Consider the following 88,298-nt stretch of genomic DNA (forward strand, 5'->3'; position numbering starts at 1 on the left):
TCATCGTGGTCACTCACCGTAAGGGAACCATGTCAGCTGCAGACTCTATTTACGGAGTTACTATGCAGGAGTCTGGTGTTTCCAAGATTGTCTCAGTCAAGTTAAAAGATTTAGAAAGTATGTAACATGAGTATAAAATTAGTAGCAACGGATATGGACGGCACCTTTTTAGACAGTAAAGGTCAGTTTGATATGGACCGTCTCAAGCAAGTTTTGACTCGCTTCAAAGAAAAAGATATGTACTTTGCCGTAGCCAGCGGACGCGGTTTCTTGTCGCTGGAAAAGCTGTTTGAGGAAGTGCGCAATGAGATTATTTTTATTGCTGAAAACGGCAGTTTAGTGGAATTTCATGGCGAGGACCTCTATGAAGCAACTATGCCTCGGGACTTTTACCTCAAGGTTTTTGACAAGCTGCAGGAATCACCCTATGTCAATGTCAATGAGCTGCTTTTGACGGGCAAACGTGCCTGCTATGTCTTGGAGACTGTGGATCCGACCTATCTTTCCTTCAGTGCTCATTATAATGAAAACATTCAAAAAGTGGCTAGCCTGGCTGATATCGACGATGAAATTTTCAAGTTTACGACCAATTTTGCTGAGGACCAAGTCGCAGCTGGTGAAGCTTGGGTCAATGAGAATATCGATGGAGTTAAGGCCATGACGACTGGCTATAAGTCCATTGACATCGTTCTGGATTATGTGGATAAGGGGGTTGCCATTGTCGAGCTGGCCAAGAAGCTTGACATAGATCTTTCTCAGGTTATGGTTTTTGGTGATAATCTCAATGATTTGCACATGATGCAGGTGGCTGGCTATCCGATTGCGACTGAAAATGCTCGCCCTGAGATTTTAGAAGTCGCCAAGGAAGTCATCGGTCACCATGATGCTCAGTCAGTTATCACTTACATGGAGGGGTTATAATGGCAGATATAAAACTGATTGCTCTGGACTTGGATGGAACTCTCCTGACTTCAGACAAGAAGATTTCTGACCGCAATTTAGCGGCTTTAAAAGCAGCTCAGGCCAAGGGACTTAAGGTAGTTCTGACTACTGGTCGTCCCCTCAAGGCCATGGACTTTTTCCTGCATGAGCTGGGAACAGACGGTCAAGAGGATGAGTACACCATTACTTTTAATGGTGGTCTTGTTCAGCGCAACACTGGAGAAATCCTTGATAAAACAGTCTTTTCTTATGATGATGTAGCTCGGATTTACGAGGAGACGGATAAGCTCCACATACCGCTTGATGCTATCTGCGAAGGACTTGTCTATCAGATTCAATCCGATCAAGACTCGCTTTATGCTCAGTTCAATCCTGCTCTGACCTTTGAGTCTATTGATTTTAGTGATTTGTCCAGCCAGCAGACTTATAATAAATGTGTGACTGCTTATGCTCAAGAACCACTGGATGCGGCCATTGAGCAAATCTCACCAGAATTATTTGAGCGCTATGAGATTTTCAAATCTAGAGAAATGTTGCTGGAGTGGTCCCCTAAAAATGTCTATAAGGCCAACGGTCTGGAGAAACTGATTGCCCATTTAGGCATTGAGAGAAGTCAGGTCATGGCCTGTGGTGATGAAGCCAACGATCTGTCTATGATTGAGTGGGCTGGTTTGGGAGTGGCTATGCAGAATGCAGTAGCCAGCGTCAAAGAAGCAGCCAATGTTGTGACACCTATGACCAATGATGAGGATGCAGTGGCTTGGGCTATTGAAGAATATGTACTAAAGGAGGATTAGTCGATGGGATTATTTGACCGCCTTTTCGGCCGAAAAAAACAAGAACCACCGATTGAAGAAGTTGTCAAGGAAGCATTGGAAAAAATTGACGAGCTTGAAAAAGAAACAGCGTCTGTTCCAGAAGCAGGAGAGAATCTTGAAGCGGAAGCTGTTCAGTCCTATCAGGGCGAGCAGCAACTTGATGACCAAATTTCGGATACAAAAGATAGTTTGGCTGATGTTGAAGAGTCAGCATCTCAAGCTATCCAAGAAGAAAGCAAGGAGCCAGAGCATGAAAGAGACATTATTGCAGAAAATCAAGAAGTGGCTCAAGGAGCAACTCAGACTGAAGAAACTCTAGAAGAGCATCATGCTGATAGCAATGACGAAACGGTAGAAGAACTTGTTGAACAAGCGGATTTTTCGGATGAAGCTTTATCTCATACTGAGCATGAAGCAGCTTCTTATGACGAGGTGATAACTGATTCAATTAATGAGTTCGAACCAGAAACAGAAGATGTTCCACTAACAGAATCTGAACATGTCAAGCAAGCAGCTGATTTTGCTGAAGAATCAGAAGCAGCAGCTACAGAAGAGCCTGCTGAACTTCCTCGAGAGGAATCCACTCAGGAAAAATATGACCGCAGCCTAAAGAAGACTCGGACAGGATTTGGAGCACGGCTCAATGCCTTCTTTGCTAATTTCCGCTCAGTAGATGAAGAGTTCTTCGAAGACTTGGAAGAGCTGCTCATCACTAGTGATGTAGGAGTTCAAGTGGCTTCCAGTCTGACTGAGGAACTACGCTATGAAGCCCGTCTGGAAAATTCTAAAAAACCAGCTGCTCTGCGCCAGCTGATTATTGAAAAATTAGTGGACATTTATGAGAAAGATGGCCGCTTTAATGAAAAAATCAATTTCCAAAATGGACTAACTGTCATGCTCTTTGTTGGGGTCAACGGAGTCGGTAAGACGACTTCTATCGGTAAACTAGCCTATAAGTACAAACAACAAGGCAAGAAAGTCATGTTGGTAGCTGCAGATACATTCCGTGCTGGAGCAGTAGCTCAGCTAGCTGAATGGGGTCGGCGCGTAGATGTTCCAGTCGTGACAGGGCCTGAGAAGAGCGACCCTGCCAGTGTGGTATATGACGGTATGGAGCGTGCTCAGGCAGAGCAGGTTGATGTTCTTATGATTGACACTGCTGGTCGCTTGCAAAATAAGGACAATCTCATGGCGGAGCTGGAGAAAATTGGCCGCATTATTAAGCGAGTGGATCCAGAAGCACCACATGAAACTTTCCTAGCCCTCGATGCTTCAACTGGTCAGAATGCTCTAGTTCAGGCTAAAGAATTTTCTAAAATCACTCCAGTCACAGGAATTGTACTGACAAAGATTGATGGAACAGCTCGAGGCGGGGTTGTGTTAGCTATTCGTCAGGAATTGGATATCCCAGTGAAGCTGATTGGCTTTGGAGAAAAGATTGATGATATCGGTGAGTTCAACTCAGAGAACTTTATGAAAGGCCTGCTTGAAGGCTTGGTATAAAGCAAAAAAGCCAGTATACGTACTGGCTTTTTATGAACAATTTTTAAATTTTATTTGTTTGGAGTCCACTGCCAGTCAGCTCCAAGTTCTCTAAGGAGTTCAAAGGATGCGTCTGGTCCCATAGATCCGACAGGATATTCATAGAGAGGCACTTCATTGCTATGCCAGAGTTCTTCAATCTGATCGATCAGCTCCCAGCTGGAGCGGACTTCATCCCAGTGGCTGAAGTTGGTTGAGTCATTGTTGAGGACGTCAAAGATTAATTTTTCGTAAGGATCAGGGGATGCGCCACTAGCTGTTGCGTCTGTTCGATAGTCCAGAGAGAGAGGAGCTAAGCTGAAGCGCTCGCCGACCTCTTTGCCATTCATGCTAAGTGAGAAGCCCTCAGTTGGCTGGATATGAATGGTCAGAACATTTGGTGCTAATTCCTCACCAAAGATAGACTCCATCTGCTTGAAAACAATATTGACAAGAGTGCCTTTTTCAGTGAGACGTTTACCAGTTCGGAAGAAAAATGGAACATCACGGAAACGCTCGCTATTGACGAAGAAAGCTCCTGAAGCAAAAGTCTCGGTCATGGAGTCAGGATTGACATTAGGCTCACTCCGGTAGGAGATGTATTTCTTGCCTTTGACCGTGCCAGACTTATACTGACCGCGGATAAAGAAGCGTTTTAAGTCTTCTTTATTCGGCTTTACCAAGCGCTCAAAAACTTTGACTTTCTCTGCCCGAATATCCTCTTTGCTGAAGCTTTTCGGCTTGTCCATAGCTAAGAGTGACAGGAGCTGTAAGGTATGATTCTGCACCATATCGCGCAGAGCACCGGACTGGTCATAGTAACCGCCACGTTCTTCGACACCTAATTTTTCTGCAAAGGTAATCTGGACATTGTCAATGTAGTCACGATTCCAGATGTTTTCAAAGATAAGATTGGCAAAGCGGATAGCGAAGATGCTCTGAATCATTTCCTTGCCTAGATAATGGTCAATACGGAAAATCTGCTCTTCATCAAAGGCAGCCAAGAGTTCTTCATTAAGTTGGCTGGCAGTTGCCAAATCTGTTCCGAAAGGTTTTTCGACAATCAGACGTTCAAATCCTTTGCCATCTACAATGTTTTCAGACTTGAGGTGTTTGGCAATGGTACCAAAAAATTGCGGAGCCATGGACAGGAAGAAGAGTTTATTGTGCTCGGCTTGGTACTGCTCATTGAGTCGGTTTTGAAGCTTGCGCAGCTCAATGTAGTGCTCGGTATCTTGCACATCATGGCTTTGATAGTAGAAGTGACTGGCAAACTCTTGGGCTTGCTCGGGGCTGTCGGCTAAATCAGCGATTGCTTCGACAACGACAGACTCAAAATACTCCTTGCTCCAAGGCCGGCGGGCTGTTCCAATGACTGCAAAATGCTTGGAAAGATTGCCAGACTTATAGAGCCTGAAGAGGGATGGATAGAGTTTTCTTTTGGCCAAGTCACCGCTGGCTCCGAAAATTGTTACAATAACTTTTGAAGACATCCTGATACCTATTTTCTAAATGATGTCTCTATTTTATCACAATTTTTCTAAAGATTGTATTCAGAAATTCGGTTTCTGAAAAGGAAGATAAACAGAAAGAAATCAACCGCTGCTTGAAACATATTCAAATCCAAAAAATGAGGCTAAGACACAATTGTGCCAGCCTCGTTTTCTTTATTCAAATACCCGATAAACGTAAGGATTGTCCGGTTTTTCTACCTTATCAAAGCTTTCAACTTCTAGAGTTGGCAGGCTTTGCCCCAGACTTTTATGGTAGTGCATGGTAATTTTTCCCTTGGCATGAATCCAGGTATTATTCTCGAAATGCTGGGTATTTCCAGTCGTCAAGAGGCCATAGACACCTGAGTCGGCGATACAATGGATAATACCGAAGCGAAAGAGAAATTGGCTCTTCTGATCGCTGGGGTCATTGTAGACAAACCCGGTGAACTCCAGCGTCTTGCCTACAAACTCGTCGGGATAATCATAGATGACTTCCATGATTTCCATGTAGTTCTCAGTTGTGACCTGAATGGTATCTTGCTTGACATATTTCTTAGCGGCTGCCCGCATTTCTTTTTCGTAAGCCCCCTTGGTAAAGTAGGTGCTGGTGTCCGGCTTCAGGTATTGGCTGGTTGTGCCTTCGTCCTGCTGAATAGCGGTTGAAGTTCCCTCAGCCAGCGGGAAATGAAATCCTTTAGCCGAAACTGTTGTCGAATCCAAGGTTACAGTTGGAAAGAAAATTCCTACAAAAAGCGGAATGACGAGGAGCAGTCCGCTGCCTAACTTGGCCCAGCGAGTGCTTAAATGACTATGAACCTCCATCTTCTTCATCCAGATGATAAGCTGCACGACTGCCAAGACAAAGGACAGAATCATAGACAAGTATGCCAGATAGGAATAGTGGAGATTGATATATTGATTAAGCTTGCCCGTCAGCTGCAGATACATGGTAATCTCAAAGTAGCCGACTAAGATTAAAAATCGAATCATAGCACTACCCCCACAAGCCAAGAGTAAAGAAAGACGACGACGGTAACCAGGCTGATAAATTGCCAGATAAAGCGTGTCTTAAAGTAGTTTTTCATCATCAGCAGATTCTTGACATCTAGCATAGGCCCAATGACCAAGAAAGCTAAGACTGGCGATAGGCCGAAGCTAGCAATCAAGGAGCTCCCGATGAAAGCATCAGCTTCGCTGCAAAGTGAGAGCAGGAAGGACAGCAGCATGAGCAGGAGAATAGCAACAGCTGGTGTCGAGCTGATGGAGGTCAGGATTCTGGTTGGCACATAGACTTGGACCAGGCTGGCAAAGAGACAGCCAAAGACAAGATAGCGGCCTGTATCGAAAAATTCGTCAATGGCCTGCACAAAGACCTGAAAAAGCTTTTGTCCCTTGCTGAGATGTGAAAAGTCATGCTCATGAACCGCTTTGCGATTTTCTTTTTGGATATTGCTATCTGCAAAGAAGCCCAGAAAAATCCCTAAAAGAACAGCCACGACCATAGAACCTAAAGCACGAAGCAGAGCCATTCGGAAGGAATTTCCAAAGGCTGAGTAGGTCGCAAAGAGTACGATGGGGTTGATGACTGGAGCCGTTACCAGAAAAGGCACAGCCGTGTAGCTGGGAACTTTCTTTTCCAGAAACCGGTTTATAATGGGAACGATTCCGCACTCGCAAGAGGGGAAGACAAAACCAATCAAGCTCCCAAAGAAAATCCGAGCCCATTTGTTCTTGGGCAGGAAACGATAAACCTTGTCCGGCGTGACATACACCTCGATAAAGCCAGAAATGATACTTCCAATCAAGACAAAAGGCAGGGCCTCAATGATAATGGAGAGAAAGATGGCGCCGGCTTGCAGGACACTGGCCGGCAGCTGAGAGAAGAAGCTCATTCTTTCTTATCCTTCTCGTTTTTAGATTTTTTCTTGTCTTCCTCAGGGAACTCTACCTTTTCCATCTTGGGAAGGGTCGCAAACTCCTCAAACATTTTGTCCAAATCATCTGATCTAGTAAATTTAACAGCCATAAAGGCACCTCATTTCTAAAATAATAATTCTATTATACTACCAATTATCAAAAAATGAAATTTTGAAACATAGGAGACTCTTTGTCGCTGATTTACCCTAAATTTTTTTGTACAAATAGTACTAAATAGTTCTAAAACTGCCTATCTTTCAAAGCACTTGTGATATAATAGGATTGTTATGGAAAATATAAATATTGAAAAAATTGCCCAGAAATTGGACCTTAAAGAAAGCCAAGTATCACAGGTCCTAGATCTGACCGCTGAAGGAAATACAATTCCTTTTATTGCTCGTTACCGTAAGGAAATGACAGGAAATTTAGATGAGGTCGAGATTAAGGCAATCATTGACCTAGATAAGAGCATGACTGCCTTGGCAGAGCGTAAAGCGACGGTCTTAGCTAAGATTGAGGAGCAGGGCAAACTAACGGATGCTCTGCGCTCTGAGATTGAGGCTGCTGAAAAGCTGGCTGATGTGGAAGAACTTTATCTGCCTTATAAGGAGAAGCGTCGTACCAAGGCTACGATTGCGCGTGAAGCAGGTCTCTTTCCTTTGGCCCGCTTCATCCTACAAGATTCGTCTAATCTGAAGGAAGAGGCTGAGAAACTGACTAGTGAAGCCTTTCCAACATCAGAAGCTGCTCTAGCTGGAGCAGTGGATATTCTGACTGAAGCAATTTCTGAAGATACCAAGCTGCGGGCTTGGACCTACCACGAGATGCAGAACAATTCTTCTATCGTATCCAGTCTCAAAGACGGTGATCTAGATGAAAAGCAGGTCTTCCAGATTTATTATGATTTTTCCGAAAAAGTAGCGACTATGCAAGGCTACCGGACACTGGCCCTTAACCGTGGTGAGAAGCTAGGTATTCTCAAGATTGGTTTTGAGCACAATCTTGAGAAGATCTTACGCTTCTTTGAAGTACGTTTCAAGGTGAAAAATGCCTATATTATTGAAGCTGTCCAGCAAGCGGTCAAAAAGAAAATCATTCCAGCTATGGAGCGACGTATTCGGACCGAGCTGACTGAGGCTGCTGAGGATGGTGCGATTCAGCTCTTCTCAGATAACCTTCGCCATCTCCTCCTGATTGCTCCTCTCAAAGGTCGTGTAGTACTGGGCTTTGACCCAGCCTTTCGGACAGGAGCCAAGCTAGCTGTTGTTGATGCGACAGGTAAGATGCTGACGACTCATGTTATCTATCCAGTAGCGCCAGCAAAGCCATCTCAGATTGAAGCTTCTAAGAAGGAACTGTCAGAGCTGATTGAGCAGTTTGGCGTGGAAATCATTGCCATCGGAAACGGAACTGCCAGCCGAGAAAGCGAAGCTTTTGTAGCAGAAGTTTTGAAATCCCATCCGAATGTCAGCTATGTCATCGTCAATGAGAGCGGAGCATCTGTCTACTCTGCTAGTGAACTGGCTCGTCATGAGTTTCCAGATTTGACTGTTGAAAAGCGCTCAGCTATTTCCATTGCCCGCCGCCTGCAAGATCCTTTAGCAGAGTTGGTTAAGATTGATCCTAAGTCTATCGGGGTTGGTCAGTACCAACATGATGTCAGCCAGAAAAAACTGTCTGAAAGTCTGGACTTTGTCGTTGATACAGTGGTCAACCAAGTCGGAGTTAATATCAACACAGCCAGTCCTGCCCTGCTGGCCCATGTAGCTGGTCTTAATAAAACTATCTCAGAAAATATTGTCAAGTACCGGGAAACGGAAGGCTTGATTCGGTCTCGCGAGGCCATCAAGAAAGTGCCGCGTCTAGGCGCAAAGGCTTTTGAACAGGCAGCCGGCTTCCTGCGTATTCCAGAAAGTGATAACTTGCTAGACAATACAGGCGTTCACCCAGAGTCTTATAAGGCGGTGGAGGAGCTCTTTAAGCGTCTTGAAATTAGCAGTTTGGATGAAGCAGCTCAGGCCAAATTAAAGGCTGTGCAGATTTCTAGTTTGGCTGCCGAGTTGGGATTGGGGGAAGAAACACTTAAAGATATTATTGCTGATTTGCTCAAGCCTGGCAGAGATTTGCGAGATTCCTTTGTCGTACCAGTTCTGAGGCAGGATGTCTTGGATATCAAGGACCTGCGCATCGGTCAAAAGCTGGAAGGAGTCGTCCGCAATGTCGTCGATTTCGGAGCCTTTGTGGATATTGGTATCCACGAAGATGGTCTTATCCATATCTCCAAGCTGAGCACAGACTATATCAAGCATCCTAGTCAAGTCCTATCTGTTGGTGACTTGGTCACTGTCTGGGTGAATAAATTGGATGTGGAACGGGAGAAGGTTAACCTCTCTCTGATAGCACCAAATGAATCTAACTAACTATGTCAAGCGAGTTTCGCTTGAGGATTTTGGCTGGGAATTCCGCCACCAAGCTTATTGGAATAAGCGTCTCCGTACTACAGGGGGACGCTTCTTTCCTAAAGACGGACATCTGGATTTCAACCCAAAAATCTATGAAACTTTTGGGCTGGAGATCTTTCGAAAAATTGTCCGCCATGAGTTGGCTCATTATCACCTCTATTATCAGGGTAAAGGTTACCGCCATGGGGATAGAGATTTTAAAGACCTGCTCAAGCGAGTTGATGGTCTGCGCTACGCCCCCTCATTGTCAGATTCGCAATCCTTTCTCATCTATGAATGCCTGCGCTGCGGAGCACTTATCCGTCGCAGACGCAGAGTCAATCTTCAAAAATACTGTTGCGGACGCTGTATGGGCAAGCTTCGTTTGTCAGAGAAAGCTTGATAGATCAGCAAGAGAGTTCCTTGAAGAACTCTCTTTTTTAAAAGAATGAATATTCTAATCCATAATCAGCCTTTGGCCCGATTGTTTTCTCATGAAATATGGTAGAATAAAGTAAATATGATCATTGAGGTCTCTATCATGAACGTGAAATTCTATAAGTTGAAAAAGAATCGACTGATTTCCGGTGTCTTGTCCGGTCTGTCTGATAAATTTGATTTTGATCTGAGCCTAGTGCGCTTCCTCTTTATTATCTTTACTGTGGTCAATTTCGGCTTGGGAATTCTCATCTATATCCTGCTGGCCATGGTTATGCCTTATAAAGAAGACTTAGAAGAAGAAATGTACGGAACTGGCCCACGCAAACGAAAAGAAGCGGAAGCTATCAAAGACGATAAAGACGGTTGGTTTTGGTAATTCTTAATAAAATAGAAAATTTCGGGATGCACTCCCGATTTTTTGCTTGAAGTAGGGAATGTTTTAGTAAGACATTTCTATGCCGTGATTTATTTTCTGCTTGCTTCTTTTAGAAAAAATCTAAAAGAAGCAGTCTAGAAAACCAGGTAAGTCGACACTTAAAAACTTCACCAAAATATTAACAATTTATCCAAGGAGGAAATATGACAGAAGTTTGGAATGCTTATGACTTAAATCGAAACCAACTCCCTCATCTCCTGGTTCGAGGAGAAAAAATTCCTGAAGGACAGTTTCATCTCTGTGTCAATGTCTTGGTTCGCCATCAGGATGGTGATATTCTATTTATGCGACGGTCAGCAAATAAAAGTCTCTATCCTGGCTACTATGAGTTCGGAGCGGGAGGCAGTGTGCTGGCAGGAGAGGATAGTCAGACAGCCGCCCTGCGTGAGTTAAAAGAGGAAACAGGCCTGGTTCCTGACAGTATCAGGCTTTTGGAGCAGGTGTGCTCTGTCAAAGACCAGTGCCATTTCGACTATTATGAAGTGGTTGTGTCTGGGGATAAGAGTCTAGTCCGCTATCAAACGGGTGAAACAGATGCTCATGTCTGGTTGCCTCTGGAAGAGATCCCAGATTTTGTAGAATACCATCCTTGTTTTAAGAACCAAAAGAAAATTCTCAGTAGCCTGATCGATTGATGTTGCAGCTTTTTTCTATTTTCACTAAAAAATTATTTAAATCAAAATATTTTTTCGACCTAAAATCAATCTTAAGGATTCTTTTGAGGTAAAAATTTGCTATAATAGAGGAAGATGAATTTGAAAGGAGAAGACAATGTCGGTAAAGGTCAAAGACCTCTTAAAAATATCCCGTCTGTCTCAGGAGTACGGAGATAAAGTTTTACTTGAGAAAGAAATTAAAACTTCAGATATTTCTCGACCAGGACTTGAAATGACAGGATATTTCGATTTTTATACACCTGAGCGGATACAGCTGATTGGGATGAAAGAGTGGTCTTATTTGATGAAGATGAGCTCTCATAACCGTCATCAGGTGCTGCTGAAAATGTTCCAGCCTGAGACGCCGGTGATTATCATTGCTCGAAATTTAGAGATTCCTGAAGAAATGATTAGAGCTGCTGATGAGAAGCAGCTTGCTATCCTTAGAAGCAAAACCTCTACCAGCCGCTTGTCTGGAGAAATTTCTAGCTATCTTGATTCCCGGCTGGCTGAGAGAACCAGTGTTCATGGTGTTCTTATGGATATCTATGGCATGGGGGTTCTCATCCAAGGGGACAGCGGAATTGGTAAAAGTGAAACAGGGCTTGAGTTGGTTAAGCGTGGACATCGGCTGGTTGCGGATGACAGAGTGGATATCTATGCCAAGGATGAAATGACCCTTTGGGGAGAGCCGGCTGAAATCCTGCGCCACCTCTTGGAAATTCGAGGTGTTGGTATCATTGATGTCATGAGCCTTTATGGAGCCAGCGCTGTCAAGGATTCTTCTCAGGTCCAGATAGCTGTCTATCTGGAAAACTTTGATGTCCATAAGACCTTTGACCGTCTGGGTAATGATGCAGAGGAGCTGGAGGTTGCCGGCGTCAGAATTCCCCGTATTCGGATTCCTGTAAAGACTGGTCGCAATATCTCTGTCGTGATTGAGGCTGCGGCGATGAACTATCGAGCTAAGCAAATGGGCTATGATGCTACTAAGATCTTTGAAGAGCGCCTCACCGATTTAATTAGCCGGAATGAGGTGAAACATGATTGATCCAGTAGCTATCCAACTAGGGCCTATCAGTATTCGCTGGTATGCTATCTGTATTGTCACAGGCTTAGTTTTAGCCGTTTATCTAGCCATGAAAGAGGCTCCGCGTCGGAAGATTATCCCTGATGATATTTTGGATTTTATCCTAGTAGCTTTTCCCGTAGCCATCGTGGGGGCTCGACTTTATTACGTGGCCTTCGAATGGGATTATTACGGTAAGAATCTGATAAAAATCATTGATTTTTGGAATGGGGGAATAGCCGGGATTGCCATTTACGGTGGGCTGATAGCTGGTGCTATCGTTCTCTACTTTTTCTGTCGGAGAAGGTTGATTCACCCAGTCGATTTTCTGGATATCGCAGCACCAAGCGTGATGATTGCCCAGAGTATTGGTCGCTGGGGAAATTTTGCCAACCATGAAGCCTATGGTGCGGCAGTTAAGAGTTTGAACTACCTGCCTAGCTTTATTCGTGAGAATATGTATATCGAAGGCAGTTACAGACAGCCAACTTTCCTCTATGAATCTGTATGGAACCTAATTGGCTTTATCTTGATTATTGTTCTCCGCCGTCGGCCTAAGTTGCTGAGGCAGGGAGAAATCGCCGCCTTCTATCTAATCTGGTATGGCTTTGGTCGGATGATCATTGAGGGTATGCGGACGGACAGTCTTATGTTTGCTGGTCTGCGCGTTTCCCAATGGCTGTCACTGATTCTTATTTTTGTCGGAATCGGCATCATCATTTACCAAAGAAAAAAGAAAGCCCCTTATTATCAAGAATAAGAAATGCTTATTGACGCTGACTCTTGTAAAAGATGTCTGCAATGAAAGGAGAGAAATATGATAATTGAAATTGCTTATACTTTACTGGCGGTAGCCCTCATTATCTTCGTGATTTACTTGACGATTACTGTCAAAAATCTGGGTGAGAAAGCTGGTAAGATGCTAGATGAAACAGAAAATACCATCAAGGTCTTAACTTCTGATGTCAACGTGACCCTTCACCAAGCCAATGGTTTACTGGCCAAGGTCAATGTCTTAACTGACGACATCAATCAAAAAGTCGCAACCATTGACCCTTTGTTTACAGCTGTTGCAGACCTATCTGAGTCTGTTTCAGATTTAAATGTTCAGGCGCGTACGATGAGTAAAAAAGCAGTATCTGCTCGTAACAAAACCATCAAAACTACAGTTGGTTTATCTGCTTTGCGCTTTGCTTCAAAATTGTTTAAAAAATAAGAAAGAAGGTCCACTATGGGAAAATTTTCATCATTGTTATTGGGTACCATTACGGGTGCAGCTGCTGCCTATTTCCTGACCAGTAAGAAAGGAAAGGAAACGACAGACAAGGTTCGGGAGTTTGTTAAGGATTACCAAGAAAATCCTGACGATATTCATGAAGCTGTTGTTCAGTCTGCTAAAGACTTTTCAAATCAAGCTGTTAGCGCAATTCAACAAACCAAAGAAAAGGTTGAGAAGGGCGAGATTACAACTGAAACAGTCATCGAATCAGTCAAAGAAACGACCAAGTCAGTCGTGGACTACTCACAAGATAAGTTTAACGAAATCAAAGAAAAATTTGATAAAGAAGAAAGTAGCTTAGCTGAGGAAGAACCTGTGATCTTCGAAGAGGAAGAAGAACCTTCAGAAGAAATCATCATTGACTTCGGAGCAGAAGCGACAGAAGGACAAGAAGAAAAGGCTGTTGAAACAGACAGTCAAGAAGAAAAATAAAACAAAGAAGACTAGCAATTTTGCTAGTCTTCTTTGTTTACAAGAACGAAAAAAAGAACCGAGGACTTAAAGCGTCGTCGGTTTTTCTTATATTTTAAAATCGTAGAATCACAAGGTTGGTTTATTTGCTAGTTTGGCGTTTCTTTGCGAACAGGCGATAAGATTGAATGCTAATCAGGCTGGAAGCAATGGCCAAAGTAAAGGAAATAAATGTATTCATTTTTAAACTCAAAAATACAAAGCTAAACAAAACTGTCAAGACACAGAAAACAGCAATATTTAAGAAGAAAAAGAGTTCGCTTAATCTTGGTGATGTTTCTGCTTCAGGTAAGTACTCTTGATAAAGTGGTGTTTGTTCAGATTCAATTTCTTGATAGTAGTAGTCAGTTGGGTCATCATATTGTTGGTATTTTCTTACGTGCATAATTCTCTCTCCTTACAGTACCCTCTAATTCTACCATTTTTTTGCAGTTTTAAATATTACAAAAGAGTTACAAAACGGATAAATTCGAATGAAAAACCACTCCTTTATATTTTTTTGCTATAATGGTTTTATGAAAAAGATAATTATTACAGCAACAGCTGAAAGTATAGAACAAGTTGAGGAACTTTTGGAGGCAAATGTCGATCGAATTTATGTCGGTGAGAAAAATTACGGCCTTCGTTTGCCTCATAATTTTAGTTTAGACGAATTAAATCGAATTTCTGATTTGGTTCACCAAGCAGGAAAAGAGTTGACCGTTGCGGTGAACGCTCTCATGCATCAGGAAATGATGGATAAGATTAAGCCCTATCTTGATTTTCTGCAGGAGATTGGGGCAGATTATATTACCGTTGGGGACGCTGGTGTTTTCTACGTGCTGCAGCGCGATGGTTATAAATTAAAGACCATTTACGATGCCTCGACCATGGTTACCAGCAGTCGTCAGATTAACTTTTGGGCTAAGAACGCAGGAGTTTCAGAAGCTGTCCTAGCACGTGAGATTCCTTCTGCTGAGCTTTTTAAGATGCCAGAGATTCTGGAAATTCCTGCTGAAGTCTTGGTTTACGGAGCTAGTGTCATCCATCACTCCAAGCGTCCTCTTTTGCAGAATTACTATAATTTTACTCATATCGATGATGAAAAGACGAGAGAACGGGATCTATTTCTGGCAGAACCAAGCGATCCGCAGAGCCATTACTCGATTTTTGAGGACAATCATGGTACTCATATTTTTGCCAATAATGACTTGGATTTGATGACCAAGTTGATAGAATTGGTTGACCATGGATTTTGCCACTGGAAGCTAGAAGGTCTCTACACACCTGGTCACAACTTTGTTGAGATTGCTAGGATTTTTGTAGAGGCAAGGGATTTGATTGAAGCAGGCAAGTTTAGCTCAGATCAAGCCTTTGTGCTGGATGAGGCGATTCATAAACTGCATCCGAAAAATCGTTTTCTCGATACCGGATTTTATGACTATGATCCCGATATGGTAAAATAAATATCGAAACTAGGACTCCTTTTAGGAGTTCTTTTTTGAGAACAAAAATAATATTTATAAAGCAGGAGTAAAAAATAGATGTTTCAAACTTTTTTTGAATTAATTCGAAAAAAACTGAAAATTAGAATTGTGAAAATAATTCAAAGAACCTTGCTTTTAGGGGTAAATTACTATAAAATAATAAGGATTAGACATCAACACTTTTATATTGCAAATAGGAGAAAATGATGGCAAGAAAGTTGAAACGACCGGAGGTGTTATCACCTGCTGGTACTTTGGAAAAGCTAAAAGTAGCTGTTCGATATGGAGCAGATGCTGTTTTTATTGGCGGACAGGCCTATGGTTTGCGCAGTCGGGCTGGGAACTTTACCTTTGAACAGATGGAAGAAGGGGTTCAGTTTGCGGCTCGTTATGGTGCTAAGGTCTATGTCGCGGCCAATATGGTCATGCACGAGGGTAACGAAGAGGGAGCTGGTGAGTGGTTTCGCCGTTTGCGGGATATCGGGATTGCGGCTGTCATTGTTTCAGATCCGGCTTTGATTGCTATCGCAGCATCAGAGGCTCCTGGTCTGGAAATCCACCTATCGACTCAGGCCAGTGCGACCAACTATGAAACGCTGGAGTTCTGGAAAAATCTGGGACTGACTCGCGTTGTCCTAGCTCGCGAAGTGTCAATGGCTGAGCTAGCTGAAATTCGCAGACGGACTGATGTTGAAATAGAAGCCTTTGTTCATGGGGCGATGTGTATTTCCTACTCTGGACGCTGTACATTATCCAACCACATGAGTATGCGTGATGCCAATCGTGGAGGCTGCTCGCAATCCTGCCGTTGGAAATACGACCTCTATGATATGCCTTTTGGACAAGAACGTAAGAGCTTGAAAGGTGAAGTTCCAGAAGAATTTTCCATGTCCGCGGTTGATATGTCCATGATTGACCGCATACCAGACATGATTGAAAACGGAGTGGATAGCTTGAAGATTGAGGGACGGATGAAGTCTATTCATTATGTTTCCACTGTGACTAACTGCTATAAAGCAGCAGTGAATGCTTATCTAGAAAGTCCTGAAAAGTTCGAAGCTATCAAGCAGGATTTGGTCGATGAGATGTGGAAGGTTGCTCAACGAGAATTGGCCACAGGATTCTACTATCATACTCCAACTGAAAATGAGCAGCTTTTCGGAGCGCGACGCAAGATTCCAGAATACAAATTTGTAGCAGAAGTAGTAGCCTATGACGCAGACAGTCAGACAGCGACTATTCGTCAGCGTAATGTTATTCATGAAGGCGATCAGGTTGAGTTTTACGGACCGGGCTTCCGTCATTTTGAAACCTTTATCACAGACCTTCGAGATGCTGAAGGTAACAAAATTGACCGCGCCCCCAATCCTATGGAGCTTCTGACCATTCACTTGGAGCAGCCCGTAGAGGCTGGCGATATGGTGCGGGCTCGCAAGGAAGGCTTGATTAATCTATACAAGGAAGATGGCACTAGCGTGACCGTCCGAGCTTAATCTTATATTCATAGGTGGCTTTTTAATCTAAAAGTCATCTTTATGAATACAGGTTTTCAGAGAGGAAGTAGCATGATCCAGGTTTACGGAGATATTCTTGACGAGGAGACTCGTTGCCAGCATTATCATAGTGAGAGAGATGTCATAGCTCTTAAGTGCTTTGCTTGTCAGAAATACTATCCTTGCTTTCTCTGTCATGACCGCTACGAAGATCATGCTTTTCTGGCCTATCCTGTGAGTCGGTCAGAAGATCGAGTAGTTCTTTGTGGTCATTGCAGGACGGAGCTGACTATTTCTCAGTATCTTGGCTGTGAGGATGCTTGTCCTATCTGTACTCATACTTTTAATCCAGGATGCAAGAAGCATCGATCGATTTATTTTCAGACAAACAAATAACTCTTCCATCCAGCTGGATGGAAGAGTTATCTTTTGAAACGATGGCTGGTGATGCGAATGTCCTTCTTTTGGGCTTCACGGATATTATTTGGTACAAGACTGATTCGCTTGATGTCCTGCACGCGGATAATAGTGGTCATACTTTTCTTGAAATTCTTGATAATCAGCTGCAGGCGCTCGCGATCGTATTTTACAATATCTCCGGTGAAGCTTTTATCCAGAAAGATAACGTGGACACCAGATTGTTTACGCAGAGCTAACTCGATGGTACGCAGGATGCGGCCGCTGTCCTCTAGTCCTTGTTCATTCTTTTTGCCACTGATAAATTCGTTGGCTCTTTGTAAAATCATTTCGAGATATTTTTTCATAGCTAAAATCTCCATAACTTGTTACAATATATTATATAACAAAATTCCCTAAATTGTAAATTCTTTTACGAATTATTAGTTGGAAAATAAAACAAGAGGTGAAATATGGCTGAATTTACATTCGAAATCGAAGAAAAACTTCTGGTCCTGTCTGAAAATGATAAGGGCTGGACCAAGGAACTCAACCGCGTTAGCTTTAACGGAGCACCAGCTAAGTACGATATTCGGACTTGGAGCCCAGACCACAGCAAGATGGGCAAGGGAATTACACTTTCTAACGAAGAATTCCAAGTTCTCGTGGATGCATTTAAAAACTGATAGAGAAAGCTCTATCAGTTTTTCTATTTCTCTGAAAAGTAGGAATGGAATTTCAGACTCTTAAAAATAGGGATGCTAATAATGGTGATAGCAATCATTTTTAGCAAGTCAGGCAAGATAAAAGGAGTCAGGCCAACCGCGACTGACTTAGAGAAATCAAGCCCCCCCAAGAAATGTAGTCCTAGGATACCACCGACAAAGACGAGAGCGTCACCCAATACATTGGCTATAAAAATCATATAGAAAGGACTGTCCTTATGGGTCAGACTGGATGTCACAAGGGCAAAGAGTAAGTAGAACCAGAGATATCCGGCGCTTGGGCCAAAGAGAGCCTGAAAACCACCACTTCCTCCAGCAAAGACCGGCAGGCCAATGGCTCCCAAGAGCAGATAAATGAAAACAGACAAAACCGCTTCGCGAGGTTTGAAAATCGTCGCAATCAAACCGACAGCAAAAGTCTGCAGCGTGATGGGAACGGGGCCAATGGAAATAGTAAATTGGGATAGGACAGCTAGGAAAGCAGCTCCTATAGCTGGGAGGGCAAGAAGAAATGCTTTGTTTTTGTTCATAAATAGTAAACCTCTTTTTTATTTTATGGTAACTATTTTAAAAGCTAAATAAAAAAAAGTCAAGTCCTTCTTAATCGGACGAGACAAATATACAGACAGATTCTTATTTTCGTTTCTTGCTTCTGATGAGCAAGACAAAGAAGGCGATAAGGCCAAAAATATTAAAGAAAAGGATGCCCAAGGCTGCAATAATTTTTTTCGTTTTACTCATCAGTTTCCTCGTTTCTGGATTGCTTTGTACTATCATATCAAAATTTTCAATGTTTGAATAGGCTTGATTAGAAAAATTAGCTATAGCTTCAAACTATATTATAATCAATAAAAAAGGATTATCTAAAAGAGCTGTAAAGAATTGCAGCAGCTCACTTTGATTGATATAATAATGCAAAAGTAAATAAGAGTTTTTGCTAGAGGTGTGGTTGCGTAATTAACATCTTTCCAAAGCAAGACAGACTAGATTGGAGAAGCATATGACAGATTTATTAAAAATTTATCAGGAACTACAGGAGAAAAAATGGGTCAACTTGTCCCATCAGATCAAGGAAGACAGTCCGCATTTTCCAGCTCTGCCTGCCTTGGAGAAAAAGGATATTTTCACTTTGAAAGACGGTTTTCATGTTCAGCAGTTTTCTGTAGTTGGCCAGTACGGAACTCATATTGATGCTCCGATTCATTTTGTGGAGGGTGGTCGCTGGTTGGAAGAGATTGAGCTAAAAGATCTTTTCCTGCCTTTGGTGGTTATTGATAAGTCTAAGGAAGTAGCAGAGAATCCAGACTTTATTCTGGGCAAGCAGGATATTTTGGATTTTGAAGCGGAGCACGGGCAGATTGAGTCAGGAACGTTTGTTGCATTTCGCTCAGACTGGTCCAAGCGTTGGCCGAGTCAATCAGCTATGCGCAATCTGGATAATCAGGAGATTCAGCATACTCCTGGGTGGGGTCGGGATGCTCTAGAGTTTCTTATCCATGAGCGTGGTGTCAAGGCAATAGGTCACGAAACTTTTGATACAGATGCGGGTATTCCTACAGCGGAGCATGGATTGCTTAATGAATACTATCTTTTGGAGCAGGACATTTATCAGTTAGAAGTTATGACCAATCTGGATCAATTGCCTGCTAAAGGTACTCTCATTTCGATTAGCTTTCCCAACTGGCATCAAGCCAGCGGTTCACCAGTCCGGGCTGTAGCTATTTTACCATAAAGAAAAAGGAGTCTGAGATTTCATTTCAGGCTCCTTGTATCATATAATAACTAATAAATAGATCGCTTTTTATAATCTTTGGAATTTCTTGATGGATATTTGACAATTTAACCTTTAAAATAGTGATGTAGAAATCTATGGTCTGAAAAAATTCTCAATTTCTTTCATTAAACTGATATTTGAAAGGAATGTCAAATGAAACTGAAACAGCTAAAATTTACAATCTTACAAAAATGTAAGATTCGTCTGTAAAATGAAAGATTAGGTTATGGAACGTTCAAAATCTTTATTATAAAATGGTAGCAGAAGTCAAAAAGAGGCTGGAATACCAAACCTCTTCTGATTTTGAATTTTTTATCGCATGGTCACGAACTCTTCGGAGCCAGTCGGGTGAATAGCAACTGTAGCATCAAAGTCAGCCTTGGTAGCGCCCATTTTGATAGCAACTGTGAAACCTTGAATCATCTCGTCTACTCCGTAGCCAATACCGTGAAGGCCGACGACCTTTTCGTCCTCACCAGCTGTGATGAGCTTGAACTTAGCCTGTTGGCGGTGCTGGGTGACAGCTGAATACATGGATGTGAAACTAGATGTGTAAACGTGGATATTTTCAGCTCCGTAAGTCTTGATAGCCTCTACCTCAGTTAAGCCAACTGTCCCAATAGCGGGATGGGAGAAGACGACAGTTGGAATAGTTGAGTAGTCCATTTTAGCATTTGTTTTACCATTGAAAAGACGCTCAGACAGGGTTCGTCCAGCCTTGATAGCAACAGGAGTTAATTCTTTTTCACCTGTTACATCGCCGAGAGCATAGATACCTGGAACCACAGTGTTTTGGTACTCATCTACAGCAATGAAGCCACGTTCATTGAGAGTGACGCCAGCTGCTTCCAGATTGAGGTCTTGGACGTTTGGCTTACGACCAATTGCCCAGATAACATGCTGGGCTGTGTGACTGCTGCCATCTTCAAAGTAGAGCTTGAGCTGACCATCAGAAAGTTTTTCCAGCTTTTGCGGAATCTTATGGGTATGAAGCTGAAGTCTAGAGTTTTCCATTTCTTGGAGCAGACCGTCAATCAGATAACTGTCAAAGTTGCGCAGTGGTCGATCTTTACGGATAAAAAGGTCAGTTTTGACTCCTAGAGCATGGAGCACGCCAGCTAGCTCAACTGCTATATAGCCTGCTCCGACAATGGCTACAGTTTCAGGTAACTCTTCCCAAGCAAAGACATCGTCGGAATTCTCGCCGTAGCCTGCGCCAGGAATATTTGGGATAGCAGCATGAGCACCTGTTGCGATGACAATGTGCTTGGCGCGTATGAGCTCGCCGTTGACTTGGACAGTGTTTGCGTCAACAAAGCGGGCACGGCCTTCGATCAGCTCGACACCATTCCGCTTGAAGCTGCCATCGTAAGATGAACGTGCTCGGTCAATGTATGCTTCGCGGTTTTTCCGAAGGGTAGCAAAATCAAAAGCTTGATTATCAGAGGTAAAGCCGTAGTCTGGTCCATAATGCTGGATAGCTTCAGCTATTTGAGCTCCGTACCACATAATCTTCTTTGGGACACAGCCAACATTGACACAGGTGCCACCCAGTTTCTTTTCTTCAATAACGGCAACCTTGGCACCGTATTCGCCAGCCCGATTCATGGTAGCAATCCCCCCGCTGCCACCGCCAATAGCAATTATATCAAATTCTTTCATTTTGTTAGAATCTCCTTCTATTATATGAGGTAATTGTACCTTTTTTATCATGTGAATGCAAAAATCTGCTACGGATTTAAGTGGAGTGACAATCTGAGATGAAATAGCAACCATTTGAGAAAAACTGTAAATTTTTTTAGAAGAATTATGATAGCCTTGTGATATAATATAACAAAAGAAAATCGTTTTCATCAAGAGGAGGAAAAAAGATGAAAAAGTTAAAGAAATGGCAATTATTTAGCATTATTGGAGCTACGATTGCAGTTGTTGCAGGAGCAATTCTCTTCATGTTTTTAAACGGAGGGAACCCTTCTGAGATGCCTGTTGATACGACTCCGCTGGTTCAAAAGGCCAAGGAAGGGTCAGTGGCTTCTTCAGTCTTGCTGACAGGAAATGTCACAGCCAGCAATGAGCAGTATATCTACTATGACAGCACCAAGGGTGACTTGGAAAATGTACTGGTCAATGTAGGCGATCAGGTGACTGCCGGTCAAGCATTGGTTACTTATAAAAGTGCAGAGGCTCAGGCAGCTTACGATGCAGCTGCTCGGGCGGTTAGCAAAGCCGATCGTCAATTGCATGACTTGCAAACCAATGGTGTGACTGTAAATACGACTGGCGACGAAGAAGCAGATGGTGCGTCTGAAGCTCAGGCTCAGCGTTCTGTAGAGTCTCAAGCAGCTGACCTGCGCGATGCTCGAGCTGATGCAGTGGATAATATGAACAAAGCGCAAGCTACTCTCAATGCCTTAACAGTGGCCAGCACAGCAGATGGTACGGTCGTAGAAGTCAACCGCGATGTTTCAAAATCAACAACAGGTGCCACTCAAACCTTGGTTCATATCGTCAGCAATGGTAATCTGCAGATTAAGGGTGAATTATCCGAATACAACCTGGCTAATTTGTCTGTCGGTCAAGAAGTGACCATTACATCAAAGGTTTACCCAGATAAGAAATGGACTGGTAAAATCAGCTACATTTCTAACTATCCAAAAGACGGCCAGCAGGCAGCAGCTCAACCATCTGGAACTGGTGGCAGCGGAACAGCTTCAGGTTCTAAATATCCATTTACAATTGACATTACCAGCGAGATTGGTGAGCTCAAGCAAGGCTTCTCTGTCAACATTGAAGTTAAAAACAATACTCAGGGACTCATTGTGCCAGTCAGCAGTGTGGTAATGGACGGAGACAAGAACTATGTTTGGGTCCTGGAAAAAGGAGTTGCTAAGAAGACAGAAGTAACGCTCGGAAATTCTGATGCTGAAAATCAAGAAATCTCATCTGGTTTGACAAAGGATAGTAAAGTTATCATCAATCCGACAGATAGCTTGAAAGACGGTCAAGAGGTGAAATCTTATGAAGAAGCTAATTGAGTTAAAAAATATTAATAAGAGCTATCGCAATGGAGACCAGGAATTGCAGGTATTAAAAGACATCAGTCTGGAGGTTGAAGAGGGCGAGTTTGTTGCCATCATGGGACCGTCTGGATCTGGTAAGTCTACTCTGATGAATATCATTGGGATGCTGGATCGTCCGACCACTGGTGAATATCATCTGGGAAGCGAAGAAGTCGCTAAGCTAGGAGATAAGAAGCTGGCCAAGGTTCGGAATAAACAAATCGGCTTTGTCTTTCAGCAGTTCTTTCTCTTGTCTAAGCTTAATGCCTTGCAAAATGTGGAACTGCCCTTGATCTATGCAGGTGTTGGTCAATCTAAACGTAAGTCCTTGGCCGAGCAGTTTCTGACCAAGGTGGAGCTGGACACGCGGATGCACCATCTGCCTTCAGAGCTTTCCGGAGGACAGAAGCAGCGGGTAGCCATTGCGCGTGCTTTGGTCAATAATCCTTCTCTGATTCTGGCTGATGAACCGACGGGAGCCCTGGATACCAAGACTGGTGAGCAGATTATGGATCTCTTAACTGAGCTCAATCGAGAGGGGAAAACCATTATCATGGTAACCCACGAGCCTGAGATTGCTGCCTATGCCAAACGGCAGATTGTCATTCGTGACGGTGTCATCTCATCTGATAGCGCTAAGGAAGGAGGACTAGTCTAATGCAAAACTGGAAATTTGCCATTAGCTCCATTCTTGGACACAAGATGCGGTCTTTCCTGACCATGATTGGGATTATTATCGGAGTGGCTTCGGTTGTGGTTATCATGGCCTTAGGAGATTCCATTACCCGACGGGTCAATGAGAGTTTTACCAAAAGTCAGAAAAACATGCGTCTTGTTTTTTCTCCTAAAAAGAGCAAGGACGGCTCCTACACACAGACGGCTGATCTCTATTCTGTAAATGTGGAAGATGAAAGCGAAGAAGTGGTGGAACCACCCAAGGCCCAGGAAGCCTGGGTTAAGGAATTGACCCATATCAAGGGAGTGGACGGCTACTATGTGACCAACTCAGCTATGGAAACCTTTAGCTACGAAAATAAGCAGGCTGAGCGTGTCAACTTTGTCGGAGCAAACATGACCTATATTCAGGTAAAAAAATACAAAATCATTGCTGGTCGCGCTCTGAGGCAGCAAGACTATCAAGGCTTTGCCAGTGTTGTGCTGCTGGATGAAGATCTGGCTGCAAACCTCTTTTCTTCCGCTGAAGAGGCAATCAATAAAATTGTGACAGTAGGTGCCAGTAACTATCGGGTGATTGGGGTTTATAGAGATCCTGAAACTGCTGCTGCATCTGGCTCCATGCAGGTCTATGGCGGTAATGCCATTACAACTAATACTCTCATAGCTGCTAACTTTGGAGTCGATGAAATTTCAGAGATTGTTCTTCGAGTGAATGATACTAGCTTGGTTCCAGAACTTGGTCCTAAGGTTGCCAAGAAATTAACGGAAATAGCTGGACTCCAACAGGGCGAATATCAAGTGACAGATGATAGTGCCCTCTATCAGGAAGTGCAAAATATTTATGGTGCCATGACAGGAGTTATCGGTGCCATCGCCGGAATCTCTCTCTTTGTTGGAGGTATCGGCGTTATGAATATTATGCTGGTATCTGTTACTGAGCGGACCCGGGAAATCGGACTTCGGAAAGCTCTGGGAGCAACGCGTGGCAATATTTTGATGCAATTTTTGATTGAGTCTATGATTTTGACACTGATTGGTGGTTTGATTGGCCTGCTTCTAGCTGCAGGACTTGCGTCTGTATTAGGCTCAGCCATGAGTCAAATGCTGGAAGGAACACCAGTGACGGTATCTCTATCAGTCAGCATCGTCAGCCTTCTCTTCTCAGCAACTATCGGTGTTCTCTTCGGAATCTTGCCGGCCAACAAGGCCTCCAAACTGGATCCAATTGAAGCACTAAGATATGAATAATATAATCAAAAGTCTGGGGAACCAGACTTTTTTTGATGTAAAAATCCTGCTGGAATTCCAGCAGGATTTGTTTTCTTAATATCGTATAAAATACAGATTATTTCATCGTTGGAAAGAGCAGGACATCGCGAATGGTAGTTACGTCTGTTAGTAACATAACCAGACGGTCGATACCGATTCCCAGACCTCCAGTTGGTGGCATGCCGTATTCCAGAGCTTCGACAAAGTCATAGTCGATGCCAGTTGCTTCGTCATCACCCAGATCTTTGGCTTTGGCCTGTGCTTCAAAACGAGATAACTGGTCGATTGGATCGTTCAACTCGGTGAAGGCATTGGCATATTCTTTGGTCATGATGAAGAGCTCGAAACGGTCCGTGAAGCGTGGATCTTCTGGATTTTTCTTAGCCAGAGGTGACACTGCAACGGGATGACCGTAGACAAAGGTTGGCTGAATCAAGGTTTCTTCCACAAATTCTTCAAAGAAAGCATTGATAACATGGCCAACTTTGGTGAAGTGCTTTTCAAGCGGAACTTTCTTTTCCTTGGCCAAGGCAGCAGCTTCTTCAAAACTCATATCTTGCCAGAAATCAACACCAGTAATTTCCTTGATGGCATCTACCATGTGAACGCGTTTAAATGGTTCATTGATCTTGATTTCAGTTCCTTGGTAGTTGACTGGTCCATCTCCATTAACAGAGACGGCTGCATGTTGGATAATGCCTTCAGTCAAGTCCATGATATCTTGGAAGTCCGCATAGGCTTGGTAAACCTCGATGGAAGTGAACTCTGGATTGTGAGTAGCATCCATTCCTTCGTTACGGAAGATACGGCCAATCTCATAAACTCGCTCCATACCACCGACGATGAGACGTTTAAGATGAAGCTCGGTTGCAATCCGCAGTACCATGTCAATGTTTTGGGCATTGTGGTGGGTGATAAATGGACGGGCAGCAGCACCGCCTGCCTCATTATGGAGAACAGGAGTTTCAACTTCAAGGAAGCCTTGTCCATCCAAGTAACGGCGAATTTCTGAGATGATTTTTGAGCGAGTGACAAAGCGTTCAAAGCTTTCGCGGTTGGAAATCAAGTCCAAATAACGCTTGCGGTAGATGGTTTCGACATCTGTCAGGCCGTGGAATTTTTCAGGCAGGGGACGCAGAGCCTTGGACAGATGAGTAAGGTGGGTCGCCTTGATAGAAAGCTCCCCCATATCCGTCCGCATAATCTCACCTTCGATACCGAGGAAATCTCCTAAGTCAGCCTTTTTAAAGATTTCATAATTTTCTTCACCAACCGCATCTTTACGCACATAAATCTGGATTTGGCCTTCACGGTCTTGGATGTGGGCAAAGCCAACCTTTCCTTTGCCACGCTTGGTCATGAGACGGCCAGCGATAATAGCTGTTTCGTTGAGTTCGTTTAATTCTTCTTTATCTTTATCGTTGTATTTTTCTTTCAGTTGAGCAGAGTTAGCAGTTCGCTCAAAGCGTTTGCCAAAAGGGTCAATTCCCTGCTCAGCCAGCGCAGCCATTTTTTCACGGCGGATAATCTGCTGGTCGTTTAATTCCTCGATATGTTCAGTAGTCATGTTTTTCCTCCAAAAGTTTTCCTACCTATTTTATCACAAAAGATAGGGAAATTCATCTATATTTGGCTATAAAGTAAGAAAAAAAGCTAGAAATCCAGCCTTAATTTTCTGCCTTTTCAAGTAAGTAATCCGTATTATTCCAAGTGATCAGCTCAAAATTCTCAAAGTCTTCTGTTTCAAGGATGGTGATACTAGCATTGGTCAGACCGCCATTCTTGCGCAAAAGAGGTGTGTCATAGCCCAGCATAGTCCGAATGCTGGCGGTTAAGTTAGCACCGTGCCCGACAATGAGGACCTGTTCATAGTCCTTGTCCTTTAAGGTCTTGATAAAGGAAATGGTTCGGTGGGTTGTATGGTAGACTGACTCAGCATCAAAAAACGTATGATTGAATTGCGAAAGGTTGTGGCGGAAGGCAGTCATCTGGTGCGGATAGATGGCTTCTATGGTAGAGATTTTTGCGCCTTCTAGTTTTCCCAACTGCCATTCTCGCAGTTCAGGCACTGATAAGATTTCAGTCTGGAACTGGCTTTCTTCTTGGATAATCTCAGCAGAGCGAACGGCACGAGGGAGGTCGCTGCTGTAAATCTTGCCAAATTGTGTCTGAGCCAGATGTTTTCCTAGGGTATGCAGTTCTTCAACGGCGGCTGGCAGTAGTGGTGAATCACCGCTGGCTCCCTGAAATCGGCCTTCCTGATTCCATTCCGTTCTTCCGTGTCGGACAAAGTATAATTTCATAGTGGTCGATTGTTTCTTTCTTATTAGAGTTAATTGAGAATATTAGGTGCAGTATTGAAAAATTATGAGCTAGAATCTTCCTTTAGGTCTGCAAAGTCAGCTTGAACAAAATCCGCCAAATCTTGAGCCTTGATTTCGATACTGCGGCCGACTTCGCCAGCTGACACGATGATGCTATCTCGCTCTAGAGCTGACTGGTCAATATAGATTGGAAAGTTGTGCTTTTGCCGGATACCGACAGGATTATTGGCTCCGTGAATATAGCCCGTTGTCTTTTCCAAGTCTTTCTGGGGAATCATGCTGACTTTTTTATTGCCAGAAATCTTGGCCATTTTCTTTTCGGACAGATGCTCTGTGATAGGTAAGATACCGATTAGTGTGCCGATTTTGTCTCCTGTCAAGGCCAAGGTTTTATAAATCTGCGAACGGTCCAAGCCTTCGGCTGGCTGTTCTGCTAAGGCATTTAGCTGCAGGCCTCTATGTTCAATCTTAGCCTTGCTTAAAATTTGCTCGACCAGTGTTTTTTTGATTTTTGTTTTTTTAGCCATTAGTATATCTCTCTTCTAATTGTGACATCCAGAGTCCCAACCAGGTTCCCAGACCGAAGAAAAAGGCTGCAAGGACAAGTGTCAATACAGAAACTCCATGATAGCTGATGCTTTCACTGTTTCCTGCTTGTGGCAATACAATGAGAAGTGTACTGGATAGGACGATGCCAATGATAAAGTGATAGACACGAGAGTAGTAATTTTTCAAAATATGATCCATGAGCTTAGAGAAGAGAATCAGAGCCAGGGCTCCTCCGATTCCGATAGGAAGAAAGGTGCCCAAGAGATCCAGTTTGCGGAAGCCATTCAGCATAGGGACATAGAGTCCTAAAATTAAGAGAAGATTGGACGGACTAAGTCCGGGAATTAAAATGCCCAGTGCAATCAAGGCTCCTGCCAAGATAAAAGAGAGGAAGTTGGCTGGTAAGGTGCCGACCATACCATTTAAGGAATAAAGAAAGATTCCTGAAAGGATGAGGCTGACCCAGAAAACGAGAATATCAATCCAATCACGCTCACTTTTAGCGACAGACTCTTTAATGAGGCTGGGAACAGTCCCGATGATAGCTCCGGCAAATCCCCAAAGGACAATCACTTTGTAGTTGTCCAGCAGCAGATTGACAGGATAGGAGAAGGCGGCAATTCCTAAAATCATTCCGATTCCAACTGGTATGAAATAGAGAACATTTTCGACGAAGTTTTCTTTTAAATGTGCTAAAAAATGAATCAGGCGCTCGTAAATACCTAAGATAGCTGCTAAAACACCGCCTGAAACTCCAGGTAAAATAAAGCCAAGTGCAATGACCATTCCTTTGAAAATTCTATTCAACCAAGAAATCATTGTATTTTCCTTTTCTAATTTCATTTATCAAATCATTATATCATAAAATATAGGCTTTATTAAGAGGAAACGGTTGAGAATTTCCTATTTTGTGACAATAAAAAACGACAGCAGTCTTTGAGACTTGTTCTGTCGCTCTGAGCTATTGGCTTTCTTTAGGAACTGTAAATAGCTTTTGGTAAGTAGCTGTCTGGTCTTTCAAGGTTGACAGCTGGTTCAAATCAAGATAATGTGAGAAACCAGTCAGCTGACCTTGTGATGTGTACTGATGCAAGTCGTAATCTTGCTCAGTATTTGGTGCGGCATTGTAGTAGCCGTCGTCATTTCCATAAGTCGGAATCCAAATTGCTGTGAACTTATCGGTAGAGATGCTATGCTCCTCCATAAAATAAGTTCCAATATAGATACCAATATTTTTAACACCAAGTGACTCTAGCTTGGCTCGGAAAGCTTCAACTCCCGCATTCATGTCAGACATGGTCTTTTCTTCGACGTCTAGCCAATAATAGGTTGGATGGTACTTGGCAGAAGCCTTGTAGAAACTTTCAGCTTCTTTTTCCATTTCCTTTTTGCTATTGGCGGCCACATAGGCATAGACAGCGACAGGGATGTTACGCTTTTGAAATTCTTTGATGTGTCTTTCATAAGACTTGTCCAGACCATTCAGATGGGTTGCTGCGTTTTCTTTCTTTGCCTGCGCTCCACTATGAACACGGACAATCACTCCCGAAACATTCTGCGCGAGTAAGTCGTAATTAATCTCACTTGGCAGCTGCCAGCCAGAAATGTCAATGATTGGTCTGGAAATAAACTCTTCATCCAAGGACGAATCGTCAGATGTTTCCTCTTTTTTTGAGGAACTTGGAGTTTGTTTAGTTTGTGAAATTTTTGCCTGTGCTTGCTTTTCCTGAGAGTCAGTAATTTGCTTGCTTATCAAAATAAAAGCGATAAAAGAAGCAAAGAAAATTAGGATTGCAAGCGGTTTAATCCTCTTCCTCATACTGGTTTATTTTAACTTAAAACAAATAAAAAAGCAAAAAATATCCCCAGAATTGCTGGAAAATGAATGAAATGTAATATAATTGAAATATTATAAAGCAAAAACAAGACGTTTTGAAAGCCAAAATGTCTTGTTTTTAAAGACCTTAGCCAAGCTGTGGAAGATGAGTTACCATTGGCTAAATCGTTTTGCTTTTTCTTACCTTTTATAATAGCTTTTGAATGAGCTCTTCTATCTTTTGGGGAGAGGTTTGTGGAGAGAAGCGTTTGATGACTGTTCCGTCTTGGCTGACCAGAAACTTTGTGAAATTCCACTTTATGTTTTCGCCCAGAAGACCGCTTTTTTCTTTTTTGAGCCAGTCAAAGAGTGGAGCAGTATGAGGACCATTGACATCGATCTTAGCAAATCGAGGAAAGGTCGTTCCGTAGTTGAGGCTGCAAAAGCTGTTGATTTCTGCAGCGTCTCCAGGAGCCTGCTGGCCAAACTGATTGCAGGGGAAATCCAGGATTTCAAATCCGTCTTTCTGATAGCGCTCATAGAGTTCCTGCAGTTCTTGATACTGAGGAGTGAAGCCGCAGCCGGTCGCTGTATTGACAATCAGCAGAATCTTTCCTTTATAATCACTCATTTTTTGCGGGCTTCCGTCTTGTTTTTGGATTTCGATATCATAAATGTCTGTCATGTTCTCCTCCTTTGTTTGATTCCTATCTTATCACAATTTTATGTAAAAGAGAGAAGGCAAGGTCATATTATTCCAGTCTCTGCACTAATGCTTTTTTTTCAATCCAAAAGGTGGTATAATGAGAATTGAATTTTTAGAAGTTTAATGGTGAAATATGAAAATTGACAAGAAGCACTTGTTGAATTATTCCATTTTGATTCCCTATTTGATTTTATCTGTTTTGGGATTGATTGTGGTCTATTCAACGACGAGTCCTACCTCGATTCAGGCCGGAGGAAATGGTTTTGGAATGGTCTTGAATCAGGGGATTTTTTGGATAATAAGTCTCTTTATAATTGCGCTCTTATACAGAATACGCTTGGGATTCTTAAAAAAAGGAAGTATCCTGACTATAGTTATCTTTGCTGAGATTATCCTCTTGCTTTTATCTCGTTTTATAACAGGGACTATCAACGGCGCCCATGGTTGGCTGAAGCTTGGAGCTTTCAGTATTCAGCCTGCGGAGTATTTGAAGATTATTCTGGTCTGGTATCTAGCTTTTCGCTTCACAAAGAGACAGGAGGAGATAAAGGTCTATGACTATCAAGCCCTGACTCACAACCATTGGTTTCCTAAAGCCTTTAACGACTGGCGGACGATGGTGGCTATTCTGATTGGGATTGTAGCGATTATGCCAGACCTTGGAAATGCGACTATTCTATTTTTGACTGTCGTGATAATGATAGCTGTCAGCGGGATTGGCTATCGATGGTTTTCTACGATGCTGGGAACCATTGTTAGTGTTTCCGGTTTGGTTCTGGCTAGCATATGGTTGATTGGGGTTGAGCGCGTGGCCAAGATTCCAGTCTTTGGATATGTGGCCAAGCGTTTCAGCGCTTTCTTCAATCCCTTCAAGGATCTGTCTGGCTCAGGCCACCAATTGGCGAATTCCTATTATGCTATGAGTAATGGCGGCTGGTTTGGTCTAGGCTTGGGTAACTCTATTGAGAAGCGCGGATATTTGCCGGAAGCTCATACAGACTTTGTATTTTCTATCGTGATAGAAGAGTTTGGTTTCTTTGGTGCCAGTCTGATTCTGGCCTTACTCTTTTTCTTGATTCTGAGAATTATCTTGGTAGGGATTCGTGCCAAGAATCCATTTAACTCCATGATGGCTTTGGGAATTGGCGGTATGATACTCATGCAGACCTTCATCAATATCGGTGGTATCTCAGGTCTCATTCCTTCTACAGGAGTAACCTTCCCCTTCCTATCGCAAGGAGGGAACAGTCTTCTGGTCTTGTCAGTAGCCATCGCATTGGTACTTAATATTGATGCCAACGAGCGCCGTGATGCCCTGTATGAGCAGATGGAAGCAGAGGCGCAGGACCGGTCTGAGGAAGCTTAATCGCTGTTCGTGTGAACAGTTGTTGCAAAAATGAAAGGTGCAGATTATGTCATTTAACAAATTAGAAAGCTACAGCAATAAAGAAGTGATTCGAGAAGAAGTCGCCATTTTGACAGACTTGCTTGCTGATATTACTCGGAATCTTCTCGGCCCTGAGACCTTTGAAAAAATCTCCCTTATGGAGGAGCTGGCTGTTAACTCCAAATATCATGAGTTAAAAGCAATTGTAGAAGAACTGACGACAGATGAAATGGTCTATATCTCCCGTTATTTCTCTATTTTGCCGCTCTTGATTAATATCTCAGAAGATGTTGACCTAGCTTATGAAATCAACCATCAAAACAATATAAATCAGGATTATCTTGGCAAGCTATCAACAACCATTGATCTGATTTCAACGCGGGAAAATGCTCAGGAGATTCTGGAAAATCTGAATGTTGTGCCAGTCCTGACAGCTCACCCGACTCAGGTTCAGCGTAAGACCGTTCTGGACTTAACCAATCATATCCATAGTCTACTGCGCCAGCATCGTGATGTTAAGGCTGGCCTGGTCAATGAGAAGAAGTGGCTAGGAAATCTCCGCCGCTATATTGAGCTTATGATGCAGACAGATATGATCCGTGAGAAGAAGCTGAAAGTGACCAATGAGATTACCAACGTCATGGAGTACTATAACAGCTCGTTCCTGCAAGCAATCACCAACTTTATGGTTGAATACAGACGCTTGGCAGAAGAGCGGGGCATCAAGCTGGATAATCCTAAGCCAATTACCATGGGAATGTGGATTGGCGGCGACCGGGATGGCAATCCTTTTGTAACAGCAGAAACCCTCAAACTATCAGCTACCCTCCAGAGTGAAGTCATCCTCAACTATTATATTGACAAGGTTTATACACTCTATCGCACCTTCTCACTATCGACCAATCTCTCAGAAACCAGTCAGGCAGTAGCAGAAATGGCAGCTCTGTCTACTGATAAATCTGTTTATCGAGAAAATGAGCCTTACCGCCGTGCTTTCCACTATATCCAGTCTAAACTGATTCAAACCTTGCTTTACCTAAAAGAAGGCAACTTTTCAACTGACGGTCAGCGATTGACTAATCGAACTGAGGAAAAATTGTCTGCGAAGGCCAACCTTTCTGTCAGCAATAAAGGAAGAGAAATCATCCCTAATTATATCCAGTCTCGTATCAGCGAGACTCTGACTGAGCTGAAGAAAGAAGAAACACATTCTTACAAAACAGCTCAGGAATTTAAAGAAGACTTGCAGGTCATTTATGATTCTCTTATCGAACACCATGGCGAAGCCTTGGTAAGTGGCGACTTGACTGAACTTCTCCAAGCAGTTGATGTTTTTGGCTTCTACTTGGCCAGCATTGATATGCGGCAGGATTCCAGTGTTCATGAAGCCTGTGTGGCTGAGCTCTTGGCTTCAGCTAATATTGTCCAGGATTATAGTAGTCTGTCGGAAGAAGAAAAATGTCAGGTCCTCCTCAAACAGCTGCTTGAAGATCCTCGTATTCTGTCTGCTACTCATGAATCTAAATCCGAACTCCTGCAAAAAGAACTGGAAATTTTCAAAACGGCCCGTCAGCTAAAAGATGCCATTGGTGAGGAAGTGATTAAGAAGAATATTATTTCTCACTCGACCAGTGTATCAGATCTATTTGAGTTGGCTATTATGCTTAAGGAAGTGGGGCTGATTGATGAAAATGGAGCTCGTGTCCAGATTGTTCCGCTCTTTGAAACCATTGAGGACTTGGACAATTCCTGCGATACCATGGAGAAATATCTGTCTCTACCGATTGCACAGAAGTGGATTGCCTCTAAAGACAATTATCAAGAAATCATGTTGGGCTATTCAGACAGTAATAAGGACGGAGGCTACCTGTCTTCTTGCTGGACCCTCTACAAGGCTCAGCAGCAGTTGACAGCTATCGGTGACAAATTTGGTGTGAAAATTACCTTCTTCCATGGCCGGGGAGGTACAGTAGGGCGTGGTGGTGGTCCAACTTATGAAGCCATCACTTCTCAGCCACTCCGCAGTATCAATGACCGGATCCGTCTGACTGAGCAAGGGGAAGTCATTGGTAATAAATATGGTAACAAGGATGCAGCCTACTATAACTTGGAAATGCTGGTGTCTGCTGCCATTAACCGCATGGTAACTCATAAGAAGAGTGATAGCCATACTTCTGATAAATATGAGCGAATCATGGACCAAGTAGTCAATCGCAGTTATCAGATTTACCGTGATTTAGTCTTTGGGGATGAGCGTTTTTACGATTACTTCTTTGAATCTAGCCCCATCAAGGCTATCTCTAGCTTTAATATCGGTTCTCGTCCAGCTGCTCGTAAAACCATCACTGAAATCGGCGGCCTCAGGGCCATTCCATGGGTCTTCTCATGGTCTCAAAGTCGGGTTATGTTTCCGGGCTGGTATGGTGTCGGGTCAAGTTTCAAGGAATTTATTGATGAAGATCCGGAAAATAATTTAGCCTTTCTGCAATTTATGTATAAGAGATGGCCTTTCTTCAAGTCGCTCTTATCAAATGTAGACATGGTTCTGTCTAAGTCAAATATGAATATCGCTTTTGAGTATGCACAGCTTTGTGAAGATCAGAATGTGCGAGATATTTTCAATATTATTTTGGATGAGTGGCAGCTGACCAAGGATGTCATTTTGGAGATTGAAGGTCATGATGAGCTCTTGGCAGAAAACACTTATCTAAGAGACAGCTTGGACTACCGCATGCCTTACTTCAATGTTTTGAACTATATCCAGCTAGAACTAATCAAGCGTCAGCGCAACGGTCTGCTTACACCGGATCAAGAAAAGCTGATTCACATCACCATCAATGGTATTGCGACTGGTCTACGAAACTCTGGTTAATACAAAGAGAAAATCGGAATTGTTCCGGTTTTTTCTATTTTTGTAACCAAAGGGCTACTTAATTCGTTATACTAGTGAAGGAGGGGGTGAGCTTATTAGACTGGATGAATATGAAATAATCTTGATAGGTTTTGCTCGTGAGATTGTCTCCTATCTGCAGAAGTCAGGGGCTTCTAAAGTGGAAGCAGAAGATGTGGTTCAAGATGTTTTTGTTAAAATGTTGGAAACAGAAATTATTATTCCGGCAGAGAAGATGCGAGCTTGGATGTATCGGGTCTCTATCCGGCGCTACATCGACAGATATAGAAGAGATAAGCGATATTTAGAAATTTTAAAAAAGGAATTTTTTACAAATCACTCAGTTATTCCTTTTGAAAATGAAGATTATGAGCTGCTAAGAAGTGCAATAGAGGAACTGCCGTCTAAGGAAGCTGCGCTTTTAGAACTCTATTATTTTCAAGATTTCACGGTCAAGGAGATTGCCCAAATCATGTCTTACTCAGTGAGCAAGGTCAAGATTCAGCTGATGCGCAGTCGTGCTAAACTCCGAAAGGAGCTGGAAAAGAAAGGTTATCGAAATGGAAACATTTAAAATTATTGCAAAGAAAAGTAGGAGAAAGAGACTCTGGAAGACAGTCGTCATTAGTTCCTTTGTATCTTTAGTTCTCTTAGGTCTTCTAGGAAAGGGGCTGGCAGAATTAGCCTCTGGTAACGGACGAGACTTGCAGAAACAGTACGAAATTATGTCCGAAATCGCCTACCCTAATGTTGACTATGACAGTCTTTATTACACACAAACTTCTTATTTCTCAGGAACCTTACGTTCCGATCGTTTTAAAGACTTGAATGGAGTGAGAGTGGCTTATCCAGCTTATGAGGGGAACTATTCACTAACAGGCTCTTATAAAAATCCGACTTCGGAGGGAACTTATTCCGCTAAATCAGGGACCTATACGCGAGAACTTCGGCAGAAATATCCGGTCTTCTATAATATCAATGCCAAAGGAACAAAGGATAGTAATTCCATACCTAAGGAGTTGGCTTCTGTCAAAGAAATGCCGAATCAATTGGTAGAAATAGCTCTGACTTTTGATAAACCTTACACTTATAAGAAAATCCAGCAGATGATACCGAGCAACCTCAAGATTAACTGGTACTGGATTGGCAGTCAGTCAGAAGATGGTGAAAATGGTATGGCATTGCGCACCGATCCTCAGACGACTTACGGAGCTAATAGTACGCTGCTTAATCCCTATCCGTCGGACGGCAAAAAAGAGAGCGAAGAGGCTAAGCAAGAGCAACAGACTTTCTTAGACTATTTAAAAGAAACTGATAAAACCTTTTTCCCAACTGTTAACAACTACAGTATGTACAATGACATTGAAGCCTATCTTAAGAAATTCGGCCAGTTAGATATTCGCGAGGAAAAGAATCGAGATCAATTGACTTTTTCAGGTGTCATTCTTACCGGAAAATCCGAAAATTTTGCTCAACTAGAAGGGAAGGAATGGAACTATGCTTCCAGTATTGGAGCCTCAATTCAAAATCAACCTTACTACAAATTAGACAAGGAATAATTCACAAAAAAATACTAAAAGACTTGCATTTTCATTTAAATTTGATAAAATAGTAAGGAAAGTTAGACTGTATTGCCTACTGTCTATCTATAAAATATATTTTATTGGAGGCTTTTACTCAAATGGCAAAAGAAAAATACGATCGTAGTAAACCACACGTTAACATTGGTACCATTGGACACGTTGACCACGGTAAAACTACTTTGACTGCAGCTATCACAACTGTATTGGCACGTCGCTTGCCTTCAGCAGTTAACCAACCTAAAGACTATGCGTCTATCGATGCTGCTCCAGAAGAACGCGAACGCGGAATCACCATCAACACTGCGCACGTTGAGTATGAAACTGCTAAGCGTCACTACGCTCACATCGACGCTCCAGGACACGCGGACTACGTTAAAAACATGATCACTGGTGCCGCTCAAATGGACGGAGCTATCCTTGTAGTAGCTTCAACTGACGGACCAATGCCACAAACTCGTGAGCACATCTTGCTTTCACGTCAGGTTGGTGTTAAGCACTTGATCGTCTTCATGAACAAAGTTGACTTGGTTGACGATGAAGAATTGCTTGAATTGGTTGAAATGGAAATCCGTGACCTCTTGTCAGAATACGACTTCCCAGGTGACGATCTTCCAGTTATCCAAGGTTCAGCTCTTAAAGCTCTTGAAGGTGACTCTAAATTTGAAGACATCATCATGGAATTGATGGACACTGTTGATGAGTACATCCCAGAACCAGAACGCGATACTGACAAGCCATTGCTTCTTCCTGTCGAAGACGTATTCTCAATCACTGGTCGTGGTACAGTTGCTTCAGGACGTATCGACCGTGGTATCGTTAAAGTCAACGACGAAATCGAAATCGTTGGTATCAAAGAAGAAATCCAAAAAGCAGTTGTTACTGGTGTTGAAATGTTCCGTAAACAGCTTGACGAAGGTCTTGCAGGGGACAACGTAGGTGTGCTTCTCCGTGGTATCCAACGTGATGAAATCGAACGTGGACAAGTTATTGCTAAACCAGGTTCAATCAACCCACACACTAAATTCAAGGGTGAAGTTTATATCCTTACTAAAGAAGAAGGCGGACGTCACACTCCATTCTTCAACAACTACCGTCCACAGTTCTACTTCCGTACAACTGACGTTACAGGTTCAATCGAACTTCCAGCAGGTACTGAAATGGTAATGCCTGGTGATAACGTAACAATCGACGTTGAGTTGATCCACCCAATCGCCGTTGAACAAGGTACTACTTTCTCTATCCGTGAAGGTGGACGTACCGTTGGTTCAGGTATGGTTACAGAAATCGAAGCTTAATTCGATTCCGTTCCCAGATAACAATTATAGTCAGACACTAAACCCCGTGAAAACGGGGTTTTTTTGTATATTTTCTGTATTTAAGGAGTGATGAGGTTAGAAAGGCTTTAGGGGGATAGTTTTTTAGTCAGAGCAGGATATCTGTAGGTCGTACTGGTGTAAGGAAAGCGAACTAGTATAAGGTATAATAAATGAGTGTATTTGAAAGTAATCTAAAAAAATCTACAATGGATAGGTTAATTTAAAAACAAAGTGACTTTCGTATTTTTCTTGTAAGGGTAATGAAGGATTTTTTGCTTCTGGTTATACAAACAAACTAGAAAGTGGTATAATAGAATGGATTGTAAAATCTTGAATTGAGGGAAATCATGAAACATGTCTTCATCATCGGGAGTCGAGGACTTCCTGCCAAATATGGAGGATTTGAAACCTTTGTTGAGAAATTGGCAGAGCATCAAATCTCTTCTCAAATCCAGTATCATGTGGCCTGCTTATCAGATGATGAAGCTTTTCATCATTTTGACTACAAGGGAGTAGACTGCTTTACAGTCAAGCCACCCAAGCTTGGCCCAGCCCGTGTAATTGCCTATGATATGATGGCCGTTTCCTATGCCCTCAAGTTTGCTAAGAAAGAGCAGATTGAGCAGCCAATTTTTTACATTCTTGGAAATACGATTGGTGCTTTTATCTTTCCCTTTGCTCGTCGTATCCATCAGGCAGGCGGTCAATTTTTTATCAATCCTGACGGGTTGGAGTGGAAGCGGGCCAAGTGGTCTAAGCCAGTCCAAGCTTATCTCAAGTATTCTGAGAAGGTCATGACCAAGCATGCAGACTTGGTTATAGCGGACAACCAAGGCATCGAAAGCTATATTCAAAAAGCTTATCCTTGGGCTAAAACGACCTGTATCGCTTATGGAACCGACCTTTATCTGTCCAATCTGACAGAAAACGAAGGCAAGGTCAGGGTATTCTTTGAAAAGTGGGCCAGTAAGGAAAAAGACTATTACCTCATTGTCGGACGCTTCGTTCCGGAAAACAACTATGAAACAATCATTCAAGAATTTATGAAATCCAAAACCCAACGTGATTTGCTGATTATCTGCAATCATGAGGGCAATCCCTATTTTGAAGAGCTCAAGCAGAAAACAGGCTTTGACCGTGATTCTCGCATTAAATTTGCTGGGACGGTCTATGATCAGAATCTGCTCAAATATATGCGTAATCATGCTTTTGCATACATACATGGACATGAGGTTGGTGGGACCAATCCGGGGCTCTTGGAGGCTCTGGCTCAGACAGATGCTAATTTGGTGCTGGATGTGGACTTCAATCGGAAGGTAGCAAAAGAGACGGCTCTCTACTGGCAAAAAGAACCCGGCCAGTTGGCCCAGCTGATTGACCGAGTAGATACTCAAACAGAGTTTACGGAGCTAGGTCAAGCCGCCAAAGAAAATATGAAAGAAAACTACACCTGGGAAAAAATTGTGGGTGAATACGAGGATTTATTTTTATCATGAAAGTAACCATTCTTCTGTCCACCTATAATGGGGAACAGTTTCTGGCCGAGCAGATTAAGAGTATCCAAGAGCAAACATATAGGGATTGGCAGCTGCTGATTCGTGATGATGGCTCTACAGATGGGACGCGTGCTGTCATCGAAGACTTTTGCCGCAAGGATGACCGCATTTCCTTTATTAATCGGGAAAATCCACAAAATCTGGGTGTCATTCAGAGTTTTCATAGCCTGCTTCAATACCAAGATTCGGACTTCTATCTCTTTAGCGACCAAGATGACGTTTGGCTGCCAGACAAGATTGCCATGCAATTGGCTGAGGCAGACAAATATGATAGCAGTCAGCCCTTGCTGGTTTATACTGACTTGAAAGTCGTGGATCAAGAGCTACAGGTTGTTCACGAAAGTATGATTCGCACTCAGTCAGATCACGCTAATACAGAACTAATCCAAGAGTTGACGGAGAATACGGTGACGGGAGGTGTTTCTATGATAAATCGCGCCTTGGCCCAACTTTGGACTGGTAAAGAAGAGCATGAACTGCTCATGCACGACTGGTATCTGGGCTTGCTGGCTGTAGCTTTTGGCAATCTAGTCTATATTGACAAGCCGGGTGAGCTCTATCGGCAGCATTCGAATAATGTGCTAGGAGCTCGAACGCTCAAAAAACGCCTAAAAAACTGGGTTCGTCCCCATGTCCTTTTTGCCAAATATTGGAAATTGATAAAAGACAGTCAGACCCAGGCTAGAAATTTGCTGGTCTTGCCACTGACTGCTGAAAATAGAGAGTTAATTGAGAACTTTGTGACCATTATGGAGGTGCCTTTTAAGGAGCGCTGGCGCAGGATTCACCAGTACGGCTACCGTAAAAACCGCACTTTTCATACCCTGGTTTTTACCAGCCTCATTCTCACAAAGTTTGCTTATAAGGAGTAATATTCATGGATTTTTTTAATAGAAAAAACAGGATTCTCTTACGAGAGATGATTAAAACTGATTTTAAATTACGTTATCAAGGAAGCTTTATTGGACATCTATGGTCAATTTTAAAACCTTTGTTGCTATTTTCGATTATGTATCTTGTTTTCGTTCGATTTTTGAGATTTGATGATGGAACACCACATTATGCAGTATCTCTCCTTTTAGGAATGGTAACTTGGAATTTCTTTACAGAGGCAACTAATATGGGAATGATGTCAATTGTCTCGCGAGGTGATTTATTACGAAAGCTAAATTTTTCAAAGTCAATTATTATTTTTTCATCTATTGCAGGCGCAGCGATTAACTATGCTATTAATTTATTGGTAGTTGCTGTTTTTGCTTTGATTAATGGTGTTCCTTTGACACTAGGATGGCTAATTATCCTGCCTCTGTTTGTTGAGTTGGTTTTAGTTTCTACAGGATTTGCTTTTATTCTAGCAACTTTTTTTGTAAAATATCGTGACATTGGACCAATTTGGGAAGTAGTATTGCAGGCTGGCTTATATGCAACGCCAATTATTTACTCGCTTACGTTCATTATTCAACGAGGCCAAGTAACTATTGCTAAAATTATGATGCTTAATCCTCTTGCTCAAATTATTCAGGATTTACGTCATTTTGTTGTTTTTTCAGGAAGTATGCGTGGATGGGATTTGATCGGGAATCGTTTTATTTCTATCATTCCCTATATTTTGCCAATTTTCATTTTCTTGATTGGTTACTATATTTTTAATAAAAATGCTAAGAGATTTGCGGAGATTTTATAATGTCAAATAATATTGCAGTAAAAGTCGACCATGTAAGTAAATTCTTTCGATTGCCTACTGAGGCTACTCAGAGTTTGAGAACCAGTTTGGTCAATCGTTTTAAGGGGATTAAAGGCTACAAAGAACAGCATGTTTTGAAAGATATTTCCTTTGAAGTTGAAAAAGGGGACTTCTACGGGATTGTCGGTCGCAATGGCTCTGGTAAGTCCACCCTCTTGAAAATTATCTCTGAGATTTATATCCCGGAGAAGGGCAAGGTAACGATTGATGGTAAGTTGGTTTCCTTTATCGAACTGGGCGTCGGCTTCAATCCAGAACTAACTGGTCGCGAAAATGTCTATATGAATGGTGCCATGCTGGGATTCTCAACAGAAGAAGTAGACGCCATGTACGATGATATCGTGGAGTTTGCTGAGCTGGGTGAGTTTATGAACCAAAAGCTCAAGAACTACTCCAGCGGTATGCAAGTGCGTCTGGCCTTTTCTGTGGCCATCAAGGCTCAGGGGGATATTCTGATTTTGGACGAGGTCTTGGCTGTCGGGGACGAAGCCTTTCAGCGTAAGTGTAATGACTACTTCAAAGATCGTAAGGAGTCGGGCAAGACGACTATTCTGGTGACCCATGACATGGGAGCTGTTAAAAAGTATTGTAATAAGGCTGTCTTAATTGAAAATGGCTTGGTCAAGGCTATCGGTAATCCAGATGATGTGGCTAACCAGTACAGTTTTGATAATGCTGCTATTCAACCAATTAAAGAGTCTCAGGAATCTGAAAAATTAAGGGAACAAAGGCTTTTGGTTGAAGATTTTGAAGTTAAGCTATTATCAAAAGCGCAAGTTACTCCAGAACAAGAACTTGAATTTGAGTTTACATTTAAACAATTAGAAGATATTGAATCTCATATTGCTATGTCTTTTGTAGATATTAATACCAATTATGGCTATTACAATGACAATTCAATGAATCTAAAAACGCAAGGTATTGGAAAGAAAAAAATAATATATAAATGTAAACTTCCCTTTCTTAATCAAGCTCGACTTAGATTAGAAGCAACTATTCGTGATTCAGAGAAACGGGTTCTAGCTTTTGCATCATCAGCAAAAGCACCGATTGTATTTATCGAAAGAAAAGATATTCCTGACAACGATAAATCTGCACTTGATTCTGCGACGGGGCTATTGGTTAGAAATGGCAATTGGCATGAATTAAATGAGTAAAGGTCTTTAAAGGTTGAGATATGGGCAAAAGTATTTTATTTGTTTCACCAACAGGAACTTTGGATAACGGTGCTGAGAAATCTATTACAAATTTGATGGTTTATCTAGCACAGTTAGATTACAATATTTTTAATGTTTATCCTGAAAATGGACATCCTACACATAGAGCGTATCGAGATAAATTACAGGATGCAGGTGTTAAATTATTTCCACTTACGACTGTAAAATGGTGGTGGGAAGAAGCGCCAGGGAATCATCTTTTGTCGAAAGAAGAAAGAGTTCTGTTTTACCAAAAGAATATTCAAGATATAAGGGATATTATTTCAAAAAATAAAATTGAACTGGTTATTTCTAATACTGCGAATGTATTTCAGGGTGCTTTGGCAGCGGCTTGTGAATCAGTTCCACATTTTTGGCTTATTCACGAATTTCCCGAAAGAGAGTTTGCCTATTATGTAGACAAGTTCGATTTTATGCTTGATAATTCAGAAGAGGTTTTTGCTGTCCAAGGCAATTTGAAAAAGTCGCTGGAAAAAATTGGAAATCGAAATCTTAAGTTGCAATCGTTTATTCCTTTTACAGAAATCTCTAATGAATCACTTGGTAAAGGAGAACAAATAAGAATAGTTTCCGTTGGTTTAATTAATGAAAATAAAAATCAGATGGAGCTGTTGCAAGCCTATCTTAAGCTAGGAAGATTTGATATCCCCTTAATTTTTATAGGAGATTGGGAAGAAGAGATTAAGCAGGAATGTGACGAATTTATAGAGAAACATTCATTGACTCAGGTAAGGTTTTTAGGATATCGGAATCTTCCATGGAAAGAAATCACATCTTCGGATATCTGTGTTTTCAATTCTAAATCAGAATCGTTCTCCTTGGTTTTCATTGAGGCAATTCTAAAAGGAGTTCCTACAATTGTTTCTGATAATTTAGGATATTCTACAGTTCGTAATATTTTTAATACAGGATTTGTATATCCTCTAGGCAATATAGAATCTCTTACAGAAACTTTAGAAAATGTGATTGAAAATTTCCAAATTTATAAATGTGCTTCATTGGAGACCAGTCAAGTAGCTAAGCAACTTTACACCATTGAAAATTGTTATAAAGCCCTTTTAAGTAGAATTGAAAAATCTTTGTCTCCTGTAAAGAATAGCTTGCAAGCAATTGAATTGCTACTGGGAAATACTTTGCCAAACCATAGTGTATTTGATATTAAGAAACAATTTGTAACATTCTTTTACTCAAAATTAGGAGAAAATTTTTCAGAAGAAAACAGTTTGAGATTTCCATTGGAATATTCTGATGAAATTTACGTTAAACTTCCTTCTGATGTTATGAGGTTGAGGGTAGATTTATCTGAGATTCCCAGTTATTATAAAAATGTAAAACTGCAGACCTATAAAAAACATGAGGAGATTCCCATTGATTTTACAAATGGAATAGCTTTAGCAGATAGTTTACTTTTCGGTAAAAATGATCCTCAAATTCATTATAATTTAGAGAGTATTTCTGAAACGAAATTTACCTTTTTTTATGAGATGAAAGATATTTTTGAACCAATGAGGGAAGGATCACTTTTAACTGAATTATCAGAACTTCATTTAGACAATTTATCTTTGCAAGAAAGAATAATTCAATTAGAAGAGCAATACCAGGCATTAAACCAGCAATATCATGCTATAATCGGAAGCAGGCGTTGGCAGCTTTCGACTAAAATTATAAACTTCTTTAGGAGAAAGAAATGAAACGATTATTAATTTATGTTCATTTTAATAAATATGATCATATCAGCCGCCATGTTCATTATCAACTTGAGCATATGAGACCTTTATTTGAAAAATTAATATTTATTTCAAATAGTCAACTTAGTGAATCTGAAGTTGATAAACTTCGTGAAAAAGGGTTGATTGATGTCTTCCTTCAACGGGAAAATACTGGTTATGATTTTGGTGCTTGGCATGATGGAATGGAGTTGGTTGGTTTTGAATCACTGAAAGAGTATGATTCGGTGACTGTCATGAATGATACTTGTTTTGGACCACTTTGGGATATGGAGCCAATTTATCAAAAATATGAATCAGATTCTGATATTGATTTTTGGGGAATGACGAATCATCAAGAAGTTAAGCAACGAAATTTGTTTATTAACGAGCATCTTCAATCATATTTTATTTCTTTCAAGAAAAATCTAGTTCAATCAGAAATTTTTCAAATTTTTTGGAAATCTGTTGAAAATTATACAGATGTACAAAATGTTATTGACAATTATGAAACACAATATACGAAAAAATTTACTGATGCAGGATTCCAATATCAAGCTATTTTAAATACTCTTTCACTAAAGGAAGATTTTTTCCATAGTAATTTTACTATTCATTATCCACATATTCTTTTGGAATATAAGGTTCCTTTTATTAAAATTAAAACTTTTGATTTAAGTCAACATTTATCTCCATATTTACTGAAAGAGATTGAAGAGGTGTCTGACTATCCGGTAGAATTTATCTTGTCTCATATGTCAGATGTCAGTCAACCAACACCGCCTTATCTGATTGATAGAAAGGTCCTTCAAAATAAAAATGATGCATATTCAAACAAAAAGAAAGTAGCTGTACATCTCCATACATTTTATGTAGACTTATTAGAAGAATTTTTGGATGGATTCCAATATTTTAATTTTGATTATGACCTATTTTTAACAACTGATTCGGAAAATAAAAAATCAGAAATTGAAATTATTTTAGCAAAACGGCATCAAAAAGCGAATATTTATTTAACAGGAAATCGTGGACGAGACATTATTCCTATGTTGAAGCTAAAGGAAGAGCTATCGTCTTATGATTACATTGGACACTTCCATACCAAAAAGTCTCCAGAATATCCATATTGGGTTGGTGATTCCTGGAGAAATGAACTTTTTGATATGCTGATAAAACCTGCCAATTCGATTCTCGTTAATTTAGAAAATAATGAACGATTGGGACTTGTGATTGCAGATATACCAACCTTTTTCCGCTATACAAAGATTGTGGATCCTTTAAATGAAAATAAATTTGCGGACGATATGAATATCCTTTGGGAAAGAATGAATATCGATCGAGCTATAGATTTTAATAGTTTGAACACTTTTATTATGAGTTATGGTACATTTATATGGTTCAAATATGATGCACTAAAGCCTCTGTTTGACATAGAACTTAAAGATGAGGATATTCCGAAAGAGCCACTTCCACAGCATACAATATTACACTCTATTGAGCGCATTTTAGTTTATCTAGCTTGGTCGCAGCGATTTGATTATGCTATTTCTCGAAATGAAATATATATCACACCTTTTGTTGATAATAATGTTTTAAATATTCGTCCGGACACCTTACCAAATACCTATGTAAACTTTGATAATATAGGAGGTTTAAAAGGTGCGGCTAAATATATTTTCCTTGGTCCAGCAAGTGCAATTAAATATATTGTTAAGAGGATGATTAGAAAGATTAGGAATTAGATTAAAATGTTTGGAAAAAAAAAGCGCAAAATAGATTATAGTTCTTTTTATACTAAATACAAAGATTATCGATTTACAGTACTTAAATATCTATTCTCTATTATTATTAGCTTTTTAACGTTGAAGACAACAGGGAATTTACTATATGTCATTGTTCCTTTGCTAGAGTTGATTATTATTTTTCTTGTTTCAAATTTTTTCATTAAAAAACATCAAATTATTGGGTGCTTTATTAATAATTTGTTTATTCTCTTCTATAACGTCGAGATATTAGTTCTTTTTTTTGGAAATAGCTTTGTAACTCTTATTATGTTAAATAATCTAAGCTCCTGGGAGGCTCTTAAAGGAAGAATTTTTATTTTTGGTTTAGGTATTGTTTTATTATTAATCTTTAGTTTCCTACCGACTAAGTATGTTGAAACACAGAATAAGATTACCTACTACCTTTATAAATATAATGTTGTTTCTCTGTTTCTTTTGAGTGCTGCACTCACTCTAAACTTATCTTTGGGAGGATTCTTTGGTTTTAAGTATTCTCCAGGTAAGTCGGTCTATGATTTAGCAGTTGCTGAGTATGATTATATTCAGCTGATTCAAAAAGCGGAAAGAGAGTCTACAGAGAAGAAAAAACTTTTCTACAAAGAGGAAGTTGGAGACTTTATCAAAAAACCGAAAAATATACCAGAGAAACCTAATGTGATTCTTATTTTTACAGAGGGAATGTCTCAGCATATTATTGATGATGAGAGAAATATCACTCCTAATATTAAAGAATTACAATCAAAATCTTTGAATTTTTCAAATTATTATAATCATACCTTTGCAACTTATAGAGGGATAATTGGTCAACTGTATTCAGGTTATCAGTTAGATAACTCTGATCAGAACCATCTGATTTCTCTGCAGAGTATTTTGAAGAAAGAAGGTTATCATACTTCTTTTATTAATACAGAAGCTCATAATGAAGAATTCACTTCTTATTTAAATCATTTAGGTTTTGATTCTGTTCTAGATGCACAGCCTTCTAAGGGGGAGGAAAGTACATTCGATAAGGATGCCTATAAAGAACTTAATAAATTGATAACTAATCAGCCTGATGGTCAGCCTTTCTTTATCTCAATGTATACTTTTGGTACACATATTGGCATGAATTCATTTGATAGAAAATACTCAGATGGAAATGACCGTTTGTTAAACCGTTTTTATGATTTAGATATACAATTTGGGAAATTCATCGAAAAATTTAACAATAGTAAATATTCGGAAAATACAATTTTAGTCTTCACAACCGACCATGCAACTTATGTTGATGATGAATACAGGAAGTCATTTCCTAATCAGTCTAGAGGAATGGGCAATCTTGACAAAGTACCTTTTTTCATCTATTATAAAGGAGTCGATCCTCAAATACTAGATGCTCAGGGGCAAAATTCTGTTAACCTTACTCCAACTATTTTAGATTATTTAGATATTTCTAGGGAAAATTATTTCTTAGGTAATTCATTATTTGCTAATAAGGAGTACAGGACAGTTTTTAGCAGCTTATTTGTTTCAGAATTAACTTATGCAAATACATCTGATGCTGTAGTTCGATACTTATCTAAACACGAAGAAGAAAAGATGGAGACGTATATTGTGGATTATTATTCCTCAGCAAGATGGTAAGACTGTTGTAACAATAGTGTTTTTTATAAAACAAGGAGATAGAATATAAAATGAAAGAAAAAATTGCGGTATTGCTTCCAGCATATAATGAAGAAATAACTATTCAAAAGGTTATAAGGGATTTTCAGACAGTTCTACCTCAAGCAGACATTTATGTTTATGATAACAATTCAAAGGATAGAACTAATGAACTGGCTAGAGAAGCTGGAGTTTTTGTAAAATTTGAGCCTAGGCAAGGCAAAGGGAATGTAGTCCGTTCTATGTTCAGAGAAATTGATGCTGATTATTATATTATGGCTGATGCAGATGATACCTATCCAGCAGCTGAAGTTGAAAAATTGCTAGCTCCTTTGCGTTCAGGAATGGCTGATATGACCATTGGAGATCGTCTTTCAAACGGAACCTATTCCCAAGAAAATAAACGTGGTTTCCATGATTTTGGTAATAATTTAGTCAAGTACTTGATTAACTCTCTATATAAGGGAAACTACAATGATATTATGACTGGCTACCGTGGCTTTAACCGACTTTTTGTTAAGACATTTCCTGTCTTGTCTCCAGGATTTGAAATTGAAACAGAGCTTTCTATTCATGCTATGGATAAGCGTTTCAAACTAGTAGAAGTACCAATCACTTACAAGGATCGTCCTGAGGGAAGTGAGTCTAAACTCAGCACGTTTTCTGATGGTTTTAAGGTTCTTAAAATGATTTTTAGTCTATTTAAAGACTATAAGCCATTGGTATTCTTTTCTATTTTAGCTTTTTCCTTATTTTGGGTAGGACTTATTATTGGATTACCGGTTATTGCAGAGTTTGCTAATACAGGCCTGATTGACAAATTGCCATCAGCAGTTTTAGCGACAGGATTTATGATTTTAGCAGGTTTGTTTTTTATTGCTGGTATCATTTTAGATACAGTAGTTCGACAAAACCGAATGCAGTATGAACTCGAGGTTTATCAATACTATGATTAATGCTTTTAATAAGGCTATAAAATACAGATATGCTTTAGCTCTGGTAGTCTTTATTCTTGGCTTAGCACTGAATCTTAATGGTAGTTCCATAGCGAGCTGGAATAGAATGGGGGTGACTGAGCTTCAGAATGGAGTTCAGTCAAAATCAAGAATTGAAGGAGATGGTAGCCAATGGTTATCACCTTTTTCAAATACAGATGGTGTTATTTTTGGCATTCCAAGAGGAATTAGATCTGATGAATGGATGGTTCAAACTTCATTTTTTATCTCTCAGGTTAATTCTGACAATCAACTTGTCAATGAGAATTATGGTTTGTCTGGTCAGAATATGATTGTAGCTTATCATTCACCAGTCAATCATATTTCTATTTTGGGTAAACCGTTTAACTGGGGAGCTTTATTCCTCAGTCCTTCTCGTGCTCTATCTTGGTATTGGTGTTTTAAGATTATTACTCTTATTCTTTTGTCTTTTGAGTTTATTATGATTTTGACAAAGGGAAATAAGGTGTTGTCTTTTATAGCGGCTTTCTTTATCACTTATACACCAGTCGTACAGTGGTGGTTCATGCAGCATTTGGGAGATGTAGTCTGGTTTACTTTACTAGCTTTGGTTTCTATTTATTATTATTTTAGTTCTGAAAAATTAATTGCTAAGATCAGTTTTGCAACACTTCTATCCAGTAGTCTGATCGGCTTTGTTTTAGTTATTTATCCCGCATTTCAAGTTGTTTTTGCCTATATTATTTTGATATATTTTCTCGTGAAGTTTTTTACAGCTTTGAGAAAAAAGCAACTGTCCAGAAATGATTGGATTATTATGTTTACAACGCTTTGTGTCACTGCTGTGATTCTGGGAGTTAGTATTTATCAAAGTTTAGATGCTATTATTGCATCATTAGAAACAGTCTATCCAGGCAGTCGAGTTTCTACAGGTGGAGGAATTCCTCTCACATTTCTAGTCACTATATTTTTAAATCTTTTTCTGCCTTATAAGCTTCCTACTATATTAAATCAAGTAGAATTAGCCTCTTCTCTTAATTTTCTTCCTTTTATGCTCTTGGCTTTGCCTTTTATCATATATAAGAAGCAGATTAAGGAAAATCTATTTGGAATTCTATTGTCTTTGTACAGTGTATTTCTCATGCTGTATATATTCGTTGGTGTCCCAGAATGGTTAGCAAAAATTACTTTATTCAGTTATGTGACATCAGGAAGAGCCTGGCAGGCTTTGGCTGTTATAGCAGTATTTATTAGTTTTTGGTTTATTGACTTTGTTTGGAAAATGGAATGCAAGAAGCTTTTTAAAGTTCTTCTGCCTATAAGTATACTTAGTTTTATTCTCTTTGCCTATTTGATATCTTACAATCAAGTTTATAAGGATTATATCTCAAGAAGCTATATATTACTGTCAGCTTTTCTGCTTTTCTTAACATTTTTGCTAGGAATTTTAAAATATAAGAAACTATTTACTCTATCTATGTTAATTTTATCTTTATTAACTGGTTTTACAGTGAATCCAATTGTTAGAGGAACAGCAGTTGTTGAGAATAAAAAGCTAGGAATAGCAATTAAAGACATGGTCAAAAGAAATCCACAATCTATTTGGTTGACAGACAACAACATGCTTTATAATTATCCACAAATGTTTGGAGCAAAAATGATTAATGGTGTCCGATTTTATCCGGATATAGAAGAAATGAAGAAGATAGATATCAATGGTAAATATGTTACTGAGTGGAATCGTTATGCTCATATTAAGCCAATTTTAGTTGATGATAAAGTAAGTATGTCTAACAGTAGTCCAGATGTTTTAGATATGCAAGTCAACACTGCAACTTTAAAAGAATTACATGTTAATTATGTTATTTCAAGTCGAGATTTAGCGATCAAGTTTGGGAAAGAATTCCAACTCCTATATGGTCCTGATAAAGACGGAAATAGAATATATCAAATTAATGTGGAGTATTAATAATAAATATATTAGGAGAGTACATAAATGGAGAGAATTGAAAAATTATTAGGAATAAAAGATAGAACATATGCTCGCCATGTTTTTATAGCACTTTGTATTAGTTTTGTTGTCGCCTTAGGTGCAGTACTATATAGAAATCCCGGTTCTTGGATGGATGAACAGTCTCATTATTATAGAGCGATTCAAATTAGTAATGGTGATGTTTACAAAAATGATAATGGGAATATGGCTTTATTTGGAGGAATGGTATCAGAAACCCAGCAATCTTTTATGGATTATTTTATAAAAAATGGGCCTAACCATACATTTGGTCTATATCCTTTATCAAAGGTTGGTAAATTTCAGTATTCTGAAAAAAACAGATTTCAAGCAGCTACCAATGCCGTTCCTTATCATCCTCTCGTTTACTTTCCCTATGTCTTGATTGTCTTATTGAATAAAATTTTGCATTTAACTCCAGCAACTGAATTTATTTTTATGAGATTATCCGGATTGGCCTTTGCCTTTTTCATTTTAATATTGTCCATTCGAATAATGCCATTTAGTAAGTGGACAATTGCTGCGCTAAGTCTTCATCCTACAATCTTATTAACAAACAGCGCTATTTCAGCTGATGTTTTTACAAATATTTCTATCATTTTTTTTGTAGCTTGTTTAACTAAAGTTACCTATAAAGTAGCAAAGTTAAAAAGTTTTCAAAAGTTAGATGCAATACAATTAGGAATATCGATTATCTTAATTTCTCTGGCTAAAGTACCAGCTTTCTTAATCATAATATCTGTTTTCCCGATGCTCTATTTTGCAAATAAAGAAAAGCTAACTAGTAGATTAATAAATATTTTTCTTTTATTTACTTTATTCTTCTCAATACTTTGTTCATTACTATTGATTGTATTGATAAAGGATGTAAATACAGGTGCTTACTTTGGGAGAAATGTAAATACCTTTAAGCAGTTATCTCATATTTTTTCAAATATTTTTAATTTTATAAGCATGTATCTTCGAGAGATTTTCTCTTATGATTATACAGTGATTCAGCTAGGGTATGCAGAGGAAGTGATTTATCAAAAGCCTCCTATCCTAGTTTCCATACTGTATTATGTTGCCTATGGACTCAGTTGGCTCTATCAAGAAAAAGAATATAGAGTGACTAAAATAGATATTAAAAAATTCAATTTAATTCAAATAGGCAAAATACTCTCTTTCTTCGCGATTATTTTATCCACCTTCCTTATTTTATATCTTCAATTTTCTATCGTTGGATCTGATATAATCGAAGGAGTTCAACAAAGGTATTTTATCGCCTATAGTTTGCTATTACTGACATTTATACCAAATATAGCAAAACTTAAACGACCATTTCTCAATGGTATAGTAGTTGTGACGTACTTTCCTTTGATTACTTATATAATTTACTTCTTTACTCAAATTTTCTAAATAATATTTCTAAACTTAAAAATCATAAATAAAAAAATAGAATAGGCAAGTCTACCTATTCTATTTTTTCTTAATTTATGCTAAACTAGTAGTATGGGGGTGTGAGCATGATAAAGATTTTCGGTAAGGTTCGCTATCACTGGCAGCCAGATGTAGCTATCCTGATAATATATTGGTCTTTATCGGTCATTCCGATTTTTGTTGGCCTGGCTTTGATGTATGAAAGCTCACGAGTGCCGACTCTTGTTCTGTTTTCTTTCTTCTTGTTCATGTTTTTGCTGGGAATGGGAGTTCATCGTTATTTTACCATTTATGACGATGGAACCTTGCGAATTATCACAGCCAATCCCTTTACTCCGATAAAGGTCAAGATTTCAGATATTGAAAAAGTCGAAGTGACTAAGACGTCAATTACCTTATATTTTAAAGGTCAGAGCCGCAGCAGGAGTTTTTGTATGCGCAAGTGGCCTAAGAAATATTTTGTCAATGCCCTAGCCCTTAATGAGCATTTTAAGGGTGAGGTAGAATTAGTAGATAATTTTACCCATATTGATTATTTTGAAGCTTACTATGGCAGTCAGTCCAAAAAATCCTAGTCTTTCAAAAGAGCTCGCGTTGGGCAGTTTTTGATGGCTTCCACGACATCGGGATCCTCAGCGATTTCCTTTTCTAGGAGCTGGTCGTCCTGGTAAAATTTGACGATGCCATTGTCATGATAGTCAAAAAGATCTGAGTAGGTTTGACAAAGCCCACAGGCAATGCACCGTTCGGGAATGAGTGTTACTTTCATACCCATATTGTAATAAGATTTTAAGAAAAACTCAAGGAGGAAGTCATGGAAAAAGAACCATGGGAAGAAGATGTATACGATAACGGAGAAGATAAGTTGAAACGAACTAAGAAGTTTAGCGCTTTGAATGCAGACCGCTTGTTGACCATATTAACCATTATTTTCTGTATTTTAGTGGTTGCGGTGGTGTGCTTTCTGACCTATCTGTCTACTGGTGGAAGTAATAGACAAACCCAAATGGAAGGTTTCTACGGCACTTCAGCAGCAAGCTCCAGCAGTGAAGCGTCTTCTACAGCAGAGCAGCCAGCGGCAAATACCACTGAATCCTCTGAGGGAACTCTGACTGTCCAGCCTGGCGAAGGTGAGGCAGCCATTGCGGCGCGTGCAGGTATTTCTATTGCCAAGCTGGAACAGCTTAACCCTTCTCATATGTCCACTGGTTCTTGGTATGCCAATCCAGGTGACGTTGTGAAGATTGAGTAGGAGCCAGCTATGAAACAGATTCAAATTGCGATTGACGGTCCTGCTTCCAGTGGAAAATCGACCGTTGCTAAGATCGTTGCTAAGGATTTTGGCTATACTTATTTAGATACAGGAGCCATGTACCGGGCTGCAACCTATCTGGCTTTGCGGCATCATCTGACAGAAGCAGATGCCACTGAAATTGTAGACTTGCTCAATAATCATTCGGTCAGTTTTGGTCGGGCGGAAGATGGCGAGCAGCTTGTCTTTGTCGGCGACGTGGATGTAACTCACCCAATTCGAGAAAATGAAGTCACCAATAATGTTTCCTGGGTATCTGCCATTCCTCAAGTCCGTGAGAAACTGGTTGCCTTGCAGCAGCAAATTGCAGCTCAGGGAGGGATTGTCATGGATGGCCGTGATATTGGAACCGTAGTCTTGCCTCAGGCTGAGCTCAAGATTTATCTGGTTGCCTCCGTTGACGAAAGAGCTGAGCGCCGTTACAAAGAAAACTTATCAAAAGGCATTCCAGCTGACTTGGAGAAACTGAAAGAAGAAATTGCAGAGCGGGATTATAAGGACAGTCACCGCGAGGTTTCACCATTGAAACCGGCAGAAGATGCCCTTCATTTTGATACTACGGGTGTTGGTATTTCTGAAGTTGTTGCATTTATCGAAGAAAAAGCGAAAAAAATCATTGACAAATAAAATGAAACTTGGTATGATAGTAGAGTTGAGAAAAGCAGAAGTGAGAGCTTCTCGCCTTGCGACTAACGTTGTCTGGCTCTACAGGATTCAGTTTCAGAAATGAAATACTATCATGTAGTGCGGGTTTGCGTTAGCAGGTCCGCACTTGTTTTTCTCTAAAAATAAAAAAAGAGGTGAAAACCATAGCAAAACAAGACTTATTCATCAATGATGAAATTCGTGTGCGTGAAGTTCGCTTGATCGGTCTTGACGGCGAACAATTAGGTATTAAACCGCTGAACGAAGCGCAGTCTCTTGCGGATGAAGCAAATGTCGATTTGGTCCTGATTCAGCCACAAGCTAAACCACCTGTTGCAAAAATTATGGACTACGGTAAGTTCAAATTTGAGTACCAGAAAAAACAAAAAGAACAACGCAAGAAACAAAGTGTTGTTACTGTGAAGGAAGTCCGTCTCAGTCCAACCATCGACAAGGGAGACTTTGATACTAAGCTTCGCAACGCACGCAAGTTCCTTGAAAAAGGAAATAAAATTAAGGTATCTATCCGCTTCAAAGGCCGGATGATTACCCACAAAGAACTCGGGGCTAAAGTTTTAGCAGATTTTGCTGAAGCGACTCAGGATGTTGCTATCATTGAGCAAAAGCCTAAGATGGATGGACGTCAGATGTTCATGCAGATGGCGCCAATTCCTGACAAAAAATAGATTGTCAGAAAGATAGAAAAAGGAGAAAACATTATGCCAAAACAAAAAACACACCGCGCATCAGCTAAACGTTTCAAACGTACAGGTTCTGGTGGCTTGAAACGTTTCCGTGCTTATACTTCTCACCGTTTCCACGGAAAGACTAAGAAACAACGCCGTCATCTTCGCAAAGCAGGAATGGTGCATGCAGGAGATTTCAAGCGTATCAAAGCAATGCTTACAGGTCTGAAATAAGAGCTACTGTAACGATTATCTAGGAAATATTGGAGGAAATATAAATGGCACGTGTTAAAGGTGGCGTTGTATCACGCAAACGCCGTAAACGTATTTTAAAATTAGCTAAAGGTTACTATGGAGCAAAACATATCTTGTTCCGTACTGCAAAAGAGCAAGTAATGAACTCTTACTACTATGCATACCGTGATCGTCGTCAGAAAAAACGTGACTTCCGCAAACTTTGGATCACTCGTATCAATGCGGCAGCTCGTTTGAACGGACTTTCATACTCACAATTGATGCATGGTTTGAAGTTGGCTGAAATCGAAGTGAACCGTAAAATGTTGGCTGACTTAGCTGTTAACGATGCAGTAGCTTTCACAGCTCTTGCAGACGCAGCTAAAGCTAAGCTTGGTAAATAATTAAAATAAGAACCGAGGATTTCCTTGGTTCTTTTTCGATAACTCTTAATGAAAAGTATAAAGAGAGAAATAGCCTGCAATGCACTTATAGTATAGATAAAGGCTTGTTTCAGATGAAATAGCTCTCATGATAAAGCTAGTTAAAAATAGGAATTTGCGATATAATAGATAAAAACAGACATTTATGTAAATAAAAAATCAGTAGAAATGGAGAAATTATGGTAGAGAATCGTTTGGCTTGGGATCAGTATTTTGCGGCTCAGGCGCTCTTAATCGCTAATCGCTCAACCTGCAGGCGGGCCAAGGTTGGCGCTGTCTTGGTCAAGGACAATAAGGTTATTTCAACTGGTTACAATGGCTCGGTTTCAGGGACTGAGCATTGTATTGACCACGAGTGTCTGGTTATTGACGGTCACTGCGTGCGGACCTTGCACGCTGAGGTCAATGCTATCTTGCAAGGAGCAGAGCGGGGAGTTCCCAAGGGATTTACGGCTTATGTGACCCATTTTCCCTGCCTCAACTGTACCAAGCAATTGCTTCAGGTCGGCTGCAAACGGGTGGTCTATATCAACCAATATCGGATAGATGACTATGCTCAATATCTCTACAAGGAAAAAGAGGTGGAATTGGTTCATTTGCCGCTGGATGATGTCAAGAAGGCCATCGCTCAGACAGATTTGGTTTAGAATGAGGAGTTTAAGCAAAAAGCATATATTTATGTTATGAAGCTTAATGTTCTTTTAATCAAGCTTGTAGTTACAGAGATTTGAACGTAAGCGAAATGGTATTATCTGGAGAACAATAATTGCAGGGATATCTTCTCTCTTCACTCTAAAAAAGAATTAGAAAGGATGAATCGAATGATGAATAATGATATGAATAAAGATAATCATCAATCTATCGAAGAGCACAATAGTACTGACCTTACTATGAAGAATTCAAAAGAAACTAAGTATAGGTCAGGTCTTCTGTCATTTGCTTTTTATTTATCGATAATTTATCTTGTCTTGTTTGTATTACTTTTCGCTCTATCAGGTCCATGGGGGATCGTCTTGTTAATTTTCTTAGCTCCCAGTTTAATTTGTATTTTAATTGCGACCGTTTTAACTAGTATCGGAATAAATAAAGGAAATAAAGGTTTACTATATTCAGGTTCAGGACTTTACCTGATTTCTGCCTTTTTTGCAGGAGACCCAGATTGGTTTCTTTTTCAAATCGCTCCATTTGTTTTAGCAGCTCTTGTTTTGTTCGGAACCCTAATGGTTAAAGAAGTGGAGAAGTAACAGAAGAAGATTTAGTGCTAAACTATATCATCTTCTCTTCATGTTTTTATATTGTTATTTAATCTGGATAGGTTGGTTAACTTTCAAGAATTAATGGAGCTTAACAAGGTATAGTTTTAATCTATATCTTGTTCTTTTTTTAAAAAAAGGGAGTGGTATCGTAAATTATGGTATAATGAGAAAGTTATATAGTCCCGATAAGATGGTAGGAAACTTCTATCAGTACTTTGTAACTCGCAAACAATGTCGGCTCCAAAGTCACTCGTCATTCTACGGTTGCCGCTATGCTGCGGTCACCCTATGCGCCTTACTGGCTCAGAAATAAAAAGGTATCGTTTTTATTTCTTTCGCGTCGTAACTCGTAGCTGATAAGATTTTCATCATTTTGGAGTTTGTTTATTTGTTTAATATTTTTTAAGGGGGGACATTTCTATGTCAGAACGTAAACTTTTCACGTCTGAGTCTGTATCGGAGGGGCATCCTGATAAGATTGCAGACCAAATTTCCGATGCTATTTTGGATGCTGTCTTGAGTCAGGATCCAGATGCCCATGTGGCTGCTGAAACAGCCGTTTATACGGGCTCGGTTCATGTTTTTGGTGAGATTTCGACCACAGCTTATGTAGATATTAACCGTGTGGTTCGTGATACCATTGCAGAGATTGGCTACACCAATACAGAATATGGATTTTCAGCAGAGACGGTCGGTGTGCATCCGTCTTTGGTGGAGCAATCACCAGATATTGCTCAGGGTGTCAATGAAGCTTTGGAGGTTCGTGGGAATACAGACCAAGATCCATTGGACTTGATTGGTGCTGGAGACCAGGGGCTCATGTTTGGCTTTGCGGTGGATGAAACAACAGAACTCATGCCTCTGCCTATCTCACTCAGTCACAAGCTAGTTCGTCGATTGGCGGAATTGCGCAAATCAGGAGAGATTGCCTATCTGCGTCCAGATGCTAAGTCACAGGTGACCGTTGAGTATGATGAAAATGACCAGCCTGTGCGCGTGGATACAGTGGTTATTTCGACCCAGCATGACCCAGAAGTGACCAATGAAGAGATTCATCGTGATGTGACTGAAAAGTTGATTAAAGCAGTTATCCCAGCTCAGTATCTGGATGATAAGACAAAATTCTTCATCAATCCAACCGGCCGTTTTGTAATTGGCGGTCCGCAAGGGGACTCTGGCTTGACTGGCCGCAAGATTATTGTGGATACTTACGGTGGTTATGCTCGTCACGGCGGCGGCGCTTTCTCTGGTAAGGATGCAACCAAGGTTGACCGATCAGCTTCATACGCAGCTCGCTACATCGCTAAAAACATCGTGGCTGCTGGATTGGCTAAGAAAGCAGAAGTGCAGCTAGCCTATGCCATTGGCGTGGCTCAGCCGGTTTCTGTACGCATCGATACTTTTGGCACTGGTACTGTTGCAGAAAGCAAGCTGCAGGAAGCAGTACGTCAGATTTTTGATCTGCGTCCAGCCGGTATCATTCAAATGCTGGATCTGAAACGTCCGATCTATCGTCAGACGGCAGCTTATGGCCACATGGGTAGGACAGACATTGACCTCCCTTGGGAAAAGTTGGATAAGGTAGAGGCTTTGAAAGCAGCAGTGCAGTAAGATGATAGTTCTCAATCGTAATGATTGGGAACTTTTCTATTTTTTTAAAGAAAAAGTCATTTCTATACAGGCAGTTTTAAAAAGGCAAGCAGTCTAGCCTTGCGCTTCTCTCATTCTTGGTAATACTGAATTTTTCTGAAAGAACTGTTAAAAAATCCATTTTCCCTGTTTCATTTTAATTTCAATTGTCTTATTTATCTAAAAGTATAGGAAATTTCCCGAATCTGTGGTATAATAAATGGCAATACCTTGAAAGAGCTTTATTTTAAACATGAAAAAAATTGTAATACATGGTGGTCGCCCCTTAAAAGGAGAGGTGACTATTAATGGTGCTAAAAACAGTGTCGTTGCCTTGATTCCGGCTGTGATTCTGGCGGATGATATTGTAACGTTGGATGGCGTTCCGGATATTTCGGATGTGGATAGTCTGATTGATATTATGATTGCCATGGGAGCTAGTGTTACTCGCTCTGAGGACAGTTTGACGATTGATCCGCGTGGTATCCAAAACGTCCCTATGCCTTATGGGAAGATTAACAGTCTAAGAGCTTCCTATTATTTCTATGGTAGTTTGCTTGGCCGCTATGGTGAAGCGACGGTAGGCCTGCCTGGTGGTTGTGACTTGGGTCCACGTCCTATTGACTTGCACCTCAAGGCTTTTGAAGCCATGGGGGCTAAGATGACCATGGACGGCAACTACATGAACCTATCTACAGGAGGCCAGCCGCTTAAGGGCGCTAGTATTTATATGGATACGGTCAGCGTGGGTGCTACCATCAACACGATGTTGGCTGCTGTCAAGGCCAAAGGTCGGACTATTATTGAAAATGCAGCGCGAGAGCCAGAAATCATCGACGTAGCAACTCTCTTGAACAATATGGGTGCGCATATCCGCGGAGCAGGAACTGATATTATCACGATTGAGGGGGTTCCACACCTTCATGGAACGCGTCATCAAGTGATTCCTGACCGTATCGAGGCAGGAACTTATATCGCCCTTGCTGCAGCTATTGGACAGGGAATTCAGATTAATAATGTCCTTTATGAGCATTTGGAAAGTTTTATTGCCAAGCTTGAGGAAATGGGTGTTCGGATGACGGTTTCTGAAGACAGCATTTTTGTCGAAGAGCAGCAAACTCTGAGAGCTATAAACATTAAGACTTCTCCTTATCCAGGCTTTGCAACTGACCTACAACAGCCGATTACCCCGCTCTTGATGACGGCTAATGGCCATGGTAAGATTACAGACACCATCTATGAGAAGCGGGTTAACCATGTGGCGGAGCTGGCTAAGATGGCAGGTAAGATTTCGACCAGCAGCGACCAGATTGTCTATGAGGGACCAAATCAACTGCAGGGAGCTCAGGTCAAGGCGACCGATTTGCGTGCAGGAGCTGCCTTGGTTATTGCAGGTTTGATGGCTCAAGGAAAGACAGAGATTACTAATATCGAGTTTATCCTACGCGGCTATTCTAATATTATTGAAAAATTAACAAGTCTGGGTGCAGATATCCAGTTGATAGAAGAATAAGCGTTTTTCGCTTATTTTTTGTAGAGGTAGCAGATGAATTTATGGACACATTTGGCAGCCTGCTCATTTATTGAGACAGAGCATGCTTTTTTGCGGCCCGTTATCTTTGAAGATGCAGGGGCTCTATATAATATTGCGTCCAATCCGGAAAATACTCAGTTCATTTTTCCGACAGAAGCAAGCCTAGAGGAAAGTGAATACGTCATTGCCAATTTCTTTATGAAAAATCCTCTGGGGATTTGGGCCATTTGTCACAAGGAAACGCAGGAAATGATTGGTTCTGTCAAGTTTGAAAAGATGGACGAGATTAAGAAAGAAGCTGAGTTAGGCTATTTTCTGCGGCAAGACTACTGGGGACAAGGGATGATGACAGAAGTTGTCCGAGAGATTGTTTTTTTGTCATTTACCCGCTTTGGCTTCAAACGCCTCAGTATTATCACTCATGCAGAGAACCTAGCTAGTCAAAAGGTGGCTCAAAAATCTGGCTTCAGCCTCTACCGGCAGTTTAAAGGGAGCGATCGGTACACGAGGAAGATGAGAGATTATCTGGAGTACCGTTATGAGAGAGGAGATTTTAATGAGTAAGCATCAGGAAATTTTAACCTATCTTGAAAATCTTCCAATTGGCAAGAGGGTCAGTGTCCGCAGTATTTCAAACTATCTGGGAGTTAGTGATGGGACGGCCTATCGAGCTATCAAGGAAGCGGAGAACCGCGGTATTGTTGAGACTAGGCCTCGGAGTGGTACGGTTCGGGTCAAGTCCAAGAAAGTTGTCTTGGAGCATCTGACCTACAAGGAAATCGTTGATATTACAGGCTCAGAAGTATTGGCCGGAGAAGATGGTCTAGAAAAAGAATTTAATAAATTCTCCATCGGAGCCATGACGGAGCAGAATATCCTGCGCTATCTGACAGAGGGTGGTCTTCTGATTGTCGGAGACCGGACGAAAATTCAGCTCTTGGCTCTGGAAAATGAGAATGCGGTGCTGGTAACCGGAGGCTTTGAAGTCAGCTCAGAAGTTCTGAAGATGGCTAATCTGCTTAATATACCAGTGCTCAGGACCAAGCACGATACCTACACAGTCGCAACTATGATTAATCGTGCCCTGTCCAATATGCAGATCAAGACCGATATTTTAACAGTGGAGCAGGTCTATCGCTCCAGCCACGAGTACGGCTTTTTGCATGATACTGATACTGTTCGTGACTATCTGGACTTGGTTCGTCGCAATCGTGTCAGCCGGTTTCCGGTTATCAACCAGCAGCAGATGCTGGTGGGAGTAGTAACCATGCGGGATGCAGGTGATAAGTCCCCTCTGACAACCTTGGACAAGGTCATGACGAAAAATGTCTTTATGACAGGCTTATCTGCCAATATTGCCAATATCAGCCAGCGCATGATTGCAGAAGATTTTGAAATGATACCAGTAGTGCGCAGCAATCAGACCTTGCTAGGTGTGATTACGCGGCGGGACATTATGGAAAAAATGAGCCGTTCTCAAATTTCTAGCCTGCCGACTTTCAGTGAGCAAGTAGGACAGAAGATTAGCCGTCAGGATGATTTGTTTTCATTTACCGTTGAGCCTTTTATGCTGGAGCAAAATGGTGTGCTGGCCAACGGTGTGCTGACAGAAATTTTGACTCGAATTACCCAGCAGCTCATGGTCAACAGCGGCCGCAGCTTGATTATCGACCAGCTGATGCTTTATTTCTTTCAGGCGGTCCAGATTGATGACCTGCTGCATATCCAGCCGCGCATTATCCGTCAGACTAGGCGGACAGCCATTATTGACTTTGAGATGTATCTGGAAGCGATGCTGGTTGCCAAAGCCACGATTACAGTGAAAATTAATTAAGAAGAGGAATTTAGAGAAAGAATGATTACTTTAAAATCACAGCGTGAAATTGACTTGATGGACAAGAGTGGAGATTTTCTGGCTTCGGTCCACATTGGTTTGAGAGATTTGATTAAGCCAGGAATTGACATGTGGGACATTGAAGAGTATGTTCGCAAGCGTTGTAAAGAAGACAATGCGCTGCCTCTGCAAATTGGTGTTGAAGGCTCTGTCATGGACTATCCTTATGCAACTTGCTGCTCTCTTAATGACGAGGTAGCCCATGCCTTTCCCCGTCATCAGAAGCTGGTAGAAGGTGATGTCATCAGCGTTGATATGGTGGTTGGCTTGATCGATAAGGCAGAGCTGGATGTGTCCAAGCTGGATTTTGATAATGTTTCACAGATGAAACAGCACACAGAGAGCTTCCGAGGCGGTGTGGCAGACTCTTGCTGGACTTATGCAGTAGGGAAGATTAGCCCAGAGGCTCAGCAGTTGATGGATGTGACCAAGGAATGTCTCTACCGTGGAATTGCGGCTGCTAAGGTCGGCAATCGTATCGGCGACATTGGCGCAGCTATTCAGGAATATGCTGAAAGTCATGGCTATGGCGTTGTGCGGGATCTGGTCGGTCACGGTGTTGGCCCAACCATGCATGAGGAGCCTATGGTGCCACATTACGGTCGAGCAGGGCGTGGCTTGCGTTTGCGTGAGGGAATGGTTCTGACTATCGAGCCCATGATCAATACAGGTACCTGGGAAATTGATACAGACTTTGAGACCGGCTGGGCACATAAAACGCTGGATGGCGGCCTGTCCTGTCAGTATGAGCATCAGTTTGTCATTACAAAAGATGGTCCTGTCATTTTGACCAGCCAGGGAGAAGAAGGGACTTATTAGTAACCAAAGGCTGGGCAGTTGTCTCAGCTTTTTTGAAGGAGAAGAGAGTGAAGAAATTATTTAGTAAGGTTCGCAACAATCAGTTTTTAAGAGAATTTTTCCGTTTTTATAAAGAGTCAGATAGTGAGCTGAGCAGCGTTGCAGTTGCTTATTATTGGCTGATTTCCGTTTTTCCCTTGCTCTTAATTGTGGTGAATATTTTGCCCTATTTTCACATTCCGGTGGCGGATTTTCTGACAGCCATCAAGGACATGCTGCCAGAGACTTTATATGATGTTGTAGCAAAAGTCATGCGTGAAGTGCTGACCCAGCCTTCGACTGGCCTATTGAGCTTCTCAGTCTTGTCGGCTCTTTGGACTTTTTCCAAATCCATGAATTTCTTACAGATTGCCTTTAATAAAGCCTATGGAGTAGCCAAGAGTCGGGGGCTGATTTCTCATCGTATCATGAGTCTCTTTGTGAGTTTAGGTTTGCAGATTCTCTTTGCCTTGGCCCTCTTTCTGACTATGTTCGGCCATATGTCGCTGGATTTTCTCCGTACCTACTTGAAGCTTGACAGTCAGATCTATCAGCACTTACAGAATTTTACCGAGCCTCTGATTTACGCCTTACTCTTTGCGGTTTTGGTTATGTTCTATTATTTCCTGCCTAATGTGAAAATCAACAAAAAACGCTATGTTCTGCCGGGCAGCGTCTTTGTGCTCTTGACCATTCTAGCTTTGATGAATATCTTTTCAGTTTACATGGATAATTATTTAAATCACCTGGTTGATGTTCGCTTTTTTAGCTCCATCATTATGGTTGTGATGATGTTTTGGTTTATCATGATTGCTAAAATTTTGATTGTTGGCGCAGTGCTCAATGCCAGTATCCAGAGCTATTGTGAGTCAGGGTTTCAAGTTGAAAGCACGGGTAAATTTTCTTTTAAGAATCAGCTGGTTAAAGAAAAACAGTAGGATAGATACATAAAAAAACTCAATTTTCTAGTCACTATGTCTTAAAAAATGAAAGGAGAAGAAAACTATGCCTACTTTAAAAACTGCAAAACAATTAGCAGTATCTTCAAATAAAGAACTTGTTTCTATGCTCCTATCTCAAAAACTACCTCTACTTAAGAGAGCAGCCAAGCAAATGAGACGCCAACGTATAGAAGGCCTGGATCAAGCATTAGCTGAAGCTCTGGACTTTGTTATGACTAAACCAAGGTCTTGAGAAGCTCAGAATGAGTTGATTTTAGCAATTGCAGCTACGGAATGTACTAGCCTACTGCCTTATTTGGAGGAATTAGTTCAAGGAAATTACTCAGCGACTGTTCTCTATCGAAGCTTGGCTTTAGCTATCGTATATTTACAAAATAAAGACAAGAAAGAATTGAGCTATGTATACTCTAGCTTAGATAGTGGCAACCAGAACTTATTTGCTGGTGCTTTGCTAGGCTTGAATCAAAGAGAAGTTGTACTCAGTCATGAGGAAATCCAGGACTTCTATAGAGCGGCTAAACGTGAAGTTTACTTAGAGAACTTCAGGCAGGTCATTTCTCCAATTCAGGTCCTAGTATCAATGGCTTACCTGTTTGAGGACAAGGATCGACAAGAACTGATTAGCTACTGTCAAGAATTGAATTCTGCATTTTTCTCTAGTATCAATACTAATCTTAATAAGAATAAGAAGATTCCTTACTTGTAAGGATTTTGGTATAGATTTCTTAAAGAGGATTTTCCTCTTTTTATTTTTTAGTAATTTTATTGCATTTGCAATAAAATGTGATATAATAGTTTCAAATAAAAGTTTAAAGGAGGGGATATGTCAGTATTGCGGGAAATTGGGATTATCGCCCGAGCTTTGGATTCCATTGCTAATATTGAGTTCCGTGACATAGAGCTAGCAAGAGGTCAATACCTTTATTTGGTGCGAATCGCGGAGAATCCAGGGATTATCCAAGAGGAGCTGTCGGAGCTTCTCAAGGTGGATCGCTCAACGGTTGCCCGCTCTGTTAAGAAGTTAGAGGCCAAGGGCTTGGTTCACCAGAAGGCAGCCAAGGACAACAAGAAGAACAAGGAATGGTTTGTGACGGCAAAAGGGGAAACACTTTATCCTTTTATCCTAGCTGAAAATGACTATTCTGAAGGGATTTCCTTGCGGGGCTTTTCTCAGGAGGAAGTTCAATCCTTGGAGGAAATGCTGGTCCGAGTGCGTGAAAACATCACAAGTGACTGGGAAGCCGTCAAAAAAGGACAAAAAATAAACTATTAAGATTGAAGAGGTAGAACATGAAAGTTACAGTTGAAAATGAATTTTGGCAAGTATTTCCGAAAGGTCAGATTAGTATTTTAGTGGTCAAGGGGCTGGATAATAGTGTGGATGAAAGTAAGGACTCATATTTCAAATCCCTGCTGGATAAGGGAGCGAAACGAGCTGAGGACTTTATCTTAGATGAGAACTTCACTCAAAATGAAGTCATTCAGGAGTGGCGGCAGGCTTTCAGCAAATTCAAGACCAAGAAAGGAGCGCGCTCTTCTATCGAAGCTCTGCTCAAGCGGGTTAGTCAGGGGCGGGAATTTCATCCAATCAATCCTTTGGTCGATATCTACAACAGTGTCTCGCTGTCTTATGCGGTTCCGTGTGGCGGTGAGGATTTGGATAAGATTGTCGGAGGTCTTCATCTAGGAAAAGCCAAGGGTGGCGAAGCCTTTTTCCCGCTGGGAGCTGAGAGTGACGCGCCGGCTCTGCCAGAAGAAATTATCTACTATGATGAAGAGGGGGCTGTCTGCCGTTGTCTTAACTGGCGAGAAGCCCAGCGGACCATGCTGACAGAGGAGACCAAGGACGCCATCTTGGTCATTGAGGCCATTAATGAAGAGCAAGCAGCACGAGCCCAAGCAGCTATGACAGAACTCCAGACTTTGATTGAGGGCTATTTTGGTGTCAAAGGTGAAATCACCCATCTGACGCTTGATAATCAAAGCTTGGAAATTTAAGACTATAAAAATCTGGATCAGAATTATCTGGTCCAGATTTGATATTTTAAGGTTGAAGTATCATAGTCAATTAGTTTTTCTTGTTTTCAAAGATAAAGACTTTACTGAAAACATAGTTGAGGACAATAATAAGCACTTGAGAAAAAAGTGACTCGATAGAGTTGATAAGATTGCGGTTATTGTTGACAAATTGCCCGATAATATTAGGATAAGTATCCACTAATAATTTTGCAAGAACGATGTCTAGCAAAAGAGTGCCAGAACGCGCCAGAGCAAATTTAAAAAGTCGCTTTTGCCAACCTTTGCGTTGCTGCTTAAAGACAATGGTATCATTTGTGATAAAGGCAAAAAGTACTGCTGTGACATTAGCAGTAATGGTCGCAAATAATGTCTGTCCTGTAAGAGCGAAGATAAGGAGACGAGTAGTCATATAAACAAGGGTAGCTGCCACACCAAAGAAAAGATAAGACAGAACCTCATTGTTAAAGAATTTTTTGATTAAAGTTTTCATAAAGATAGTCTATCATATTTCTAGGATTTATGCTATACTAGTTGGGTTGCCAAATCTGTGGGGCAATCAACTAATGATGCTCCTCTCAAGTGATGCAACCCTTGGCGCTTAGCTTCTTTCGCCAAGCATATTACACACGGTAAAGCCGCTAAAGGAGAAAACATGAAACAAGAAAAACTGACAGTTCGTGACTTGGCTCAGATTGCCATTGTTGCTGCTATTTATGTTGCCCTAACCATTACGCCCCCTTTAAATGCTATAAGCTATGGTGCTTACCAGTTCAGAATTTCTGAAATGATGAACTTTATGGCCTTTTATAATCGGAAGTATATCATGGGAGTGACTATTGGTTGTATGATTGCCAATCTCTATAGTTTTGGAATCGTCGATGTCTTTGTCGGCGGAGGATCCACCTTAGTCTTCCTGTCACTGGGTGTCTATCTTTTCAGTCGCTATAAGAATCAATATCTGATTAAAGGCTTGATTCGTTTGGATCATTTCTATTTTGCAGTTTTCTTTTCTATTTCGATGGTGACCATTGCTGCAGAGTTACACTTCTTGCAAGGCCTGCCATTCTTCCTGACTTGGTTTACAACGGCCATTGGAGAATTTGCTTCTTTGATTGCTGGTGCTATCCTTATTAACCAGATTGCGAAAAGGATTGATTTGACAAAATAAGACAGCAGAGAGCGGAATTTCCGCTCTTTTTATATACTTTTCTTTTTTAGGAAGAATTCGGAACAAATAGAGGAAGATTTTATGTATTTGTGATAAAATAGAAGTATGAAAGAAAGAATGTCAGAATTAGTAGAATTGCTCAACCGATATGCCAATGAGTATTATACGGCAGATAGGCCAAGCGTATCGGACAGAGAGTATGACAGACTCTATCGTGAGTTAGCGGAGTTAGAAGAAAAGTACCCAACCGATATCCTGCCTGACAGTCCGACGCATCGGGTGGGAGGGAAGATTTTAGAAGGATTTGAAAAATATCCACACCAGTATCCTCTCTTTAGTTTGCAGGATGCTTTTTCACGTGAAGAATTAATAACCTTTGACCAGCGGATTCGTAAGGAATTTCCACAAGTTTCTTATCTTTGTGAGCTCAAGATTGACGGGCTCTCTATTTCCCTGACCTATGAAAAGGGAATATTGGTAGCAGGGGCGACACGGGGGGATGGCTCTGTTGGAGAAAACATCACTGAAAACCTCAAGCGAGTCAAGGATATTCCCCTGACCTTAAAAGAGCCGCTGGACATTACCGTTCGAGGAGAGTGCTACATGCCTAAGGCTTCCTTTGATGCGGTCAATCAGCTGCGGCAGGAGAACGGTGAGCCTGAGTTTGCCAATCCCCGCAATGCGGCAGCGGGAACTTTGCGCCAGCTGGACACAGCAGTTGTGGCCAAGCGCAATCTAGCAACCTTCCTTTACCAAGAGGCCAGTCCGACTCAGTTTGGCAGCCAAGAAGCCGTCTTAAACAAGCTGGCAGATTTGGGCTTTTCAGTCAATCCTACACATATTCTGGCGGACTCTATCGAAGCAGTTTGGGAGTTTATCGAAAAGATTGCTCAGGAGCGGGACAGTCTGCCTTATGAGATTGACGGTATTGTCATTAAGGTCAATGACTTAAGTGTCCAAGAAGAGCTTGGATTTACTGTCAAGGCACCTAAGTGGGCTATCGCCTATAAGTTTCCAGCTGAGGAAAAGGAAGCCCAGCTTCTGTCTGTGGACTGGACAGTGGGTCGGACGGGAGTTGTGACTCCGACAGCCAATCTGACGCCGGTGCAGCTAGCGGGAACGACTGTCAGCCGAGCGACTTTGCACAATGTGGACTATATTGCGGAGAAGGATATTCGTCAGAAAGATACCGTTATCGTCTATAAAGCGGGGGATATTATTCCTGCTGTCTTGCGAGTGGTGGAGTCCAAGCGTGTCTCAGAGGAGCTTCTGGAAATACCAAGTCACTGTCCGAGCTGTGAGAGTGAGCTGATACATTTTGAAGATGAAGTGGCTCTGCGCTGCATTAACCCGCTCTGTCCAGCCCAGATCAAGGAGGGCTTGATTCACTTTGCCAGCCGGGATGCCATGAATATTACTGGCCTTGGTCCAGCAGTGGTGGAGAAGCTCTTTGCTCAAAATCTAGTCAAGGATGTGGCTGGAATCTATCGGCTGACGGTAGAAAATTTACTAGAACTAGAGAACTTTAAGGAAAAATCAGCAAATAAATTGTATACTGCTATTCAAGCTTCCAAGGAGAACTCGGCCGAACGCCTCTTGTTCGGTTTGGGGATTCGTCATGTGGGAAGCAAGGCCAGTCGGATTTTGCTGGAGAAATTCCATGATATCCCTAAGCTGTCTCAGACCAGCCAAGAAGAGATTGCGGCTATTGACAGTCTTGGAACTGTGATTGCCCAAAGCCTGCATACCTATTTTGAGCAGGAAGGCTCTCAGATTCTTTTGGCGGAGCTGCAGGAAGCAGGTGTGAACCTGGACTATCTGGGGCAAAAGGCAGCGGCTGATGCAGCCCTATCTGGTATGACGGTTGTCTTAACTGGTAAATTACAAAAATTGACACGCAATCAAGCCAAGGAAAAATTGCAGAGTCTGGGTGCTAATGTTTCTGGATCTGTTTCTAAAAAAACCGATTTGGTAGTGGCTGGCCAAGATGCCGGCAGCAAGCTAGCCAAGGCTCAGGAGTTGGGAATTGAAATTCGGGATGAAGATTGGCTTGATAGCTTATGAGGCTGAAGTATGAAGGATAAGATTAAACGAGCAAGATTGATTTATAACCCGACTTCGGGACAGGAAATTATTAAGAAAAATATAGCGGAAGTTTTGGATGTTTTGGAGGATGTGGGCTATGAAACCAGCGCCTACCAAACCACTCCAGCGCCTCTTTCTGCTCAAAAAGAAGCTGAAAGGGCAGCAAAAGCAGGATTTGATTTGATTATTGCGGCAGGCGGCGACGGTACCATCAATGAGGTAGTTAATGGTGTGGCGAATCTGGATGAACGGCCTAAATTGGCCTTTATTCCAACTGGCACAACCAACGATTATGCGCGTGCTCTGAAGATACCCATGGGAGATCCGGTAGCGGCAGCCCGCATTATCGAAAAGAACCAGACCATAAAGATGGATATTGGCCGGGCCTATGGTAACAAGTATTTTATTAATATTGCGGCAGCTGGAACCTTGACAGAGCTAACTTACAGCGTACCTAGCGAGGTCAAATCCCGCCTAGGCTACTTTGCTTATGTCGCAGAAGGAGCAAAAAAACTCCCTCGCTCTAAGTTCCGCAAGGTTCGTATCAAGCACGATCACGGTGTCTTTGAAGGGAAGATTTCGCTGATGTTTGCGGCTCTGACCAATTCCATTGGTGGTTTTGAAAAGCTAGCACCGGACACAAAATTAGATGATGGGAATTTTACCTTGATTTTGGTCAAGACAGCCAATCTCTTTGATATACTGAGTCTGATGATGCAGGCTATCAATGGCGGTCAGCATGTTGGCGATATCAATGTAGAATACCTCAAAACAAGCAAGCTGCAGCTAGAAATTTTAGACAAAAAAGGTCCATTTATGCTGAATTTGGATGGAGAATACGGCGGCGATACGCCTGTTGAACTGGAAGTGCTGCACGGACATTTGGAATTTTTTGCCAATATCGATGAAATCAGTCAGACAGCCCTTTCAATAGAATAATTTTAGATAAGAGATGAAAGAACATGCTAGACTATAAAGTCTTAGTCCATTACCACAATCCGACTGGAGATTATTTCTCCTATGATATGTGGCAGTGGCAAATAAACCAATGGGGACAGGAAGCAGCCTTTTCCAAACTTGATTATTTTGGTATTCAGGGGGAATTATCATTTGAGACTTGGGAGCCCTTAGATCACGCTCATGTGATTATCAAACGTTCAGACTGGTCTAGCCAGTCCTGTGACTATCATATTGATCTGTTGCCTCCTCATCTGGTTACGGAAATTTGGCTGATTGAGGGAGATGCGCAGGTTTATTATTCCTTGCAGGCTGCAACGACAAGTCACCAGTATTCTCGTCGACGTCCGCATAACTTTGACATGGCTCTGAGAACAGACTATTTCGATGAATGCTGGGGCTATCAAGGCTGGTTGGGACACCGTCAGATGGATGGCGTACATATTTTTAAAGTTTGGGCACCGACAGCTAGGAAGGTAGAGCTGGTAGTCTATGAATCGGCTGACAATCAAGCTCCTGTTTATAAAATCTTCCCAATGCAAAAAGGAGACCGATATTCTCACGACCATAAGGAAAACACCATCGGTGTCTGGTCAACTGAAATAGCAGAAGACTTGACCGGCAAAACTTATCACTATCATGTTAGCTTTGAATACCGTAATTTTTATACTCGCGATCCTTATACCATTGCGACCAGTCCAGATGGCAAGCGCTCAGCGATTCTTGGAGCGGATGAGACAGAAGTAGCTGGTTTTCAAGTTCTGCAAGGCAAAGAAGCTTTCTGGCGCTTGGATAATCCAAATCAAGCAGTGATTTATGAGATGCACATTCGGGATTTGACCACGTCGGAGACTTCAGGCGTGGATAGTCAGCTGCGCGGGACCTTCTTGGGAGCCTGTCAAAAAGGCACTACCAATCATCAAGGGCAAAAGACTGGTTTTGACTATATCAGCGATTTAGGCGTTAATGTTGTCCAACTTCAGCCTGTCTCTGATCGTCACAAGGACTATGATGAAAATGGAGAGCTAATCTACAACTGGGGCTATGACCCGCAGAATTATCATGCTCCAGAGACTAGCTTTTCCAGCAATCCTGCTGACCCAGCGCAGGCCATCCGTGATTTGAAAACGATGATTCAGGCCTACCATAATGCGGGAATCTCTGTGACACTGGATGTTGTCTACAATCACATCTACTCGACCTATGATTCTGCTTTCCAAGCTACGGTACCAGATTATTACTATCGGATGAATCCTAACGGCTCTTTCCAAAACGGAACCGGAGTGGGGAGTGAGACGGCCAGCGAGCATGAGATGTTCCGCAAGTTTATGATTGACTCTCTACTGTACTGGGTGGAGGAGTTCAATGTAGATGGCTTCCGCTTCGACCTGATGGGAATTCATGATGTGGAAACGATGAATGCCATCCGTCAAGCTATGGATGAGGTGGATCCGAGAATCCTGCTCTATGGAGAAGGCTGGGATATGGGAACGGGCCTGAGACCAGAAGACAAGGCTAAGAAGGACAATGCCTACCAGCTTCCACGGATTGGATTTTTCAATGATACGGAGCGCGATGCGGTCAAAGGAGCAGAAGTTTATGGCGGCATCAAGGCTGGCTTTGTCAGTGGTCAGGCGACGGAGGATATCGTCGCTAAGTCTATCCTTGGCAGCAGTGAGCTAGGCAGCTATCGCAGTCCTGATCAAGTCCTTAACTACGTGGAGGCACATGATAATTTCAACCTGCATGATTTGCTTGCGGAGCTGCATCCCGAAGATGATGTTCTGACTCGCACCAAGCGGATTGAGTTGGCAACTGCTATGAACCTGCTCATGCAAGGCATGGCTTTCATGGAGCTGGGACAGGAATTTTCCCGTACTAAGCTCTTAGCTACGGGGGAGGATGGCCAAGTCCTGCATAGCGATCGCGAAAGGGCAATGAACAGCTACAATGCGCCAGATGCAGTCAATCAAGTGAATTGGGATATTTTGCAGGACCATCAAGAGAGTATTGATTTTATCAAGGACATTATTCGCCTCAAGACAAGCTGCAAAGCCTTTTCTTATCAGACCTATGAAGATATTTATAAGCATGTCTTTGTCCAATCAGCCGAGCAGGGCAGTGGTTTGATTATCTTTGAGATTAAGAATGACAAGCATTATCAAGTCATATTTAATGCTAGCGGCCTGCCTTACTATCTGCCTAATGCAGACAAGCTGCGTCTCATAGTGGGCAATAGCCGTCATAAGAAGCCTTTCTATGTTGAAAATCTGACGGTTTCTGTTTTTGAAGTTATTCAATAAGATATTAGCTACATGAAAATCCTTAAGTCCATTGGACTTAAGGATTTTGTTATCTATGGATTGGCTGTGGAACTAGAGCTGGAAGAGCTTGAGTCTTCTTGACTGCTGTCTTCGTCGCTGCTGCTAGTTTGGAACTGCTCTGGATGCAGTGCCCGATAGCTTGGCGAGTTAAATAGGTCCACAGTGGAGACATTGCCTCGTTTAGAGTAAAGACTGGTTGATTGGTCGCCTTTTTCCTTTTCAATAGCCAACAAGGCCTTCATTGAATTAAGATAAGAGTAATCTTTAGGGTTGACCTTGCCTAAGTCATTTCCCTTGTAGAAGCGAATCAAGTCACCGGTTTGAATAGCATCACTCATCTTCAGCTGGGTATTGGCGGCATTGCGAATCTCATCCAGTTCTTTCTTGATGGTTTCATCTGGATTGGTAATTTCCTCACTGGTTTGGGTGTAGTAGGTCCGTCCGTTGAAGCTAGTGTATTTTGGAGTGACAAAGTTATTGCTGGTTCGGAATGCTGTGATTTGCTGGTGCTGACTTGATAGCATATCTTGGCCGACCTGAAGGTAGTTTTTAGAGTCAATGCCCAGTAAATGCTCCAATGTTGGCAGCATATCCACTTGACCGCCGTAGGTGTCAATTATCTTTCCTTTGTCCATGCCAGGCACCACGACCATGTAAGGCACGCGCTGCATCATGGCATTGTCATAATTAGACCAAGTCTCAGAGGATTTGCCTACAAGAGGGGCTAAGTTAGGATTACGGGTTTGGGAAATTCCAAAATGGTCTCCATAGAGAACGATAATAGAGTTGTCATAGAGGCCGGATTCTTTGAGATAGTCAAACAAGGCCTTGACAGAAGAATCTAGATAGTTAGCAGTGGCAAAGTAGCCGTTGATGGTTTCATCCTTGGTCTTAGCCAGCGGGAAGCCAATTTCGTCACCAATCAGACTTGTCGTGTAAGGATAGTGATTGGAAACCGTGATATACTTAACATAGAAAGGCTGCTGCAGGTGTTCCAGGTATTTGATGGAATCTTTCAGCATAATCTTATCATTTAAGCCGTACTGGAAGGAGTTGGTGTCGTCCTGCTTGGTAAAGTAAGACGCATCGAAGAAATAGTTATAACCCCATTGCTTGTAAGCTGTATTGCGGTTCCAGAAGCTTCCTGTATTTCCGTGGAAAACAGCAGAAGTATAGTCGCCGTTTTTGGAAAGAATAAAAGGTGCTGCTTGCTGGGTATTAGTACCACCGTAGTTGACCATAAAGGACCCTTGATTGAGACCGAAGAGCCCAGTTTCAATCATGGTTTCTGCGTCAGAAGTCTTTCCAGCCTTGACCTGATTGAAGACATTAGAGAAAGCCAAAGTCGAATTGGAGTGGTAGAGGGAGTTGAGGAAAGGTGTCACTTCGTACTCTTTCCCATCTGCCTGCAGCTTATAGTCAATCAGGAACTGCTGGAAGCTTTCCAGATGGACGTAGATGACATTGCGACCCTTGGCAATCCCGTAATATTCTGGATTAGGCTCCGCATAGTGGGATTGGATATATTCTGTTACTGGTTCTAAGTCTTTTTCAGAAGCTTTGGAGCGTTCTCTATTAGCCGTGTATGTCTGGTTAGCACTGTAACCTAGAAAGGCTGGCAAGCCCAGAGCCCGAACGACATAATAGTTGGAAAATCCACGTGACAAGAGCTCAGGCCGGTCAATTTCAGCCAAGAATAAGTTGGCAGAGAACAGCATGGCAGACAGGGAGGTCACAGCAAAGCTGGCGCGTTTATTGAAAGGCCGGTCATCCATACGAATGTATTTCTTAAAGAATAAGAAGGCCAAAATCGGGAAATCAATCAGATAAAGAATATCCCAAGGGCGGAAGAGCTCCAGTGCTGCTTCCCCAAGTCCAGCTGAAACGCTGCTAGAAGCCAGCATGGTATTGACTGTAACAAAGTCGCTGAACTCGCGGTAATAAATGGAGTTAGACACCAGCCAAGCAAAGAGGAGCAGATAAATTCCGAAGGCTAGGCTGTAGAATAATTTGGTTCGTTTTACATAAAGTGCCAGTCCCAGCAGCAAGAGGCTGATAGGGAAAGGGTTGATAATAGCTAAAAATACTTGATAGGCACCTTGAATATCAAGGTTAAAATCAATCGTGTAGGCCCACATGGTTTTTATCCAATAGAGGACCAGTAAAATCAAGACAAAACCTAGTCTCGTACTCGTGAAATTGAGTAAATTCTTGGTTATTTTTTTCACAAAAAGTTACTTCCTTGTCTTATTTCCTAAAAATTTTCTCCTCTAAGTATAACATAAAAAGACGGCACAAGGAAAAATTGACCTCTTTTTGACTGAGGAAAATGTTTGAAGCAGTTAAATGTTTAATTTTTTTAATAGAGAAAGCTTTCTTAGGATTATTGTGTGAAGATCATTTTGCCGCAGACATTAGTGGAATAGAATCAAATATCGTTGGCCAGAAACTTGAAAAACAGCGGGGAAATATCTAAAAAACACTCAAAAAATATTTACAAAAAACATAGAAAAATATATAATGAAGACAAGTTGATATCATAAGGCATTAGTGCAGAGTTTTATTACTAATTATTGGCATAGTATAAATGGTTGGTGTCTATTTAAAAGGGAGATTATTATGAAGAAGGTTATGAAAATCACGCTCATTCCAGCATATTTAGTAGATGATGGGTGAAAGTGTTGGAGAATAAATGGAAAGGAAGAAAAAGATGAAAAAACTATGTGCATTAGCAATCCTATTGCTTGCAGGAACTATATTAGCGGGGTGTTCCATCATGAAAAACGCGAAAAGACAGGAATTTGAAGAGCGACTCTCAAGAATCTCAGAGGTTTATCCGACAGCCAAGGCGGAGGATTTGTTTAAGAAGTTTCCCAAGGGGTTCAGGATTGTATATATAAGACAAGAGCTGACTAACAATAAAACATTTTTTCACGAGTTTAAACTGAGAGGTTATCATAATACCAAACAAATTATCGGAGATTATACGAAAGTAAGAATTCAACCATATAATGATGAAATAATAATGACTTCAACTGTGACTTATAGTGATAAGAATGGATTCCAAACTACAGATGGTCAAGTTCTGGATTCTAGTTTAGAGAATGTTAGATTTCTTTTTACTCAACTGCCTATTGATTATCAGTATTTGAAGTCTCTAGATTTAGACGCTATTACGGAAAGTCCGGTCACAGGTGATTACAGCATCCGCTATGAGATTACGAATGAAAACATCAACAGCTACATTAATTTGCCCAAAGGAAGCAAGACATTATTAGAATTTCGGGGATATCCAAAATATGACAAACAAGATAAATATTTTTTAACATTATCGGTAGAACGGTCAGAAAAATATTATTTTAGCGAAACAGTTATAGAAGAATAGGAGTTAATAATGGGAAAAGAGTATACAAGTTACATCATGATGATATCGGCCTTGCACGAAAAATGGCTGCTTTAACGGAGAATAAATGTAAGACGGAGACAGAATTGATTCAGCTGCAGTATATTTTAGAGTATCTAACGATTAAGGCGCCTTCGACTGGTCAGATTGCAAGTTTAATCGTCAGTCATATTGGACAGACAGTTAGTGCAGAAAATCCTGTAGCAACGCTCGTCCCTAGTGATTCAGAACTGATATTTGAAGCTCAGGTATCTGATAAGGATAGAACAGATATTCAAAAAGATATGAAGGCTGTTGTTAAATTACAGGCTTATCCTTATTTAGACTATGGAACCATTCCTGCTAAAGTGACTTATATCAGCCCAACCGCTTTTCAAGTTAAAGGAAAAGGGATGGTATATTTAGTCCGAGTTGCGATTGACAAGAAGCATTTGCACAAAGGAATTGACTTAGTTTCAGGTCTATCAGGAATACTTGAAATAAAAACAGATAATCGAAGTATCTTAGATTACTTCCTTGACCCTATTCGAGACGGTTTGAATGACAGTCTGAAGGAGAAATAATTTCAGATACTATTTGGAATATTTCTGAATGAACAACCTCTCAGAAATCTTGAAGATAGTTCTGAGAGGTTTTTTGTGGTAATATACCTCTCTGCCTTCCTTGTTTTATTTCCTAAAAATTTTTTCCTCTAATTAAAACATAATTTCTCCAGTTAAGGAAAATTTGAGCCGCATTTGAGATATTTTAAATCGGCGAAATTGTAATATTTCTATAAAAGCCTTATCCCCTCTATGGAGAGGTTTATAGTCGTTTTGCACTTGTTTGTGAAATCTTTTATTAACTCAAATGTAAAATATGTTTTGAGAATTTTCACAATCTTTGGTATAATATAATTTATGAATAAACTTACTGTTACTCAAGAGGCAGAAGAAAAACTGAGAGAGGGCATTCTTTTATTAGATAAAAAGGATTTTTCTGCTCTTTCGCTTCAGAATCAATTTGTGGAGCTGCAAAACCGTCAGGGCAAGTTCTTAGGCACAGCTTATCTCTCTCCGCAGAATAAGGGAGTAGGCTGGCTGATTTCCCAGAAGAAGGTAGAGCTGAACTCAGATTTTTTTCAAACTCTCTTTGAGCAGGCTAAGAGCAGACGTTCTACTTATTTCCATTCGGCTGACACGACAGCTTTTCGACTCTTTAATCAAGAGGGGGATGGCTTCGGTGGCTTCACGGTGGATTTCTACAATGACTTTGCGCTTTTTTCTTGGTACAATGACTTTGTCTTTGCTATCAAGGAGCAGATTCTGACAGCCTTCGCCATGGTTTTCCCAGAGATTCAGGGAGGTTATGAAAAGATTCGTTTCAAGGGTTTGGACTATGAATCGGCTCATCTCTACGGAGCGGAAGCACCGGAAACCTTCACAGTCTTGGAGAACGGTGTTCGCTATGAGGTTTTTCTGAATGACGGTTTCATGACCGGTATCTTTCTGGATCAGCACGATGTGCGTGCCAGTCTGGTAGATGGTCTGGCTGCTGGTAAAAGTTTACTCAATATGTTTTCCTATACAGCTGCTTTTTCAGTAGCAGCAGCTATGGGCGGTGCCAGTCAGACAGTATCTGTTGATTTAGCCAAGCGCAGCCGTGAGCTGTCTGAAGCTCATTTTCTGGCCAATGGTCTGACACTGGATCAGCATCGCTTTCAGGTGATGGATGTCTTTGATTATTTCAAGTACGCTAAGCGTCACAATCTAAGCTTTGATGTCATTGTGATAGATCCGCCTAGCTTTGCTAGAAATAAAAAGCGGACATTCTCAGTTGCTAAAGATTATCATCGTTTGGTTGCACAAGCTTTGGAAATCCTGAATCCTCAGGGAATCATGATTTTAAGTACTAATGCATCCAATCTTTCCAAAAGTAAGTTTAAACAAGAAATTGAAAAAGGTCTTGCCGGCAGAAAGCACCGCTATCTTGCGGAGTATGGCCTGCCAGCAGACTTTGTCTATAATAAAAAAGACGGGAGCAGTAATTACCTCAAGGTATTTACAATAAAGGTGGAACAATGAAATTAGTCGTTTCTGTAATGCCCAAGAGTTTAGAAGAAGCTCAAGAAATTGATGTATCACGCTACGAAGATGCGGATATTATTGAATGGCGGGCAGATTTTCTGGCCAAGGATGATATTTTAAATGTTGCGCCAGCTATTTTTGAAAAATTTGCCGGACGTGAATTGATTTTCACCTTGCGGACCCGTCAGGAAGGCGGAGAAATCGAACTGTCCGATGATGAATACGTAGCTCTTATCAAGGAAGTAGCCGGTTTTTACCAGCCGGATTATATCGATTTTGAATACTTCTCTCACAAGGGGAAATTTGAAGAAATGCTTGAGTTTCCTAATCTGGTGCTTAGCTACCACAACTTCGAGGAAACGCCTGAAAATATGATGGAAATCCTGTCTGAGCTGACTTCTCTGACCCCTAAGGTGGTCAAGGTTTCTGTCATGGCTCACAATGAGCAGGATGTGCTGGACTTGATGAACTATACTCGCGGTTTCAAGACTTTAAATCCTGAGCAGGATTTTGTTACTATTTCTATGGGAAAAGTTGGCAAGATTTCACGCATTGCGGCTGACTTGACAGGTTCCAGCTGGTCATTCGCCAGTCAGGAGATGGCGTCAGCACCTGGTCAGATTTCTCTGAGCAATATGAAGAAAATCCAGGAGATTTTGAATGAAAATTAATGGCCACACCCGCATGGCTGCTGTGGTTGCCAAGCCAATTAAGCACAGTATTTCTCCTCTTATTCACAATATGGCTTTTGAAAAGACTGGTGTCAATGGTGTCTATCTAGCTTGGGAAGTAGAAGCGAAGAATCTGCAGGCCAGTATAGAAAATATCCGCAGATTCGATATGTTTGGTGTCAATCTTTCCATGCCCTACAAGCAGGAAGTGATACCTTATCTAGATGAACTGGATGTCAGCGCCCGCCTTATCGGAGCAGTCAATACCGTTGTGAATAAAAATGGAATTTTAGTTGGTTATAACACAGATGGCAAGGGATTTTTTAAGAGCTTGCCTTCTTTTGCTATTCAGGGCAAAAAAATGACGATTTTGGGAGCTGGTGGAGCAGCGACAGCCATTATTGCTCAAGCAGCTTTGGACAATGCAGAGGAAATTTTCGTCTTTACTCGGCAAGCTTCCTATGAGAAGACTGTCAGCAAGATGGCAGCTATCAGCAACCAAACCAAGAGTCGTATCCAAGTACTAACCTTGGAGGATGCGGATAGTTTGCAGGATAAAATCAACCAATCAGACCTTCTGGTAAATGGGACTAGTCTAGGTATGGATGGCATCAGCATGCCTCTGCCTGAACAGCTTGAGCTGCCTAGCCAGATTTTAGTTGCAGATGTCATCTACCAACCTTTTGAAACGCCCTTTCTCAAATGGGCCAGAAATCAAAATGTCACAGCGGTCAATGGACTTGGTATGCTGCTCTATCAGGGAGCAGAAGCCTTTGAGCTTTGGACCGGCAAGACCATGCCCAGTCAGGAACTTTGGCAGCGTTTAGAAGAATTGTATAACAATTGAATAAAAGGAGAGCAAGATATTGAGAAAAAAATTGGTGATATCTATCATTATTTTGCTTATTAGTATTTTAGGAGTATTCATTTTTGTAAAACAAGTAGAACATGCTAGATTTGAAGCGAGGAGAGACAAGCTGATTAAGCATGCTTTCTCTCTTTTTGAAGAACAGACAGCTCTTTATATTAAGGAAAACTATACTGGTATTAGTAAAATTGAATTTTCTCCTATCTTTTTTGAAGAAGGAGGACCTAATGATTACTTATCTATTCAAGTTGTGCCAGTCATTTATGATCAAGAAGGAAATAAGGCCTATTTGGGACGGGAAGTAGGAAAAACATCTTTCCTCAGTTATGGTCTGCATTTTGGTGTTGAATTTGATTTTGGGATTGATAATGAAGAGATTATTGTTTTAGAGAATTCGAAAATTGGTGGAGATATTGATGTATCTGACGCTAAGACTCTCCCTGAGAATGCAAAAATATCTAAAGGATATGGAATTGATGATAATATAAGTGCATTAGTAAAAGATGGTCAGTTGAAAAATGTCAAGAAAAAGGAGGGTGGTAGCCCTCAAGTCGAAATTGTCTATAACCTAGAAATTCAGAAAGAAGATTATCGAAAATGGCGTTAACAGATAAAGAATAACAGATAAAGAAATTCAAAAATCTATGGGTTAACAGAAAGAAATTATTTAACAACATGAAGACGCGTTTTCTATTATAGACATAAATTAAAATCGACGATATTGTACTATCATCAAGATAAAAAGAAAACTTTTAAGGAATTGCTTTTGTTCTATTTAAAGCAGAAAAAATGCTTTTTATATTATAGCAAAACCAATGTCGTTTATTAAAGAACTTCTATTGAACTGTAGAGTGTTTGGGCAATTCTGATGAATCCAAATTAGAATAAGACAACAGACTTCACTTGGGGAGGAACTTACAGATGGCTTGTTTTAACTTTAAAAATGAATGGTAAGTAGCTACTGAAATATTTGACGTAATTTGATATACTAGGAAGCAAGTACAATTTTTTGATTGACTTGGAATGGAGGCGCTTATGAAACTAAATGTGAATTTCCCGCATCATCCCTATGATATTCTCATCGAAAAGGGGTCTTTATCTCAGGCTGGAAGTTGGCTGAGTCAGCTTTGGCAGCCTCAAAAGGTAGTCATCGTCACGGATAATCGAGTGGCTCGACTCTATGCGGAAAAGGTCAAGCTGAGTTTGGAATCGGCTGGGTTTGAGGCCTATGTCTTTGACTTTTTTGAGGGTGAAGCCAGCAAGAACTTAAAGACCGTCAACAAAGTCTATGAGTTTTTGGTCAAGGTTGGTCTGACCCGCAGCGACGGCATTGTAGCCTTGGGAGGCGGAGTCGTCGGTGATTTGGCGGGCTTTGCCGCTTCGACCTACATGCGGGGCGTTCATTTCGTGCAGATTCCGACCAGTCTAACAGCTCAAGTGGATTCCTCTATCGGTGGTAAGACAGGCGTCAATACGCCTTGGGCCAAGAATATGGTCGGCACCTTTACCCAGCCAGATGGCGTTTTGATTGACCCAGAGGTCTTGCATACTTTGGGCCAGCGGGAACTGATTGAAGGTATGGGCGAGGTGGTCAAGTACGGCTTGATTGAGGATAAAGAACTCTGGGATGAGCTGTCAGAAATGGATGGCAGTCCAGAGTCGATTTTAGAGCATGCTGAAAGCATCATTTACCATTCCTGTGATGTTAAACGTAAGATTGTGGTTGAGGACGAGCTGGATAATGGTGTTCGTCTTTATCTGAATTTCGGTCATACTATTGGGCACGCTATCGAAGCAACAGCGGGCTACGGAAAAGTCATGCATGGTGAAGCTGTGGCGATTGGCATGGTACAGGTTTCTCGAGTCGCTGAAAAGAAAGGCCTCATGCCAGCCGGAATTACAGAAGACATCATCCAGATGTGCCAGAAGTTTGGCTTGCCGGTGGATTACCAGCCTTGGAATGAATCTGCTTTCTATCAGGCTCTGATCCACGATAAGAAGGCTCGAGGGAACTCTATCAAGCTAGTACTGGTGCCCGAGCTGGGGTCAGCCAGTATTCACCAGATTCCGCTGGAAGAGATGAAAGAATTTCTGAAGAAATAAGTGCCAGATGGAGTTTGAGACGACTGGACAGTTTGTATAAAAATAGACAGGTTGTCCATATCTTTCCATCCCAGAAATAGGAGAAAATGTATGAGATACTTAACAGCAGGAGAATCGCACGGACCACTTCTGACAGCTATTATTGAGGGAGTGCCAGCTGGTCTTCCTTTGACCGCTGACTATATAAATGCTGAGCTCAAGCGCCGTCAGGGTGGGTACGGCCGTGGTGCGCGCATGAAGATTGAAAGCGACCAAGTCGAGATTACGTCTGGGGTTCGGCATGGCTTGACCATGGGCGGTCCGATTACTCTCAACGTGACTAATTTAGACCATCAGAAATGGCTGGAGATTATGAGTGCGGCGGATGTGGATGAAAAGAAAAAAGGGCTGCGCAAGATTACCAAACCACGCCCTGGCCATGCTGATTTAGTTGGTGGTATGAAATACCGCTTTGACGATTTGCGAAATTCTCTTGAGCGCTCTTCTGCGCGCGAAACGACTATGCGTGTGGCAGTCGGAGCAGTAGCCAAGCGTTTGCTGGAAGAAATTGGTGTAGAGGTGGCTAATCATATCGTAACCTTTGGTGGCATTGATATTGATGTGCCGAATAATCTAACTGTAGGAGAAATCAAGGAAAGAGCTGCCCAGTCAGAGGTTTCCATTGTCAATCCTGAAAAAGAAGAGGAAATCAAGGCCTACATTGATCAGATTAAGAAAGACGGGGATACCATCGGTGGTGTCATTGAGACTGTCGTTGGCGGTGTTCCAGTTGGTCTGGGCTCCTATGTCCAATGGGACAAGAAGCTGGATGCCAAGATTGCTCAAGGAGTCGTTTCCATCAATGCTTTCAAGGGAGTTGAGTTTGGTGTGGGCTTTGAAGCCGGCCGTCTCAAGGGCAGTCAAGTCATGGATGAGATTCTTTGGTCTGAGGAAGATGGCTTCACTCGCAGAACCAATAATCTAGGCGGCTTTGAGGGCGGTATGACCAATGGTCAGCCAATCGTGGTACGAGGTGTTATGAAGCCCATTCCAACCCTTTACAAGCCTCTGATGAGCGTAGATATTGAGACCCATGAGCCTTATAAGGCGACGGTGGAACGGAGCGATCCTACGGCTCTGCCAGCGGCGGGTGTTGTCATGGAAAGCGTGGTGGCAACAGTTTTAGCCACCGAAGTCTTGGAGAAATTCTCTTCGGATAATCTGGAAGAACTAAAGGATACGGTAGCCCGCCATCGGGAATTTGTCAAGAACTTTTAGAAGAGAGGAGTGGGCATGGAGAGAAAGACAGTCTATATCGCAGGTCTGGGACTAATTGGAGCTTCTTTGGCTCTGGGCATCAGGCGAGCTCATCCTGAGATAGAGATTCTTGGTTATAATCGAAGTGAAGAATCGCGTAGAGTTGCATTAGAGCGGGGAATGGTAGACCGGGTAACAGATGATTTCGCCGCCTTTGCTCCATTGGCTGATGTGATTATTCTGGCTGTGCCCATCAAGCAGACCACAGCATTTATCAAGGATCTAGCGGAGCTGAACCTGAAGGAAAATGTTATCATCTCAGATGCAGGCTCAACTAAATCGGAAATTGTGGTGGCCGCAGAAAGATATCTGCAAAATAAAGCTGTCCGCTTTGTTGGTGCTCATCCCATGGCTGGAAGTCACAAGACCGGAGCCAAGGCGGCCCATGTCACCCTCTTTGAAAATGCCTATTATATCTTCACGCCCTCTAGTCTGACCAAGCCTGGTACTCTTGAGGAAATGAAAGACCTGCTGAGTGGTCTTCATGCCCGCTTTATCCAGGTGGACGCAGCCGAGCACGACCGAGTGACCAGTCAAATCAGTCATTTTCCGCATATCCTAGCCTCCAGTCTTATGGAGCAAGCGGCAGCTTATAGCCAAGAGCATGAGCTGACCCAGTCTTTTGCAGCCGGCGGTTTTCGCGATATGACGCGGATTGCGGAGAGTGAGCCGGGTATGTGGACCTCTATCCTCTTGACAAATCATCAAGCCATTTTGGAGCGGCTGGAAGATTTTAAAGACCAGTTAGACAAGGTTGCCGCAGCGATTGAGGCTAAGGACGAGACAGCTATCTGGGAATTTTTCGATCGAGGACGGCAGAGCCGTAAGCAGATGGAAATTCATAAACGGGCTGGTGTGGACAGTTTTTATGACCTCTTTATTGAGGTGCCCGACGAAGAAGATGCGATTTTGGGCATTCTGGAGCTTCTGCGCGGAATTTCAGTCGTCAATATTCGTATCAACGAGGAAAACCGTGAAGATATCAATGGTATTCTGCAAATCACCTTTAAAAATCGCCAAGATTTGGAAAAATCTGCTACAATAGTAAGAGAAAATACGGATTACCTAGTGTCCGAAGACTAATATAGATTGGAGAACTCTATGTCAAATATTTATGATTTAGCCAATGAACTGAGCAGAAATCTGCGTGATTTGCCTGAGTACAAGGCAGTCGCAGAAAGTAAGAAAGCAGTGGATGCTGATAGCGAAGCGAAGGCCATTTTTACAGATTATCTGGCTTTCCAGCAGGAGTTGCAACAGCTGGCGCAGACTGGACAGGTACCGACTCAGGAGGTGCAGGACAAGATGACTTCCTTTGGTGAGAAGATTCAGGGCAATGCTGTTCTTTCTGAATTCTTCAATAAGCAGCAACAACTGTCCATCTATCTAGCGGACATTGAGCGTATTATCTTTGATCCGGTGCAGGATTTGCTTAAGTAAGCTAAAAAAAGAAGAATCTGGGCTGAATACCCGGATTCTTTTTGCTTCGGCTAGGATTCCAGAAATTTTAAGAATTTCTGGTCTTTTTATGATAAAATAAGAAGCAACAAAGGAAAGTACGAGGTCACCTATGAAATTATCAACCAATGTAAAAGGCCTGAAGGGCCGTATCCGCGTACCTGGAGATAAATCTATCAGCCACCGTTCCATTATTTTTGGCAGTTTGGCCAAGGGAGTTACTACTGTTCGTGACATTCTGCGAGGGGAAGATGTGCTGTCCACCATGCAGGTTTTTCGTGACTTAGGCGTGCAGATTGAGGACGATGGAAATCTAGTCAAGATTCATGGTGTAGGATTTGAAGGTCTCCAAGCACCGAAAAATAAGCTAGATATGGGTAATTCTGGAACGTCTATTCGCCTGATTTCTGGTGTTTTGGCTGGACAGAATTTCGAAGCGGAGATGTTTGGTGACGACAGTCTATCCAAGCGTCCTATGGATCGGGTGACCATTCCTCTGCGGCAGATGGGAGTAGAGATTGCTGGTCGGACTGAGCGCGATTTACCACCGCTCAAGATGAAGGGGAGCAGGGTACTGCAGCCTATTCATTATCAGCTGCCAGTGGCTTCTGCTCAGGTTAAGTCGGCCTTGATTTTTGCTGCCCTGCAGGCTCAGGGAGAGTCGGTTATTATTGAAAAGGAAATCACCCGTAATCATACAGAAGATATGATTGCCCAGTTTGGTGGGCAGATTGAGGTCAAGGGCAAGGAAATTCGCATTCAGGGCGGTCAGGAATTCACTGCTCAGGAAGTGACGGTTCCAGGAGACATTTCCAGCGCGGCCTTCTGGCTGGTAGCTGGATTGATTGTGCCGGACTCTAAGATTGTTTTAGAGAATGTCGGCATCAATGAAACTCGTACAGGAATTCTAGAAGTGATAGAGGCTATGGGCGGACGGATGACGCTGTCAGATGTCGATCTGGTAGCCAAGTCTGCAACTATCACCGTTGAGACGTCTGAGCTTAAGGGAACGGAGATTGGCGGCGAGATTATCCCACGCTTGATTGATGAGTTGCCCATTATTGCGCTTCTGGCGACTCAGGCTCAGGGACGGACTGTCATTCGTGATGCAGAGGAGCTCAAAGTCAAGGAAACCGACCGGATCCAGGTAGTGGCAGACGCTCTCAATAGCATGGGCGCAGCTATTACCCCGACGGAAGACGGCATGATTATCGAAGGGAAAACACCTTTACACGGCGCACAGGTCAACACCTTGGGTGACCATCGAATTGGGATGATGACGGCAATTGCTGCTTTGTTGGCTCAAAGCGGTCAGGTAGAACTTGAGCGGTCTGAAGCTATTAAGACCAGCTATCCAAGCTTCTTCAGCGACTTGGAGGGCTTGATGCATGGCTAAGATATTGCTGGGCTTTATGGGAGCCGGAAAATCCACAGTGGCCAGAGGCTTAGCCCAAGACTTTGTCGATATGGATGAACTGCTCTGTCAGCGGCTAGGCATGTCAATCAAGGACTATTTTGACCAGCATGGTGAAGCCGCCTTTCGGGCTGTTGAAGCCCAACTCTTAGCTGAGTTGATCGATACGGACTTGGTCGTCTCAACTGGCGGCGGTGTCATCGTCAGCCCAGAAAACCGCAGATTGCTGGCTCAGAATCCTGACAATATCTATCTGAAAGCGGATTTTGAAACGCTCTATCAGCGAATTCAGCAGGATGCTGAGCAAGAGCGGCCCTTGTTCTTGAGCCAGAGCAAGTCAGACTTACAGCAAATTTTTGAGCAGCGTCAGGCTTGGTACGAGGAAGTAGCGACCCAGATTGTTGATACGAGGCTCAAAAGCCCCCAGGAAATTATTGAGGAAATTCAATGAAAATAGCATTTTTAGGTCCTAGAGGCTCCTTTTCTCACCATGTAGCCCAAGCGGCCTTTCCGAGAGAAGACTTGGTTCCTTATCAGAATATCACCGAGGTCATGAAGGCTTACGAGGCTAGAGAAGTGGATTGCTCGGTCGTTCCGGTGGAAAATTCCATTGAGGGCAGTGTCCATGAGACGCTGGACTATCTCTTTCATCAGGCAGACATTCAGGCGGTGGCTGAGATTGTGCAGCCCATCAAGCAGCAGCTTTTAGTGACGGATTTAGAAAAGCCAATTGAGAAAATATTTTCTCACCCGCAGGCTATTGCCCAAGGAAAGAAATACATCCGCCAGCATTATCCGCATGCTGCCATTGAGGTAACAGCAAGTACAGCCTATGCAGCTCGTTTTGTGGCAGAGCATCCTGAAAAGAATTTTGCGGCTATTGCCCCGCGCACGGCTGCAGCAGAGTACGGGCTCAAAGTAGCGGCCAGCGATATTCAGGAAATGGAAGAAAATTATACCCGCTTCTGGATTCTGGGTCATGAGGTACCTGAGCTTCAACTGACCAAGACAGGAGACAAGCAGACACTGGCTTTAACCTTACCGGATAATCTGCCAGGCGCTCTCTATAAGGCTTTGTCGACCTTTGCTTGGCGTGGGATTGACCTGACCAAGATTGAGAGCCGGCCTTTAAAAACGGCTCTGGGAGAGTATTTCTTCATTATTGACATTGACAACGAGCAGAAAAAATTGGCGGATTTTGCCTATCAAGAGTTGACAAGTCTCGGAATTACTTATAAAATTTTTGGTAGCTACAGTGTGTTTCTGATTCAGGACAAGTAGCAATAGATTGGAGAAGAGATGAAGAAACCAGAAAATCTTAGCCATCATGAACGGCTCCGATTAGATTATCTCTATAAAAATTATTATTATCTAAACGATAAAGAAAAGAAAGAATTTGACTATCTGCGGCAGAAGTCCAAGGGGATTGGCAGTTCAGCCAGTGCGCCTAACCATGAAGAGCAGCCGCATACAGTTAGTGACACTTATGAGCAAGAGCCAGTGGAAATGGATTCTTCTGGCCTCTTGCCCAAGTACCCTGAGCGTTCTTCTCGCAGCAGAAGAGAAAAGAAGGCGTCGGAAGCTCTGGCAGGAGCTGGTTTGGGACAAGACAAGCCCAAGAAACCCCGCAAAAAAATCCGCTTGAAACGGATTCTGCTTTGGGCAGGGATTTTCCTGCTGATGGTCTTGGGGGGCATGATTTTCATGTTTATCAAAGGCTTGACGACAGCTCACACTGGCAATTCTAAGCCAGCAGAAACAGAATTCTTTGACGGCAAGGATACTAAGGACGGAGTGAATATCCTCATTCTCGGAACAGATGGCCGGGTTGGTGACGACTCGACCGAGACGCGGACGGATTCCATTATGGTCTTGAATGTTGGGAATAAGGACCGCAAGGTGAAATTGGTCAGCTTTATGCGTGATACCCTTATTCACATTGATGGCGTCAGCAATGAGTACACGGACCCTTCGCAGGCAGATTACTATGACCAAAAGCTCAATTCTGCCTACACGATTGGGGAGCAAAACCACAACCGCGGTGCAGACTATGTCCGCCAGATGCTCAAAGATAATTTCGATTTGGACATTAAATATTATGCACTGGTGGATTTCCAGACCTTTGCGACAGCTATTGACACCCTTTTCCCAAATGGCGTCAGCATGAATGCTCAGTTCTCAACGATTGATGGGGAGAAAGTGACAGAAGTTGAAGTACCAGATGATCTGAATATGAAAGACGGTGTGGTACCTAATCAAACAATCAAGGTTGGTCAGCAGCAGATGGACGGTCGGACTTTGCTCAACTACGCTCGCTTCCGTAAGGATGACGAGGGAGATTTTGGTCGGACCCGCCGCCAGCAGGAAGTCTTGACAGCTGTTTTCCAGCAGGTCAAAGATCCGACCAAGCTCTTTACCGGATCAGAGGCTCTGGGTAAGGTCTTTGCCTTGACTTCGACCAATGTGCCTTACAGCTTCCTTTTGACCAATGGTCTCTCTATGGCTGGAGATTCCCGCAATGGGGTTGAGCGCCTGACAATTCCGGAAAATGGTGACTGGGTTGATACCTATGACATGTACGGTGGCCAAGGGCTCTTGATTGACTTTGAAGCCTATAAAGAAAGACTGCAGCAAATGGGTCTCAGATAAGATATATGATATAATGAAAGGTAGGACGATGTTCCGCCTTTTCTTTTGGGAAATGGCAGAGCGATAAAGCAGAAAGAGAAAAATATGTTAAAAAAGAATGATATGATTGAAGTTGAAATCGTGGATCTGAGCCATGAGGGAGCAGGTGTGGCCAAGGCAGAAGGCCTGGTTTTCTTTGTGGAAAATGCCTTACCGGGTGAGCTCATCCGCATGCGTGTACTCAAGGTCAACAAAAAAATTGGCTTTGGCAAGGTGGAGGAATTTCTTTGTACTTCAGACCAGCGCAATGAAATTCTTGATATGGCTTATCTTCGTACGGGGATTGCTGACTTGGGGCATCTGAACTATCCAGCCCAGCTGGACTTCAAACGCAAGCAGGTCAAGGACAGTATCTATAAGATTGCTGGTGTGTCCGATGTAGAGGTGCCGCTGACACTTGGTATGGAGCAGCCGCTGGGTTACCGCAATAAGGCTCAAGTGCCTGTCCGCCGTGTCAATGGCCAGCTGGAAACAGGATTTTTCCGGAAAAATTCCCATGACCTCCTGCCGATTGAAGATTTCTATATTCAGGACCCAGTCATTGACCAAGTTATCCTCTTTACACGCGACTTGCTCCGTCGTTTTGACCTCAAACCTTACGATGAGCAGGAAAAGACTGGACTTATTCGCAATCTGGTAGTCCGCCGCGGCCATTATTCAGGGGAAATTATGGTGATTCTAGTGACAACTCGTCCCAAGATTTTCCGAGTAGAGCAGCTGATTGACCGTTTGACAGAGGCTTTCCCAACTATCAAGTCCATCATGCAGAATATCAATGACCAGCCCGGAAATGCGATTTTCGGAAAAGACTGGCGAACGCTTTATGGCCAAGACTACATTACCGACCAGATGCTGGGAAATGACTTCCAGATTGCTGCGCCAGCCTTTTACCAAGTCAATACCGAAATGGCAGAAAAGCTCTATCAGACAGCCATTGACTTTGCCGAGCTGACCTCTGATGATGTGGTGCTTGACGCCTACTCTGGCATCGGGACTATCGGTCTATCAGTTGCCAAGCAGGTCAAGCAGGTCTATGGTGTGGAAGTGATCCCTGAAGCGGTCGAAAATAGCCGAAAGAATGCAGAAATCAACGGCATTGCCAATGCCAGCTATGTCTGTGCTCCTGCTGAAGAAGCCATTCAAAACTGGCTTAAAGAGGGCATCCAAGCGGATGTTATCCTAGTCGATCCACCACGAAAAGGCCTGACAGAGAGCTTCATCAAAGCCAGCGTCAGCATGGAGCCCAAGAAAATCACTTATATCTCCTGCAATGTCGCCACCATGGCGCGTGATATTAAGCTCTATCAAGAATTAGGATATGAGTTGAAGAAAGTCCAGCCGGTTGATTTGTTTCCGCAGACGCATCACGTGGAGGTAGTGGCTCTGCTCGTGAA

Annotated in this window: 90 protein-coding genes, 1 riboswitch and 1 other annotated feature (1 of these 92 cut by a window edge); of the genes, 73 read left to right on the top strand and 17 right to left on the bottom strand. The window is 41.8% G+C overall.

The window, feature by feature from the left end; all coding sequences use genetic code 11:
* The 4 genes in view from smc to ftsY are tightly spaced (at most 3 nt apart) and all read left to right on the top strand, a layout consistent with a single transcriptional unit that may run on beyond the window.
* Positions 1-125 carry the end of a chromosome segregation protein SMC gene (gene smc / locus MK370_RS06900; RefSeq protein WP_268684693.1) on the top strand. It extends 3,412 nt beyond the left edge of the window, so the window shows 125 of its 3,537 coding nt (coding positions 3,413-3,537); its start codon lies beyond the left edge, outside the window; its stop codon occupies positions 123-125.
* A 1-nt stretch (position 126) separates the two neighbouring features.
* The gene (locus MK370_RS06905; protein WP_268684694.1) at positions 127-921 is read left to right on the top strand and encodes a Cof-type HAD-IIB family hydrolase; all 795 of its coding nucleotides are present in this window, start codon (positions 127-129) and stop codon (positions 919-921) included.
* Positions 921-1,739, top strand: coding sequence for a Cof-type HAD-IIB family hydrolase (locus MK370_RS06910; RefSeq protein WP_268684695.1), 819 nt, complete (start codon positions 921-923; stop codon positions 1,737-1,739). Before MK370_RS06905 ends, MK370_RS06910 begins: the two co-directional genes overlap by 1 nt.
* A gap of 3 nt (positions 1,740-1,742) precedes the next feature.
* Positions 1,743-3,263 carry a signal recognition particle-docking protein FtsY gene (gene ftsY, locus MK370_RS06915; RefSeq protein ID WP_268684696.1) on the top strand — a complete coding sequence of 507 codons (1,521 nt, stop codon included), beginning with the start codon at positions 1,743-1,745 and terminating at the stop codon, positions 3,261-3,263.
* A 50-nt stretch (positions 3,264-3,313) separates the two neighbouring features.
* Here ftsY and zwf read toward each other — a convergent pair whose 3' ends face one another.
* The 4 genes from zwf to MK370_RS06935 all read right to left on the bottom strand — a co-directional run bounded on the left by zwf (position 3,314) and on the right by MK370_RS06935 (position 6,803).
* Positions 3,314-4,774: a glucose-6-phosphate dehydrogenase gene (gene zwf / locus MK370_RS06920; protein ID WP_268684697.1), complete on the bottom strand. Its 1,461-nt coding sequence runs from the start codon at positions 4,772-4,774 to the stop codon at positions 3,314-3,316.
* A gap of 174 nt (positions 4,775-4,948) precedes the next feature.
* Positions 4,949-5,767 (bottom strand): TIGR03943 family putative permease subunit, encoded by an 819-nt coding sequence (locus MK370_RS06925; RefSeq protein WP_268684698.1) that lies wholly within the window; start codon positions 5,765-5,767, stop codon positions 4,949-4,951.
* Entirely contained in the window at positions 5,764-6,669 is a 906-nt protein-coding gene (locus tag MK370_RS06930) for a permease (protein ID WP_268684699.1), read from the bottom strand. The genes MK370_RS06925 and MK370_RS06930 overlap by 4 nt, the downstream gene beginning before the upstream one ends.
* The gene (locus MK370_RS06935) at positions 6,666-6,803 is read right to left on the bottom strand and encodes an SPJ_0845 family protein (RefSeq protein WP_002897213.1); all 138 of its coding nucleotides are present in this window, start codon (positions 6,801-6,803) and stop codon (positions 6,666-6,668) included. Before MK370_RS06935 ends, MK370_RS06930 begins: the two co-directional genes overlap by 4 nt.
* A 178-nt stretch (positions 6,804-6,981) precedes the next feature.
* Here MK370_RS06935 and MK370_RS06940 point away from each other — a divergent pair, with 178 nt between their 5' ends.
* From MK370_RS06940 to MK370_RS06975, 8 genes are all read left to right on the top strand, one after another.
* The gene (locus MK370_RS06940; protein WP_268684700.1) at positions 6,982-9,114 is read left to right on the top strand and encodes a Tex family protein; all 2,133 of its coding nucleotides are present in this window, start codon (positions 6,982-6,984) and stop codon (positions 9,112-9,114) included.
* Entirely contained in the window at positions 9,101-9,538 is a 438-nt protein-coding gene (locus tag MK370_RS06945; RefSeq protein WP_268684701.1) for a SprT family protein, read from the top strand. Before MK370_RS06940 ends, MK370_RS06945 begins: the two co-directional genes overlap by 14 nt.
* Positions 9,539-9,676: 138 nt before the next feature.
* Positions 9,677-9,952: a PspC domain-containing protein gene (locus tag MK370_RS06950; RefSeq protein ID WP_049540665.1), complete on the top strand. Its 276-nt coding sequence runs from the start codon at positions 9,677-9,679 to the stop codon at positions 9,950-9,952.
* A 203-nt stretch (positions 9,953-10,155) separates the two neighbouring features.
* Entirely contained in the window at positions 10,156-10,647 is a 492-nt protein-coding gene (locus MK370_RS06955; RefSeq protein WP_268684702.1) for an NUDIX hydrolase, read from the top strand.
* 136 nt (positions 10,648-10,783) lie between these two features.
* Positions 10,784-11,719: an HPr(Ser) kinase/phosphatase gene (gene hprK, locus MK370_RS06960; RefSeq protein ID WP_268684703.1), complete on the top strand. Its 936-nt coding sequence runs from the start codon at positions 10,784-10,786 to the stop codon at positions 11,717-11,719.
* A complete protein-coding gene (gene lgt / locus MK370_RS06965; protein WP_002920747.1) occupies positions 11,712-12,497 on the top strand; it encodes a prolipoprotein diacylglyceryl transferase in 786 nt (261 codons plus the stop codon). Before hprK ends, lgt begins: the two co-directional genes overlap by 8 nt.
* 57 nt (positions 12,498-12,554) lie before the next feature.
* Entirely contained in the window at positions 12,555-12,953 is a 399-nt protein-coding gene (locus tag MK370_RS06970; RefSeq protein ID WP_268684704.1) for a DUF948 domain-containing protein, read from the top strand.
* 15 nt (positions 12,954-12,968) lie between these two features.
* Positions 12,969-13,448 (top strand): YtxH domain-containing protein, encoded by a 480-nt coding sequence (locus MK370_RS06975; protein ID WP_268684705.1) that lies wholly within the window; start codon positions 12,969-12,971, stop codon positions 13,446-13,448.
* Between the two features lie 121 nt (positions 13,449-13,569).
* Here the strand turns inward: MK370_RS06975 and MK370_RS06980 are convergent, their stop codons facing one another.
* Positions 13,570-13,872: a DUF3270 family protein gene (locus MK370_RS06980; protein ID WP_268684706.1), complete on the bottom strand. Its 303-nt coding sequence runs from the start codon at positions 13,870-13,872 to the stop codon at positions 13,570-13,572.
* A gap of 130 nt (positions 13,873-14,002) precedes the next feature.
* Between MK370_RS06980 and MK370_RS06985 the strand changes: the two genes are divergently transcribed.
* The 3 genes from MK370_RS06985 (at position 14,003) to MK370_RS06995 (ending at position 16,842) form a co-directional block, all read left to right on the top strand.
* The gene (locus MK370_RS06985) at positions 14,003-14,932 is read left to right on the top strand and encodes a peptidase U32 family protein (protein WP_268684707.1); all 930 of its coding nucleotides are present in this window, start codon (positions 14,003-14,005) and stop codon (positions 14,930-14,932) included.
* Positions 14,933-15,159: 227 nt separating this feature from the next.
* Complete coding sequence (locus tag MK370_RS06990; RefSeq protein WP_101771570.1) at positions 15,160-16,446, top strand: peptidase U32 family protein; 1,287 nt, start codon at positions 15,160-15,162, stop codon at positions 16,444-16,446.
* Between the two features lie 72 nt (positions 16,447-16,518).
* Positions 16,519-16,842: a CHY zinc finger protein gene (locus MK370_RS06995; protein WP_268684708.1), complete on the top strand. Its 324-nt coding sequence runs from the start codon at positions 16,519-16,521 to the stop codon at positions 16,840-16,842.
* 26 nt (positions 16,843-16,868) lie between these two features.
* Here the strand turns inward: MK370_RS06995 and MK370_RS07000 are convergent, their stop codons facing one another.
* On the bottom strand, positions 16,869-17,225 hold the full coding sequence (locus MK370_RS07000; protein WP_268684709.1) for a hypothetical protein: 357 nt from the start codon (positions 17,223-17,225) through the stop codon (positions 16,869-16,871).
* 90 nt (positions 17,226-17,315) lie between these two features.
* On the opposite strand from MK370_RS07000, the gene MK370_RS07005 reads away from it, so the two are divergent.
* Positions 17,316-17,528 (top strand): YdbC family protein, encoded by a 213-nt coding sequence (locus MK370_RS07005; RefSeq protein ID WP_002897227.1) that lies wholly within the window; start codon positions 17,316-17,318, stop codon positions 17,526-17,528.
* 23 nt (positions 17,529-17,551) lie between these two features.
* On the opposite strand, the gene MK370_RS07010 is transcribed toward MK370_RS07005, so the two are convergent.
* Positions 17,552-18,097 carry a biotin transporter BioY gene (locus MK370_RS07010; RefSeq protein WP_268684710.1) on the bottom strand — a complete coding sequence of 182 codons (546 nt, stop codon included), beginning with the start codon at positions 18,095-18,097 and terminating at the stop codon, positions 17,552-17,554.
* 470 nt (positions 18,098-18,567) lie between these two features.
* On the opposite strand from MK370_RS07010, the gene MK370_RS07015 reads away from it, so the two are divergent.
* Positions 18,568-19,299, top strand: coding sequence for a cyclase family protein (locus tag MK370_RS07015; RefSeq protein ID WP_268684711.1), 732 nt, complete (start codon positions 18,568-18,570; stop codon positions 19,297-19,299).
* 354 nt (positions 19,300-19,653) lie between these two features.
* On the opposite strand, the gene gorA is transcribed toward MK370_RS07015, so the two are convergent.
* Positions 19,654-21,003: a glutathione-disulfide reductase gene (gene gorA, locus MK370_RS07020; RefSeq protein ID WP_268684712.1), complete on the bottom strand. Its 1,350-nt coding sequence runs from the start codon at positions 21,001-21,003 to the stop codon at positions 19,654-19,656.
* Positions 21,004-21,212: 209 nt separating this feature from the next.
* Here gorA and MK370_RS07025 point away from each other — a divergent pair, with 209 nt between their 5' ends.
* The 3 genes from MK370_RS07025 to MK370_RS07035 are packed head-to-tail and all read left to right on the top strand — an operon-like array spanning position 21,213 to position 24,326.
* A complete protein-coding gene (locus tag MK370_RS07025) occupies positions 21,213-22,376 on the top strand; it encodes an efflux RND transporter periplasmic adaptor subunit (protein WP_268684713.1) in 1,164 nt (387 codons plus the stop codon).
* Positions 22,360-23,058, top strand: coding sequence for an ABC transporter ATP-binding protein (locus MK370_RS07030; RefSeq protein ID WP_268684714.1), 699 nt, complete (start codon positions 22,360-22,362; stop codon positions 23,056-23,058). Before MK370_RS07025 ends, MK370_RS07030 begins: the two co-directional genes overlap by 17 nt.
* Positions 23,058-24,326: an ABC transporter permease gene (locus tag MK370_RS07035; protein WP_268684715.1), complete on the top strand. Its 1,269-nt coding sequence runs from the start codon at positions 23,058-23,060 to the stop codon at positions 24,324-24,326. Before MK370_RS07030 ends, MK370_RS07035 begins: the two co-directional genes overlap by 1 nt.
* A 97-nt stretch (positions 24,327-24,423) precedes the next feature.
* On the opposite strand, the gene lysS is transcribed toward MK370_RS07035, so the two are convergent.
* The 6 genes from lysS to MK370_RS07065 all read right to left on the bottom strand — a co-directional run bounded on the left by lysS (position 24,424) and on the right by MK370_RS07065 (position 29,721).
* Positions 24,424-25,914 (bottom strand): lysine--tRNA ligase, encoded by a 1,491-nt coding sequence (lysS, locus tag MK370_RS07040; RefSeq protein WP_268684716.1) that lies wholly within the window; start codon positions 25,912-25,914, stop codon positions 24,424-24,426.
* Positions 25,915-26,014: 100 nt separating this feature from the next.
* A complete protein-coding gene (locus MK370_RS07045) occupies positions 26,015-26,650 on the bottom strand; it encodes a histidine phosphatase family protein (protein WP_268684717.1) in 636 nt (211 codons plus the stop codon).
* A 62-nt stretch (positions 26,651-26,712) separates the two neighbouring features.
* Positions 26,713-27,198: an aminoacyl-tRNA deacylase gene (locus MK370_RS07050; RefSeq protein ID WP_268684718.1), complete on the bottom strand. Its 486-nt coding sequence runs from the start codon at positions 27,196-27,198 to the stop codon at positions 26,713-26,715.
* Entirely contained in the window at positions 27,191-28,039 is an 849-nt protein-coding gene (locus MK370_RS07055) for a DUF368 domain-containing protein (protein ID WP_268684719.1), read from the bottom strand. The genes MK370_RS07050 and MK370_RS07055 overlap by 8 nt, the downstream gene beginning before the upstream one ends.
* Positions 28,040-28,181: 142 nt before the next feature.
* Positions 28,182-29,039, bottom strand: coding sequence for a glycoside hydrolase family 25 protein (locus MK370_RS07060; RefSeq protein WP_002894996.1), 858 nt, complete (start codon positions 29,037-29,039; stop codon positions 28,182-28,184).
* 205 nt (positions 29,040-29,244) lie between these two features.
* On the bottom strand, positions 29,245-29,721 hold the full coding sequence (locus tag MK370_RS07065) for a glutathione peroxidase (RefSeq protein WP_268684720.1): 477 nt from the start codon (positions 29,719-29,721) through the stop codon (positions 29,245-29,247).
* A gap of 154 nt (positions 29,722-29,875) precedes the next feature.
* On the opposite strand from MK370_RS07065, the gene ftsW reads away from it, so the two are divergent.
* From ftsW to MK370_RS07145, 16 genes are all read left to right on the top strand, one after another.
* Positions 29,876-31,108, top strand: a complete 1,233-nt coding sequence (ftsW, locus tag MK370_RS07070) for a cell division peptidoglycan polymerase FtsW (RefSeq protein ID WP_268684721.1) — start codon at positions 29,876-29,878, stop codon at positions 31,106-31,108.
* 46 nt (positions 31,109-31,154) lie between these two features.
* On the top strand, positions 31,155-34,001 hold the full coding sequence (gene ppc / locus MK370_RS07075; RefSeq protein WP_268684722.1) for a phosphoenolpyruvate carboxylase: 2,847 nt from the start codon (positions 31,155-31,157) through the stop codon (positions 33,999-34,001).
* Between the two features lie 121 nt (positions 34,002-34,122).
* The gene (locus MK370_RS07080) at positions 34,123-34,593 is read left to right on the top strand and encodes an RNA polymerase sigma factor (protein ID WP_268684723.1); all 471 of its coding nucleotides are present in this window, start codon (positions 34,123-34,125) and stop codon (positions 34,591-34,593) included.
* Positions 34,580-35,578 carry an anti sigma factor C-terminal domain-containing protein gene (locus MK370_RS07085; protein WP_268684724.1) on the top strand — a complete coding sequence of 333 codons (999 nt, stop codon included), beginning with the start codon at positions 34,580-34,582 and terminating at the stop codon, positions 35,576-35,578. Before MK370_RS07080 ends, MK370_RS07085 begins: the two co-directional genes overlap by 14 nt.
* Positions 35,579-35,700: 122 nt before the next feature.
* A complete protein-coding gene (tuf, locus tag MK370_RS07090) occupies positions 35,701-36,897 on the top strand; it encodes an elongation factor Tu (protein WP_002912857.1) in 1,197 nt (398 codons plus the stop codon).
* Between the two features lie 368 nt (positions 36,898-37,265).
* The gene (gene cps2T, locus MK370_RS07095; protein WP_268684725.1) at positions 37,266-38,414 is read left to right on the top strand and encodes a beta 1-4 rhamnosyltransferase Cps2T; all 1,149 of its coding nucleotides are present in this window, start codon (positions 37,266-37,268) and stop codon (positions 38,412-38,414) included.
* A complete protein-coding gene (locus tag MK370_RS07100; protein ID WP_268684726.1) occupies positions 38,411-39,346 on the top strand; it encodes a glycosyltransferase family 2 protein in 936 nt (311 codons plus the stop codon). Before cps2T ends, MK370_RS07100 begins: the two co-directional genes overlap by 4 nt.
* A 5-nt stretch (positions 39,347-39,351) precedes the next feature.
* Positions 39,352-40,158: an ABC transporter permease gene (locus MK370_RS07105; RefSeq protein WP_125340912.1), complete on the top strand. Its 807-nt coding sequence runs from the start codon at positions 39,352-39,354 to the stop codon at positions 40,156-40,158.
* Positions 40,158-41,375 carry an ABC transporter ATP-binding protein gene (locus MK370_RS07110; RefSeq protein ID WP_125340911.1) on the top strand — a complete coding sequence of 406 codons (1,218 nt, stop codon included), beginning with the start codon at positions 40,158-40,160 and terminating at the stop codon, positions 41,373-41,375. Before MK370_RS07105 ends, MK370_RS07110 begins: the two co-directional genes overlap by 1 nt.
* A 20-nt stretch (positions 41,376-41,395) precedes the next feature.
* Positions 41,396-43,126 carry a glycosyltransferase family 4 protein gene (locus tag MK370_RS07115; protein WP_268684727.1) on the top strand — a complete coding sequence of 577 codons (1,731 nt, stop codon included), beginning with the start codon at positions 41,396-41,398 and terminating at the stop codon, positions 43,124-43,126.
* Positions 43,123-44,883, top strand: coding sequence for a rhamnan synthesis F family protein (locus MK370_RS07120; RefSeq protein ID WP_268684728.1), 1,761 nt, complete (start codon positions 43,123-43,125; stop codon positions 44,881-44,883). The genes MK370_RS07115 and MK370_RS07120 overlap by 4 nt, the downstream gene beginning before the upstream one ends.
* Positions 44,884-44,889: 6 nt before the next feature.
* Positions 44,890-46,548 (top strand): LTA synthase family protein, encoded by a 1,659-nt coding sequence (locus tag MK370_RS07125; protein ID WP_268684729.1) that lies wholly within the window; start codon positions 44,890-44,892, stop codon positions 46,546-46,548.
* Between the two features lie 50 nt (positions 46,549-46,598).
* A complete protein-coding gene (locus MK370_RS07130) occupies positions 46,599-47,522 on the top strand; it encodes a glycosyltransferase family 2 protein (protein ID WP_268684730.1) in 924 nt (307 codons plus the stop codon).
* A complete protein-coding gene (locus MK370_RS07135) occupies positions 47,515-49,491 on the top strand; it encodes a DUF7657 domain-containing protein (protein WP_268684731.1) in 1,977 nt (658 codons plus the stop codon). Before MK370_RS07130 ends, MK370_RS07135 begins: the two co-directional genes overlap by 8 nt.
* A gap of 27 nt (positions 49,492-49,518) precedes the next feature.
* Positions 49,519-50,931, top strand: coding sequence for a DUF2142 domain-containing protein (locus tag MK370_RS07140; protein ID WP_268684732.1), 1,413 nt, complete (start codon positions 49,519-49,521; stop codon positions 50,929-50,931).
* A gap of 107 nt (positions 50,932-51,038) precedes the next feature.
* Positions 51,039-51,527: an EbsA family protein gene (locus tag MK370_RS07145; RefSeq protein WP_268684733.1), complete on the top strand. Its 489-nt coding sequence runs from the start codon at positions 51,039-51,041 to the stop codon at positions 51,525-51,527.
* Here the strand turns inward: MK370_RS07145 and MK370_RS07150 are convergent.
* A complete protein-coding gene (locus MK370_RS07150) occupies positions 51,524-51,721 on the bottom strand; it encodes a ferredoxin (RefSeq protein WP_295345912.1) in 198 nt (65 codons plus the stop codon). The genes MK370_RS07145 and MK370_RS07150 overlap by 4 nt on opposite strands.
* A gap of 45 nt (positions 51,722-51,766) precedes the next feature.
* On the opposite strand from MK370_RS07150, the gene MK370_RS07155 reads away from it, so the two are divergent.
* The 17 genes from MK370_RS07155 (at position 51,767) to MK370_RS07235 (ending at position 64,382) form a co-directional block, all read left to right on the top strand.
* Positions 51,767-52,204, top strand: a complete 438-nt coding sequence (locus tag MK370_RS07155; protein ID WP_002897255.1) for an SAG1386/EF1546 family surface-associated protein — start codon at positions 51,767-51,769, stop codon at positions 52,202-52,204.
* 9 nt (positions 52,205-52,213) lie between these two features.
* Complete coding sequence (cmk, locus tag MK370_RS07160; protein ID WP_268684734.1) at positions 52,214-52,891, top strand: (d)CMP kinase; 678 nt, start codon at positions 52,214-52,216, stop codon at positions 52,889-52,891.
* A gap of 26 nt (positions 52,892-52,917) precedes the next feature.
* Positions 52,918-53,048 (top strand) — a sequence feature (ribosomal protein L20 leader region).
* Between the two features lie 16 nt (positions 53,049-53,064).
* Positions 53,065-53,595 (top strand): translation initiation factor IF-3, encoded by a 531-nt coding sequence (infC, locus tag MK370_RS07165; protein WP_268684735.1) that lies wholly within the window; start codon positions 53,065-53,067, stop codon positions 53,593-53,595.
* Positions 53,596-53,628: 33 nt separating this feature from the next.
* On the top strand, positions 53,629-53,829 hold the full coding sequence (gene rpmI / locus MK370_RS07170; RefSeq protein WP_002895038.1) for a 50S ribosomal protein L35: 201 nt from the start codon (positions 53,629-53,631) through the stop codon (positions 53,827-53,829).
* Positions 53,830-53,873: 44 nt separating this feature from the next.
* Positions 53,874-54,233, top strand: coding sequence for a 50S ribosomal protein L20 (gene rplT / locus MK370_RS07175; RefSeq protein ID WP_049485306.1), 360 nt, complete (start codon positions 53,874-53,876; stop codon positions 54,231-54,233).
* A 218-nt stretch (positions 54,234-54,451) separates the two neighbouring features.
* Entirely contained in the window at positions 54,452-54,919 is a 468-nt protein-coding gene (locus MK370_RS07180) for a deoxycytidylate deaminase (RefSeq protein WP_268684736.1), read from the top strand.
* A gap of 165 nt (positions 54,920-55,084) precedes the next feature.
* Positions 55,085-55,516: a hypothetical protein gene (locus MK370_RS07185; protein WP_419152995.1), complete on the top strand. Its 432-nt coding sequence runs from the start codon at positions 55,085-55,087 to the stop codon at positions 55,514-55,516.
* Between the two features lie 432 nt (positions 55,517-55,948).
* A complete protein-coding gene (metK, locus tag MK370_RS07190; protein WP_268684738.1) occupies positions 55,949-57,139 on the top strand; it encodes a methionine adenosyltransferase in 1,191 nt (396 codons plus the stop codon).
* A 271-nt stretch (positions 57,140-57,410) separates the two neighbouring features.
* Positions 57,411-58,670: a UDP-N-acetylglucosamine 1-carboxyvinyltransferase gene (locus MK370_RS07195; protein ID WP_268684739.1), complete on the top strand. Its 1,260-nt coding sequence runs from the start codon at positions 57,411-57,413 to the stop codon at positions 58,668-58,670.
* 33 nt (positions 58,671-58,703) lie between these two features.
* On the top strand, positions 58,704-59,255 hold the full coding sequence (locus MK370_RS07200; protein WP_268684740.1) for a GNAT family N-acetyltransferase: 552 nt from the start codon (positions 58,704-58,706) through the stop codon (positions 59,253-59,255).
* Positions 59,248-60,525, top strand: coding sequence for a CBS-HotDog domain-containing transcription factor SpxR (spxR, locus tag MK370_RS07205; RefSeq protein WP_268684741.1), 1,278 nt, complete (start codon positions 59,248-59,250; stop codon positions 60,523-60,525). The genes MK370_RS07200 and spxR overlap by 8 nt, the downstream gene beginning before the upstream one ends.
* A 21-nt stretch (positions 60,526-60,546) precedes the next feature.
* Positions 60,547-61,404, top strand: a complete 858-nt coding sequence (locus MK370_RS07210) for a methionyl aminopeptidase (RefSeq protein ID WP_268684742.1) — start codon at positions 60,547-60,549, stop codon at positions 61,402-61,404.
* Between the two features lie 32 nt (positions 61,405-61,436).
* The gene (locus MK370_RS07215) at positions 61,437-62,360 is read left to right on the top strand and encodes a YihY/virulence factor BrkB family protein (protein ID WP_268684743.1); all 924 of its coding nucleotides are present in this window, start codon (positions 61,437-61,439) and stop codon (positions 62,358-62,360) included.
* A 67-nt stretch (positions 62,361-62,427) separates the two neighbouring features.
* A complete protein-coding gene (locus tag MK370_RS07220) occupies positions 62,428-62,616 on the top strand; it encodes a hypothetical protein (protein WP_268684744.1) in 189 nt (62 codons plus the stop codon).
* A 15-nt stretch (positions 62,617-62,631) separates the two neighbouring features.
* Positions 62,632-63,090: a hypothetical protein gene (locus tag MK370_RS07225; protein ID WP_268684745.1), complete on the top strand. Its 459-nt coding sequence runs from the start codon at positions 62,632-62,634 to the stop codon at positions 63,088-63,090.
* 117 nt (positions 63,091-63,207) lie between these two features.
* A complete protein-coding gene (locus tag MK370_RS07230) occupies positions 63,208-63,657 on the top strand; it encodes a MarR family winged helix-turn-helix transcriptional regulator (protein WP_268684746.1) in 450 nt (149 codons plus the stop codon).
* Positions 63,658-63,674: 17 nt separating this feature from the next.
* Positions 63,675-64,382, top strand: a complete 708-nt coding sequence (locus tag MK370_RS07235; protein ID WP_268684747.1) for a B3/4 domain-containing protein — start codon at positions 63,675-63,677, stop codon at positions 64,380-64,382.
* 70 nt (positions 64,383-64,452) lie between these two features.
* Here MK370_RS07235 and MK370_RS07240 read toward each other — a convergent pair whose 3' ends face one another.
* On the bottom strand, positions 64,453-64,893 hold the full coding sequence (locus tag MK370_RS07240) for a GtrA family protein (protein WP_268684748.1): 441 nt from the start codon (positions 64,891-64,893) through the stop codon (positions 64,453-64,455).
* 28 nt (positions 64,894-64,921) lie between these two features.
* Positions 64,922-65,058: riboswitch (PreQ1 riboswitch) on the top strand.
* Between MK370_RS07240 and MK370_RS07245 the strand changes: the two genes are divergently transcribed.
* From MK370_RS07245 to pulA, 4 genes are all read left to right on the top strand, one after another.
* Complete coding sequence (locus MK370_RS07245) at positions 65,056-65,571, top strand: QueT transporter family protein (RefSeq protein WP_125331696.1); 516 nt, start codon at positions 65,056-65,058, stop codon at positions 65,569-65,571. (Overlaps the previous riboswitch by 3 nt.)
* 105 nt (positions 65,572-65,676) lie before the next feature.
* Positions 65,677-67,635 carry an NAD-dependent DNA ligase LigA gene (gene ligA, locus MK370_RS07250; protein ID WP_268684749.1) on the top strand — a complete coding sequence of 653 codons (1,959 nt, stop codon included), beginning with the start codon at positions 65,677-65,679 and terminating at the stop codon, positions 67,633-67,635.
* Positions 67,636-67,644: 9 nt separating this feature from the next.
* Positions 67,645-68,595 (top strand): diacylglycerol kinase family lipid kinase, encoded by a 951-nt coding sequence (locus MK370_RS07255; RefSeq protein ID WP_268684750.1) that lies wholly within the window; start codon positions 67,645-67,647, stop codon positions 68,593-68,595.
* Positions 68,596-68,618: 23 nt separating this feature from the next.
* Positions 68,619-70,916 (top strand): type I pullulanase, encoded by a 2,298-nt coding sequence (gene pulA / locus MK370_RS07260; protein WP_268684751.1) that lies wholly within the window; start codon positions 68,619-68,621, stop codon positions 70,914-70,916.
* 53 nt (positions 70,917-70,969) lie between these two features.
* Here pulA and MK370_RS07265 read toward each other — a convergent pair whose 3' ends face one another.
* Entirely contained in the window at positions 70,970-73,165 is a 2,196-nt protein-coding gene (locus MK370_RS07265; protein ID WP_268684752.1) for an LTA synthase family protein, read from the bottom strand.
* A 101-nt stretch (positions 73,166-73,266) separates the two neighbouring features.
* Here MK370_RS07265 and MK370_RS07270 point away from each other — a divergent pair, with 101 nt between their 5' ends.
* The 16 genes from MK370_RS07270 to rlmD all read left to right on the top strand — a co-directional run.
* Positions 73,267-73,413: a hypothetical protein gene (locus MK370_RS07270; RefSeq protein WP_268684753.1), complete on the top strand. Its 147-nt coding sequence runs from the start codon at positions 73,267-73,269 to the stop codon at positions 73,411-73,413.
* A gap of 216 nt (positions 73,414-73,629) precedes the next feature.
* On the top strand, positions 73,630-74,322 hold the full coding sequence (locus MK370_RS07275) for a hypothetical protein (protein ID WP_268684754.1): 693 nt from the start codon (positions 73,630-73,632) through the stop codon (positions 74,320-74,322).
* A gap of 62 nt (positions 74,323-74,384) precedes the next feature.
* Positions 74,385-74,903, top strand: coding sequence for an HlyD family efflux transporter periplasmic adaptor subunit (locus tag MK370_RS07280; RefSeq protein ID WP_268684755.1), 519 nt, complete (start codon positions 74,385-74,387; stop codon positions 74,901-74,903).
* Positions 74,904-75,239: 336 nt separating this feature from the next.
* A complete protein-coding gene (locus MK370_RS07285; RefSeq protein WP_268684756.1) occupies positions 75,240-76,403 on the top strand; it encodes a class I SAM-dependent rRNA methyltransferase in 1,164 nt (387 codons plus the stop codon).
* The gene (aroD, locus tag MK370_RS07290; protein ID WP_002895088.1) at positions 76,400-77,077 is read left to right on the top strand and encodes a type I 3-dehydroquinate dehydratase; all 678 of its coding nucleotides are present in this window, start codon (positions 76,400-76,402) and stop codon (positions 77,075-77,077) included. The genes MK370_RS07285 and aroD overlap by 4 nt, the downstream gene beginning before the upstream one ends.
* Positions 77,067-77,924: a shikimate dehydrogenase gene (locus MK370_RS07295; protein WP_268684757.1), complete on the top strand. Its 858-nt coding sequence runs from the start codon at positions 77,067-77,069 to the stop codon at positions 77,922-77,924. Before aroD ends, MK370_RS07295 begins: the two co-directional genes overlap by 11 nt.
* Before the next feature lie 19 nt (positions 77,925-77,943).
* The gene (locus tag MK370_RS07300) at positions 77,944-78,552 is read left to right on the top strand and encodes a hypothetical protein (RefSeq protein WP_268684758.1); all 609 of its coding nucleotides are present in this window, start codon (positions 77,944-77,946) and stop codon (positions 78,550-78,552) included.
* A 428-nt stretch (positions 78,553-78,980) separates the two neighbouring features.
* Positions 78,981-80,048: a 3-dehydroquinate synthase gene (gene aroB / locus MK370_RS07305; protein WP_268684759.1), complete on the top strand. Its 1,068-nt coding sequence runs from the start codon at positions 78,981-78,983 to the stop codon at positions 80,046-80,048.
* Positions 80,049-80,138: 90 nt separating this feature from the next.
* Positions 80,139-81,305, top strand: coding sequence for a chorismate synthase (aroC, locus tag MK370_RS07310; RefSeq protein WP_268684760.1), 1,167 nt, complete (start codon positions 80,139-80,141; stop codon positions 81,303-81,305).
* 15 nt (positions 81,306-81,320) lie between these two features.
* Positions 81,321-82,427 carry a prephenate dehydrogenase gene (locus MK370_RS07315; RefSeq protein WP_268684761.1) on the top strand — a complete coding sequence of 369 codons (1,107 nt, stop codon included), beginning with the start codon at positions 81,321-81,323 and terminating at the stop codon, positions 82,425-82,427.
* Between the two features lie 18 nt (positions 82,428-82,445).
* Positions 82,446-82,784: a YlbF/YmcA family competence regulator gene (locus tag MK370_RS07320; RefSeq protein WP_002895097.1), complete on the top strand. Its 339-nt coding sequence runs from the start codon at positions 82,446-82,448 to the stop codon at positions 82,782-82,784.
* 130 nt (positions 82,785-82,914) lie between these two features.
* Positions 82,915-84,198 carry a 3-phosphoshikimate 1-carboxyvinyltransferase gene (gene aroA, locus MK370_RS07325; RefSeq protein ID WP_268684762.1) on the top strand — a complete coding sequence of 428 codons (1,284 nt, stop codon included), beginning with the start codon at positions 82,915-82,917 and terminating at the stop codon, positions 84,196-84,198.
* Positions 84,191-84,667, top strand: a complete 477-nt coding sequence (locus tag MK370_RS07330; RefSeq protein WP_268684763.1) for a shikimate kinase — start codon at positions 84,191-84,193, stop codon at positions 84,665-84,667. The genes aroA and MK370_RS07330 overlap by 8 nt, the downstream gene beginning before the upstream one ends.
* A complete protein-coding gene (gene pheA, locus MK370_RS07335; RefSeq protein ID WP_268684764.1) occupies positions 84,664-85,497 on the top strand; it encodes a prephenate dehydratase in 834 nt (277 codons plus the stop codon). Before MK370_RS07330 ends, pheA begins: the two co-directional genes overlap by 4 nt.
* Positions 85,498-85,515: 18 nt before the next feature.
* Positions 85,516-86,865 carry an LCP family protein gene (locus MK370_RS07340; protein ID WP_268684765.1) on the top strand — a complete coding sequence of 450 codons (1,350 nt, stop codon included), beginning with the start codon at positions 85,516-85,518 and terminating at the stop codon, positions 86,863-86,865.
* A gap of 84 nt (positions 86,866-86,949) precedes the next feature.
* Positions 86,950-88,298 (top strand): 23S rRNA (uracil(1939)-C(5))-methyltransferase RlmD (gene rlmD / locus MK370_RS07345; RefSeq protein ID WP_326845082.1); only part of this gene is annotated, 1,349 nt, incomplete at its 3' end.

This window comes from Streptococcus sanguinis, from assembly GCF_026781265.1.
In the GTDB taxonomy this organism is placed as follows: Bacteria; Bacillota; Bacilli; order Lactobacillales; family Streptococcaceae; genus Streptococcus; species Streptococcus sanguinis_T.

Coding starts and splice junctions, on each gene's coding strand:
- ligA (WP_268684749.1), top strand. CDS start 65,677: ATGAAAGAAAGAATGTCAGAATTAGTAGAATTGCTCAACCGATATGCC.
- MK370_RS07130 (WP_268684730.1), top strand. CDS start 46,599: ATGAAAGAAAAAATTGCGGTATTGCTTCCAGCATATAATGAAGAAATA.
- MK370_RS07230 (WP_268684746.1), top strand. CDS start 63,208: ATGTCAGTATTGCGGGAAATTGGGATTATCGCCCGAGCTTTGGATTCC.
- tuf (WP_002912857.1), top strand. CDS start 35,701: ATGGCAAAAGAAAAATACGATCGTAGTAAACCACACGTTAACATTGGT.
- MK370_RS07115 (WP_268684727.1), top strand. CDS start 41,396: ATGGGCAAAAGTATTTTATTTGTTTCACCAACAGGAACTTTGGATAAC.
- MK370_RS07025 (WP_268684713.1), top strand. CDS start 21,213: ATGAAAAAGTTAAAGAAATGGCAATTATTTAGCATTATTGGAGCTACG.
- MK370_RS07050 (WP_268684718.1), bottom strand. CDS start 27,198: ATGGCTAAAAAAACAAAAATCAAAAAAACACTGGTCGAGCAAATTTTA.
- MK370_RS06980 (WP_268684706.1), bottom strand. CDS start 13,872: ATGCACGTAAGAAAATACCAACAATATGATGACCCAACTGACTACTAC.
- MK370_RS07180 (WP_268684736.1), top strand. CDS start 54,452: ATGGTAGAGAATCGTTTGGCTTGGGATCAGTATTTTGCGGCTCAGGCG.
- MK370_RS07000 (WP_268684709.1), bottom strand. CDS start 17,225: ATGGAGATTTTAGCTATGAAAAAATATCTCGAAATGATTTTACAAAGA.
- MK370_RS07060 (WP_002894996.1), bottom strand. CDS start 29,039: ATGAGGAAGAGGATTAAACCGCTTGCAATCCTAATTTTCTTTGCTTCT.
- MK370_RS07030 (WP_268684714.1), top strand. CDS start 22,360: ATGAAGAAGCTAATTGAGTTAAAAAATATTAATAAGAGCTATCGCAAT.
- MK370_RS07200 (WP_268684740.1), top strand. CDS start 58,704: ATGAATTTATGGACACATTTGGCAGCCTGCTCATTTATTGAGACAGAG.
- zwf (WP_268684697.1), bottom strand. CDS start 4,774: ATGTCTTCAAAAGTTATTGTAACAATTTTCGGAGCCAGCGGTGACTTG.
- MK370_RS06985 (WP_268684707.1), top strand. CDS start 14,003: ATGAAAAAGATAATTATTACAGCAACAGCTGAAAGTATAGAACAAGTT.
- MK370_RS06990 (WP_101771570.1), top strand. CDS start 15,160: ATGGCAAGAAAGTTGAAACGACCGGAGGTGTTATCACCTGCTGGTACT.
- MK370_RS07105 (WP_125340912.1), top strand. CDS start 39,352: ATGGATTTTTTTAATAGAAAAAACAGGATTCTCTTACGAGAGATGATT.
- aroC (WP_268684760.1), top strand. CDS start 80,139: ATGAGATACTTAACAGCAGGAGAATCGCACGGACCACTTCTGACAGCT.
- MK370_RS07085 (WP_268684724.1), top strand. CDS start 34,580: ATGGAAACATTTAAAATTATTGCAAAGAAAAGTAGGAGAAAGAGACTC.
- pheA (WP_268684764.1), top strand. CDS start 84,664: ATGAAAATAGCATTTTTAGGTCCTAGAGGCTCCTTTTCTCACCATGTA.
- MK370_RS07275 (WP_268684754.1), top strand. CDS start 73,630: ATGGAAAGGAAGAAAAAGATGAAAAAACTATGTGCATTAGCAATCCTA.
- rpmI (WP_002895038.1), top strand. CDS start 53,629: ATGCCAAAACAAAAAACACACCGCGCATCAGCTAAACGTTTCAAACGT.
- MK370_RS06995 (WP_268684708.1), top strand. CDS start 16,519: ATGATCCAGGTTTACGGAGATATTCTTGACGAGGAGACTCGTTGCCAG.
- MK370_RS06910 (WP_268684695.1), top strand. CDS start 921: ATGGCAGATATAAAACTGATTGCTCTGGACTTGGATGGAACTCTCCTG.
- aroA (WP_268684762.1), top strand. CDS start 82,915: ATGAAATTATCAACCAATGTAAAAGGCCTGAAGGGCCGTATCCGCGTA.
- MK370_RS06930 (WP_268684699.1), bottom strand. CDS start 6,669: ATGAGCTTCTTCTCTCAGCTGCCGGCCAGTGTCCTGCAAGCCGGCGCC.
- MK370_RS07210 (WP_268684742.1), top strand. CDS start 60,547: ATGATTACTTTAAAATCACAGCGTGAAATTGACTTGATGGACAAGAGT.
- MK370_RS07100 (WP_268684726.1), top strand. CDS start 38,411: ATGAAAGTAACCATTCTTCTGTCCACCTATAATGGGGAACAGTTTCTG.
- MK370_RS07295 (WP_268684757.1), top strand. CDS start 77,067: ATGAAAATTAATGGCCACACCCGCATGGCTGCTGTGGTTGCCAAGCCA.
- cmk (WP_268684734.1), top strand. CDS start 52,214: ATGAAACAGATTCAAATTGCGATTGACGGTCCTGCTTCCAGTGGAAAA.
- MK370_RS07010 (WP_268684710.1), bottom strand. CDS start 18,097: ATGAACAAAAACAAAGCATTTCTTCTTGCCCTCCCAGCTATAGGAGCT.
- MK370_RS07330 (WP_268684763.1), top strand. CDS start 84,191: ATGGCTAAGATATTGCTGGGCTTTATGGGAGCCGGAAAATCCACAGTG.
- MK370_RS07125 (WP_268684729.1), top strand. CDS start 44,890: ATGTTTGGAAAAAAAAAGCGCAAAATAGATTATAGTTCTTTTTATACT.
- MK370_RS07320 (WP_002895097.1), top strand. CDS start 82,446: ATGTCAAATATTTATGATTTAGCCAATGAACTGAGCAGAAATCTGCGT.
- MK370_RS07315 (WP_268684761.1), top strand. CDS start 81,321: ATGGAGAGAAAGACAGTCTATATCGCAGGTCTGGGACTAATTGGAGCT.
- lgt (WP_002920747.1), top strand. CDS start 11,712: ATGATTGATCCAGTAGCTATCCAACTAGGGCCTATCAGTATTCGCTGG.
- aroB (WP_268684759.1), top strand. CDS start 78,981: ATGAAACTAAATGTGAATTTCCCGCATCATCCCTATGATATTCTCATC.
- MK370_RS07235 (WP_268684747.1), top strand. CDS start 63,675: ATGAAAGTTACAGTTGAAAATGAATTTTGGCAAGTATTTCCGAAAGGT.
- MK370_RS07135 (WP_268684731.1), top strand. CDS start 47,515: ATGATTAATGCTTTTAATAAGGCTATAAAATACAGATATGCTTTAGCT.
- MK370_RS07055 (WP_268684719.1), bottom strand. CDS start 28,039: ATGATTTCTTGGTTGAATAGAATTTTCAAAGGAATGGTCATTGCACTT.
- MK370_RS06905 (WP_268684694.1), top strand. CDS start 127: ATGAGTATAAAATTAGTAGCAACGGATATGGACGGCACCTTTTTAGAC.
- rplT (WP_049485306.1), top strand. CDS start 53,874: ATGGCACGTGTTAAAGGTGGCGTTGTATCACGCAAACGCCGTAAACGT.
- MK370_RS06945 (WP_268684701.1), top strand. CDS start 9,101: ATGAATCTAACTAACTATGTCAAGCGAGTTTCGCTTGAGGATTTTGGC.
- MK370_RS07150 (WP_295345912.1), bottom strand. CDS start 51,721: ATGAAAGTAACACTCATTCCCGAACGGTGCATTGCCTGTGGGCTTTGT.
- MK370_RS07270 (WP_268684753.1), top strand. CDS start 73,267: ATGTTTGAAGCAGTTAAATGTTTAATTTTTTTAATAGAGAAAGCTTTC.
- MK370_RS07015 (WP_268684711.1), top strand. CDS start 18,568: ATGACAGATTTATTAAAAATTTATCAGGAACTACAGGAGAAAAAATGG.
- MK370_RS07065 (WP_268684720.1), bottom strand. CDS start 29,721: ATGACAGACATTTATGATATCGAAATCCAAAAACAAGACGGAAGCCCG.
- MK370_RS07185 (WP_419152995.1), top strand. CDS start 55,085: ATGAATCGAATGATGAATAATGATATGAATAAAGATAATCATCAATCT.
- ftsW (WP_268684721.1), top strand. CDS start 29,876: ATGAAAATTGACAAGAAGCACTTGTTGAATTATTCCATTTTGATTCCC.
- ppc (WP_268684722.1), top strand. CDS start 31,155: ATGTCATTTAACAAATTAGAAAGCTACAGCAATAAAGAAGTGATTCGA.
- MK370_RS07245 (WP_125331696.1), top strand. CDS start 65,056: ATGAAACAAGAAAAACTGACAGTTCGTGACTTGGCTCAGATTGCCATT.
- MK370_RS06935 (WP_002897213.1), bottom strand. CDS start 6,803: ATGGCTGTTAAATTTACTAGATCAGATGATTTGGACAAAATGTTTGAG.
- MK370_RS06950 (WP_049540665.1), top strand. CDS start 9,677: ATGAACGTGAAATTCTATAAGTTGAAAAAGAATCGACTGATTTCCGGT.
- MK370_RS06955 (WP_268684702.1), top strand. CDS start 10,156: ATGACAGAAGTTTGGAATGCTTATGACTTAAATCGAAACCAACTCCCT.
- MK370_RS07340 (WP_268684765.1), top strand. CDS start 85,516: ATGAAGAAACCAGAAAATCTTAGCCATCATGAACGGCTCCGATTAGAT.
- MK370_RS07005 (WP_002897227.1), top strand. CDS start 17,316: ATGGCTGAATTTACATTCGAAATCGAAGAAAAACTTCTGGTCCTGTCT.
- spxR (WP_268684741.1), top strand. CDS start 59,248: ATGAGTAAGCATCAGGAAATTTTAACCTATCTTGAAAATCTTCCAATT.
- MK370_RS07110 (WP_125340911.1), top strand. CDS start 40,158: ATGTCAAATAATATTGCAGTAAAAGTCGACCATGTAAGTAAATTCTTT.
- MK370_RS07255 (WP_268684750.1), top strand. CDS start 67,645: ATGAAGGATAAGATTAAACGAGCAAGATTGATTTATAACCCGACTTCG.
- MK370_RS06970 (WP_268684704.1), top strand. CDS start 12,555: ATGATAATTGAAATTGCTTATACTTTACTGGCGGTAGCCCTCATTATC.
- MK370_RS07195 (WP_268684739.1), top strand. CDS start 57,411: ATGAAAAAAATTGTAATACATGGTGGTCGCCCCTTAAAAGGAGAGGTG.
- metK (WP_268684738.1), top strand. CDS start 55,949: ATGTCAGAACGTAAACTTTTCACGTCTGAGTCTGTATCGGAGGGGCAT.
- MK370_RS06925 (WP_268684698.1), bottom strand. CDS start 5,767: ATGATTCGATTTTTAATCTTAGTCGGCTACTTTGAGATTACCATGTAT.
- aroD (WP_002895088.1), top strand. CDS start 76,400: ATGAAATTAGTCGTTTCTGTAATGCCCAAGAGTTTAGAAGAAGCTCAA.
- MK370_RS07145 (WP_268684733.1), top strand. CDS start 51,039: ATGATAAAGATTTTCGGTAAGGTTCGCTATCACTGGCAGCCAGATGTA.
- MK370_RS07220 (WP_268684744.1), top strand. CDS start 62,428: ATGCCTACTTTAAAAACTGCAAAACAATTAGCAGTATCTTCAAATAAA.
- MK370_RS07120 (WP_268684728.1), top strand. CDS start 43,123: ATGAAACGATTATTAATTTATGTTCATTTTAATAAATATGATCATATC.
- MK370_RS07045 (WP_268684717.1), bottom strand. CDS start 26,650: ATGAAATTATACTTTGTCCGACACGGAAGAACGGAATGGAATCAGGAA.
- pulA (WP_268684751.1), top strand. CDS start 68,619: ATGCTAGACTATAAAGTCTTAGTCCATTACCACAATCCGACTGGAGAT.
- MK370_RS06975 (WP_268684705.1), top strand. CDS start 12,969: ATGGGAAAATTTTCATCATTGTTATTGGGTACCATTACGGGTGCAGCT.
- MK370_RS07240 (WP_268684748.1), bottom strand. CDS start 64,893: ATGAAAACTTTAATCAAAAAATTCTTTAACAATGAGGTTCTGTCTTAT.
- hprK (WP_268684703.1), top strand. CDS start 10,784: ATGTCGGTAAAGGTCAAAGACCTCTTAAAAATATCCCGTCTGTCTCAG.
- lysS (WP_268684716.1), bottom strand. CDS start 25,914: ATGACTACTGAACATATCGAGGAATTAAACGACCAGCAGATTATCCGC.
- cps2T (WP_268684725.1), top strand. CDS start 37,266: ATGAAACATGTCTTCATCATCGGGAGTCGAGGACTTCCTGCCAAATAT.
- MK370_RS07280 (WP_268684755.1), top strand. CDS start 74,385: ATGGCTGCTTTAACGGAGAATAAATGTAAGACGGAGACAGAATTGATT.
- MK370_RS07035 (WP_268684715.1), top strand. CDS start 23,058: ATGCAAAACTGGAAATTTGCCATTAGCTCCATTCTTGGACACAAGATG.
- gorA (WP_268684712.1), bottom strand. CDS start 21,003: ATGAAAGAATTTGATATAATTGCTATTGGCGGTGGCAGCGGGGGGATT.
- MK370_RS07285 (WP_268684756.1), top strand. CDS start 75,240: ATGAATAAACTTACTGTTACTCAAGAGGCAGAAGAAAAACTGAGAGAG.
- MK370_RS06940 (WP_268684700.1), top strand. CDS start 6,982: ATGGAAAATATAAATATTGAAAAAATTGCCCAGAAATTGGACCTTAAA.
- MK370_RS07140 (WP_268684732.1), top strand. CDS start 49,519: ATGGAGAGAATTGAAAAATTATTAGGAATAAAAGATAGAACATATGCT.
- ftsY (WP_268684696.1), top strand. CDS start 1,743: ATGGGATTATTTGACCGCCTTTTCGGCCGAAAAAAACAAGAACCACCG.
- MK370_RS07155 (WP_002897255.1), top strand. CDS start 51,767: ATGGAAAAAGAACCATGGGAAGAAGATGTATACGATAACGGAGAAGAT.